At 41.9% G+C, this 115,343-nt stretch carries 98 protein-coding genes, 2 tRNA genes, 3 rRNA genes and 4 pseudogenes (2 of these 107 cut by a window edge); 76 read left to right on the top strand and 31 right to left on the bottom strand.

Translation table 11 applies throughout. From position 1 onward, the window contains the following. Both LZP46_RS11870 and LZP46_RS11865 read right to left on the bottom strand, forming a co-directional pair. Window positions 1-560: pseudogene (locus tag LZP46_RS11870) on the bottom strand (AMP-binding protein); its annotated part reaches 598 nt to the left of the window's first position; the annotation flags it as partial. A gap of 465 nt (window positions 561-1,025) precedes the next feature. Next, window positions 1,026-2,054 (bottom strand): AraC family transcriptional regulator, encoded by a 1,029-nt coding sequence (locus tag LZP46_RS11865; RefSeq protein ID WP_004975134.1) that lies wholly within the window; start codon window positions 2,052-2,054, stop codon window positions 1,026-1,028. A gap of 121 nt (window positions 2,055-2,175) precedes the next feature. On the opposite strand from LZP46_RS11865, the pseudogene LZP46_RS16325 reads away from it, so the two are divergent. From LZP46_RS16325 to LZP46_RS11820, 8 genes and pseudogenes are all read left to right on the top strand, one after another. Continuing rightward, window positions 2,176-3,894, top strand: a pseudogene (locus LZP46_RS16325) (neutral/alkaline non-lysosomal ceramidase N-terminal domain-containing protein). A 191-nt stretch (window positions 3,895-4,085) separates the two neighbouring features. Next, window positions 4,086-5,417 carry a D-arabinono-1,4-lactone oxidase gene (locus LZP46_RS11850; RefSeq protein ID WP_236093945.1) on the top strand — a complete coding sequence of 444 codons (1,332 nt, stop codon included), beginning with the start codon at window positions 4,086-4,088 and terminating at the stop codon, window positions 5,415-5,417. 31 nt (window positions 5,418-5,448) lie between these two features. Further along, a pseudogene (locus LZP46_RS11845) lies at window positions 5,449-6,597 on the top strand (alanine racemase); the annotation flags it as partial. A gap of 189 nt (window positions 6,598-6,786) precedes the next feature. Continuing rightward, window positions 6,787-8,709 carry a threonine--tRNA ligase gene (gene thrS, locus LZP46_RS11840; RefSeq protein WP_236093944.1) on the top strand — a complete coding sequence of 641 codons (1,923 nt, stop codon included), beginning with the start codon at window positions 6,787-6,789 and terminating at the stop codon, window positions 8,707-8,709. A gap of 5 nt (window positions 8,710-8,714) precedes the next feature. Beyond that, a complete protein-coding gene (gene infC, locus LZP46_RS11835; RefSeq protein ID WP_074964463.1) occupies window positions 8,715-9,263 on the top strand; it encodes a translation initiation factor IF-3 in 549 nt (182 codons plus the stop codon). Window positions 9,264-9,473: 210 nt separating this feature from the next. Then, entirely contained in the window at window positions 9,474-10,091 is a 618-nt protein-coding gene (locus tag LZP46_RS11830; RefSeq protein WP_236093943.1) for a glutathione S-transferase N-terminal domain-containing protein, read from the top strand. Window positions 10,092-10,163: 72 nt separating this feature from the next. Beyond that, window positions 10,164-10,448 carry a hypothetical protein gene (locus tag LZP46_RS11825; protein WP_236093942.1) on the top strand — a complete coding sequence of 95 codons (285 nt, stop codon included), beginning with the start codon at window positions 10,164-10,166 and terminating at the stop codon, window positions 10,446-10,448. Window positions 10,449-10,456: 8 nt separating this feature from the next. Then, window positions 10,457-10,885 carry a YqaA family protein gene (locus LZP46_RS11820; RefSeq protein ID WP_236093941.1) on the top strand — a complete coding sequence of 143 codons (429 nt, stop codon included), beginning with the start codon at window positions 10,457-10,459 and terminating at the stop codon, window positions 10,883-10,885. 28 nt (window positions 10,886-10,913) lie between these two features. Here the strand turns inward: LZP46_RS11820 and LZP46_RS11815 are convergent, their stop codons facing one another. After that, complete coding sequence (locus tag LZP46_RS11815) at window positions 10,914-11,672, bottom strand: energy transducer TonB (RefSeq protein WP_442863547.1); 759 nt, start codon at window positions 11,670-11,672, stop codon at window positions 10,914-10,916. 338 nt (window positions 11,673-12,010) lie between these two features. Between LZP46_RS11815 and rpmI the strand changes: the two genes are divergently transcribed. Both rpmI and rplT read left to right on the top strand, forming a co-directional pair. After that, window positions 12,011-12,205 (top strand): 50S ribosomal protein L35, encoded by a 195-nt coding sequence (gene rpmI / locus LZP46_RS11810; protein ID WP_004975152.1) that lies wholly within the window; start codon window positions 12,011-12,013, stop codon window positions 12,203-12,205. 11 nt (window positions 12,206-12,216) lie between these two features. Further along, entirely contained in the window at window positions 12,217-12,576 is a 360-nt protein-coding gene (gene rplT, locus LZP46_RS11805; protein WP_004975153.1) for a 50S ribosomal protein L20, read from the top strand. A 297-nt stretch (window positions 12,577-12,873) separates the two neighbouring features. On the opposite strand, the gene LZP46_RS11800 is transcribed toward rplT, so the two are convergent. After that, window positions 12,874-13,902 (bottom strand): hypothetical protein, encoded by a 1,029-nt coding sequence (locus LZP46_RS11800; protein ID WP_236093939.1) that lies wholly within the window; start codon window positions 13,900-13,902, stop codon window positions 12,874-12,876. A 159-nt stretch (window positions 13,903-14,061) separates the two neighbouring features. Here LZP46_RS11800 and pheS point away from each other — a divergent pair, with 159 nt between their 5' ends. The 3 genes from pheS (at window position 14,062) to LZP46_RS11785 (ending at window position 17,892) form a co-directional block, all read left to right on the top strand. Then, window positions 14,062-15,042, top strand: coding sequence for a phenylalanine--tRNA ligase subunit alpha (gene pheS, locus LZP46_RS11795; RefSeq protein WP_070154849.1), 981 nt, complete (start codon window positions 14,062-14,064; stop codon window positions 15,040-15,042). Between the two features lie 175 nt (window positions 15,043-15,217). Next, window positions 15,218-17,599, top strand: a complete 2,382-nt coding sequence (gene pheT, locus LZP46_RS11790; RefSeq protein ID WP_236093938.1) for a phenylalanine--tRNA ligase subunit beta — start codon at window positions 15,218-15,220, stop codon at window positions 17,597-17,599. Beyond that, window positions 17,596-17,892, top strand: a complete 297-nt coding sequence (locus tag LZP46_RS11785) for an integration host factor subunit alpha (protein ID WP_004649746.1) — start codon at window positions 17,596-17,598, stop codon at window positions 17,890-17,892. Before pheT ends, LZP46_RS11785 begins: the two co-directional genes overlap by 4 nt. A 369-nt stretch (window positions 17,893-18,261) precedes the next feature. Here LZP46_RS11785 and LZP46_RS11780 read toward each other — a convergent pair whose 3' ends face one another. The 3 genes from LZP46_RS11780 to trxA all read right to left on the bottom strand — a co-directional run bounded on the left by LZP46_RS11780 (window position 18,262) and on the right by trxA (window position 20,900). Continuing rightward, complete coding sequence (locus tag LZP46_RS11780; protein ID WP_019838193.1) at window positions 18,262-18,561, bottom strand: hypothetical protein; 300 nt, start codon at window positions 18,559-18,561, stop codon at window positions 18,262-18,264. A 421-nt stretch (window positions 18,562-18,982) separates the two neighbouring features. Further along, window positions 18,983-20,251 (bottom strand): transcription termination factor Rho, encoded by a 1,269-nt coding sequence (gene rho, locus LZP46_RS11775; protein WP_004975162.1) that lies wholly within the window; start codon window positions 20,249-20,251, stop codon window positions 18,983-18,985. A 322-nt stretch (window positions 20,252-20,573) separates the two neighbouring features. Further along, window positions 20,574-20,900 carry a thioredoxin gene (gene trxA, locus LZP46_RS11770; protein ID WP_236093937.1) on the bottom strand — a complete coding sequence of 109 codons (327 nt, stop codon included), beginning with the start codon at window positions 20,898-20,900 and terminating at the stop codon, window positions 20,574-20,576. 262 nt (window positions 20,901-21,162) lie between these two features. On the opposite strand from trxA, the gene ppx reads away from it, so the two are divergent. The 5 genes from ppx to LZP46_RS11745 are packed head-to-tail and all read left to right on the top strand — an operon-like array spanning window position 21,163 to window position 26,290. Then, a complete protein-coding gene (gene ppx / locus LZP46_RS11765) occupies window positions 21,163-22,683 on the top strand; it encodes an exopolyphosphatase (protein WP_236093936.1) in 1,521 nt (506 codons plus the stop codon). 32 nt (window positions 22,684-22,715) lie between these two features. Further along, the gene (locus LZP46_RS11760) at window positions 22,716-23,537 is read left to right on the top strand and encodes an acetyl-CoA carboxylase carboxyltransferase subunit alpha (protein WP_019838189.1); all 822 of its coding nucleotides are present in this window, start codon (window positions 22,716-22,718) and stop codon (window positions 23,535-23,537) included. Further along, window positions 23,474-24,820 (top strand): tRNA lysidine(34) synthetase TilS, encoded by a 1,347-nt coding sequence (tilS, locus tag LZP46_RS11755; RefSeq protein WP_236093935.1) that lies wholly within the window; start codon window positions 23,474-23,476, stop codon window positions 24,818-24,820. Before LZP46_RS11760 ends, tilS begins: the two co-directional genes overlap by 64 nt. A gap of 30 nt (window positions 24,821-24,850) precedes the next feature. Then, window positions 24,851-25,678 (top strand): pyrroline-5-carboxylate reductase, encoded by an 828-nt coding sequence (gene proC, locus LZP46_RS11750; protein WP_236093934.1) that lies wholly within the window; start codon window positions 24,851-24,853, stop codon window positions 25,676-25,678. 42 nt (window positions 25,679-25,720) lie between these two features. Further along, window positions 25,721-26,290 (top strand): YggT family protein, encoded by a 570-nt coding sequence (locus tag LZP46_RS11745; protein WP_004975174.1) that lies wholly within the window; start codon window positions 25,721-25,723, stop codon window positions 26,288-26,290. Window positions 26,291-26,452: 162 nt separating this feature from the next. On the opposite strand, the gene polA is transcribed toward LZP46_RS11745, so the two are convergent. Further along, the gene (gene polA / locus LZP46_RS11740) at window positions 26,453-29,212 is read right to left on the bottom strand and encodes a DNA polymerase I (RefSeq protein WP_236093933.1); all 2,760 of its coding nucleotides are present in this window, start codon (window positions 29,210-29,212) and stop codon (window positions 26,453-26,455) included. Between the two features lie 182 nt (window positions 29,213-29,394). Here polA and LZP46_RS11735 point away from each other — a divergent pair, with 182 nt between their 5' ends. Beyond that, window positions 29,395-32,406, top strand: a complete 3,012-nt coding sequence (locus tag LZP46_RS11735; RefSeq protein ID WP_236093932.1) for a DUF2339 domain-containing protein — start codon at window positions 29,395-29,397, stop codon at window positions 32,404-32,406. Between the two features lie 48 nt (window positions 32,407-32,454). Here the strand turns inward: LZP46_RS11735 and LZP46_RS11730 are convergent, their stop codons facing one another. Together LZP46_RS11730 and LZP46_RS11725 are read right to left on the bottom strand one after the other, a co-directional pair. Further along, window positions 32,455-33,378, bottom strand: coding sequence for a mechanosensitive ion channel family protein (locus LZP46_RS11730; RefSeq protein ID WP_236093931.1), 924 nt, complete (start codon window positions 33,376-33,378; stop codon window positions 32,455-32,457). 9 nt (window positions 33,379-33,387) lie between these two features. Further along, window positions 33,388-34,209 (bottom strand): hypothetical protein, encoded by an 822-nt coding sequence (locus tag LZP46_RS11725; protein WP_234114535.1) that lies wholly within the window; start codon window positions 34,207-34,209, stop codon window positions 33,388-33,390. A gap of 102 nt (window positions 34,210-34,311) precedes the next feature. Here LZP46_RS11725 and gspE point away from each other — a divergent pair, with 102 nt between their 5' ends. Continuing rightward, window positions 34,312-35,799 carry a type II secretion system ATPase GspE gene (gspE, locus tag LZP46_RS11720; RefSeq protein WP_236093930.1) on the top strand — a complete coding sequence of 496 codons (1,488 nt, stop codon included), beginning with the start codon at window positions 34,312-34,314 and terminating at the stop codon, window positions 35,797-35,799. Window positions 35,800-35,879: 80 nt separating this feature from the next. On the opposite strand, the gene LZP46_RS11715 is transcribed toward gspE, so the two are convergent. From LZP46_RS11715 to LZP46_RS11700, 4 genes are all read right to left on the bottom strand, one after another. Beyond that, window positions 35,880-36,704 (bottom strand): carbon-nitrogen hydrolase family protein, encoded by an 825-nt coding sequence (locus LZP46_RS11715; protein ID WP_234114537.1) that lies wholly within the window; start codon window positions 36,702-36,704, stop codon window positions 35,880-35,882. Between the two features lie 21 nt (window positions 36,705-36,725). After that, window positions 36,726-37,253 (bottom strand): STAS domain-containing protein, encoded by a 528-nt coding sequence (gene gigB, locus LZP46_RS11710; RefSeq protein WP_236093929.1) that lies wholly within the window; start codon window positions 37,251-37,253, stop codon window positions 36,726-36,728. 113 nt (window positions 37,254-37,366) lie between these two features. Then, window positions 37,367-38,335, bottom strand: coding sequence for an RsbU family protein phosphatase GigA (gene gigA, locus LZP46_RS11705; protein WP_234114539.1), 969 nt, complete (start codon window positions 38,333-38,335; stop codon window positions 37,367-37,369). Between the two features lie 101 nt (window positions 38,336-38,436). Then, complete coding sequence (locus LZP46_RS11700; protein WP_236093928.1) at window positions 38,437-39,360, bottom strand: MlaA family lipoprotein; 924 nt, start codon at window positions 39,358-39,360, stop codon at window positions 38,437-38,439. Between the two features lie 545 nt (window positions 39,361-39,905). Here LZP46_RS11700 and LZP46_RS11695 point away from each other — a divergent pair. The 12 genes from LZP46_RS11695 (at window position 39,906) to hisC (ending at window position 52,541) form a co-directional block, all read left to right on the top strand. Beyond that, window positions 39,906-41,443 (top strand): 16S ribosomal RNA (locus tag LZP46_RS11695). 59 nt (window positions 41,444-41,502) lie between these two features. Beyond that, window positions 41,503-41,579 (top strand) — tRNA-Ile (locus LZP46_RS11690). A 55-nt stretch (window positions 41,580-41,634) separates the two neighbouring features. Beyond that, window positions 41,635-41,710, top strand: a tRNA-Ala gene (locus LZP46_RS11685). 393 nt (window positions 41,711-42,103) lie between these two features. Next, a 23S ribosomal RNA gene (locus LZP46_RS11680) occupies window positions 42,104-44,997 on the top strand. A gap of 191 nt (window positions 44,998-45,188) precedes the next feature. Beyond that, window positions 45,189-45,303 (top strand): 5S ribosomal RNA (gene rrf, locus LZP46_RS11675). The 16S, 23S and 5S rRNA genes sit together here with 2 tRNA genes alongside, the layout of an rRNA operon. A 207-nt stretch (window positions 45,304-45,510) precedes the next feature. Beyond that, window positions 45,511-46,965, top strand: coding sequence for an RNA polymerase factor sigma-54 (locus LZP46_RS11670; protein ID WP_236093927.1), 1,455 nt, complete (start codon window positions 45,511-45,513; stop codon window positions 46,963-46,965). A gap of 170 nt (window positions 46,966-47,135) precedes the next feature. Further along, window positions 47,136-47,468 (top strand): ribosome hibernation-promoting factor, HPF/YfiA family, encoded by a 333-nt coding sequence (gene hpf, locus LZP46_RS11665; protein ID WP_096902101.1) that lies wholly within the window; start codon window positions 47,136-47,138, stop codon window positions 47,466-47,468. Between the two features lie 138 nt (window positions 47,469-47,606). Beyond that, entirely contained in the window at window positions 47,607-47,858 is a 252-nt protein-coding gene (gene ibaG, locus LZP46_RS11660) for a BolA family iron metabolism protein IbaG (RefSeq protein WP_236093926.1), read from the top strand. Window positions 47,859-47,865: 7 nt separating this feature from the next. Further along, window positions 47,866-49,122, top strand: a complete 1,257-nt coding sequence (gene murA / locus LZP46_RS11655; protein WP_236093925.1) for a UDP-N-acetylglucosamine 1-carboxyvinyltransferase — start codon at window positions 47,866-47,868, stop codon at window positions 49,120-49,122. Then, window positions 49,122-49,817, top strand: a complete 696-nt coding sequence (gene hisG / locus LZP46_RS11650; RefSeq protein WP_070155719.1) for an ATP phosphoribosyltransferase — start codon at window positions 49,122-49,124, stop codon at window positions 49,815-49,817. The genes murA and hisG overlap by 1 nt, the downstream gene beginning before the upstream one ends. 195 nt (window positions 49,818-50,012) lie before the next feature. After that, on the top strand, window positions 50,013-51,317 hold the full coding sequence (gene hisD, locus LZP46_RS11645; RefSeq protein ID WP_236093924.1) for a histidinol dehydrogenase: 1,305 nt from the start codon (window positions 50,013-50,015) through the stop codon (window positions 51,315-51,317). 135 nt (window positions 51,318-51,452) lie between these two features. Continuing rightward, window positions 51,453-52,541 carry a histidinol-phosphate transaminase gene (hisC, locus tag LZP46_RS11640; protein ID WP_236093923.1) on the top strand — a complete coding sequence of 363 codons (1,089 nt, stop codon included), beginning with the start codon at window positions 51,453-51,455 and terminating at the stop codon, window positions 52,539-52,541. 61 nt (window positions 52,542-52,602) lie between these two features. On the opposite strand, the gene pabB is transcribed toward hisC, so the two are convergent. Continuing rightward, window positions 52,603-53,943, bottom strand: a complete 1,341-nt coding sequence (gene pabB / locus LZP46_RS11635) for an aminodeoxychorismate synthase component I (protein WP_236093922.1) — start codon at window positions 53,941-53,943, stop codon at window positions 52,603-52,605. Window positions 53,944-54,198: 255 nt separating this feature from the next. Between pabB and filA the strand changes: the two genes are divergently transcribed. From filA to filF, 6 genes are all read left to right on the top strand, one after another. Further along, window positions 54,199-55,311: a putative pilus system protein FilA gene (gene filA, locus LZP46_RS11630; protein WP_236093921.1), complete on the top strand. Its 1,113-nt coding sequence runs from the start codon at window positions 54,199-54,201 to the stop codon at window positions 55,309-55,311. Between the two features lie 192 nt (window positions 55,312-55,503). Continuing rightward, entirely contained in the window at window positions 55,504-56,337 is an 834-nt protein-coding gene (filB, locus tag LZP46_RS11625; RefSeq protein ID WP_236093920.1) for a putative pilus system C39 family peptidase FilB, read from the top strand. A 46-nt stretch (window positions 56,338-56,383) separates the two neighbouring features. Continuing rightward, window positions 56,384-57,523 carry a putative pilus system protein FilC gene (filC, locus tag LZP46_RS11620; RefSeq protein ID WP_236093919.1) on the top strand — a complete coding sequence of 380 codons (1,140 nt, stop codon included), beginning with the start codon at window positions 56,384-56,386 and terminating at the stop codon, window positions 57,521-57,523. Window positions 57,524-57,535: 12 nt separating this feature from the next. Next, the gene (gene filD, locus LZP46_RS11615) at window positions 57,536-59,200 is read left to right on the top strand and encodes a putative pilus system OmpP1/FadL family transporter FilD (protein ID WP_236093918.1); all 1,665 of its coding nucleotides are present in this window, start codon (window positions 57,536-57,538) and stop codon (window positions 59,198-59,200) included. Between the two features lie 62 nt (window positions 59,201-59,262). Further along, on the top strand, window positions 59,263-60,546 hold the full coding sequence (gene filE, locus LZP46_RS11610) for a putative pilus assembly protein FilE (RefSeq protein WP_236093917.1): 1,284 nt from the start codon (window positions 59,263-59,265) through the stop codon (window positions 60,544-60,546). A 20-nt stretch (window positions 60,547-60,566) separates the two neighbouring features. Then, complete coding sequence (gene filF, locus LZP46_RS11605) at window positions 60,567-62,477, top strand: putative pilus system protein FilF (RefSeq protein WP_236093916.1); 1,911 nt, start codon at window positions 60,567-60,569, stop codon at window positions 62,475-62,477. A gap of 101 nt (window positions 62,478-62,578) precedes the next feature. Here filF and LZP46_RS11600 read toward each other — a convergent pair whose 3' ends face one another. Next, window positions 62,579-63,127, bottom strand: coding sequence for an NUDIX hydrolase (locus tag LZP46_RS11600; protein ID WP_236093915.1), 549 nt, complete (start codon window positions 63,125-63,127; stop codon window positions 62,579-62,581). 123 nt (window positions 63,128-63,250) lie between these two features. Here LZP46_RS11600 and LZP46_RS11595 point away from each other — a divergent pair, with 123 nt between their 5' ends. The 9 genes and pseudogenes from LZP46_RS11595 (at window position 63,251) to LZP46_RS11555 (ending at window position 71,618) form a co-directional block, all read left to right on the top strand. Beyond that, window positions 63,251-63,847, top strand: coding sequence for a CoA pyrophosphatase (locus LZP46_RS11595; RefSeq protein WP_004975226.1), 597 nt, complete (start codon window positions 63,251-63,253; stop codon window positions 63,845-63,847). A gap of 31 nt (window positions 63,848-63,878) precedes the next feature. Next, window positions 63,879-64,409: a gamma carbonic anhydrase family protein gene (locus LZP46_RS11590; protein ID WP_236093914.1), complete on the top strand. Its 531-nt coding sequence runs from the start codon at window positions 63,879-63,881 to the stop codon at window positions 64,407-64,409. Window positions 64,410-64,569: 160 nt separating this feature from the next. Then, the gene (tsaB, locus tag LZP46_RS11585; protein ID WP_236093913.1) at window positions 64,570-65,235 is read left to right on the top strand and encodes a tRNA (adenosine(37)-N6)-threonylcarbamoyltransferase complex dimerization subunit type 1 TsaB; all 666 of its coding nucleotides are present in this window, start codon (window positions 64,570-64,572) and stop codon (window positions 65,233-65,235) included. 12 nt (window positions 65,236-65,247) lie between these two features. Further along, on the top strand, window positions 65,248-66,072 hold the full coding sequence (locus tag LZP46_RS11580) for an undecaprenyl-diphosphate phosphatase (protein WP_236093912.1): 825 nt from the start codon (window positions 65,248-65,250) through the stop codon (window positions 66,070-66,072). Continuing rightward, window positions 66,066-66,887, top strand: a pseudogene (locus LZP46_RS11575) (class I SAM-dependent methyltransferase). The gene LZP46_RS11580 and the pseudogene LZP46_RS11575 overlap by 7 nt, the downstream one beginning before the upstream one ends. Before the next feature lie 146 nt (window positions 66,888-67,033). Next, window positions 67,034-68,443: a C13 family peptidase gene (locus tag LZP46_RS11570; RefSeq protein ID WP_230245280.1), complete on the top strand. Its 1,410-nt coding sequence runs from the start codon at window positions 67,034-67,036 to the stop codon at window positions 68,441-68,443. An 18-nt stretch (window positions 68,444-68,461) separates the two neighbouring features. Further along, the gene (gene fghA / locus LZP46_RS11565) at window positions 68,462-69,301 is read left to right on the top strand and encodes an S-formylglutathione hydrolase (RefSeq protein WP_236093911.1); all 840 of its coding nucleotides are present in this window, start codon (window positions 68,462-68,464) and stop codon (window positions 69,299-69,301) included. 167 nt (window positions 69,302-69,468) lie between these two features. Next, window positions 69,469-70,572 carry a YjgN family protein gene (locus LZP46_RS11560; RefSeq protein ID WP_236093910.1) on the top strand — a complete coding sequence of 368 codons (1,104 nt, stop codon included), beginning with the start codon at window positions 69,469-69,471 and terminating at the stop codon, window positions 70,570-70,572. Between the two features lie 14 nt (window positions 70,573-70,586). Then, window positions 70,587-71,618 carry a M48 family metallopeptidase gene (locus LZP46_RS11555; RefSeq protein ID WP_236093909.1) on the top strand — a complete coding sequence of 344 codons (1,032 nt, stop codon included), beginning with the start codon at window positions 70,587-70,589 and terminating at the stop codon, window positions 71,616-71,618. 10 nt (window positions 71,619-71,628) lie between these two features. Here the strand turns inward: LZP46_RS11555 and LZP46_RS11550 are convergent, their stop codons facing one another. Continuing rightward, window positions 71,629-71,910: a DUF2218 domain-containing protein gene (locus LZP46_RS11550; protein ID WP_236095218.1), complete on the bottom strand. Its 282-nt coding sequence runs from the start codon at window positions 71,908-71,910 to the stop codon at window positions 71,629-71,631. 228 nt (window positions 71,911-72,138) lie between these two features. On the opposite strand from LZP46_RS11550, the gene rpe reads away from it, so the two are divergent. The 8 genes from rpe (at window position 72,139) to LZP46_RS11510 (ending at window position 79,682) form a co-directional block, all read left to right on the top strand. Further along, the gene (gene rpe / locus LZP46_RS11545) at window positions 72,139-72,825 is read left to right on the top strand and encodes a ribulose-phosphate 3-epimerase (protein WP_236093908.1); all 687 of its coding nucleotides are present in this window, start codon (window positions 72,139-72,141) and stop codon (window positions 72,823-72,825) included. A gap of 369 nt (window positions 72,826-73,194) precedes the next feature. Further along, window positions 73,195-73,773: a hypothetical protein gene (locus LZP46_RS11540; protein ID WP_236093907.1), complete on the top strand. Its 579-nt coding sequence runs from the start codon at window positions 73,195-73,197 to the stop codon at window positions 73,771-73,773. Window positions 73,774-73,818: 45 nt separating this feature from the next. After that, window positions 73,819-75,864 carry a multicopper oxidase domain-containing protein gene (locus LZP46_RS11535; RefSeq protein ID WP_236093906.1) on the top strand — a complete coding sequence of 682 codons (2,046 nt, stop codon included), beginning with the start codon at window positions 73,819-73,821 and terminating at the stop codon, window positions 75,862-75,864. Further along, a complete protein-coding gene (locus LZP46_RS11530; RefSeq protein ID WP_236093905.1) occupies window positions 75,851-76,759 on the top strand; it encodes a copper resistance protein B in 909 nt (302 codons plus the stop codon). Before LZP46_RS11535 ends, LZP46_RS11530 begins: the two co-directional genes overlap by 14 nt. A 119-nt stretch (window positions 76,760-76,878) precedes the next feature. Next, on the top strand, window positions 76,879-77,940 hold the full coding sequence (locus LZP46_RS11525; protein ID WP_236093904.1) for a cation transporter: 1,062 nt from the start codon (window positions 76,879-76,881) through the stop codon (window positions 77,938-77,940). 146 nt (window positions 77,941-78,086) lie between these two features. Beyond that, a complete protein-coding gene (locus LZP46_RS11520) occupies window positions 78,087-78,404 on the top strand; it encodes a DMT family transporter (protein WP_236093903.1) in 318 nt (105 codons plus the stop codon). 96 nt (window positions 78,405-78,500) lie between these two features. Then, complete coding sequence (locus tag LZP46_RS11515) at window positions 78,501-78,992, top strand: methylated-DNA--[protein]-cysteine S-methyltransferase (RefSeq protein ID WP_236093902.1); 492 nt, start codon at window positions 78,501-78,503, stop codon at window positions 78,990-78,992. Between the two features lie 51 nt (window positions 78,993-79,043). After that, entirely contained in the window at window positions 79,044-79,682 is a 639-nt protein-coding gene (locus LZP46_RS11510; RefSeq protein WP_236093901.1) for a nuclease-related domain-containing protein, read from the top strand. Between the two features lie 63 nt (window positions 79,683-79,745). On the opposite strand, the gene LZP46_RS11505 is transcribed toward LZP46_RS11510, so the two are convergent. Next, window positions 79,746-80,513: a hydroxymethylpyrimidine/phosphomethylpyrimidine kinase gene (locus LZP46_RS11505; RefSeq protein WP_236093900.1), complete on the bottom strand. Its 768-nt coding sequence runs from the start codon at window positions 80,511-80,513 to the stop codon at window positions 79,746-79,748. A gap of 88 nt (window positions 80,514-80,601) precedes the next feature. Between LZP46_RS11505 and LZP46_RS11500 the strand changes: the two genes are divergently transcribed. Next, the gene (locus LZP46_RS11500) at window positions 80,602-81,258 is read left to right on the top strand and encodes an HAD-IA family hydrolase (protein WP_236093899.1); all 657 of its coding nucleotides are present in this window, start codon (window positions 80,602-80,604) and stop codon (window positions 81,256-81,258) included. Window positions 81,259-81,367: 109 nt separating this feature from the next. Continuing rightward, the gene (locus tag LZP46_RS11495; RefSeq protein WP_236093898.1) at window positions 81,368-81,715 is read left to right on the top strand and encodes a hypothetical protein; all 348 of its coding nucleotides are present in this window, start codon (window positions 81,368-81,370) and stop codon (window positions 81,713-81,715) included. A 117-nt stretch (window positions 81,716-81,832) separates the two neighbouring features. Here LZP46_RS11495 and hemJ read toward each other — a convergent pair whose 3' ends face one another. Both hemJ and LZP46_RS11485 read right to left on the bottom strand, forming a co-directional pair. Beyond that, window positions 81,833-82,285: a protoporphyrinogen oxidase HemJ gene (gene hemJ / locus LZP46_RS11490; RefSeq protein ID WP_004975266.1), complete on the bottom strand. Its 453-nt coding sequence runs from the start codon at window positions 82,283-82,285 to the stop codon at window positions 81,833-81,835. 18 nt (window positions 82,286-82,303) lie between these two features. After that, window positions 82,304-83,533: a beta-ketoacyl synthase N-terminal-like domain-containing protein gene (locus LZP46_RS11485; protein WP_019837217.1), complete on the bottom strand. Its 1,230-nt coding sequence runs from the start codon at window positions 83,531-83,533 to the stop codon at window positions 82,304-82,306. A gap of 284 nt (window positions 83,534-83,817) precedes the next feature. On the opposite strand from LZP46_RS11485, the gene LZP46_RS11480 reads away from it, so the two are divergent. From LZP46_RS11480 to rimI, 7 genes are all read left to right on the top strand, one after another. Further along, the gene (locus tag LZP46_RS11480; RefSeq protein WP_236093897.1) at window positions 83,818-85,326 is read left to right on the top strand and encodes an EcsC family protein; all 1,509 of its coding nucleotides are present in this window, start codon (window positions 83,818-83,820) and stop codon (window positions 85,324-85,326) included. A 138-nt stretch (window positions 85,327-85,464) separates the two neighbouring features. Continuing rightward, window positions 85,465-85,839: a 30S ribosomal protein S12 gene (gene rpsL / locus LZP46_RS11475; RefSeq protein ID WP_019837219.1), complete on the top strand. Its 375-nt coding sequence runs from the start codon at window positions 85,465-85,467 to the stop codon at window positions 85,837-85,839. 179 nt (window positions 85,840-86,018) lie between these two features. Then, the gene (rpsG, locus tag LZP46_RS11470) at window positions 86,019-86,489 is read left to right on the top strand and encodes a 30S ribosomal protein S7 (RefSeq protein ID WP_004975277.1); all 471 of its coding nucleotides are present in this window, start codon (window positions 86,019-86,021) and stop codon (window positions 86,487-86,489) included. 131 nt (window positions 86,490-86,620) lie between these two features. Beyond that, window positions 86,621-88,756: an elongation factor G gene (fusA, locus tag LZP46_RS11465; protein WP_019837220.1), complete on the top strand. Its 2,136-nt coding sequence runs from the start codon at window positions 86,621-86,623 to the stop codon at window positions 88,754-88,756. Window positions 88,757-88,851: 95 nt separating this feature from the next. Beyond that, window positions 88,852-90,042, top strand: a complete 1,191-nt coding sequence (gene tuf, locus LZP46_RS11460; protein WP_236095217.1) for an elongation factor Tu — start codon at window positions 88,852-88,854, stop codon at window positions 90,040-90,042. A 500-nt stretch (window positions 90,043-90,542) separates the two neighbouring features. After that, window positions 90,543-91,424 carry a metal-dependent hydrolase gene (locus tag LZP46_RS11455; RefSeq protein ID WP_236093896.1) on the top strand — a complete coding sequence of 294 codons (882 nt, stop codon included), beginning with the start codon at window positions 90,543-90,545 and terminating at the stop codon, window positions 91,422-91,424. Window positions 91,425-91,529: 105 nt separating this feature from the next. Further along, a complete protein-coding gene (rimI, locus tag LZP46_RS11450) occupies window positions 91,530-91,988 on the top strand; it encodes a ribosomal protein S18-alanine N-acetyltransferase (protein ID WP_236093895.1) in 459 nt (152 codons plus the stop codon). 40 nt (window positions 91,989-92,028) lie between these two features. Here the strand turns inward: rimI and LZP46_RS11445 are convergent, their stop codons facing one another. The 3 genes from LZP46_RS11445 to trxB all read right to left on the bottom strand — a co-directional run bounded on the left by LZP46_RS11445 (window position 92,029) and on the right by trxB (window position 94,661). Further along, window positions 92,029-92,844 (bottom strand): arginyltransferase, encoded by an 816-nt coding sequence (locus LZP46_RS11445; protein ID WP_236093894.1) that lies wholly within the window; start codon window positions 92,842-92,844, stop codon window positions 92,029-92,031. Window positions 92,845-92,868: 24 nt separating this feature from the next. Next, a complete protein-coding gene (gene aat / locus LZP46_RS11440) occupies window positions 92,869-93,600 on the bottom strand; it encodes a leucyl/phenylalanyl-tRNA--protein transferase (RefSeq protein ID WP_236093893.1) in 732 nt (243 codons plus the stop codon). A 107-nt stretch (window positions 93,601-93,707) separates the two neighbouring features. Next, a complete protein-coding gene (trxB, locus tag LZP46_RS11435; protein WP_004975288.1) occupies window positions 93,708-94,661 on the bottom strand; it encodes a thioredoxin-disulfide reductase in 954 nt (317 codons plus the stop codon). Window positions 94,662-95,002: 341 nt separating this feature from the next. Between trxB and LZP46_RS11430 the strand changes: the two genes are divergently transcribed. Beyond that, window positions 95,003-98,191 (top strand): DNA translocase FtsK, encoded by a 3,189-nt coding sequence (locus tag LZP46_RS11430; RefSeq protein WP_236095216.1) that lies wholly within the window; start codon window positions 95,003-95,005, stop codon window positions 98,189-98,191. Between the two features lie 130 nt (window positions 98,192-98,321). Here the strand turns inward: LZP46_RS11430 and LZP46_RS11425 are convergent, their stop codons facing one another. From LZP46_RS11425 to LZP46_RS11400, 6 genes are all read right to left on the bottom strand, one after another. Continuing rightward, the gene (locus LZP46_RS11425) at window positions 98,322-98,609 is read right to left on the bottom strand and encodes a PA4642 family protein (RefSeq protein WP_004975291.1); all 288 of its coding nucleotides are present in this window, start codon (window positions 98,607-98,609) and stop codon (window positions 98,322-98,324) included. 185 nt (window positions 98,610-98,794) lie between these two features. Further along, window positions 98,795-99,067 (bottom strand): cell division topological specificity factor MinE, encoded by a 273-nt coding sequence (gene minE, locus LZP46_RS11420; RefSeq protein ID WP_096902698.1) that lies wholly within the window; start codon window positions 99,065-99,067, stop codon window positions 98,795-98,797. Window positions 99,068-99,069: 2 nt separating this feature from the next. Next, window positions 99,070-99,882, bottom strand: coding sequence for a septum site-determining protein MinD (gene minD, locus LZP46_RS11415; protein WP_096902697.1), 813 nt, complete (start codon window positions 99,880-99,882; stop codon window positions 99,070-99,072). 68 nt (window positions 99,883-99,950) lie between these two features. Beyond that, a complete protein-coding gene (gene minC / locus LZP46_RS11410) occupies window positions 99,951-100,676 on the bottom strand; it encodes a septum site-determining protein MinC (protein WP_004975296.1) in 726 nt (241 codons plus the stop codon). A gap of 143 nt (window positions 100,677-100,819) precedes the next feature. Then, window positions 100,820-101,878 carry a preprotein translocase subunit SecA gene (locus tag LZP46_RS11405; RefSeq protein WP_236093892.1) on the bottom strand — a complete coding sequence of 353 codons (1,059 nt, stop codon included), beginning with the start codon at window positions 101,876-101,878 and terminating at the stop codon, window positions 100,820-100,822. 15 nt (window positions 101,879-101,893) lie between these two features. Beyond that, window positions 101,894-102,820: an acyltransferase gene (locus LZP46_RS11400; RefSeq protein ID WP_236093891.1), complete on the bottom strand. Its 927-nt coding sequence runs from the start codon at window positions 102,818-102,820 to the stop codon at window positions 101,894-101,896. A gap of 256 nt (window positions 102,821-103,076) precedes the next feature. Here LZP46_RS11400 and LZP46_RS11395 point away from each other — a divergent pair, with 256 nt between their 5' ends. The 10 genes from LZP46_RS11395 to LZP46_RS11350 all read left to right on the top strand — a co-directional run bounded on the left by LZP46_RS11395 (window position 103,077) and on the right by LZP46_RS11350 (window position 113,491). Next, window positions 103,077-103,730 carry an OmpA family protein gene (locus tag LZP46_RS11395; protein WP_236093890.1) on the top strand — a complete coding sequence of 218 codons (654 nt, stop codon included), beginning with the start codon at window positions 103,077-103,079 and terminating at the stop codon, window positions 103,728-103,730. Between the two features lie 178 nt (window positions 103,731-103,908). Next, a complete protein-coding gene (locus LZP46_RS11390) occupies window positions 103,909-105,948 on the top strand; it encodes a UvrD-helicase domain-containing protein (RefSeq protein ID WP_019838281.1) in 2,040 nt (679 codons plus the stop codon). Between the two features lie 91 nt (window positions 105,949-106,039). Then, on the top strand, window positions 106,040-106,492 hold the full coding sequence (dut, locus tag LZP46_RS11385; protein WP_004975307.1) for a dUTP diphosphatase: 453 nt from the start codon (window positions 106,040-106,042) through the stop codon (window positions 106,490-106,492). 220 nt (window positions 106,493-106,712) lie between these two features. Then, a complete protein-coding gene (locus tag LZP46_RS11380; protein WP_236093889.1) occupies window positions 106,713-108,155 on the top strand; it encodes a phosphomannomutase/phosphoglucomutase in 1,443 nt (480 codons plus the stop codon). Between the two features lie 10 nt (window positions 108,156-108,165). Beyond that, the gene (gene argB, locus LZP46_RS11375; protein ID WP_236093888.1) at window positions 108,166-109,071 is read left to right on the top strand and encodes an acetylglutamate kinase; all 906 of its coding nucleotides are present in this window, start codon (window positions 108,166-108,168) and stop codon (window positions 109,069-109,071) included. A gap of 209 nt (window positions 109,072-109,280) precedes the next feature. Beyond that, window positions 109,281-110,081 (top strand): GNAT family N-acetyltransferase, encoded by an 801-nt coding sequence (locus LZP46_RS11370; protein WP_236095215.1) that lies wholly within the window; start codon window positions 109,281-109,283, stop codon window positions 110,079-110,081. A 148-nt stretch (window positions 110,082-110,229) separates the two neighbouring features. Then, window positions 110,230-111,078 carry a class II glutamine amidotransferase gene (locus tag LZP46_RS11365; protein WP_236093887.1) on the top strand — a complete coding sequence of 283 codons (849 nt, stop codon included), beginning with the start codon at window positions 110,230-110,232 and terminating at the stop codon, window positions 111,076-111,078. Window positions 111,079-111,443: 365 nt separating this feature from the next. Next, on the top strand, window positions 111,444-111,899 hold the full coding sequence (locus LZP46_RS11360) for a bacteriohemerythrin (RefSeq protein ID WP_236093886.1): 456 nt from the start codon (window positions 111,444-111,446) through the stop codon (window positions 111,897-111,899). Between the two features lie 189 nt (window positions 111,900-112,088). Then, window positions 112,089-113,174, top strand: a complete 1,086-nt coding sequence (locus tag LZP46_RS11355) for a hypothetical protein (RefSeq protein WP_236093885.1) — start codon at window positions 112,089-112,091, stop codon at window positions 113,172-113,174. Then, a complete protein-coding gene (locus LZP46_RS11350; RefSeq protein ID WP_236093884.1) occupies window positions 113,171-113,491 on the top strand; it encodes an RnfH family protein in 321 nt (106 codons plus the stop codon). The genes LZP46_RS11355 and LZP46_RS11350 overlap by 4 nt, the downstream gene beginning before the upstream one ends. Before the next feature lie 56 nt (window positions 113,492-113,547). Here LZP46_RS11350 and LZP46_RS11345 read toward each other — a convergent pair whose 3' ends face one another. Beyond that, window positions 113,548-113,946 (bottom strand): outer membrane protein assembly factor BamE, encoded by a 399-nt coding sequence (locus LZP46_RS11345; protein ID WP_178318246.1) that lies wholly within the window; start codon window positions 113,944-113,946, stop codon window positions 113,548-113,550. A 118-nt stretch (window positions 113,947-114,064) separates the two neighbouring features. Here LZP46_RS11345 and fur point away from each other — a divergent pair, with 118 nt between their 5' ends. Then, complete coding sequence (gene fur, locus LZP46_RS11340; RefSeq protein ID WP_004975325.1) at window positions 114,065-114,502, top strand: ferric iron uptake transcriptional regulator; 438 nt, start codon at window positions 114,065-114,067, stop codon at window positions 114,500-114,502. Window positions 114,503-114,574: 72 nt separating this feature from the next. Here fur and LZP46_RS11335 read toward each other — a convergent pair whose 3' ends face one another. After that, window positions 114,575-115,343 carry the 3' portion of a PilT/PilU family type 4a pilus ATPase gene (locus tag LZP46_RS11335; protein ID WP_236093883.1) on the bottom strand. Its footprint extends 350 nt past the window's final position, so 769 of the gene's 1,119 nt are visible here — the last part of the coding sequence; its start codon lies beyond the right edge, outside the window — the gene reads right to left on this strand; its stop codon occupies window positions 114,575-114,577.

Below are 115,343 nucleotides of genomic sequence, written 5' to 3'. Positions count from 1 at the left end.
ATTGCATCCCATTCATCTTGAGGTAAATGCCATTCAAAATTCGGGTCACCTGCAGACAGCCAAGTTTCGTATTCAATCTGTCCGATGCTAAGGGCGTTGGCAGCATGTTCATATTCTGTATCGCTGACATCAATCACATAAACTTCATGATTAACCATCTCTAACGCTTCTTGTGCTAAAGCTGCAAATTCAGGGTCCACCAAAAGCACTTTGGATTCTGCGTGATTAAGCATAAATGCCAGTGTTTTAGCATCCAGACGAGTGTTTAGTGTATTCAGCACTGCACCTGCCATTGGTACGGCAAAGTGTGCTTCTAGCATGGCGGGAACATTAGGGAGCAGCACCGAAACAGTATCATTTTTGCTGATGCCTAAATTTTGAAGTTGATGCGCAAATTGGCAGCAGCGCAAATAAGTTTCGCGCCAGGTAATTTGACGGGAACCGTGAATAATTGCGTTTTGGTGAGGGTAAATATAAGCTGCCCGTTCTAAGTAACGTAACGGGGACAAGGCGACAAAGTTCGCAGGGGTACGCGGTAGTTCATCGTATGCGCTGACCATTATTATTCTCCATATGTGTCGTTATTTTATCCATCAGAGGGTCTGCTGACATTTCATGCATGACTTGCGCTGTAGGCTAAAACTGAGCAGATCAGGCATGAAACGCGGGGAATAGTGGGTCTATTGCCAAGTTTCATAACGCAATCTGGGAAAGTTTTAGCCACAGCCTTTCAGGACGAGCATATTTTTTGCTGCTATTGCGTTATGAGTCAGTCATTTAGAATGCTAAATTTCCAGCCTCATGCCTTATATCAGCTAAAAAATATGCGTTGTCGCAAACATGGATGAATTGTCAACAGACCCTAAAAGATAGGGACTTTATGGCAGCTTTGCAGTTATGCTTTAGTCGAAAATCTGTTGTTTTTATTTTGAATCACTTGTAAGTACGTTTAAAAATTAGTTTAAGTAAAATTTAGCAGCTATTTTTTATTCAATAAAAATAGTAGCTTATTGGAAAATATTAACTTATTCTGTCATTTGGCTTTTATAGAGTGATGGGCTGAGACCTGTCCAACGCTTAAATGCACGTCGAAATTCGCGTAATTCACTAAAGCCAAGTTGTTGGCTAATTTCAGTCATGCTCAAAGGCTGTTGTAGCAGTTGTTTGGCTTTATTTTCCAAAACGTGTTGGCGCAGGTTTTGGAAGTTGCAGCCTTCGGCAAGTAATTGTCTGCGTAAATGTCTTTCGCTCATTTGAAAATGTTGTGCCGCTTGGTGCATATCAAAGTGCTGAGGTAAATGCTGTTCGATTAGATAACTCAACACGTGTGCATATTGCTGTTGATTAATCGCCTGCATATCCTGATACGCTTGTTGGCAGACACGCAGGGCGGTGCTGTAATTGGCGGCACTAGAGGTTTTAATTTGGCGTCCTAAAATCTCTGGTCGGAACACCAAAGCATTCATGTATGATGAAAAGTGCAGAGGACATTGATAATGCACCTGATAAGCCTCTAAATAGTCGGGTTGGGCAAAACTAAAATGCACTTCGACCAAATCTTGATGATTGCCAAGCATGACGTCTAAGCAGCTAACAATACTGGAGAGGACTTCATCGCAAAAAAAGCGCAGTAAGTTCCCCGTGGGATAACGCTCTTTCATCACCAGTGTAGGAGAGGTCGAGGAAAAATCGTACTCCAAATCCATCACACTGCCTGAAATGGGATGGTACTGCAGTCCTGTCTGTAAGGCTTCTACAACATTTTGACTGGATACCATGGCAAAACCGAGCATGCCCATGGAAATCAGCCCCTTGTCACGTCCAATTTCTAAGCCTAAATGTGCACATTGAGTGTCTTGCAGGGCGCGTGTCACCACTTTGCAAATATCTTGAAATGAAACAAAACCATTGCCTTGGACGATTTGATCAAGATCTTGAGAAATTCCCTGAAACCATGGTTGATAGGGGATCTGTTGTTCTTTGGCGTAATGAATCAGACCTGACAATAAGGCAGGCGGCACGTGCTGCAGCAAGTAGTTTGAAGTTGCTGACATAAGTCCGATTATCCCCCCATGCCATTGTTGCTTTGCCCCTTATTTGCCGTGATGCAATTTTGTTTAATGGCATTGATCAGCGTCATGACTGATTGTATAGATGAAAAGGAATACGATTGCAATGTATTTGGTGGGTTGGGATAAACAGGAAATTCATATTCAGCCAAAAGGGCTTGCCATGTTTGGTTATGGCAACTGGAAACATCGTGCCTATGAACAACGAACAGCTTTATTTGCCCGCAGTATTTGTATTCAAACCTTAGACAATGACTTATTAATTTTTTGCTGTCTGGATATGGGGTGTGTGACCTATGCCATGCGTCATTTAGCGATACAGCGTTTACAGCGTAAACTGGGGGAGCGTTTTCAGCCGCAGCGTTTGGTATTGATGGCAACGCATACTCATTCTGCACCTGGCGGTTGTGCACATGAAGCGTTGTACAATATGCCCACACCTGGTTTTGTGCCTGAACATTTAAATGCAGTGGTCGATGCGATTGTGAGCGGTGTGCTCAAAGCTTTGGCGACCCAGAAAAAACCGATATTTATATGAGCAATGGTCGTTTTGCAGAAGAAACGCCAGTGGCATGGAATCGCTCTTTAACAGCGTATAACCGTAATCCTGATGTATCTCGTAGAACGCTGGAACAGGCACATTTGGCCTTAGATCGTGATATGCAATTGCTTGGTTTTTATCGCGAAGGTAATTTACAGGCAGTTTTTTCTTTATTTGGGGTGCATGCTACCTGTTTAAGCAGTCGTTTAAGCGCTCATGATGGTGATAACAAAGGTTATGCCGCACTTTGTACCGAGCGTGCACTGCAACAACGTGGGGTCAAAAATCCTGTAGCAATTTTTGCCCAAGCCGCAGCGGGTGATGTTTCTCCACATTATCATGGCCCTGAGCAGTCACAGGTACGTGCTGCAATGCGCGATGAAAAAAGAATACGAATATACACAGCAAAATGGTCGCTATCAAAGTGAATTGGCACTGAAAGCTTTGGCACATAGAGGTACGCCGTTAATGGGAGCTTTAGATGCTGTGTGCCATTATGTCGATTTAAGCAATATTGAAATTCCAGTTGAATTTGCGATGGGGCAAACAGATGCAAAAACCAGTGCAGCCTGTCATGGTGCAGCATTTTTTGCAGGAACACCTGTAGATGGTGCAGGTGTGGCACAACCGATTTTTAAAGGTATGCAATGGTTAGCGTAGCGAGTGAAAAAGAAAAAGTTGAGTAATCCTCAAGCCGCAGATTATACCTATTATCAACAGCTATATGCCTCACAAGGCCCCAAAGATATTGTGCTGGAATGTGGTTCTAAAACCATTTTTGGCAAGCCACTGAATCATTATCCTAAATTTTTAGACAAACTGATTGCAGAAATGAACAAGCAGGCCAGTGTAGGCGCAATTGATCATAGCTTGTTGGTACCGAATGTAGTGCCATTACAATTAATTAAAATTGGCGACTTAACCTTGCTGTGCTGTCCTGGGGAAATTACTACTGTTGCAGCTAAGCGGCTCAAAGTAACCGTACAACAAGAATTGGAATCGACTCAAAAAGTATGGTTGGCTTCATATTGCAATGATTATATGGGCTATGTGACCACCTTCGAGGAATATCAACAACAAGCCTATGAAGGTGGTCACACTTTATATGGACAGTGGACTTTGGCAGCGTTGCAAACTAAATTTCAATATTTCGCAGAGCAATTGAATTTGCCTATTCCACAACGCGATACAGCATCGTTATTACCGCCCGCTGTACCTTTGGATGAATTAGAAAAAAGAACATATCGTGACAGTTTGAAAGCTAATGCGCTAAATGAATTGTAGTTTTTTTATACATTGTTCCATGTGAAACATATTCTAAATCATGTACTAGTCAGGAGGTTAATCTAAATCAATATGGATAGAGAGGTCATTTATCTCATCCATGTGTCTCTATTTTTTTAATGCGGTACTTTAAAAAGTAACGCAAAACAAACTGCAATAAAAATAAATGCCACGCAGAAAAAGGAAGGATTATGAAACAGCGTTGGAGTAACTGGTCTGGAAAGCAAACAGCCTATCCAGACTTTTTACAGCCGAAAAATGTAGATGAACTGAAAAAAATTGTGCGAAAGCACGACAAAATTAGAATGGTCGGAGCAGGGCATTCCTTTAGCCCCTTAGCCACAACCGATGATGTGATGGTGAATTTAGATCATATTCAGGGGGTGCATCAATTTAATGCACAAAAGCAGCAATGCACCTTACATGCAGGGACTCGGCTGTACAAACTGGGTGAATGTCTAGCACCGATTCATCAGGCGCTGCAAAATCAGGGCGATATTGATCATCAGAGTTTGGCAGGTGTGGTTGCAACAGGAACACATGGCACAGGTGTGGATTTACCTTGTCTATCGGCTTTGGTGACTGATTTTGAACTGCTCACAGCAGAGGGTGAGGTGTTGCAATGTTCACCTGAACACAATGCTGAAATTTTTCAGGCAGGTCGGGTCGCGCTGGGCAGTTTTGGGGTGATGACCAAAATCACTTTACAAAACCGTTCGCGCTATAAACTCAAAGAGCAGCTACGTTTATGTGCCTTGAGTGATATTTATCAATATATAGACCGTTGGAAGCATCAACATCGCCATATTGAGTTTTGGGCATTTTTACACAGTGATCAGGTGATTTTAAAAACCTTAGATGAGAGCCGAGGATTGACGGATCCTCGTCCGCAACATTGGTTATCAGAAGACCGTTTATTAAATTTTTGTTCGGAAATAATCCGTGTTTTTCCACAGTTAAATCCGTATTTACAATCTTTGTTGGGCGTGTTTATCAAACCGAGTACTCATGTCGATTGGTCGAGTCAAATTTTCCCAACGCCACGCAATACCAAATTTAACGAAATGGAATACCAATTGCCTGCCGAGCAAGGTTTGGCGTGTTTAGAAGAATTATTGGCGGTTTTGAAACAACAGCGTGTCGCCATGTTTTTCCCAATCGAGTTTCGCTATGTCAAAGGCGATGATATTTGGCTGAGTCCTTTTTATGGACGGGATTCGGTGTCTATTTCAATCCACCAATTTTATAAACAAGATTGCCAACATATTTTTAAATGGGTTGAACCGATTTTACAAAAATATCAGGGACGTCCACATTGGGGCAAATTGCACAGTATGCAAGCGGATCAATTACGTGAGTTATATCCAAAATGGGATGATTTTATTCAACTTCTTGAACAGCTTAATCTACAGCAAAAATGGGTTAATCCATATTTAAGACAAATTTTCACGACTCCAAGTTTGCGTGCAGCGCGATATTCAATAAACAACTCAAGCAATCGCAAAATAAGAGCATTCAATTAGGGAGCGTGACATGCACAGAGATTATTTTTAGAAACTCAACCAAAGTTTTCAGCATCAGGATACAGGAACACCACAACTGATTGTGGATATAGCACGTTTTCAGCATAACTTGGATTATGTTGCAGCGCATTTGCCTGCACGGTTGCAACCACGACTGGTGGTGTAATCGCTAGCGTGTTTGGAAATATTGCAACATGCAAGCCAAAATCTGAATACGCAACGTTTTATGTTGTTTCATCTGCCACATTTGTATGAAGTGATGCAGCACTTTCCACAAGCAGATGTACTGTTTGGCAAGCCAATGCCAATACGTGCGGTAGATGCTTTTTATCAGCAGGTGATGGCGTCTGCTGAGAATATCCAATTGCATTTACAATGGTTGGTTGATCAACCTGCACGTTTACAACAGTATTTACATTTGGCACAACAACGCCAGCTTTGTTTGAATATTAATCTTGAAATTGATATCGGTTTGCATCGTGGTGGGGCGCAAGATCATGCTGGATTTATGCAAATGCTGGAATTGATTCAGCAGCATCCACAACATTTAAAACTGTCAGGTTTGATGGGGTACGATGCGCATGTGGTGAAATTACCAAATGTATTTCATGCACAAGCCAAAGCCTATCAACACTCACAGCAGCAATATAGAAATTATAAACAACTGATTCAGCATCATTTTCCAAAGTTGTGGCAGGATGACTTGTGTTTTAACGGTGGTGGTAGCCTGACATTTATGCAGCATTGTCAGCACAGTGAATGTAATGATCTGGCTTTTGGTTCGATGTTGCTTAAACCCAGTGATTTTGATTTAAAAATCTTGTCAGATTTGCAATCGGCTTTGTGGATTGCAACACCTGTTTTAAAGGTATTGGCTGCGGTACAAGTGCCAGGCTTAGATCGTTTGCAGTCCTATTTGCCACAATCCAATCAAGCCGTTTTTGTTTATGGTGGCTATTGGATGGGAGATTATGTTTATCCTGAGAGCAGTCATCCACACGCCTTATACGGACGCAGTAGCAATCAAGAGTTGGTTCAAGTACCCAAACAGTATCGCATTCAAATAGAGGATTATGTATTTTTACGCCCGCAACAGAGTGAGGCGGTGTTACCACACTTTGAAGCGGTGTATGCCTATCAACATGGACAATACACGCCTTGGGCAACATTTAGGGAATAAAAACAGCTGAAATACCGATTCTTTGGCTTTTTTAGGACACAATGGTTTAAACCTGTACGCAAGCCGTGTAAAATTTAAGGCGCTTTTTTATTTATACACCGTTTTTATCTTTTGAGGGTTTCCCTTAATCATAATCTCGCGGTGATATGCTCCATGGTACGGGGCATCACTCCTTAAGGATTTTTATCTATGCCTATTATCACTTTGCCAAATGGCGATCAAAAACAGTTTGATCAAGCCGTATCTGTGATGGAAGTTGCTCAAAGCATCGGTCCAGGTCTTGCCAAAAATACAGTTGCTGGACGTGTGAATGATCGTTTAGTCGATGCTTGCGATTTAATTACCGAAGATGCAACCCTACAAATTATTACGCCTAAAGATGAAGAAGGTGTAGAAATTATCCGTCACTCATGTGCGCACTTGGTGGGGCATGCGGTAAAACAGCTTTTTCCTGAAGCAAAAATGGTGATTGGTCCTGTTATTGAAGAAGGTTTCTACTATGACATCTGGATGCCACGCCCATTTACATTAGATGACATGGCCGCAATCGAAGAGCGTATGAAAAAGCTCATCGACCAAGATTATGATGTTGTAAAAAAAATGACCCCGCGTGATGAAGTGATTGCAGAATTCACAGCACGTGGCGAAGAATATAAATTACGTTTGATTGCAGACATGCCAAACGAAACCCAGATGGGCTTGTACTATCACCAAGACTATTTGGATATGTGCCGTGGTCCACACGTTCCGAACACTAAATTCTTAAAGTCGTTCAAACTCACCAAAATTTCTGGCGCTTACTGGCGCGGTGATGCCAAAAACGAACAGTTACAACGTATCTATGGTACGGCTTGGGCAGACAAAAAGCAGCTCGCAGCGTATATCAAACGTATTGAAGAAGCAGAAAAACGTGACCACCGTAAAATTGGTAAAGCTTTGGACTTGTTCCACATGCAGGAAGAAGCGCCAGGCATGGTGTTCTGGCATCCAAATGGCTGGACGATTTACCAAGTACTTGAACAATACATGCGTAAAGTACAACAAGACAATGGTTACCTAGAAATTCGTACCCCGCAAGTGGTCGATTTTACGTTATGGGAAAAATCAGGACATGCTGCCAACTACGCAGACAATATGTTCACGACCCATTCTGAAAACCGTAACTATGCAGTAAAACCAATGAACTGCCCATGTCACGTACAAGTCTTTAACCAAGGGCTTAAGTCGTATCGTGATTTGCCAATTCGTCTGGCAGAATTTGGTTCATGTCACCGTAACGAGCCATCTGGTTCATTGCACGGCATTATGCGCGTACGTGGCTTTACTCAAGATGATGCGCATATTTTCTGTACCAAAGAACAAATTGGGCCAGAAGTTGCAGACTTCATCAAACTGACTTTAGATGTGTATAAAGATTTCGGTTTTGAAGAGGTGCAAATGAAGCTGTCTACACGTCCTGAAAAACGTGTGGGAGATGATGCACTTTGGGATATGGCAGAAAAATCTTTGGCAGATGCTTTGGATGCTGCAGGTCTGGAATGGGAGTTGCAACCAGGTGAAGGCGCGTTCTACGGTCCGAAAATTGAATTCTCACTGAAAGACTGCTTAGGTCGTGTGTGGCAATGTGGTACAATCCAGTGTGACTTTAACTTGCCTGAACGTTTAGAGGCATCTTATGTCACTGAAGACAATGATCGTGATCAGCCTGTAATGTTGCACCGTGCAATTCTTGGCAGCTTTGAACGATTTATTGGTATACTTATTGAGCACTATGCAGGCTTTATGCCACCATGGTTAGCGCCAGTGCAAGCTTGTGTGATGAATATTACTGACTCACAAGCTGCTGCAAGTGAACAGGTCGTCGCAAAACTTAAAGAAAACGGTATTCGTGCTATTTCTGACTTGAGAAATGAGAAAATCGGCTTTAAGATTCGTGAGCGTACATTAGAGCGTATTCCATACTTATTGGTACTTGGGGACCGTGAAGTGGAAGAAGGAACGGTAAACGTCCGTACTCGCTCAGGAACAAATTTGGGTACTATGTCAATTGATGCTTTCATTGACCTAGTGAAAACAGCCGTCGCAGAACGCGGCCGGTATATTGTGGAGTAACAGCGATTAAACAGCCTGACCGTAATCAACAGGGCGGAAAATCTAACCGTCCTGCTTTGAATGATGAAATTCGTGCAAAAGAAGTCCGTCTTGTAGACGAAAATGGTGAGCAAAAAGGTATTGTAAGCTTGGCTGATGCATTGCGCGCAGCAGAAAGCGTCGACCTTGATTTGGTGGAAATTGTGGCAAATGCCGAACCACCAGTATGTAAAATCATGGACTTTAACAAGCATTTGTTTGATCTAAAGCAAAAGCAGAAAGAAGCGAAGAAAAAACAGCATCAAGTACAGGTGAAAGAAATCAAGCTGCGCCCTGCGACTGATGTTGGCGATTACAACGTAAAATTACGTGCAATTATCAAATTCCTTGAAGAAGGAAACAAGGTAAAAATCACTTTACGCTTCCGTGGTCGTGAAATGGCTCACCAACAGTTAGGTTTGGCTCAATTACAAAAAGTTGAAGCTGACGTAGTTGAATATGGTGTAGTTGAACAAGCACCAAAAATGGAAGGTCGTCAAATGGGAATGCTGCTTGGTCCTAAAAAGAAAAAGTGATCCCATCTTGAACAAAAGAAGCACTGCACCTTGGCGGTGCTTTTTTTTGCGTGATGAAAGTGAGCATCTATGTTTCATGTTTATGAGATATGCCATTCGATAAAAAACTCTACGCAGCGACACGCAACAAACGCTTAAAAACATGCTATAACTAAAACCGCAGTAGAAGAATGCTGGTCAAAAAGCAAAAAAAGTAATGAAGGATAAAACATGATTGATCTTTATTATTGGGGTACGCCCAACGGTCATAAAATTAGTATTGCACTTGAAGAAATGGGCTTGGAATATCAAACTTTCCCCATCAATATTTCAGAAGATGATCAATTTCAGCCAGATTTTTTAAAAATTTCGCCCAATAATAAAATTCCTGCAATTGTCGATCAGAACGGCCCACGTGGTGAGCCAATCTCTGTGTTTGAGTCGGGTGCAATTTTGCAATATCTTGGGCGAAAAACACGCATGTTCTACCCTAACGATGAGCAAGAACGTGTGGAAGTAGAGCAGTGGCTCATGTGGCAAATGGGTGGTTTTGGTCCAATGTTAGGACAGAATCATCATTTTAGCCGTTATGCACCAGAGAAAATTCCTTATGCGATTGAACGCTATATCAATGAATCCAAGCGTTTGTATGGCGTGTTAAATAAGCAGTTGATGGGGCAAAAGTACGTGGCGGGCGAATATTCAATTGCTGATATGGCTATTTTGCCGTGGGCGTTACGTCATGACTGGCAAAATATTTCGCTGGAAGATTATCCGTATGTACAAGACTATATTACACGGCTGACTGCGCGCCCTGCAGTGCAGAAAGCACTCGCGATTCAAGTTTAAATCTACTTTTATGCTAAGATGCCAGCCACCTGATACCTCACTTTTTCAGGTGGTTTTTTTATTGGATGGGTTATGCAAGAATTTTTTTTAAACTTTACCAAGATTGTTGAACAAAATGCCAAAGTGTATTGGAGCATTATTTTAGGCATTGTGTCTTGCTTGATCTTATTTGTGGTTGAAGCATTTCATGTGCAGAATATGATCGCGGCTTTAAATAGCACAGATCAGCAGGTTTTACGTGCTGCCATTGAGCCTATTACCCAGCGTTATACATGGGCACGTGCGGCACTTATTTTACTCAGTATTGTTTGGGCGAACTGGGAATATCGTAAAACCAAACGGGCTTTAGGGCTTTAAAATCGTCTATGCTTTGGACGCTATTTGGTTTATTTTTATCTGCATTTGGTGCGGCCACTTTATTGCCTTTACAGTCCGAAGCCGTGTTGTTGGGGCTGTTATATGAAGGCAGTTATGCCCCCATTTGGCTGATTAGCATTGCCAGTCTAGGTAATATTTTAGGTTCTTGTGTGAACTGGTATTTGGGACTCAAGCTCGAACATTATAAAGATAAAAAGTGGTTTCCTGTTTCGGCTACACAATTAGAAAAAGCGCAGCACACCTACGCCAAATATGGGTTTTGGTCTTTATTACTCAGTTGGGTGCCGATTATTGGTGATCCAATTACGTTGATTGCAGGTTTAATGAAAGAACATTTTGCCCGTTTTGTGTTGATGGTGAGTCTTGCCAAAATCGGGCGTTTTCTGTTTATTTATTTTGTTTATACGTGGGTTTAAGCAAGCAACCCCTATTATCTATAGACACTTAAGACTGTTCTTGAGCATCACACGTGTTTAAATCAAAATAAATTTCATCTTTTAATTTTGATTTTTTATACAGCCAAAATTGACGCGGTACATCTACTTGAGCAGCTTTCACTGCAGCTAAAACTTGTTGATCAAGCGCGTATTGTCCCGAACCTTGTGTCAATTTCACACGTTTCACTTCGCCATGCTTATTCACTTTGAATTGAAACTTTAACTTGCGTGAGTGGTTTTTTAAATCTTCAGCACTTAAGTTTAATTGTGGTTGACTACGATACTTAAATTGAACTTTTTGCTGTTGTTGCTGTGCTAACCATTGTTTAGATTGAAAATCAAACTGGCAATTTTCGTGTTGGTTATCCTGAAATCTTAAATTAAAGCTTTGAAAACCGATAGTCGGAACGGCAGTATCCTCTACATAGGTCGGTTCAATTTCAGCAGTGCGAACCGCTTGTAATAAGGCATCATCTAATTTTTTCAGCCCTGTACTTTCTTGAATAGTGGCTTGACTAATTTTGCCCGTTTCATCTGCATAAATGCGCACAATTGCAGCTCGGTTTTGTTGATTTAAATCTTCATTTTTATATTTAGGTTGTGGGAACTTGCGCCATGCTAAACGTGTAGTGAGATGAGCAGGCAAGGCAGCACTTTTTTGTACCTCGAGTTTGGCTTTTGGTGTTAATTTCTGCTGCGGTGGTTTTGCATAGAGATGTGTCGCGCTGAGTCCAAGCAATAGAGTTATATATAAAGATGTTTTCATCATGTTACGGTCTTTTTATCTCACATAGGCCGAGGCGAAGTATTGATGGAATTGAGGATAATCGCAAGGGTAATCCGTAACTTATTGCAAGTTTTTAGGATGTTGATCTGCACAATTTTTGACAGAGCTTTAGCTTTGTTTTGAATTGAAGTGGGTGTTCGCAATTCCAGTATTTTTCCTGAGTTGAATTACGGCAAACGAGTGAGGTAATGATCATTTTTTATTTAGCTAATATGCTTTTGTTTTAAGCAAAGATGCTTTAGAATACTCGCTCCCTTACCTGCAGGTCGTTTTTGCAATGGTGCAGACGTGCCGAACAGGTGTTTAAAGAGGTTGTTATGGCTAAGTTAAAAACTCGCCGTGGTGCAGCTAAACGTTTCAAAGCGACTGCTAACGGTTTCAAGCGTAAACAAGCGTTCAAACGCCACATTTTGACCAAAAAATCTGCTAAACGTATCCGTCAATTGCGCGGCTGTGTAATGGTTCACGTGAGTGACGTTGCTGCTGTTCGTGCTATGTGCCCATACATCTAAGGAGATTATAAATGGCTCGTGTAAAACGTGGTGTACAGGCTCATCGCCGTCATAAAAAAATTCTTGCTCGTGCTAAAGGTTACTATGGCGCTCGTTCACGCGTATATCGCGTAGCGTTCCAAGCGGTAATCAAAGCAGGTCAATACGCTTACCGTGACCGTCGTCAAAAGAAACGTCAATTCCGTGCTTTATGGATTGCGCGTATCAATGCGGGCGCTCGTCAAAATGGTTTATCGTACAGCCGTATGATCGCTGGCTTGAAAAAAGCTCAAGTGATTATCGACCGTCGCGTACTTGCTGACATCGCTATGCATGACGCAGTTGCATTTGCTGCTTTAGCTACAAAAGCTAAAGATGCATTAGCTGCATAAGTCTTATGACTTAAAAGAAAGACCGCATTTGCGGTCTTTTTTTATGCCTGAAATTTAGGGTCTCTGCCAAGTTTCATAACTCAATCTGAGAAATTTTTAGCCACAGCCTGAGCAAAAACAAGCACTGCTTTGTTTGCAGCGGAAGGCGCAGCGAAGGACAAGCATATTTTTTGCTGCTATTGCGTTATGTGCCGGTCATTTAGAATGACTAAATTTCCTGTCCCATGCCCATGCCTTATATCAGCTAAAAAATATGCGTTGTCGCAAACATAGACGAATTGTCAACAGACCCTAAGCTTATAAACCAAAATAATAAGCAGCCGCACAAATAACCACAGTCATTAAAATCAGTTTAATTACGGCAGATGTGCCCACCTTATGCGTAGCTGTAGGTGTTGGTATGTGTGGTGAAGCGATGTTTTGTAATTGACTAGGCGTTGATTCAAAAGGATTAGGCGTTTGTACTGGAGTGAGCTGCGCGGTCTGATAATGGTTTGCCACCTTTGTGATAAATTTGGCGTGTAAATCCTCAACTTTCTGAGAAAAATGACGTAAATTGAGTTGCTCACTCGGTTCGAGTTCTGTGCCATCGGCATGATAAGGATGCTGGATTTTACTCTGAATGTGTTGATCCAGTGCATCTAATTGATACAGCATTTGATGTGCATACGCAGCAGGGTAGTCTGCTGGAATTAACGCCAAAGTTGGGTGCATGCTTTCAGTTGAGTTTCGAGTCAGATCTACACCGAAATAAGGTCTAGTGCTTTGCTCTGGTTCGATAAACTCGGCAGCACAAGGATTTAAAAATAATTCAGAGCGAATAAAGCGATCAATTTCATCCCAGTTTGGAGAGGCAAAATCTGCATCGAGCTGTTTGGCGAGTTTGTGGCTTAGTTGATAACGCCACATCACTTCCTGACGTAGCTCGCTCTGTTGCGAAACGGGCGCCATATAATCTTGTTCTGCAGTATACCATTCTGCAAGTTCTTTTCCGAAAATCCATGCAGATTTGTGCTGTGACTCGTGGCTTACAATAAAGTGTGCAAAAGGTAATAACTCTACATTGGGATTGGGGTTTTTCTCATCATTTAAAATACTTGCCTGATGTAGGCTTAAACGTCGCACACCTTGTTGTTTAAGATGCTCTAACCAAATTTGAAAGTGTTGTGCCAATAAATGTTGTGACAATAAATCACGAAACTGAATTTGATGCTGGTTAAACACTTGATGCTTCAGCCAATGATTGAAACTTAAATCTTGAGCCAAATATTCATTGCCATAAGTCACAAGGGCAAGTTGCTGTTTCCAAATCTGATCGAGCGCCATAATATTGAGATCTCGTGGTGATTGGCTTTATCTTATACTTTTTGTATTTCAAGGTGCTAATCTAATTTTCATTACATCGAAGCTTCATCATAGCAACTAAAAACTGTTAGAATACGGGGTTTTTAAATTATTTCTAAATTGTTGCTTTTGAGAGTTACTATGTCACTGGAAGCCCTGACCAATGAAGCGCTCGCTGCAATTGCAGCAGCAGAGGACCTTGCTACACTCGACCAGGTGCGAGTGCAATTTACGGGGAAAAAAAGCCAGCTTGCGGAACAATCCAAAGCATTGGGTAAAATGGACCCTGAACAGCGTAAAGAGTTTGGTGCACAAATTCACACTGTGCGTGAAGCAATCAATGCGGCATTAACTGCGCGTCAATCTGAATTACAACAAGCGGCTTTGGCACAAAAACTGGCCAATGAAACCGTTGATATTACTTTGCCAGGTCGTGGTCAAAGCATTGGCAGTATTCACCCAGTTACGCAGGTACAGGAACGTATTTGCCAATTCTTTACCAAAGCAGGTTTTACCGTTGCAACGGGGCCAGAAGTTGAAGATGACTATCACAACTTTGAAGCGTTGAATATTCCAGGACATCACCCTGCGCGTGCCATGCACGATACTTTCTATTTTGATGTGAATCATTTATTGCGTACACATACGTCTGGCGTACAGATTCGCACCATGGAAAATCAGCAGCCGCCTATTCGTATTGTTTGTCCAGGTCGTGTGTATCGCTGCGACTCAGACCAAACACACTCGCCGATGTTCCATCAAATTGAAGGCTTATACGTCGCAGAAAATACCAGTTTTGCAGAACTCAAAGGTTTGTTGATTAACCTATTAAATGAATTCTTTGAAAAAGACTTAAAAGTACGTTTCCGCCCATCTTATTTCCCATTCACAGAGCCAAGTGCCGAAGTGGATATTATGGATGAACGTGGTCGCTGGTTGGAAGTTTTGGGCTGCGGCATGGTGCATCCAAACGTGTTACGCGCTTCAGGCATCGACCCAGAAAAATATAAAGGTTTTGCCTTTGGTTTAGGGGTAGAGCGTTTTGCGATGTTGCGTTATGGTATCAATGACTTGCGGATGTTCTACCAAAATGATGTGCGTTTCTTGCGCCAGTTTGCTTAAAACTTTTTTAAACAACCTTTCCTACAATTAGGAGAGGGAAAAGAGATTATTATTAGATTTTAAAAATCCCTCTAAATCCCCCTTTGTAAAAGGGGGACTTACGCGAAATAAATAGCAGTGTGGGAATTCCCCTTTTTGTTAAAGAGGGGTTAGGGGAGATTCAGGAAATGAATGTATGAAAATTAGCGAAAATTGGTTACGCACTTGGGTCAACCTAGCCATTGATAGCGAAACTTTATCGAATCAACTCACGATGCTGGGGCTAGAAGTCGATGATATGTCACCAGCAGCAAAGCCATTTACAGGCGTTGTGGTAGGTGAAGTCTTAACGGTTGAACAGCATCCAGATGCAGATCGTTTACGTGTCACTACGGTAAACATTGGTTCAGGTGAGCCATTACAGATTGTGTGCGGCGCGCCCAACGTACGTGTGGGTATGAAAGCACCTGTGGCAACCATTGGTGCGGTATTGCCAGGCGACTTTAAAATCAAAAAAGGCAAATTGCGTGGTGTGGAATCGCAAGGGATGCTGTGCGGTGCGTCAGAAATTGACCTCGAGGATAAACTTGATGGTTTATTGGAACTGCCTGCAGATGCACCTGTAGGCGTGAATGTACGTGAGTATCTTGATTTAGATGACCATGTAATTGATATCAGCATTACGCCAAACCGTGGTGACTGCTTCAGTATTCGTGGTGTGGCTCGTGAAATTGGGGTGATTAACCAATTGCCAGTTAATTCACCTGATATTCAGGCAGTAGCATCAACCATTCACGATGAAAAAACCGTACAAAGTCTGACTGAAGGCTGTCCACGTTATTTAGGTCGTGTGATTAAAAATGTAAATACCAAAGCAGCTACACCTGAGTGGATGGAGCGCGCGTTGGCACGTTCAGGAATCCGTCAGCATAGTATTTTGGTAGATATTACTAACTATGTCTTGATTGAATTGGGTCAGCCTATGCATGCGTTTGATGGTGCTAAAATTCAGGGTGGCATTCAAGTTCGTCAAGCGACTGCAGCAGAAAAATTGGTGTTGTTAAACGAGCAAGAAGTAGAGCTACAAGAAGATGTCATGGTGATTGCTGATGATGCAAAAGTATTGGCGATGGCAGGCATCATGGGCGGCTTATCTTCTGCGGTAAGTGAAGAAACCACAGAAATTTTCCTTGAATCCGCTTTCTTTGCACCGTTACATATCGCTGGCCGTGCACGTCGTTATGGCTTACATACCGATGCCTCACAGCGTTATGAGCGTGGTGTCGATTTTGAATTGCCATTATTGGCCATGAACCGTGCATCCCAGCTGATTGCAGAATTAGCGGGTGGCGAATTTGGTCCAATTACAGTGGCAGAACAAGCAGCACACTTACCAACACGTGCAGCAATTGCGTTAAATCAAGCGCAAGTCGATCAGCTCTTGGGCTATCACGTCGATGCTACATTTATCACCGATGCTTTAACCCGTTTAGGTTGCGAAGTGACTGTTCAAGCTGAAGGTCAGTGGAGCGTTGTGCCCCCATCGCATCGTTTTGATATGGCAATTTACCAAGACTTAATTGAAGAAATTGCCCGTATTCATGGTTATGACAACATTCAAATCAGTTTGCCTGTGATTGATGTGCAATTGGCAAAATACCAAGATCAATTTGAAGTTGCTCAATTGCGTCAAACTGCAGTAACTTTGGGCTATCAAGAAGCAATTAGCTTTAGTTTTGCCGATGCAAAATTGGAAAAACAGTTAAACCCTGCGGTGAACCCGTTGGCATTAGCAAATCCCATTTCGAGCGATTTGGCAGTGATGCGCTCAACGTTGTTATCCAGCTTGATTCCATGTGTGCAGTACAACGTGAATCGTCAACAAAATCGTGTGCGTTTCTTTGAGTTGGGATTGCGTTTTGATTATCAACATGCAGTTAGCATTGATGATTTAAAACAAATTCCAACTTTGGCATTGATTGCTGTGGGTGCTAAACACGCAGAATCTTGGCATGCCAAATCTCAGCCTATGGATTTCTTTGATTTTAAAGGTGATATTGAAGAAATTTTAGCTGCGGGTCGTGTACAGGTTGAGTATGTTCGTTCAGAGCGCACTTGGTTGCATCCTGGGCAATCTGCTGAAATTTTAGTAGATGGTCAGTCTATTGGTTACTTGGGTCGTTTGCATCCATCTTTAGAAAATGAGCTAGATCTAGGCACGACATGGGTGGCAGAACTCGATCAAACAGCAGTTTTGCAAACTTATGTATCTAATTTTACAGAATTATCACGTTTTCCATCGGTTAGACGTGATATTGCGCTTTTAATTAGTGATAAGATAAATGTAAGTGAAATTCAGCAACTTATTGAAAAAACGGGTGGAGCGCTGTTAGACTCAACTTGGTTATTCGATGTGTATACTGGACAAGGGGTTGAACAAGGCAAACGTTCTTTGGCTTTTGCTCTGTTATGGCAACACCCAACACGTACACTTGAAGATGCTGAAATTAAATCTGGTATGGATAACATTCTGCAAGTGTTGGAAAACACTTACCAAGCGACATTGAGGGCTTCATGACAGCATTAACAAAAGCAGAAATGGCTGATCATTTAAGTGAGCTCACGAGTTTAAACCGCCGTGAAGCGAAACAAATGGTTGAGTTATTTTTTGATGAGATCAGCCAAGCACTGATCTCTGGCGAACAAGTTAAACTTTCAGGGTTTGGGAACTTCGAGTTACGTGATAAACGTCAACGACCTGGTCGCAACCCAAAAACGGGCGAAGAAATTCCAATTTCAGCACGCCGTGTCGTCACATTCCGCGCAGGGCAGAAATTCCGCCAGCGTGTAGGAAATGAGCAGATCGATTGATCTGCTTTTTTTTATGCTTTTTATAAGAGATTTTAGAAAGACGCTGTGATTTAGCAAGACATAGTGATTGATCTTGCAATTGAGAGACTTGAATCAAACTATGGATATGAATGAAAACACTGTAGAGCTGAACAAGACGCTACCTAAGAATTGAGCGTGGAGATGAGAAACCAAAAGGTTATATCGAAATAAATGCCGAATGGGGTTAAGTGTTTTGGTTAAATGCTTTTATATGCTGAATCATCTACTTAAAAAAGATGGATTGAGCGATTTGGAGATATTGTGCTGAGTAAAATAAATTTTAGACAAAATATTCAGAAATAAAAAAGAGAGCCAATGGCTCTCTTTTGTACTGCTTAATCGTATCGATTATTGAGCAGCAGCTTCAGAAGCAGCAGCAGCAGCGTCTACAGCAGCGTCAGCAGCATCAGTTGCAGCATCAGCAGCAGTGTCAGCAGCATCAGCAGCAGCGTCTACAGCAACTTCAGCGTCAGAAGCAACTTCAACAGCAGCAGCGTCAGCAGCAGCTTCAGCTTCAGATGCAGCTACAACAGCTTCAGATGCAGCAGCGTTAGCGTCAGCAGCAGCTTCTTCAGTTTTTTTAGCACAACCAACGAAAGCTAAAGTAGTAGCAACTGCAGCAGCAATAGCGATTTTTTTGAATAACATGGCATCACTCTCTAAAATATGAGATTAAAAAAAACCGAAGTTAGTCTGTTGTATGCTTTTATTATTCCTAAATTTTGTTAGGCACTAACAACGCAGGCGCAGTCTAACTGGTCTGCGAATATGCTATCACTGCGCTTTTTGAATTGCTACTAGGTTGATTGAAAAAAAGGCAAAAAAACGCGAAAAATACGTGCTTTTTTAACAGAAAATAACAATTAATTTGGCATTTTAGATTGGAGAGTTGCGCGTTAACTGGCTAAAAACTAAAAGTTTTTTACTAAATATTTTTTTATAATCATTTACTTAAAAATAAGTTTACATATACTACGTGCAATTGTGTCTTTATGTAAATTTTGTCAACCAAACAAAAAAGCCATCGTTATAAGATGACTTTTTTAAGGGTTCTAATATTTACAGATAATTAATTGGCAGCTTTACGTTTCATTTGATCAAAGAAATCGTCATTGGTTTTGGTTTCTTTCATGCGATCAAGCAAGAATTCCATTGCTGCCAATTCATCTTGAGTGTGTAACAATTTACGTAAAATCCAAACCTTACGTAGATTATCTTCACTCATTAAACGCTCTTCACGACGCGTGCCTGATTTCTTGATGTTCATGGCAGGGAAAACACGTTTTTCTGCAATACGACGGTCTAAGGTAATCTCTTGGTTGCCTGTACCTTTAAACTCTTCGTAAATCACTTCATCCATTTTACTGCCTGTTTCAATCAGTGCAGTTGAAATAATGGTTAGAGAACCACCTTCTTCAATATTACGTGCAGCACCAAAGAAGCGTTTTGGACGTTCTAGAGCATGTGCATCCACACCACCCGTTAAAACTTTGCCTGAAGAAGGTACAACAGTATTATAGGCACGAGCCAAACGGGTAATCGAATCCAGTAAAATCACGACATCTTTTTTGTGCTCAACCAAACGTTTGGCTTTTTCAATCACCATTTCAGCCACTTGAACGTGACGTGCAGGTGATTCATCAAAGGTTGATGCAATCACTTCACCACGAACCGTACGCTCCATTTCCGTCACTTCTTCAGGGCGTTCATCAATCAGAAGGACGATTAAGAACACCTCAGGATTGTTGCGCACAATCGACTGGGCGATGTTTTGCAGCAACATGGTTTTACCCGCTTTAGGCGGAGCGACAATAATTGAACGCTGACCTTTACCAATTGGGGCAACCAAATCTACTACACGAGCAGTTAAGTCTTCAGTTGTTCCATTACCCAACTCCATTACCAATTGTTCTGTTGGGAAAAGTGGAGTCAAGTTTTCAAATAAAATTTTATTACGTGAATTTTCAGGGGTGTCGTAGTTAATTTGGTTTACTTTAAGTAAAGCAAAATAACGTTCACCTTCTTTAGGTGGGCGAATCGTACCTGTAATGGTGTCACCCGTGCGCAGGTTAAAGCGACGAATTTGCGAAGGGCTGACATAAATATCATCTGGGCCAGCAAGGTATGAACCTGCAGCTGAGCGTAAGAAACCAAAACCATCAGAGAGAATTTCTAGAACGCCATCACCAAAAATCTCTTCACCATTCATGGCATGGCGCTTTAAGATGGCAAAAATAATGTCTTGCTTGCGGTTACGCGCCATTCCTTCAAGGCCCATAAACTCGGCAATCTTGATGAGTTCGCCAATCGGTTTTTTCTTGAGTTCGGTTAAATTCATAGAGGTTCTGATAGAATTAAAATTCTGGGGTACAGGTTAGAGAGGGAGCAACATTTAGCCGCATTCATACAATAAAATGAAAGCAATTGTATTTGCACAATAACGATTCAGAGCACTGATTCATTGTTTGATTGAAAAATGTGAAAAACAATTTCTGTTGCCGAGCGGCATTTTTGTGTTGTGTCTTTTCAGAAAGAGGATGAAAGATCCTATGCTTCCTGAGCATGCAATATAAGAGAGAAACGGGAGTTTGTCAATTTGTAGGCAAAAAAAATACGCCAACAGAGAGCGTATTTTTATATTCATGATCTGTAAAACAGACTTAGATATTTTCGTCAATAAATGCAGTTAATTTAGATTTAGGCGCTGCACCAACTTGCTGTGCAACCACTTCGCCATTTTTGAACATAAGTAAAGCTGGAATATTGCGGATGTTATAGTTCACTGCAGTTTGTTCGCAAGAAGTCACATCCACTTTCACAATTTTAACTTTGCCTTGATATTCGTTTGCAAGTACTTCAAGTACAGGTGCAATTGCTTTACATGGCGCACACCAGCCAGCCCAAAAGTCAACCAATACAGGAGTATCCGATTGAAGAACATCTGCTTCGAAGTTTGCATCAGTAGTGTTTACGATGTTGCCAGACATGGATTACGCTCCAAATAATTTTTAAAAATAGCTTTACCAATTAGTATTACATAGCCATCTTGAACAAAGTAGGGGAATCTTTTAATTTTCCATTCAAAATACAAATTTGTCTAATTGATCGTGACGATCACGACAATTCTGTAACACAATTGTCATATATGCAGAATTTTTAAATAGTCATTAAATTGTGCTGATAAATGGCTTTTAAATTAGGTTTATGTGAATTACTCTAGGCACAATTCTGTCTAGGTTTGTTTGAAGAATGTCTGATTTTTTAATTGATGAAGAGTTACTCGCAGCCATCGATATGGGGTCGAATAGTTTCCACTTGGCGATTGCACGGGTGGATCATGGTGAAGTAAAAAAAGTGGCATCAATGTCAGAAAAAGTACAGTTGGCTGCAGGTTTAGATGAAAATAAAAATTTGACCGAAGCAGCTCAACAACGAGGTTTGGCTTGTTTGGCGCGTTTTGTGGGGCGTTTAACTGCAGTACAGTCAAACCGTTTGCGTATTGTGGCAACCAACGCATTGCGTCAGGCCAAAAATGGACATGAATTTATTCAAAAAGCCGCAGAAATTTTGCCTAAACCTATTGAAATTATTGCAGGGCGTGAAGAAGCACGTTTAATTTATTTAGGTGTATCGCACACGATGGCGAATAGTGGGCGTCGTTTGGTTATTGATATTGGCGGTGGTTCGACAGAACTGATTATTGGCGAAGAGTTTGAGCCAATTCATACTGAATCTTTACAAATGGGTTGTGTGGCCTATACCCAAGCCTATTTTGCCGATGGTGAAATTAGCAAGAGTAGTTTTGAAAAAGCAGTAGTCGCAGCGCGTAAAGAGCTGTATTCGATTGCTAACACTTATAAAGAAGCAGGCTGGGATACGGTTGTAGGTTCTAGCGGTACCATTAAAGCCTGTCGTCAAATTACGGTAAATATGGGCTGGAGCAATGAGCAGGAAAATCTGACTCGTGAAGGTTTAGAAAAACTCAAAGACCGTTTGCTCAAGTTTAAACACGTATCAGAAATGGAATTTGATGGTCTAAAAGAAGACCGCCGAGCAGTTTTGCCAGCAGGTTTGGCGATTTTATATGCCGTATTTGATGTATTAGATATCGATAAACTGGTGTATTCCGATGGTGCCTTGCGTGAAGGCGTAATGTATGACTTGTTAGGACGTTTCCAGCATGAAGACATTCGTGATCGCAGTGTACAGGCCTTAATGGGGCGTTATAACTCAGACCCGAAACAGGCTGGACGCGTGGTCAAAACTGCGCAACATTTGTTTGATAGTGTGGCAGAACCATTAAAATTAAATAATGAAGATAGTGACTTATTGCGTCGTGCTGCGTATCTGCATGAAATTGGTTTAGCCATCAGTCACAGCAGCTATCATCGTCATGGTGCATATTTATTGCAACATTCGGACATTCCTGGTTTCTCACAAATTGACCAAAACTATCTCTCGCATTTGGTTTCCAACCATCGCAGAAAGTTACGCCAAGACGCGAAAACAGAAGCACTGAAAGCGGGTGGCAATAAAATTGTTTACTTAAGTTTGTTGCTTCGCCTTGCAGTTTTGGTCAACGCAAGTCGTAGCGATGCGATGCTTCCTGCCATTGAATTAAGCATCCGCAATGCGCAACAATGGCAGCTCAGCGTGTCGGGTGATGCCAAACAGTGGCCATTGCTTGTCGCTGAATTGCACGATGAACAAGTGCAATTCAAGAATTGGGACATTGAATTGAATATTCAGTCGGAACAATTTGTCGATTAAGATTTGGTTAATTTAGGGATAACAGTCGACTTATGAAAAAAGCTGCTCAATCTAAAGCATGGAAAACCGTGCAAATTGCACGTCATCCTGAACGTCCGCAATTTCTAGACTATGTGGGTGAAATTTTCACTGAATTTGATGCCTTGCATGGTGATCGTTTATTTGGTGATGATGGTGCAATGATCGGTGGATTGGCACGCTTTGATGGTCAGCCTGTCATGGTGATAGGTCAACATCGTGGTCGCAGTACCCGCGAAAAATTACAACACAACTTCGGGATGTGTAATCCAGAAGGCTACCGTAAGGCGCAGCGTCTTATGGATATGGCAGAGCGGTTTAATCTGCCAGTTTTCACTTTTGTTGATACCATGGGTGCTTACCCGGGTGTAGGTGCAGAAGAACGAGGTCAGGCAGAAGCGATTGCGACTAGCTTGGCACAACTGTCGAACTTAAAAGTACCTGTAATTGCCACAGTATTAGGCGAAGGTGGTTCAGGTGGTGCGTTGGGTATTGGGGTGGCTGACCGTGTGGTGATGTTGTCACACAGTATTTACTCTGTTATTTCACCAGAAGGTTGTGCGTCTATTCTCTGGAAAACTGCAGAAAAAGCCGAACAAGCCAGTGAAGCATTAGCATTGACCGCAGAAAAACTGCAAAAGATTGGTATTGTAGAATACGTGGTTGATGAAGGTGAGGGTGCACATTTAAACCCTGAACACGTCATGCACAGTCTGAAAAATGTGTTAAAAGAAGCTTTGAATGAATTGCAAGCGATGGATGCAACACAACGATGCGAAGAACGTTACCAACGTTTAATGAAGTTTGGCAGCGACAATTTAGGTCTAGCGTCTTAAGTCAATTACAGGCTTTTCCTGCACAGACAAAATTTTTAATTGGATGTAGTGGCGGCATGGATTCCATGTTGCTACTGCATCTTTTGGCATTTTTGTGCCCTGAAAAAATACGCGCGATTTACATTGATCACCAATTGCAAAGTCCAAGCGCAGCGTGGGGCGCGTTGGTGCAAGCCACCTGTCAGAATTTAAATGTACCGTGTGTACTGCAAAAAGTCAGTGTGTCTGAGGGCAATCTAGAAAATCAGGCACGTCAGGCGCGTTATCAGGCCTATATGCAGCACTTGGATAGCAATGAAGTTTTAGTGTTGGCACACCATCAACAAGATCAGGCAGAAACCGTATTGCTGCGCTTGTTTTCAGGCGCAGGTGTGCAAGGACTTGCTGCCATGCAAGCTGTCGATGTACGTGATGATTTCAGCATTTGGCGTCCGTTATTGGATATTTCGCGTGAGCAGATCTGCCAATGGAGTGCGGAATTAAAGCTCGATTATGTACAAGACCCAAGCAATCAGGATGTACATTATGACCGAGCTTGGGCAAGAGAAATATTGTGGCCTGTCTTGCAACAACGTTTTCCTAAAATGCAGCAAGCTGTGGTGCGGACTGCAAACTTGATGCAAGATGCCGAACACATTTTGGCAGAAGTTTTAGCGCAGGATTTAGCGGCTTGCGGCACAGACTCGCAGTTGAATTTAATTCAGCTACAACAATTGTCTTTGCCACGGCAACGTCAGCTTTTATCGGCATGGATGAAAGGACAGGCACAATATCGCCCAAGTTTTGATATGGTCGAACGCTTGCAACGTGAGGTGATTCAAGCCAAAGCCGATGCACAAGCGGCATTACATTGTCAGGATTATTATTATCTGCGTTATCAGCAACAATTATTTCGTTTGCCGAAAGCGGAGTATTTAGCTGCAGAACATTTTGAGGCAGAAGAACAAGTGTTATGTTTGCAGGCAGAGCAGACTTTTCAAGTGTGGTCTGGCTGTTATCAACTGCAACAAGCCAAAGTCGGTTTATCTGCAACTTTGCTGAATCGTCCGTTAACTTTACGGCCACGTTTGGGTGGTGAAAAAATTCATTTGTATGGTCGGGTGGGCACATGGCCACTGAAAAAAGCCATTCAGGAAGCACAAATTTTTCCGTGGACGCGTCATACAATTCAAATATTAAGCCTAGATAATGTTATGCTAGGCGTTTTTAGCCCCAAAGGCTTTTGGCTTGCACAGTCGGACTATTGTGTCGCAGATGGATGGCAACCGAATTTAGTCTCTTAACGACAAAGAACTCAACGAAGAGCGTGAATCATGAGTGCAGTATTGAATTGTAATATTAGTTTCATTGGCGGTGGCAACATGGCGCAAGCCTTGATTGGTGGTTTGATTGCCAGAGGTTTGCAGCCAACCCGTATTACAGTTTCAGACCCTGTAGAACAAGTGCGTGAATTATTAAAAGAAAAAGATGTGCATGTCACTGAGGATAATTTGGCCGCAATCGCACAGGCAGATATTGTCGTATTTGCAGTCAAGCCTCAGGTTTTGGCACAAGTGTTGCGTCCATTGTACGGTCAGTTTGATGATAAACTGGTGATTTCGATTGTTGCAGGCGCAGAAATTGCCACGATTTCTGAGTTATTGGGTACAGAACGTGTGGTGCGTGTAATGCCAAATACACCTGCTTTGGTGCAAACAGGTGCGCATGGTTTGTATGCAACCGAACAGGTCAATAGCACAGACCGTGAATTAGCAAGTCAGGTTTTGGCGGCAACAGGTTTAACCATTTGGGTAAACTCTGAAGCACAAATTGATGCCGTAACTGCTGTATCGGGTTCAGGGCCAGCATATTTCTTCTATTTGATGGAAAGTATGATTCGTGCAGGCAAGAACTTAGGTTTAGATGAAAAAGTGGCGACAGCACTGACGTTACAAACTGCTTTGGGTGCAGCACAAATGGCAATTACCAGTTCGAATACACCTGCAGAATTACGCAAAAATGTAACTTCACCAAATGGCACGACCCAAGCGGCAATTGAAGTGTTTGATCATGCGCAAATTTCACAAAATATTCAGGCGGCATTGGCTGCTGCTAAAACGCGTAGTCAAGAATTAGCGCAAGAGTTGAGTGATAGTATTTAATTATTGAAAAACAATGAATTTAAATTTTAGGAAAGTTTAAGTATGGGTGCAAATTCTGCGCTAATTTTTGGCATTATCATTAACGTAGCGATTTTGCTCGTATTCTTCCGTTTCTTAATGCAATTGGCAGCGGTGAGTCCTTATAACCCTGTGGTGCTTTCAACCATTAAAGCCACCAAAATTGTAGATGTATTTGGACGTATTTTTCCAACGGTTGGCAAAGGTCGAGTTAACTCTGCAGCCTTGGCTTTGTTGGTGGTGTTGTATCTACTCAAAATTTTTGGTGTTATGTATCTCAATGGTGCGATGCCGAATAGTCCAATTCACTTACTGATTCTGACTTTTGTGACCATGATTCAGGATTTAATCCGTTTCTGTCGTTATTTGATTTTTGCCACCATTATTTTGAGTTGGGTGGTGATGTTTACTCAATCTCGTGGCCCGTATATTGAGGTGATTCAAGAGTTGGCAGAGCCGTTATTAGCACCATTTCGTCGTTTATTGCCGAACATGGGCATGATTGATTTGTCGCCAATTATTGCATTTTTGGCTTTATATATCGCTGAAATTATTATGAATCAGGTAGCGATTGTACTGCTGACTGGCTTATAAGTCGCATTATCCTAAAACATTAAAAAGGACTCGATTTGAGTCCTTTTTTTGTAGTTTAAGTTTGGGCTGACGACCTTAATGAGTCTTCAGAAATACAAATAACCTGCATCCTGACCTCCTTCTAGGCGAAGGAAGGTGCTGAAAAAAGAGAGCGCAACGACTTTAGTGCGCTTCATCCCAGTTATTGCCTTTTCCGACTTCCACCACCAATGGTACAGAAATTTCCACCACAGATTGCATGACTTCTGCCAACTTCGGCGCGAGTTCATCTGCCACATCTGCATCGACTTCAAATACCAATTCATCGTGTACTTGCAGCAACATTTTGGCTTGCGCTTGCGGTAACATTTTGTCGACTTCAATCATCGCCATTTTAATAATATCAGCTGCAGAGCCTTGTAATGGCGCGTTAATTGCCGCACGTTCTGCCGCTTTACGTACCATCATATTACGTGCAGCAATATCTGGCGTATAGAGGCGACGACCTAAAATAGTTTCTACAAAACCTTGTTCTAGCGCGACTTGGCGGGTACGTTGCATATATTCATAAATGCCCGGATAACGCTGGAAGTATTGCTTGATGTAGTTTTGTGATTCTTCACGGGTAAACCCAAGCTGACGAATTAAGCCAAATTCCGACATGCCGTAGAGCAGACCGAAGTTTACAGCTTTGGCCTGACGACGCTGATCTGAGGTTACGTCTTCTAAGGCAATACCCAAGACTTCTGCCGCAGTACGGCGGTGCACGTCTTGTCCATGGTTAAAGGCATCGAGTAGGGCATCATCTTGTGAAAAATGTGCCATTAAACGCAATTCGATTTGCGAGTAGTCGGCTGCCAACAACACGCGACCTTCAGGTGCGACAAAGGCTTTACGAATTTGACGACCAATTTCGGTACGAATTGGAATGTTTTGTAAGTTTGGATCAGTAGAAGATAAACGCCCTGTTGCAGTCAAAGCTTGGTGATAACTGGTATGCACTCGATGCGTATCGTTGTTGGCTTGTTTCAGTAAGCCATCGGTATAGGTGCTTTTGAGTTTAGATAAACCACGGTAGTCTAAAATTAAACTACTGATCGGATGCTCAATTTTTTCCAAAACACTTTCACTGGTACTGTATTGACCTGTTGCGGTTTTCTTGCCGCCTTTGAGTCCGAGTTTATCAAACAGGATTTCGCCCACTTGTTTCGGTGAGCTGACATTAAAGTTTTCACCTGCCAATTCTACAATTTGGTTTTCCAAATCTTGCATGGTTTGGGAAAAATCGACACCCAATTGATCTAAAAATTTCAGATCAAGCTGAATGCCATTTTCTTCCATACTGGTCAGCACACGCGCCACAGGCATTTCAATGTTGTGCAAAATATTGACCAATTCAGGATGCTTTTGTAGCTTCGCAGACAGCACTTCATATAAACGATACGTAACATGCGCATCTTCTGCAGCGTAATGTGCTGCCGTTTCAATTTCAATTTGATTGAAAGTTTTTTGCTTGACGCCTTTGCCTGCAATTTGCTCATAAGATGTGGTCAGGTGGCTTAAATATAAGCGTGCCACATCATCCATGCCGTGACGGGTTGCCACTGAGTTAAGCACATAAGATGCCAACATGGTATCGAAATACCAACCTTGTAAATGAATACCGTGATTTTCAAGCACATGCGCATCATATTTTAAATGATGCCCAATTTTATCCACCGCATTATTTTCTAAAATAGGTTTGATTTGTGCCAAAACCTGATCACGGTTGAGCTGCTGTGGTGCGCCTGCATAATCATGCGCCAAAGGTACGTAATAGGCATCTTTGGCATCGAACGCGATAGAAAAACCAACAATTTCTGCAATTCGATAATCCAGACTGGTGGTTTCTGTATCAAAGGCAAAACGCTGTGCCGTATTCAGACGTTGCAGTAAGGCATCCCAGTGCTGTGCATCTAAAATGGTGTGATAGCTTGCAGAACCCAGTTGATCATCTACGCTACTTTGAGTGGCCTGATCTTCTGTCGCAATTTCACTGGTTGTCGGTGGTGTCACTGTTTTTGCAGCTTGTTTATAATTACGGTTATTTGGATTATTTGGATGATCGAGCGATTGTAATTGATTACGGAATTCTAGCTCGGTATATAAATTGCGTAAGGCTTCAACATCTGGTTCTTGTAGTTTTAGATCGGCATAACCAAAGTTCAGATCAAGGTCACAAACAATGCTGGCGAGTTGATGATCTAGCGCGATGCCATCGGCATTGTCTTTAATATTTTGTCCGACTTTGCCTTTAATATGATCGACATTTTCTAAAATCGCACCAATCGAGCCATATTCGGTCAGTAGTTTTGCAGCAGTTTTGGCGCCAATGCCGGGCACGCCCATAATACCATCAGAAGCATCACCCATGAGGGTCAGATAATCAATAATTTGATGCGGCCATACGCCAAACTTGTCAAATACAGCCTGAATGTCCATTGGCTTTTCTTTGAAGCTGTCTTCAAGGGTAACTTTTTCAGTCACCAACTGCGCCATGTCTTTATCGCCCGTAGAAATCAGTACTTGCTGTCCTTCGGCTTCGGCACGTTTGGCTAAAGTTCCAATAATATCATCGGCTTCTGCGCCTGGTAGCATGTAAAGTGGAATACCCAAAGCACGAATTAAAGCATGTAAGTATGGAATTTGCTGAGAAAGTTCCTCAGGCATACTTGGGCGGTCACCTTTATAAATTGGCGATAGTTCGTGACGGAAAGTCGGCTCAGGCGTATCAAAAATTACCGCCATGTGAGTAGGCTGAGTACGACGCATCAACTTTTGAATCGCAGAGATCGCGCCACGAATAGCATTGGTATGTAAACCAGTTGACGTGGTTAATGGTGGTAGTGCGTGAAAGGCACGAAATAGAAAATATGAGCCATCGACCAAGACAAATGGTGGCATGGATTGATTCCTTCTGCAAATAAGCATTTTATTGTACGTGATTTTTGCAGTTGTCGCAGAAACTGATTTTTAAGGCAAGTGTTGCAGACGCACAGTTACCGAATTGCTGATGAATCCTGATTCAGAATCGTGCTGTCTGTTGTATGATCGGAGCCATGACAATATCAATAAAATGAAGAGCAATGCAGACAGGGCAGAATGAAATTCGAATCATTTGGTTCATGCTATTAATCATAATTGCAATTGGCGCATGGTGGCTCGGTGTGCCGATGCTGAGTTATATCTGTGCAGTTGCTGCGGTGATCAGCGTGATGTTTTTTGTGGGACGAGTGCAGAACTCACTTGAACAGGTTGCAGAGGCACAGTCACAACTACAACGCCAAAGCTCTAAAACTTCTTTATATATCGCCGCTTTGATTGCTTTTTTAGGAATATTGCTGGATTGGTATTTACTGGCATCGATTGCTTTAAGTGCATGGATTTTTATGTTGCTGCGATGGTTGCAGCGTTTGGAACAAGGACTGTATCAATTACAGCAATTACAAAGTGCCGCTAAGCTTCAGGCGCATGCTCAAAAGAGCTATCCTCAAAAGACCAATGCTCAAGAGAAAAAGGTTCAAACGCAATTCGCAGAGCATATTTTAGCCAATACATCTGAAGTTGATGCAAGTCTTTCATCAGTTAAGGCAAATGTGGATGATGGTGTTATATCAACCACTTCTCAACCTGAAATCATCGCTATTCAATCTGATTCCACATTGTCGAGTGCGCCGAACTCGGTTCAGGAACAAGCAGCTCATGTTTCTTATCCATATCAAGACCAAGAGTATCTACATCAAGAATATTCAGCTCCAGATTTAGCCAAATCCTCAAGGTCTGTTGCACCTTTTGCAACACAGGCGCGCACATCAAGTAATAGCTTATTGCAACAAGTTCAATCCTGGCTGTTACATGGCAATCCTGTGTTAAAAGCGGCAATTGTAGTGTTACTCATAGGCGTGGTGTTGCTGTTACGTTTTGCTACTGAGCATTGGCAATTTAGTTTGGCAGTGAAACTTTTGTTCGTTGCTGGTGTGAGTGCTGCAGTGACAATATTCGGTTATTTGTTACGCAACAAAAATCGCAGCTTTGCTTTGGGTGTGCAAGGTTTGGGGTTGGCAGGGCTGTGTCTGACTTTATTTTTTGCTTATTACAATTTGGTCATTCCAAATTTAGCTATTGCCAGTCTATGTTTTATTGTGGTGATGTTGCTCACGCTCTGGCTGAGTTTAAAACAACAATCAGTCGAACTTGCCCTCATGGCGATGCTAATTGCTTATTTTGCACCGTTTACTTTACCTGTACGTAATGCCACAGCCATTGAATTTATTGCCTATTATTTGCTGATTAATATTTCGGTTGCCATTTTAAGTAGTTTACGTCCGTGGAAATATTTAAATCAAATTGCGTTTTTAATGACGGTTGTGGTGGGTGGCAGCTATGCCTTTTATCATGGTTATATCTTTGAACGGCAGGTGTTAACACTTTTAGTTTTGGCGCATGCGGCTATTTTTATTTGGTTGGGTTTTCGTTTTAGTCAGCTTTTGGCAAAGGATGATGTTGTCACGTTTCAGCTGAAACCTATTTTAGACCTTGCCTTGATTTTTGGTGCACCCATTGTCGGTTATGCTTGTTTATATCTAATGTATTTTGAAGAAACAGCAGAGCAGGCAGCCTTTAGTTTGTTGTTTGCTATGGTTTTTGCAGGTTTGTATTGGCTAACCAAACAGCATCGGCAGACAAAATTTATTGCGCAAAGCTATTTCAGTTTGATGCTAATTTTTAGTGTGATGATTCCACCTATTTTACTCCCTGAACAATGGAGTGTAATCGGTTGGGCATTACAAGGCGTGGTTGTGTTTATTTTTGCCTTTATTCAACATTCTAAAATTAACCGTTATTTGGCACTGGGTTTGTTTGCTGTAGCAGGCTTGTCAGGGCTGTATTATTTAGTCGAGTTGCCTTATTTCGAGCGCAGTATTTATTGGGTACTGAGCCTAAGTTATGCCACGGTTGTGGTGTTTTCCAACAGCCGTGCAGCTTTCAGACAACAACTGAGCACCGCAACTACCAGTGTACTGTGTTTGATGATGTTGTCTGCAACCAGTTTATGGCTATGGTTAGGTTTAGACTACCTAGATGGAGAACTTGCAACCGTACAAACGCTTTTGGCGGTGGTGGTGATCTATTTACTTATCAACGAAGTATTGCTTGCTCGTCAAGCGACATGGTCATGGCTATTGCCCAAATGGTTAGGTTTAACACCTGTGTCGCTCACTGCAGCAGGATTATTATTCAGCCGTAGCTATGATGGAGCGGTGCATTGGGTTTCGGGCACTGAACGTCTGCTATTTGCCTTGTTTGCAGGCGTGCTCAGTGTGTTGTGGTTGCGTCCATTATGGACTGTCCGTAGCGACAAAGAATGGGTGAGTTTAGGGTTGTTACCCATTTTGGCGATGGCAAGTTTAACGCTGTTACCACAGCATCCATATAGTAGTGTGGTGATTTTACCATTGCTCTTTGCTGCGTGGTGTTGGTGGCAACAACCAGATTTAGATTGGCGCAAGTTTTGGTATGCGCGTAGCAATTTAATCTTCATGTTGATGTGGATGCTATGTTCACAACTTTTGACTGAACAAGCATTCTACGGCTATGTACTGCCTATTTTGAATCCATTTGATTTGGTCAGTATAGCCATGTTGGTGGCTATTTTGTGGATGCTGAATCTGCAACGCAAAACCCATTTAGATCAAGGCTTGGCTGCGGTAATTATGGTCTTGAGTTTACTGTGGCTGAGTAGTTATGTGCTATTACGCGCCTTGCATCTGTATTTAGGAACGCCAATCAACGAGATTGCTGTTTGGCAAGACGCCACTGTGCAGCTCAGTTTGACCTTGCTTTGGGTGAGTTTGGCTTGTATCGCCATGTGGATTGCCAGTCTGAAACAATTACGTGCCTTGTGGATTTTAGGCAGCAGTATTTTGGTGATTGTGACCTTAAAATTGGTGCTTTTAGATTTATCTAATATTGGGACTTTAATGCGCGTGCTGTCATTCTTTGCTGCAGGTTTAGGTATGCTACTGATTGCATATATCGCCCCAATTCCTGAGCCAGATCTCGCAAAAAACAACACTTCGCCGTCTTCCAAAGCTTGAGCAGATCCTCAAGTTTAGTTAGAGGCAAAGTGTCGAAGACTGAAACGATTACTTTAAGTCAGGTTCTCGTTTCAGTGCTTGGGCATTGGCATATTGATCAAGTTCTTCATTATTTAAAGGGCGCGATAAAGGATGATCAACAAAACCCATTTTGGGTACAGGAATTTCGATTTGGTTGTCTAGGAAACCATTACGGATACGTTCCTGCATTTCATCACGTACCTTTAAAAAGTTTTCTTGCTGACACCACACCGCAAACAACAATTCAATTGAAGATTCACGGAAAGCTGTAACTGTCACCGCGGGTTTAGGGTCAGACAGCACGAGCGGATATTGATTGGCGACACTGAGCAACACTTCACGCACTTTAATAATATCTTCGTGAAAATTAATCGCGAGGGTAATGGGCACACGTCGGATTGGAAACTTGGACAAGTTATGCACGGGTGCACGAATCAATTGTTCATTGGGTAAACGCACATAAATATTGTCTTGGGTCAGCAATTTAACTGAAAGTAAGTCAATTGAGATCACTTCACCTTCAATGGTGTGTCCGCGAATCAGGGTGATTTGAATGGTATCGCCCACTTCAAAAGAACCTTCACCAATCAGGAACATACCACTAATTAAATTGGATGCCGAGGTTTGTGAGGCAAAACCCAAAGCCACGGTTAAAATACCCGCTGCACCTAAAAACACGCTGAGTTTAAAGCCTGCTTCTTTCAGGCTCGCCATCACAAACAGCAGGAAAATAAAGTAAAAAATCCCGCGTCGCCAAACTAAGCGTTGATGCGCATTAAAACGTGCGCCAATAGTGCGTACAAAAGTATTGGAAACAAAACGTGCAATTAAGAAACCAATCAAAGACAATACAATTGCGACCAAAATTTCGGTCAGACGATCTGTATTAACACTGGTAAATATTCCTTTGAGGCTGTTGGTGATTTCTTTGGAAATATTGGAATCTGCCATAACATCCTCTTAGAAAAATGAATCAAACATATTAAATAAAGCACCTGCCGTTTCACGTGGCGGTTGCAAATAGGTCACCTCACCTGCATGTGGCGGGGTACGATTTTCAATCCGAATCCGTGGTGGACGGTCTAAACCTTCATGCATGACTTTAATTTGTGAAGTCCATAAACGACCTGTGCTTTCACTGAAAAATAAAGGCAGCGCAGGCACAGGCACATTCATTCGGTCAAAACGCAATTGTTGATTGCTGGTGTTGTGAAATTCAATAGGCGTGACGGCACGAAATGCACGTGGTTTGAGTTGATGTAATTCGGTACGGCCATCGACTGCTGTGGCATAACAAACTTCACCTGTACGATGATTTGGGCCAAACCAAGTATCTTTCGGACGAATAATTGGTAAATCAAAAATGGGTTCACGTTGTCCATTTACAAAGGCAGACATCCACAACGGTGTGCTGATATACAATGTGCCACGTTGCCCCGCAGGAATATAAATTGGATCGACAGGTTTAATCACCACAGAACGGTCTGCCAAACGTGGCATGAGCTGTAATTTACTTTGTGTAGATTTGAACATATAGCGTTCAATTTTTATAGGTTGTGGAAAGGCAAACTCAGGATCATCAATTTTATGCCATTGCTGTTCATAATCGTATTGAATTTGCGGACGATAGTATTCCAAACGCCATTCTTGCATGCCACGTGTCAAACGTACTAAGAGTGAGCCAAATTGCCATGCTTTAGGATGATTGAGCTCAAACTCATAGTCACCCCACCATTTTAATTTAGCTGAATCAGTTTCTGAAATCTCATGATTTTGTGACAATGGCCTATCCCTTTCTTGATAAATCAGCGAAAACAGACTTCACGCTGTCATACGCTTAGAGTACACTCAAATTAAATTTTTTCATCATTATTATAATCGCTGATGCAAGTACTGAAACAATTACAAATACCGTATAGCTTTGCCAAACGCCATGGGGTGTTAATTCGTTATGAGGGCGATCATGCCTTTATTGTACGTCGTGAAAACACGCCGATGCTTGCTATTCAGGAAGCACGTCGTTTTTTGGGGCATCCTGCAAAGCATCAACTTTGTAGCGATCAGGAGTTTCACCAATTATTAAGCAGCAGTTTTGCTGGTGATACGGGTGAGTCGCAGCAAGTCGCTGCAGGACTGGAAGATCATCCTGACTTGCTCAGTTTAGCAGATTCTGTTCCAGAAGCAGAAGATCTGATGGATCAGGAAGATGATGCACCTATTGTACGCTTAATCAATGCCTTACTATCTGAAGCGATTCGGGTCGGTGCATCCGATATTCATATCGAATCTTTTGAGAAAAAATTGTCAGTCCGTTTACGGGTCGATGGTCAGCTACGTGAAATCGTGCAACCGCGCCGTGAACTTGCGCCTTTATTGGTGTCACGTATTAAAGTCATGGCAAAACTGGATATTGCCGAAAAACGTATCCCTCAAGATGGTCGTATTTCGCTCAGACTAGCAGGTCGTGAGGTCGATGTACGTGTGTCAACGCTGCCATCTTCGCATGGTGAGCGGGTGGTAATGCGTTTGCTAGATAAGCAAGCAGGTCGTTTAAACATGACGCACTTGGGGCTGATGCAAAATGATTATGAGCGCTTAAAGCAACTGGTACATCGACCACACGGGATTATTTTGGTTACAGGGCCGACAGGTTCGGGTAAAACTACGACCTTATATGCAGCTTTGTCAGACCTGAATGACGGTTCTAAAAATATTTTGACTGCAGAAGACCCGATTGAATATCAACTTGAAGGGATTGGGCAAACACAGGTCAATACCAAAGTGGATATGACCTTCGCTCGTGCTTTAAAAGCCATGCTGCGCCAAGACCCAGATGTGGTGATGGTGGGGGAGATTCGTGACTTAGAAACCGCCGAAATTGCAGTGCAGGCTTCCTTAACTGGTCACTTGGTACTGTCTACCCTACATACCAATACGGCCATTGGTGCAGTCACCCGTTTAAAAGATATGGGTATTGAGCCATTCTTGCTGTCAAGTTCTTTAATTGGGGTGATCGCACAGCGTTTGGTACGTACCTTGTGTTCACACTGTGCCACATGGCATGACGCAGATGACTTTGAACAAGAACTGTTTAAAAGTGTGACCGATGCAACTGATTTAAAACTTCCGCAACCGAAAGGCTGTGAACATTGCTCACATACAGGTTTTACTGGGCGGACTGCAATTTATGAAATTGTCCCTGTGGATGAAGCAATGCGCCGTTTGATTCATGGCAATGCCGCGGAATATGAACTGGAAGATTATGCACGACAGCAATCAGGTTCGATTCGTGAAGATGGATTGCGTAAGGTATTGGCAGGTAAAACCACTTTGGAAGAAGTGCTGCGCGTGACCAATGAAGCGGCTGAATAGCTAAAAAGTAAGGTTAAGATAAGAAATACAAAGAGTTGATCACTATATTGTTGATCAACCCTTTTTATTGAAATTCAATTTTAAAATTGCAGCAAACGACGATGCTGCATTAAGGGCATCGACTCTCGAATTTTGCTTTGTTCGTCTAAATCAAAAGGCACTGTAATCAGTTGCGTACCTTCGTCTTGCACCATTGACAATAGCTGCCCGCGTGAATTGGTAGCGCCTGAATGTCCCCAAGTCTGACGCTTTTCACCATGCCAGCCTTGTTGGGCTGCACCTAAAACCTGACATTGACTGTCCATGCCACGTGCCTGCAAGAGCAATTGCCAGTGCATTTGACCTGTGGTGTAAGTAAAAGCCGATGGCGCAGTTAAAATATTTGCGCCTTGCGCACGTAAAGTTAAGGCCAATTCAGGAAAGCGCAAGTCATAACACACCATTAAGCCAATATTGCCAAATGGTGTTTTCGCAACAACGACTTCAGAACCAGGTTCAAAAAACTTAGATTCCTGATAACCGCCAACAGAGTCACCAACTTGCACATCAAACAAATGAATTTTGTCATAACGTGCTTCAGTTTTTTCTGGGCTAATACATAAACTGACCGTACGCACACGACCATCTGCAATTGTTGAACCATCAGGGCGATACGGGCAGGGCAACGTACCCGCCACAATCCAGATTTGATATTGATGCGCAAGCTGTTCCATACGCTGTTGAATATTTTCAAACTGTGCCGCGGTTTCGCGTTGTTTGCCTGCTGCAAAGCAAACAAAGTTTTCTGGAAAAACGATCAGTTCAGCGCCATCAGCTTTACTTTGTTGAATCAATGTTTCAATGATTTTGAAGTTTTCTTCAATATCATTTTGCGAGTTCATTTGAGCAACAGAAAGTAAAGTCATCAAAGCATTCCTGAGTGAAGATCAAGCGTTCTGCTCATTTTGCTGAGCACATTGATCAAGATTATCTTGTTCTTTTTGTAGCTGTTTCACCAAAGGTTCGAACATATTTTGGTTATTTTCATTCAGCTTCATGAGGGTTTGATGGGCATCTAATACTGTAGTGAGCATATTGCTATGCGTGACGTGTTCTTCTACCAGCTCACGCGTGCAGACTGTCGGATCGCCACAGTAATTTAAAATCACAAACACCTGTCCTAAGCCCATGCTATTTGCGAGCGTAGTAATGTCTGGATTAGTAGATAGCATAACTGCCTGAATGTTATGAATTTGTTTTAGTTTTAAGCCTAGCTTAGCCAATATACCTAAAACTGTACTGTCAATAAATGTAGTTTGGGTTAAATCTACAATTGCACCCACCACATTGGATTGCTGTTCAATTTTACTGAGTAGTTTGTCTAGACTAATACAAGATTGGGCACGCACTTCGCCAAAAAGCTTAAAGATATGCGTTCCATTCAAACTTGCATATTCAACATGACCTGTTGACATATAAATGCCATTTGCAGAGAAGGATTAGATAATTATCCCATAGCGACTATATAGACTCAAGTAGCTTACAGTCGTATATCTAGGGTTAAGAAGTTAACTGGCTGATTTGTTTGTTATTTTGTTCGACACAAACTCAAGATTGCAATGTCATCGGCTACATGATCGGGTGCTTGGAATGATTGATTTTGCAAGTGAAAGACCAATTGTTCAAACTGTTCATTCAAACCACCGCTATAAGGTTCTAACGCACCATCAGAGCAGATAATAAACCGTGCCTGTTTATTTAATACGCACTCAAATTCCTCAACTTCTAAATCTTCAGTCAGTCCTAAAGGAAAACTACTGGTATTTAAAATCCTAGGTGCTTGATTGGGTTCAATAATAATGGCAGGTGGATAATGCCCCGCACTCGACCAGCGCAGCTCATGGGTTTCAATATTTAAAATCCCACTAATCATGGTGATATGCTTTTCAATATTTTCTTGAACCAGCATACCGTTCAGCTTTTTAATCAGTTCGCGCGGTGTTTTGGAGCGACCATGAAATGCAGCCATCCAAGACGTCAGCAAACTACTGGTTACACCATGCCCAGACACATCGGCCAAATAGAACATGATTTCTTTGTCACTGATTTTCCAGTAATCAAACCAATCGCCCGACAAATAAGCAGAAGGTTTAAATAACGTATCTACTCGGTAGTTGCACAGTTCGATAGGGTTCGGTAGTAATTTTTTTTGTAGTTCCGCCGCAGAAGGTAAGTCGCGGCTGTCTTGATTACGTTTATATTGTGCGTCAATTTTGCGTAAGGCTTGTGGTGGATTTTCTGGTAAACGACTCCACAACCAACCTGCTAAAGCACCTTGTTCCCATGCTTGAACCAACGCCGTGCCTTCATCTTCAAAGGCCAATACAATCGTGGGTAAATTCCATTGATGAGTTAAATAATCTTGCACATCAGCAATTGCAATAATGGTTGAGTCATACAAGCTGATGTCATCTATGTGAATCATTTGCACACTAGGAAGTGTGTCGAGCACCTGTTCTAGATATGGAATATCACGTGTGGGTTGAATGAAATACATAGAGTTTTGTGTTGACCCTGAACCTAAACAAAGCATTACTATAGCAATGCCTGAATACTCAAGGAAAGTAAAAACTTACCTTGAGTAAAATGTTTTACAAATTATTCTGTGCTGTCTTCAGGCAGGTTTATTTCTTCTTGATCATCAAAAAGTTCTTCGGTTTCATCATCTACAAACGAAATATTGTCGGCATCGAGTCCTTTCTTTTCCGCAATTTCAAAGTTTTTACGTTGCAAGTAAATATCCCGAATCGCAGCATATTTGTCACCCTGTAACACTTGCTCTACATCTAAGAGTTGCGAGCGAGTATCTACGCCGCGCATAACTTGCTCCGACCAATATAAACGGTCATTGTCATCTAAAATGTATTTTTGCGGACGCGCTTGACCATCTACAAGTGTGCCAAAACCATCACGGAAAGTACTTGGACCGTAAATTGGTAACATAACATAAGGCCCTGAAGGGACACCGTAGTATCCCAAGGTTGTACCAAAATTTTCTTCTTCTGTGTCTAAACCTAAACGACGTGCAGGATCAGCCATTCCTAAAGTAGTAATCGTATTTAAGCTAAAACGACCCAAAGTTTTTGCGGCACGTAAAGGGCGACCTTGAATCAATTGGTTAACCGCATTCCAAGGTTCACCCAAGTTTTTCCGGAACTGACGATATGAGCCACGCACTTCACCAGGAACTTTCTTGGTATATTGCACCGCAAGTGGACGGGCGACATTACGATCTAGCATGTCGTTGAATGCATAAATCTGACGGTTCAAAGGTTGTAGTGGATCTTTGACTTCATCGGGTTGTGTAGCATTTGCATTCACTTTTAAATCTTTGGCTTTGACACTTTTTAATTCTTTAAGCGTATCCAAACGACTACTTTTAGTTTCAGAAAATGAATCAGCCACAATAACTTCAGCGGTTTCTTCTTGAGCAACTTCTTCAGTAGAAGGCATTGTCGCATGTGTTGAGGTGATGAATCCTAAAGAAACAAGGCACACCCAAAGATATTTTTGTTGATACATAAAGAATCCTAGCGCTTAAATCTGAGTAAGCAAAAGCTGTTATATCGCCGATGGGTATATATTAACATTTAATTTAAACAATGTATTAAAGCAAATTAGCTCAAAATGTGTGTAGAAAAGGTAAGAATGAACAAAAAATAAACACCCGATATATTTCTTTTGAAAAAAGTGTTGCATGGCGAAATAATTGACCTATAATGCACATCCATCGGCGGTGATGCAGATTAAAACTTCTGATAAAACAATGACTTGATTGAAAATGGTTAGGTTGGGTTTTAGAAAGAAAGTTTAAAATAATTTAAATTACCAGTTGACACTTTAGAAATAAAGCGTAATATAGCCGACCTAGCTTGATGCTGACGAAGCGTTGAGAAGATCATTAAGAGATTATGAAGAACAACTTGTGTGGATTTTTACTGATTGATTGATCGAACATATTTCATTGATTGATTGGTTTAAATTACTCGAAGTTTATTTGAGCGAAATTTAAGTCAGAAATTGATGAGCCAGATTTGGAAGTTTAAATTAAAACTTCAAAATGATTTTAACTGAAGAGTTTGATCATGGCTCAGATTGAACGCTGGCGGCAGGCTTAACACATGCAAGTCGAGCGGGCGAGGTTGCTTCGGTAACTTAGCTAGCGGCGGACGGGTGAGTAATGCTTAGGAATCTGCCTATTAGTGGGGGACAACATTCCGAAAGGGATGCTAATACCGCATACGTCCTACGGGAGAAAGCAGGGGATCTTTATGACCTTGCGCTAATAGATGAGCCTAAGTCGGATTAGCTAGTTGGTGGGGTAAAGGCCTACCAAGGCGACGATCTGTAGCGGGTCTGAGAGGATGATCCGCCACACTGGGACTGAGACACGGCCCAGACTCCTACGGGAGGCAGCAGTGGGGAATATTGGACAATGGGGGGGACCCTGATCCAGCCATGCCGCGTGTGTGAAGAAGGCCTTTTGGTTGTAAAGCACTTTAAGTGGGGAGGAGGCTTACCTGGTTAATACCTGGGCTAAGTGGACGTTACCCACAGAATAAGCACCGGCTAACTCTGTGCCAGCAGCCGCGGTAATACAGAGGGTGCGAGCGTTAATCGGATTTACTGGGCGTAAAGCGCGCGTAGGTGGCTAATTAAGTCAAATGTGAAATCCCCGAGCTTAACTTGGGAATTGCATTCGATACTGGTTGGCTAGAGTATGGGAGAGGATGGTAGAATTCCAGGTGTAGCGGTGAAATGCGTAGAGATCTGGAGGAATACCGATGGCGAAGGCAGCCATCTGGCCTAATACTGACACTGAGGTGCGAAAGCATGGGGAGCAAACAGGATTAGATACCCTGGTAGTCCATGCCGTAAACGATGTCTACTAGCCGTTGGGGGATTTGATCCTTTAGTGGCGCAGCTAACGCGATAAGTAGACCGCCTGGGGAGTACGGTCGCAAGACTAAAACTCAAATGAATTGACGGGGGCCCGCACAAGCGGTGGAGCATGTGGTTTAATTCGATGCAACGCGAAGAACCTTACCTGGCCTTGACATAGTAGAGACTTTCCAGAGATGGATTGGTGCCTTCGGGAATCTACATACAGGTGCTGCATGGCTGTCGTCAGCTCGTGTCGTGAGATGTTGGGTTAAGTCCCGCAACGAGCGCAACCCTTTTCCTTACTTGCCAGCATTTCGGATGGGAACTTTAAGGATACTGCCAGTGACAAACTGGAGGAAGGCGGGGACGACGTCAAGTCATCATGGCCCTTACGGCCAGGGCTACACACGTGCTACAATGGTCGGTACAAAGGGTTGCTACCTCGCGAGAGGATGCTAATCTCAAAAAGCCGATCGTAGTCCGGATCGCAGTCTGCAACTCGACTGCGTGAAGTCGGAATCGCTAGTAATCGCGGATCAGAATGCCGCGGTGAATACGTTCCCGGGCCTTGTACACACCGCCCGTCACACCATGGGAGTTTGTTGCACCAGAAGTAGGTAGTCTAACCGTAAGGAGGACGCTTACCACGGTGTGGCCGATGACTGGGGTGAAGTCGTAACAAGGTAGCCGTAGGGGAACCTGCGGCTGGATCACCTCCTTAACGAAAGATTGACGATTGGTAAGAATCCACAACAAGTTGTTCTTCATTGATGTATCTGAGGGTCTGTAGCTCAGTTGGTTAGAGCACACGCTTGATAAGCGTGGGGTCACAAGTTCAAGTCTTGTCAGACCCACCACTACTGACGAAGCAATTATGCAGAAGAAGATACATCGAATCACAGATGATAAGCTGGGGACTTAGCTTAGTTGGTAGAGCGCCTGCTTTGCACGCAGGAGGTCAGGAGTTCGACTCTCCTAGTCTCCACCACGTATTTATTGAATACGGGAATAAGCTAAAGATTACAGAATTTAGTAAGTATAAGCTTATTAAGTTCTGTGATTTAAATATCACAGTATTTAGTGCGATCTGACGAAGACGCATTAATTCATTAACAGATTGGCAAAAATTGAGTCTGAAATAAATTGTTCAACTCATTTAATTCAAGATTGACAGTAATGCTTCGGTGTTACGGTTTAATTACGAATTGAAGTGAGAACTAGCAAATTAACTGAATCAAGCGTTTTGGTATATGAATTTAGATTGAAGCTGTACAGTGCTTAAGTGCACAAGACTTTGAACTGTAGATTAAATAAATCATTGATTATTTATTTAATTGTCTTAATCCTACTTGTAGGGATTAACGACTGTTTGGGGTTGTATAGTCAAGTAATTAAGTGCATGTGGTGGATGCCTTGGCAGTCAGAGGCGAAGAAAGACGTGATAGCCTGCGAAAAGCTCCGGGGAGGCGGCAAATATCCTTTGATCCGGAGATTTCTGAATGGGGAAACCCACCTACCTTAAGGTAGGTATCGTATGATGAATACATAGTCATACGAAGCGAACGCGGGGAAGTGAAACATCTCAGTACCCGTAGGAAAAGAAATCAATTGAGATTCCCTCAGTAGCGGCGAGCGAAAGGGGAAAAGCCCATTAAGTTATGTGTGTTTTAGTGGAATGCTCTGGGAAGTGCAACCATAGTGGGTGATAGTCCTGTACACGAAAGGGCACACATAATGATGACGAGTAGGGCGAGGCACGTGAAACCTTGTCTGAATATGGGGGGACCATCCTCCAAGGCTAAATACTCCTGACTGACCGATAGTGAACCAGTACCGTGAGGGAAAGGCGAAAAGAACCCCTGTGAGGGGAGTGAAATAGATCCTGAAACCGCATGCATACAAGCAGTGGGAGCCAACTTGTTTGGTGACTGCGTACCTTTTGTATAATGGGTCAGCGACTTATATTCAGTAGCAAGGTTAACCGAATAGGGGAGCCGTAGAGAAATCGAGTCTTAATAGGGCGTATAGTTGCTGGGTATAGACCCGAAACCGGGTGATCTATCCATGAGCAGGTTGAAGGTTGGGTAACACTAACTGGAGGACCGAACCCACTGTCGTTGAAAAGCCAGGGGATGACTTGTGGATAGGGGTGAAAGGCTAATCAAACTCGGTGATAGCTGGTTCTCCCCGAAAGCTATTTAGGTAGCGCCTCGGACGAATACCATTGGGGGTAGAGCACTGTTTCGGCTAGGGGGTCATCCCGACTTACCAAACCGATGCAAACTCCGAATACCAATGAGTACTATCCGGGAGACAGACTGCGGGTGCTAACGTCCGTAGTCAAGAGGAAAACAATCCAGACCGCCAGCTAAGGCCCCAAAATCATAGTTAAGTGGGAAACGATGTGGGAAGGCATAGACAGCTAGGAGGTTGGCTTAGAAGCAGCCACCCTTTAAAGAAAGCGTAATAGCTCACTAGTCGAGTCGGCCTGCGCGGAAGATGTAACGGGGCTAAAACTATGTGCCGAAGCTGCGGATGCATAATTTATTATGCGTGGTAGGGGAGCGTTCTGTAAGCCGAAGAAGGTGGATTGAGAAGTCTGCTGGAGGTATCAGAAGTGCGAATGCTGACGTGAGTAACGACAAAACGGGTGAAAAACCCGTTCGCTGAAAGACCAAGGGTTCCAGTCCAACGTTAATCGGGGCTGGGTGAGTCGACCCCTAAGGCGAGGCCGAGAGGCGTAGTCGATGGGAAATTGGTTAATATTCCAATACTTCAGTGTAATGCGATGAGAGGACGGAGAAGGTTAAGTCAGCCTGGCGTTGGTTGTCCAGGTGAAAGGAAGTAGGCATGCATCTTAGGCAAATCCGGGGTGCTCTATGCTGAGATCTGATAGCAAGCTGTACTTGTACAGTGAAGTGGCTGATACCCTGCTTCCAGGAAAAGTCTCTAAGCTTCAGTTACACTGGAATCGTACCCGAAACCGACACAGGTGGTCAGGTCGAGTAGACCAAAGCGCTTGAGAGAACTCTGCTGAAGGAACTAGGCAAAATGGTACCGTAACTTCGGGAGAAGGTACGCTGTTGATGGTGATAGGACTTGCTCCTTGAGCTGTCGACAGCCTCAGAAACCAGGCCGCTGCAACTGTTTATTAAAAACATAGCACTCTGCAAACACGAAAGTGGACGTATAGGGTGTGATGCCTGCCCGGTGCTGGAAGGTTAATTGATGGGGTTAGCGTAAGCGAAGCTCTTGATCGAAGCCCCAGTAAACGGCGGCCGTAACTATAACGGTCCTAAGGTAGCGAAATTCCTTGTCGGGTAAGTTCCGACCTGCACGAATGGCATAATGATGGCGGCGCTGTCTCCAGCAGAGGCTCAGTGAAATCGAATTCGCCGTGAAGATGCGGTGTACCCGCGGCTAGACGGAAAGACCCCGTGAACCTTTACTGCAGCTTGACATTGAACTTTGACCTTACTTGTGTAGGATAGGTGGGAGGCTTTGAAACTTGGACGCTAGTCCGAGTGGAGCCGTCCTTGAAATACCACCCTGGTAATGTTGAGGTTCTAACTCTGTCCCGTTATCCGGGACGAGGACCATGTCTGGTGGGTAGTTTGACTGGGGCGGTCTCCTCCTAAAGAGTAACGGAGGAGTACGAAGGTGCGCTCAGCGTGGTCGGAAATCACGCGTAGAGTATAAAGGCAAAAGCGCGCTTAACTGCGAGACCCACAAGTCGAGCAGGTACGAAAGTAGGTCTTAGTGATCCGGTGGTTCTGTATGGAAGGGCCATCGCTCAACGGATAAAAGGTACTCTGGGGATAACAGGCTGATACCGCCCAAGAGTTCATATCGACGGCGGTGTTTGGCACCTCGATGTCGGCTCATCTCATCCTGGGGCTGAAGCAGGTCCCAAGGGTATGGCTGTTCGCCATTTAAAGAGGTACGCGAGCTGGGTTTAGAACGTCGTGAGACAGTTCGGTCCCTATCTACCGTGGGCGCTGGAAATTTGAGAGGATCTGCTCCTAGTACGAGAGGACCAGAGTGGACGAACCTCTGGTGTACCGGTTGTGACGCCAGTCGCATCGCCGGGTAGCTATGTTCGGAAGGGATAACCGCTGAAAGCATCTAAGCGGGAAGCCTACCTCAAGATAAGATTTCCCCGAGGCTTTATGCCTCCTAAAGAGCCGTTGAAGACTACGACGTTGATAGGTTGGATGTGGAAGCATAGCGATATGTGAAGCTGACCAATACTAATTGCTCGTGAGGCTTGACTATACAACACCCAAACAGTTGGGGTTGTATGCTCAATCGATTCAAATCCAATCAGTCAATTCAGACTGATCTTGATTTAGTTAACGCTAAACAATAAAATTCAGACCCAATACAGCCCAATCTGTTACAGATTCGGAAAACGCAGTGCATCACCATCGTGAATAAGACCAATGCAAGTCTCCGTAAACAGTTGTGCTGGCGACCATAGCAAGAGTGAACCACCTGATCCCTTCCCGAACTCAGAAGTGAAACCTCTTCGCGCTGATGGTAGTGTGGGGTTACCCATGTGAGAGTAAGTCATCGCCAGCTCATTATTCAAAACACCCTCAACTAGCGTTGAGGGTGTTTTTTATGAGGGAAAGAAAAGTAGAAAGAAATCTGAACAGAACTTCTGATTAAAATCTTTATGTCTTTTAATGAATCTATGTTATACCTAATAAAACGGCATAGAAATTGCTTATCAAAAACTTATATATTAAGTTGTTGAAAAACATAAATTTAAAAGAGTGGGTGAAAATGAAGTTATCGGTTGGATTAAAAGTTGCAAACTCCTTGTCACTGACACCGCAGTTACAACAAGCCATTCGTTTGCTTCAACTTTCAAGCTTGGAACTTGAGCAAGAAGTTCAAATTCAATTGGATAGTAATCCTTTATTAGAAAAAGTAGAAGAGCAAAGCAGTATTGAAAGCTTATCCACCTTAGAAGAACAAGAACGTGATCAAAAGGATTTAACCAAAGAACTAAATGCAGATCATTTGCCAAATGATTTGCCTGTCGATACAGACTGGGATGATGTGTACACCCATCTACCAACGAGTTTGGGAGCAGCGGAATATGAAGAGCGCGAGGATAATCGTCAGGGGCATTTAGGTTTAAAAGAGCACATGATGCAACAAATCAATCTGTTGCATTTTTCTCAAGTCGAGCAGCTCATTGCCTATTGTATTGTTGATGCTTTGGATGACAATGGTTTCTTGGATTGTGAAATATCTGAAATCACTGCATCTGTACAGCATTTATTGATCTCCATGGAATACGAAGATGAAGTTGAAGACGATGAAGTTTTGGTGGTTTTGAAACATATTCAGCGTTTAGAGCCGATTGGGATTGGTTCACGGAATTTGGCTGAGTGTTTATCTATTCAACTTGAAAGTTTGGCTATAGATGTGCCTTATCGGCAGGAAGCACTGCAACTCTTGCAGCATTATGAGTTATTAATTTCGAATGATTTAGCCAAGTTAATTAAGCAAACGGGGTTAAGCGCAGATCAGCTACAGCATGCAGTGGCTTTATTAAAAACCTTGAAAGCGCATCCTGGTACTGCATTTGAAGATCAGGATTCAGACTACCAAATTCCAGATGTAGTGGTCAGTAAAAAACAGGATCATTGGCATGTGCAACTCAATCCAGATGTTGTGCCTAAGCTTAGAATTAATTCCTTTTATGCCAATATGATTAAACGCGCAGATCAAAGTGAAGATAATCAATATTTGCGTAATCAAATGCTAGATGCGAAAAACTTTATAAAAAGTGTTGATGAACGTCATAAAACCTTATTAAAGGTAGCGACTTGTATTGTGCAACATCAACGTGAATTTTTAGAAATTGGCGCAGAAGGCATGAAGCCTTTAATTTTACGTGACGTAGCTGATGAAGTTGAATTACATGAATCGACCGTTTCACGGGTAACGACCAATAAATATATGCTCACTCCACGTGGATTGTTTGAATTGAAATATTTCTTTTCAAGTCATGTTGGAACAAGTTCTGGTGGAGAAGCATCTTCAACTGCGATTCGCGCGAAGATTAAAAAGTTAATTGCAGATGAAAATCCACGTAAACCTTTGTCAGACAACACAATTGCAAACCTTCTTAAGGAAGAAGGTATTGATGTGGCGCGCAGAACGGTGGCGAAATATCGTGAGTCATTAAATATTGCATCATCTTCTGAACGAAAAGTCTTGATCTAATTTTTAAAATCGGTCTATTCTAAGGATTCATTATGACTAAATAATGAATCTTTTTTCTTTGAAGGAATAGTTAGACATGATTTAAAGTGACCTCTACAGTGATCTGTTATTTGGCAATCAATCATGTGAACTATGCCTTCCTAATCCTAATGAAGGTGAGGGATAGAATTATGCAAATAACAATTCGTGGACATCACTTAGCTATCACCCCTGCAATTGAAGAAAATATTCGACTTAAGTTTGCACAAATGACCAAACATCTGGATCAGGTCAATAGTATGCAGGTGAAATTAAGTAAAGATCATCAAATCGATAAACATTCTAAAAAAGGCAGTGCCAATCATATTGCTGAAGCGATTATTCGCTTGCCCGGCACCGAGCTGTTTGCGCAAGCTTGTGCGGATGATATGTATACTTCTATTAAGATGATGACTGAAAAATTAAAACGCCAATTAGAGAAGCATCGGAAGATGCAACTGGACTACCAGCCTTTAGCGATTTAGCCTTAAGGTGGTTTTAAAAGAGGTTTTTGATAAACCTCTTTTTTTATTGCGATAATGTATACGATTAATGAATAATTTTTTCTATTTATAGTAAAATGACAGGTTTTTACACCGTTGGTCCTATAAGAGGTCTTTGTGATGAATAGTGAACAGCTCACTGAAATTTTAAAAGCTGCTTTTCCAGAGGCTGAAGTTGCTGTAAGTGGGCAAGGCGGCAAGTTTGATCTTCGTATTGTAGATAATCAGTTTGAAGGTAAGCGTCCTGTTGCTCGTCAACAAGTAGTGTATGCACCATTGAATAGCTATATTGCCAGCGGTGAAGTTCATGCGGTCACAATTCGTGCAATGACACAAGAAGAATGGCGTAAAGCAAGCTTATTTGGAGCTTAATAATTTAATGGATAAATTTTTAATTCAGGGCGGTAATAAGCTCGAAGGTGAAGTGCGCATTTCTGGTGCAAAAAATGCAGCCTTGCCACTTCTTGCTGCAATGATTCTTGCAGAAACACCAATAACATTGAAAAATGTTCCAAATTTAAAAGATGTAAATACCTTGGTGAAGTTGATCGCGGGTCTAGGCATTAAAATGTCTTATGAGGGCGATACTGTCATTGCGGATACCTCAACATTGGACAACCAATTTGCACCTTATGAATTAGTCAAAACCATGCGTGCTTCTATTTTGGTGCTTGGCCCATTAGTCGCGCGCTATGGTAGTGCAAAAGTATCTTTACCTGGTGGATGTGCCATCGGCTCACGCCCTGTTGATCAACATCTTAAAGCACTAGAAGCTTTGGGTGCTGAGATTGAAGTTGAAAGTGGCTATGTGCACGCTAAAGTCAACGGTCGCCTTAAAGGTGGCGAAGTGGTTTTTGATATGGTCACTGTTGGCGGTACAGAAAATATTCTCATGGCGGCAGTATTGGCAGAAGGTGTTACCACTATTCGTAATGCTGCACGTGAACCTGAAATTACTGATCTTGCGCAAATGCTCATTAAAATGGGTGCTAAAATTGAAGGTTTAGACACCGATACTTTAGTGGTCACAGGTGTTGAACACTTGCATGGTTGTGAGTATTCAGTCGTTGCTGACCGTATCGAAACGGGTTCTTATTTGGCTGCAGCTGCAATTACGGGCGGTAAAATCAGAACCACACATACCGATCCTGCCTTGCTAGAATCTGTGTTGGATAAGTTTGAAGAAATGGGTGCTGAAGTCACACGTGGCGATGATTGGATTGAACTAGATATGATGGGCAAGCGCCCTAAAGCCGTGAGCTTCAGAACCTTACCACATCCTGAATTTCCAACAGATATGCAAGCACAGTTAATGGCAGTGAATGCGATTGGACGCGGTTTTGCCACGATTTCGGAAACTATTTTTGAAAACCGTTTTATGCATGTCCCTGAGTTGTCACGTATGGGTGCCAATATTCAGGTAGAGGGCAATGATGCGGTTGTGACGGGAGTAGAAAAACTTTCTGCTGCGCCTGTTATGGCAACTGATTTACGTGCCTCATTCTCGTTGGTGTTAGCAGCATTGGCGGCAGAAGGCGAAACATTGATTGACCGTATTTATCATATTGATCGCGGTTATGAAAATGTAGAACAAAAGTTACAAGGTTTAGGCGCCCAAATTAAGCGAGTAAATTGATGAATGACATGAGAAACGATGATCCAAATTTTGACGTCATGGGCAATTTTGATCATGGTTTAACTTTGGCATTAAGTAAGGGGCGAATTTTAAAAGAAACTTTGCCTTTATTGGAAACTGCGGGAATTAATTTACTGGAAGATCCAGATAAATCACGTAAGTTAATTTTCCCAACCACACATAAACAAGTGCGTATTTTAATTTTACGTGCCTCTGATGTGCCAACTTATGTTGAAAATGGTGCGGCAGATATTGGGGTAGCGGGTAAAGATGTGTTGATGGAGCATGGTGCTCAAAATGTATATGAGCCGCTGGATCTGAAAATTGCCAATTGTAAATTGATGACTGCGGGCAAGGTTGGTATGCAGCGTCCAAAAGGTCGTTTAAAAATTGCCACTAAATACGTAAATTTGACCCGTCAATACTATGCCAGCTTAGGCGAGCAGGTTGATGTCATTAAACTCTATGGCTCAATGGAATTAGCACCATTGGTCGGTTTGGGTGATTACATTGTCGATGTGGTGGATACAGGTAATACTTTACGTGCCAACGGTTTAGAGCCATTAGAAGAGATCTGTAAAGTATCTTCACGTTTGATTGTGAATAAAGCCAGTTTTAAACGTAAGCAAGATTTGCTTAATCCAATTTTGGCACAACTTGAAAAAGCGGTGGCAGAACGCGAGTTGGCAAAATAATCTGCTTAAATCTGTATCCGTCATCCTGCCTTCTCAAAAAACCGTCATTCAATGGCGGTTTTTTTATGTTCGTGCATGATTCTGTTCTTGAATGATTTTAAACGTGAATTTCCATCAAAACATACTGCTTTAGCCATGTATAGACTCCCACAAAGCCCTAGAAACAAGGTAAACTAAACTTTTCTATCAAACCTTGTGGGTAAATTGATGCGACGTTTATCGACTCAAGATCAAAGCTTTAAACAAGCCTTTGCAGACTTGTTGGCTTTTGAAACTGTCAGTGATCCTGAACTTTTAAAAACTGTAGATCAAATTATTGCTGATGTACGTCAGCATGGTGATGCTCAGGTTCTTAAACTCACTCAACAGTTCGATCGACATCCAGCGCATCAATTTTCAGAACTTGAGTTAAGTCAGGAACAACTGAAAGCCGCATTTGATGCTTTAGATAATGAAGTCCGTGAAGCTTTGGAGTTGGCTGCTGCACGGATTAGTGAATTTCACCAAGCACAAAAACAGGATGGTTGGACTTATGTTGATGCTTTGGGCAATACACTCGGGCAAAAAGTCACACCATTAGACCGTGTTGGTATTTATGTACCAGGTGGTTTGGCGTCTTATCCATCTTCAGTGCTTATGAATGCCGTACCTGCGCATGTGGCTGGTGTGCCTGAAATTATTATGGTTGTGCCTGCACCGAATGGTGAACTCAACCCATTGGTTTTGGCCGCTGCATATTTGGCAGGAGTGACTCGTGTATTTACCATTGGCGGCGCGCAAGCAATTGCTGCATTGGCTTATGGTACAGAAACTATCCCATCGGTAGATAAAATTACGGGGCCGGGTAATCGCTTTGTGGCAGCTGCAAAACGTGCTGTGTTTGGTCAGGTTGGTATTGATATGATTGCAGGGCCATCCGAAATTTTGGTTTATGCTGAAGGTGAGAATAATCCTGAATGGTTGGCCATGGACTTACTTTCTCAAGCCGAGCATGACACGGTTGCACAATCTATTTTTATTACACCAGATGCGCAATTGCTGAATCAGGTTGAGCAAGCGATTGAACAGCACTTGGCGAATTTGCCTAAAGCTGAAATTGCCCGTACTTCTATTGCAAATCGTGGTGCATTGGTTTTGGTGAAAGATCGTCAAGAGGCGATTGAATTGATCAACCAAGTTGCGCCCGAACACTTAGAATTGTGTATGGATGATCCACAAGTGATGGCAGAAGAAATTCGTCATGCGGGTGCTATCTTTATGGGGCGCTATACACCAGAAGCTATTGGTGATTATTGTGCAGGGCCAAACCACGTATTACCAACGTCGGGTACAGCACGTTTTTCATCACCATTGGGTGTTTACGATTTCCAAAAACGCTCAAGTCTGATTATGTGTTCAGCTGAGGGCGTGAAAAGTTTGGCGAAAACCGCTGATATTTTAGCGAAGCAGGAAAATCTGGATGCGCATGCACGATCAGCACGTTATCGTTATCAATCATAAATAGCATTACAACCTCTCCCTGGCCCTCTCCTAATAAAGAGAGGGGAATTTAAACCACACAAATTTTGTGTCTTTAGTAATGAAAATTCCTCTCGCTCAGGGAGAGGTTAGGAGAGGGTTTAAAGAGAATACAAAATGAATATCACAGCAGAACAAATGCGTTTTTGGAGCCCTGAAGTACGTGAGCTAGAGCCTTATGTACCGGGTGAGCAGCCAAAAATTCAAAATTTATTAAAATTGAATACCAATGAAAACCCGTATCCACCTTCGCCTAAAGTGGTGGAAGCGGTGCAAAAGGTTTTAGAAAACTCGGCAGATGCACTGCGTTTATATCCAGATCCAGATGCGTCTGAGCTTAAGCAAGCCATTGCGAAACAGCAAAATGTAGCTGTTGAAAATGTCTTTGTTGGCAATGGTTCAGATGAAGTCCTTGCACATATTTTTAAGGCTTTTTTTGTTCAGGAACAGCCGTTACTGTATCCAGATATCACCTATAGTTTTTACCCTGTATATAGTCAATTTTTTGGGGTAAAAACTAAAATTTTGCCTTTAAATGATGATTTTGAAATTGTAGTTGATGACTATAAGCAAGCCAATGGTGGCATTATCATCACCAATCCGAATGCACCGACCAGTATTGCTTTAGGTTTAAGCGCGATTGAAGAAATTTTACAGGCCAATCCAAATTCAGTGGTGGTGATTGATGAGGCCTATGTCGATTTTGGTGCAGAGTCTGCAGTGAAATTGGTGGAAAAGTACGAGAATCTAGTGGTGTGTCAAACCACCTCTAAATCACGTTCATTGGCAGGTTTACGTGTTGGTTTTGCGATTGCACAACCACATTTAATTGCCGCATTGGAAGCCGTAAAAAATAGTTTTAACTCTTATCCAATGGATCGTTTTGCCATTGCAGCTGCGGTGGCATCTTTTCAAGATCAGGCGTATTTTGAAGCCCAATGCCAAAAAGTTATTGCTAGCCGTGAGAAATTGGTGACGGATTTAACGAGCTTGGGCTTTAAGATATTGCCATCACACGCCAACTTTATTTTTGCATCACATCCTCAACAGGATGCGGGTGAATTAGCCGCAGCATTACGTGAACGCGGTATTATTGTGCGTTATTTTAATAAACCACGCATCAATCAATATTTGCGCATTACTATTGGTACAGATGATCAAAATCAACGCTTAGTAGATACTTTAAAATACGATATTTTGGCCTAATAATCAAAATATCGTAGCAGCGAGTGAAGTTTCGAATTCACTCGCTTTTTTATTTTTACTGCTATTGCGCAGGTTTGTACCAGCGGTTCAATAAGTCCAACATCGCTGAAACCTTGTCAAAACATTCTTGATATTCTGCTTCACAAACAGATGCAATCGTGACGCCACCACCAGCCCATAATGAAACATCTTGCTGATATTTCTGAATAGAACGGATCAGGATATTCCAAGAACCCGTTCCATCGGCATCAAAATAACCCATAGAGCCGCAATAGGCGCCACGTGCTGCACCTTCGAGTTCATCTATAATTTGCATGGCACGAATTTTCGGTGCGCCTGTAATTGACCCACCTGGCAAGGCAGACATCAACACATCAAAAGGATTCATCTCGGCTTTTAGTGTTGCGGTCACTTCACTGACCATGTGATGCACTTGGTTAAAAGACTCAATATTGAATAACTTTGGCGTTTTGACGCTGCCAGTTTCGGCATAAACACTTAAATCATTACGTAATAAATCTACAATCATCACATTTTCAGCCTGATCTTTTTCAGACTCACTTAATTGTTGTTTCGATTGTCGGTCTAATTCAGGATCGCCATAACGTGGCATCGTGCCCTTAATGGGTTTTGTGGTAATTTTTCGATTTTCCTCAAAATCGATAAAGAGTTCGGGCGAACAACTTAAAATTTCAAAATCACCAATACGTAAATAACCTGCATAAGGTGCATTGGTCAGTTGCCAAAACTGAGCTGCAGTCTCTAAAAGTTGACCTTGAGCCTCAGCGCTAAACTCTTGCGTAAGATTAATTTGATAACAATCTCCTGCCACTATATAGTCTTGAACATGTTGAAAGGCGCGTTGGTAATCTGTGAAATTCCAGCGTGCTTGACACTTTTGGCTTAATTGGAACTGTTCAATTATGGTTGATTGAGTATATAAATTTAAAATAAAATCAAAGATTTGAGTAGCAGCATCGTCTGAACTATAAAAATACCAGCCATCAGTTTCTTGCTGTAAATAGCTTTTAAATTGACCTAAAAAAATACTTGGCTGGGGACGGGGTTGCATATTGATGTGTTGCTGTGCTGCAGCATCATACGAAACAAACCCCATTACACTGCAAAATGGGGCGGTGTCAGCATCTTCTAAAGCACCGAGATGAGCTGTTAAATCTAATTGAGTTGGACTTAATTCATATTGATCCAATGCCGTTTTTTGAAAGTAAAAATGTTGATGGTTTTGTTCCACACAATAGCGTTCAGCCAAAAAAGCAATACGTGCCTTTCCATTATTTTGCAAATAAATACAATGTGAAAGTGCTGCCAAAGCTTGTAAAATTCTTGCAGCCTCATATTCAGGTTCACAGAATAATTTTTTAAAATGAGTAGGATAGGACATAAAGCGTAAACAGCTGAGAGATTTTAAAAGGCTATTTTACATGATTGCAGCAGATAAAAAGCAAATAACCGTTTGTCGGTAAGATGTGGATTGCGACCAACAGCAGTTGAACAAAAAATAACTCAGATATACCTTTGTATGTGCAAACCGGCTACTCAAGGAATGTGTGTCAGTGTTGTCCTCATCAAATAAAAACACAATCACTGGCACTGAGTGGTAAAACCAAAAAAATAATACTCTCGGGAGAGTAACAAGATGAAAAAATTTACTAAACTTGCTTTGGTATCATCAATCGCGTTAACGACAAATGCAATGGCAATGCAGGCAATGGATGATACTGCATTAAGCGCAACTACTGGTCAAGATGGTTTAAGCATCGGGATTGGTATTTCTAAAATCGAAATCGAAAAACTTTTAATCCATGATAATGATGGTTTGGTTAGTGATGGTGCCAAAGCAGCAGTTGCTCCTGTCTTAGATGCGAATGGTGATGTTGTAACTCCTGGTACACCAGCTGTTATCGGTTCTCTAGGTGGCACAAACAAAGCTGCTGCAATTGTTATTAAAGGCAATGGTATTTCTGGGGATGCAAATGAAAAGCATGGTATTGTGATTGGTGCGAACTATGATAATAATGGTGCTTACTTATTAACTTCTCGTAATTTAGCAGATTTAGTCATTGATACAGATGCTGGTGATACTGCTGCTGGTGGAGCATTTATTAATGTTGCAGCTCAAGTATCTGGCTTAGATATCAAGATTGGTGAAATTGGTGTCTCTGCATCAAATGCTGAAAATACAAGTACGACCTCTATCCGCCGTGGTAATGATGATACTAACTATAATGCAATTTTATCTGGCTTAACGTTAAAAACAGGTAAAATGGATGCCAATATTCAATTGGGTGCAGCGCCACAAGGTGCCATGATTAAATTGAATACCACAATGGTGGGTGGTTTAGAAATTAAAAACTTAGGTATTTTGGACAACTCAACTAAAGGCAAAGCAGTTGGTTCTGTAAATGTTGGTGGCAATCCAACAGCTGTGACAACGAAGGAAGCGGGTGAAATCTTTATTGAAAGCATTAAAATTGCAGATGCAGATAGTAAAGATTTGACCCTAAATCAAGATATACAAGTATTTAATGATGCTTATGTTGGCGGTAGTACTACTCTTGGTAAGGCGGCACATATTCGCATTGTAAGCAATGACACTGGTGCCAAAGACCAATATATTAAAGGTATCCATTTAGGTAGTCGTACTGCTGCTTCTATTGGTGATATGGAAGTTCAAGGTCTTCAAACTTACTACAGTACTTCTCAGGGTAGCTACACGAAGGGTGCTGTTATCACCATTTCGGGTCACTAATTTAAACACTGAAAAAGCGCGTGAATTCACGCGCTTTTTTTTACAAATAAACTGATGAGTTCGCAAAAAAATATAGAAAGCCCTTTTCTTTTTCTATAAAACGAGTATCTTTCTAAATACAAGGAAGTAGAGTGAAAACTCTAAAATAAAAATATTAGGCAGGTATTGCCGAGAACTAAAAAGTAAAAATATATGTTAGAGATCGCTTTGGGCTCGGCATTGATCTATTACGCTGCCACACAAGCCTTTGATTTAAAAGAACAGCATCCTGAAACTGTGCGTTACACAGAAACTTTGGATTCTAGAAATAATTCATTTACCCGTATGCATAGAGAACCTGTGCAAATTAAACCTGCTTTAGAAGATCAATTCCGTGGCATTGTGCGTCAAGCCTATGACTACAGTTGTGGTTCTGCAGCTTTAACAACCTTACTGAATGGTTATGTTGGAACACAATTAAACGAGCAACAAACCATGAGTGGCTTGCTGCGTTATGGAGAATACGAACGAATTATTGAACGTCGTAGTTTTTCACTATTGGATATGAAGCGCTTTGTCGCAGCTTTAGGCTTTGAAAGTGGCGGATATCGCGGGGAATTTTCGGATTTAGTGAAACAAGGACAGCCTGCGATTGTGCCGATTTCCTATGCAGGTTTTAAACATTTTGTGGTGTATAAGGCATATAAAAATGGACGTGTCTATGTGGCAGACCCTGCATTAGGCAATATCAGTTTTGATGAAGAACGCTTTAAAGAAGTTTGGGAAAATAACACTTTATTTCTAATTAATGTCGCACCGCAACATCGTCAAAGTATGTTGGCATTACAAGAAACAGATTTACGTCATGTGGAAGATGCAACAGTGAATCGTTATGCCTTTGTTGACATTCAATATCCACAATTTGCGATGGAAAAAATAGCCGATAAAGCATCAACGATACGTCTGGAACGTAATGTAAATAAAGATTCTGAAAATTACGGACAGTACGAGCATCGTTTTTTAAGACTCTACTACAAAAACAAATAATCAGTTGTTCACGAAATACAAAAATAAAAAATGGAAGGGGTAAATCATGGATCGTAAATGGATGAATAAAACCTTATTGGCTCTCAGTATTCAAATGGTATTTGGGGTGGCTTATGCCGCAGAGGAGCCGCAATTAGGGGAATATGAAACCACAGCTGAACAGGCAGAAGTCTCAGATACAGCAGCATCTACTGCAGAGACAAGTGCTGAAACGAATAGTGCAGTTGTTGCTGCAACGGCTACAAATGGCGCACAAGCAGCATCATCTGCTTTGCAACAGCAAGAGGGCGATGCAACCAAAGAGGCGAATTTAGAAGAAGTATTTACCTCGAATGAACGCCAATATTCCCTTATGAAACAAGGTGAAATTTCATCTTATTATGATATTGATTATACCTATCATCGTGATACGCAGCTCGATCTTGAAATGGCTCAAGGTCAGTTGTATCAGCTTCGTGTGCAAGAAAATGCGTCCCATGCATTAACCAATACTTTCACTGCACAATATGGTTTGCGTGACAATTTAACTTTATCTGCTTCTGTACCATTAGTTGCAAAGTCAGATTTATTAAAGGATGCTACTGCAGCAGGTTTGGGGGATATTTCTTTAGGCGCACGTTGGGAGCCATTCCCATTAAAAGCGGGGCGTTTACCTTTAATTTTATTCGCGAATTTATCGACCAAAACGGGGGATAGTCCTTATGAGATTAATCCTGTTAAAGATTTATCAACAGGTAAGGGTTATTACTCTGCAGGCATTGGTGCAAGTACGCGTAAGTATATTGACCCTGTTGTATTGTTTGCTTCTGCTTCAGCCAACTATGGTTTTAAAGAAAGCGGTCTAAATCAAATTCGCGGTAGCCGTATAATTGAAGAATTTGAGCCAGGTATTAGTGGTGGTTTTGCTTTTGGTTTTGCTTATTCGTTTAACTATGATGTGTCGATGACCATGTCTTATCAGCAAAGCTTCAATACAGGTTCGGAGTTTACTTATCGTTCAGGTGAAAGCTATTCACCTGCAGACCAAACCAGTTCGACTTTAGCTATTTCATTAGGTGTGCGCGTTTCACCTGAAACCATTGTGAATGGTACGGTAGGAATCGGTCTGACCGAAGACGCGCCAGACGTATCACTTGGTTTATCATTCCCATTGGATATTCTCGGTTTCGGTAAAAAAATTCGCTAAGAGGCTAGTCGCATGAAAATGATACGACTTCGCCCGTTAGTGACTGCAATTATACTGTCGGGCTGTTCAGGGGCTGCTTTTGCGCAGCTCGGACAAAACTTATCTGTCGATATTCGTTCTTTGACTATGGGGAATGCTGTAACCGCAGACCCTCCAGGCATTAGTGCGATTCACTTTAACCCTGCCGCACTGACCAAAATTGAAGGTTTGCAAACAGATGTGCAAGGGGTATTGGCACATTTTGATGTACAGCGTGAGCTTTCTGTTCCAGCAGGTTATGACGTATTTGGTTATTCTGATGACCCTGTGGTGTGTAATGATGGACCAGAAATTTTGGCCGATTTTTGTACCGATTTTAAAGGTACTGTACAAGCCGATGTAGAATATCCAACGCTGTATGTCCCGATTCTGAAAAAATTTGTCGATTTGGGTAAGGGCATGCCGCTGGCCGCGCCAACCAACGGTATTGCTTATAATCCACCTGGTTCCAAAGTGACCTTTGCTACCGCATTATATGCACCGCTGATTGCGGGCTTTGGTGCCGAAAATGGTAACCCTGGTAACTTTATGGGACAACAGGTTGCCTTAGAGCGTATCACCTATCTTTCTCCATCTATCGCCTACCAAGTCAATGATGAATTGTCAGTCGGTGCATCAATTGGCATGTCTTACCAAGCCATTGCCATGAATACCGATTTGCGCTTCCCGAATGAGTTGATTGGGATGTTGCGTATGGTGGATGAAGTGGTCTGTACGCCATTTAAAGAAAACGCCAATATCATCACCGATATTTTGTTGCTCGGGATTTGTAATGCCGAAGAAGGCATGAATCCATTTTCCCGTTTTGGGCAAATGCAACTGGCGGTTGAGCAAAGCTTAAGCCCGAGTTATAACTTAGGCATTTTGTGGGAACCGACAGAAGATTTTAGCTTTGGTATGGTGTATCAGAGTGCAGCCAAAATGCGCTTGAAGGGCAAATATCATATTGATAATTCTAAAGCACCCCGTGAGTTAATTAATGGTTTGATGTCTTCACCAACAGGGCAGATTTTAGCAGCAATTTTAGGTTTCCCAAGTTATATTCCTGCCAGTGAGTCTGGTTTGGTTTCGATGGATTTTGAGTATCCTGCGCATTTTCAAGCGGGGATAAAGTATAAAGTCATGCCTGATTTGCAAGTCAATTTTGATGTGGGCTGGACTGACTATAAAGCCTGGGATAAATTCAAATTTGAGTTTGATCGCCAAATCTCAGCATTAAAAATTGCAAAATTGCTTTCAGAGCACGTATCTGATGACAGTTTGGCCTTGCCTTTAGAGTTTAAGTCTCCGTGGAGCTGGGGTATTGGAATCGAATATTCAGCCACAGATCGTTTAAAGTTGCGAGCGGGTTATGAACCACGAGGTAGTGCGATTCCTGACAATAAACGTAACACCATGGTACCAATTAATAATGCACGTTTATTTGGTTTAGGTGTGGGATATCGTTTTGATGCAGATACAGACCTCGATTTATCCATCGGCTTTTTACAAAGCAAGGATAAAATTCCAGCCAATACCAGTAGCTTAGCCAATAAGGAAGGTGTAAATAACTTACTGTTAAACCCTTATGCGGGTTTGAATGTGAAAACGGATACAAAAATTACAATTCTTGGATTGAGTTATAGAACACGATGGTAAGTTCAGTACGGAAAATAAAACGGACTTTATTTTCAAAGTCGATACTCACACTGATTTTCAGTATGGGATCGGTGTGTTACGCGAATCAGTTTTACACTATTATTGGACCAGATGGTCGTCCAATTGTGGTGCAGCGTAATGCTGCAGAAAAAAAGCAAACGATACAGGCGTTGGAAACTGCACAACAGCAAAAGCAAGTCCAACAAAAGCAACTACAAGAAAACCAACAACAAGACCAGCTTAAGCAAGACAAGGCGCATCAAGCACAGCAGATACCTGCTCAAACATCTGTGCAGGTATCTAAAAATATTTCTGTTCAGGCGAGCAAGCAACTGAATTTGTCTAAGCCGAATATCTCAGAACAATCCGCTATGTCACAAAATCAGGCTAGTCAAAGCAAAGAGAACTCATCATTGCGTGCATCACACACTGAGCCAAATGTAGCGCAACAAAAAATGTCTAGTGCGGAATCCGTTCATCAAACAGGATTGGCAAAAGAAGCAGCGATTAACGAAGTTGCGGTCAAACCATCTGTGCTAGAAAGTTTACAACAGCTTCCTCAGCCATTTACGATTGATCCATCCACAGTGACTGTCTCTAAAAAAACACCAGATCAAGCATCGCATGCATCTGCCCAACAAACGGGTTTTATGGAGATGGCGGGTGAACAATATGTTAAAAGTGAGTATTTGGAAGATCAGGAATTTAATTTAGAAGGGAAAAAACGCTTTTACAGTATGCCAGAAGGCATGATTGACACAAAAAATGGCGGTGGTACTCGCATGCAAGTGCTCGAACGTGAACGTGGTGTGAGCCGTTCCGTTCTCAATAAATTATTTAAAAAGCAGTTGGTTGCTGAGCCTCAAGCTATTGTTTTGGCTGCAGACTATTATCGTGTTAATCAAGCTGAAGCGATAGAGGGCTTGGGGCAGCAATGTTTTGCTGAAAGAAAAAAAAATAAGGCTAAAACTTTAAAAGCACAACAAGATTTAAATTTGTGGCCTAGAGCCCCCTTAACTGAAAAATTTGATTATGAGTTGGTGAAGTTAGAAGGCAACATCCAAAACATTCAAATTAAATCTTATGCCATGAAGCAAAATCAACCTACCTTTTATTGGCCTTTTGTGGTTTTTCTGGATCAAAAAGGCTGTGTGATTGAAGGTGCTGGTGGTTTTAGAAATCAGGATACTGCAGGCAATGTCTTACGACATGAGGTGATTGAAGGTATGCTGCAACTTCCAGAAAATAGCCACTATGTATTATTAACGCCATTGGCTTCTGCAGTGGATATGGAACATCGCGCGCTCAGTAACCAAGGGCAATTAAAACTCATTGCGATACGCTAACAACAATAAGAGAATTCAGGATGAAAACAAGACATATTTTACCTTTTGCAACGACAGCTTTGATGGCGGCATTGAGTGGCTGTGGTGGAGAAAGTGCCAATATTAATCCAGAGCCGAATGCTGTGGCGTATATCAACGGAAGTTGTGCCAGTACAGCAAAAAATTGCGTGGAATTTGCATTGGATTATCCTGTGGATGGTTTGAATTTTACCTGTAGCAGTGATACCAGTAAAACCTACATCACCATGATTGAGCCAAAAAGTAATGCGGCAACAGGTAAATGTAGTGAAGGAGATAAAGTCCACTTCTTTATTCAGGAAAAGACCAATCAATATATTGATTTAGGAACAGTATCATTGTCAGATATTGGAATGGTCAGTACTGCAGGTGCGGGTTATCCACGTTTAAGTGTGCTTGATATGGCACGTGGATTAACAGGACGCCAAGCAACGAGTTTGAGTAGTAGCGACGAAACAATACAGGTTGCGACTGCAATTGTACGCTTGCTACAAGCACTTTCTGTTGAGGGTGGAGGAACGATTGCAGGTGATATTCAGCCTTTAACAATTACGCCCCTTAAAAAAGAACAATTGGCAAATATTGCTGAGTCCGTTGAGGTTGGTGACTATCGTTCCGGGGCTTATGCCAGTATTTTACGCCCATGGGTAGATGTGTCACTGGTGTCTCAAGATGATGCTTATCAAGCATTAAACACCTTGGTTTACATGAATAACTCGGCATCTTATCAAGCTAACTATCCAATTTTAGCCAAAGAAGATTCACAATTGCCACAAGGTTTATATGGCTGTAATTTGGCAGACTGTAAATCTACGGTCGCAGATTTGAAACACCTCATTGGGCAGTATCAGCTGATCACAGACCGTTCTGGATATACCTTTGGATATGGTATGCAATGGAAAGGTGCAGTGTCTGCAAACACCACCAATCCAATTTTAACTGTGAGCGGTGAATTGATTCGTAAAGTTCGTCCTGATCGTATGGTGGCAGCACCACAAACTACATGGGTCAACCCATTGAATAAACGTATTCAGGGGCCATTCCATTTTAGTGTGAATGACAATGCGGCTGATGATTTTAAAATTACCCAAGGTAAGGTGTTCAATGATTATTTGATTGCGGGTACGGAAGGTTTTTATAAATTATTGACCAAATCTACAACAGCAAATCCTGCAGATTATGGTCAATGGCAACAAACTATAGGCACCGATCAGTTCAAAGGATCTTTTGATGCCTACAAATTCTTTTCTGTGAACTTTTTGGATAATCGTGTTTTTAAAACCCAGAAAAATGTACCTTTAGGCAGTCGCTATATTTTCCCAATTTATGCAACCTTGACCTTTAATTTTGATGGTGGAACGACTACAGATACCATCAAATTAGGTATTGTTTTAGATGAGGATGGCAATATTCGTACAGATATAGCACCTAATGCCACAGCAACCGATATGTCTGGTCAATGTGCTGCAATTAGTCAGTCTGCTGCTGAATATGTTGATACAAATGGTGTGCAGCAATACCGTATTGGTGTGTTAGGTGCAACCGATATTGACAATAAAGCAGTCACTTTGCGTATGATTTTAGCCAATCCAAAATTTAATAAACTTGATGGCGCAGTCATTGGTTTGAATACCAAAATTGAAGCGGTTGAAGGTGGGAATGGTCAAGTGGTGGGGGGTGCACGCGCTAATATAGGCAATTTAGTTGCTGCCAACTCTACCCGTATTACTTTGTCTGATTTTAATGGCTCAGCAGTGAAGTGGAGCAATATTTATCATGCGCAACTCGCAACTTACGTGGCTCAGAACCCAACTTTAGCAACCGATGCAGATAAAGCTTTGGTGAAAGCTCAAGGTGGAGCTGTAAGTCTAGATGTTGCTGAGTGTTATAACCCAAATAAAGTGCGTATTTAACATTCATTTTAGGTGACATAGTGATGAAAATAGCCCACTTTAGAGTGGGCTATTTATTATTAGGATTTCAGGTTGATTCAAATGAACATCATGTGGGGTTTTTAACCCGTGTGATCGGTACGTGAACCTAAGGTTTCTAAATGAATCGTAAAATGATTTTTTTTTCGGTCTGCAAAGTAGTGCTGTAAAGTACGTTCTACACTTGGGAACGCCAATTCAGACCACGGAATTTCATCTTCACTAAACAAACGTGATTCGATGGTTTCTTCACCCGCACCAAATTGACCATTCAACAATTGAGCTTTGAACAGCACATAAATTTGCCCAATCCGAGGAATGTTATACATGCAATAAAGTTGTTCGATTTCAATTTCAGCTTCGGCTTCTTCGCGGGTTTCACGGGCAGAACCTTGCTCCATGGTTTCAAACATTTCCATATAGCCTGCAGGTAAAGTCCACAAACCATAGCGCGGTTCAATTGCACGACGACACAATAATACTTTATTTTCCCAAACGACCAGTGCCCCACAAATGACTTTTGGATTGACGTAGTGAATATTGCCACATGCGCTACACACTTGACGTAATTGCTGATCGCCAAGCGGAATTTTCGTTATTGTTTTTTGCCCACAATTTCCACAAAAGTTCATAGTGATCGTCATTGTTAAAGGGAACTCTCAGAATAACTTAAAATTTCAACTTTGGCATCCTCTCTATCTATTGCCTATCTATTTCAGCTATGATGAAAACTTAGACAAGGAGAATAATAAGGCATGATTGATCATTCGCTCACGCATCTATTACAGCAACGTTTGCGCTTTTCTAAAACGTTCATGGAAGCGCATGCAGCGGTATTGATTGCCATTACCGACGAGTCTGATCCTAAGGTATTGCTAACCCGCCGTTCTACCCTACTCAATAATCATGCGGGTGAGGTGTCTTTTCCGGGCGGCAAACGCGATCCGCAAGATACCAGTAATATTGTGGTGGCATTGCGCGAAGCTCAGGAAGAAACTGCATTAAATCCATTTGAAGTGCAGTTGATTGGCGATTTGCCCATGCAAAAAGCCCGTAATGGAATGTTAGTCAAACCTGTGGTGGGGCTGATTCCCCCAAAAGTAGAACTAATTCCACAACCTTCAGAAATTGATCGCATCTTTTTTGCCTCTTTACAGCATTTGATGGAAGCGCCACCAACGCCCTATGAAGTGAGCTTTGCACAACAAAAATTATATTTTCCTAGTATGCAGGTTGAAGATGAAGTGGTTTGGGGTTTAACAGCGCGGATGTTAGTGTCTTTATTTGAATATGGTTTGGATTATCGTAAAGAATGGCCGTTTTTGTTAAATTCACCAACATTTAAGAAATAGAAAAATTTTGATGTGAGGATAGGAAGGAACCATGTTGTATAAATTTAAAGGATATGCGCCTAAAGCAATGCAGCAACCGTGGGATGGTTGGGTAGCGGATAATGCCACAGTCATTGGTCAGGTTGAGTTGGGGCAGAAAGTCAGCATTTGGTTTGGGGCTGTGGTGCGCGCCGATAACAGCAAAATCAAATTGGGTAATTTTAGCAATGTTCAGGAAAATGCTGTGTTGCACACCGATGCAGGGATTGAAATGCAGATTGGTGATTATGTGACTATTGGACATCAGGCGATGTTACATGGTTGTACCGTGGGAGATAACAGTCTGATAGGTATTAATGCAGTGGTGCTGAATCATGCGGTGATTGGTAAAAACTGTATTATTGGTGCGAATGCTTTAATTCCTGAAGGGAAAGTGATTCCTGATAATTCTGTGGTGATGGGCTCTCCTGGGAAAGTGGTCAAGACATTGGATGAGTCAGCAGAAGCACGTTTAAAAATGAGTGCGCTGCACTATGCTGAACATTTTCAGCATTTTGTAAACCTAGAGCCTGCAACACTTTAAAATTGAATTTGCATTGTTCAGTCAAACGCATATTTTCGCTGTAATTACATAGAATTTTATACGCAGGAATTGCAATCTAAGGGATGTAAATCCTCGCTTGAATTTCAGGAGTGGAGTATCATAACGCCAATTTTTGATATTTAATTCTTGAAGGTTGTGCATGAAATTGCTGGCATTGGAAACTGCCAATGAGCAGTGTTCCGTTTCGATTGTAGATGAAACACAGGAACTCTTTTTTCAATTAGATGCGCGAGCAAAAGCACAAACGCAAACCATCTTACCGATGATTGAGCAAGGCTTTGCTGAAACTCAAATCAGTACGGCCGAGCTAACTGCAATTGCCTTTAGTCGTGGCCCGGGTTCTTTTAGTGGCGTGCGAATTAATGCGGCAGTGACGCAAGCTTTGGCGTGGTCACATGATGTGCCTGTAATTCCTGTATCGACTTTGCAGGCATTGGCGCAAGCGGCTTATCGTCTTGAAGGATTAACTGCAGTTACTGCTGTGTTGGATGCACGCATGAATGAAGTGTATATCGCCAGTTATGAGCTAGATGCACAAGGGATTATGCAGGCGGTTGATCAGGAACAATTATTGAATTATAGCGATGCTGCACAGGTGGTACGCTTTCAATTGGTCGGTTCTGGTGCAGGTCTGATTGATCAAGAACAAATACAATACAAAGGCTTAAGTGCAACCGCACAAGATATTGCTACTATTGCACGCGTCTGTGCACAGCAACAGCAATGGGTCAGCGCAGAACAAGCATTGCCTGTTTATTTACGTGACAATGCTTGGAAAAAAATTCCAGAACAAGGCAAGGCATAATTAGGGTTATTTATGGATCTTTTACTGCTGCTCAAAGCAGCAATTATGGGTATTGTAGAAGGGATTACCGAATTTCTACCCATTTCTAGCACAGGACATTTGATTCTAGCTGCAGAGCTAATGGACTTTTGGACCAAAGAAAAAAGCGATGTATTTGTAATTGCCATTCAAATGGGGGCAATTGCAGCGGTCATATATGAGTATTGGGCACGTCTATGGGGCGCAGCCACAGGTATGTTTACAGGCGAAGAAAAAGGTCGACGCTTGGGCTTTGGTCTGATCATAGCATCTATTCCAATTATTCTGATTGGATTGACCTTTGGACAGACTGTAAAAGAATTACTCTTTAATGATGTTGCTGTAGCGATTGGTTTGATTATTGGCGGCTTTATCATTATGTGGATTGAAAAACATCCACCACAAGTACGTGCCCATGAGGTTGAAGAACTAACTTATCGAGATGCGATTTGGATTGGTCTAATTCAGGTATTGTCGCTGATTCCGGGGACTTCGCGTTCAGGTGCAACTATTATTGGCGCAATGTTCTTGGGTGTATCGCGCAAAGCGGCAACTGAGTTTTCCTTTTTTTTGGGGATTCCAGTCATTATCGGTGCAGGCTTACTCGACTTGTACCAAAGCTATGATGTATTCCAAACCACCGAAGATTGGACCGTACTCAGCTTAGGGATTATTGTTTCATTTGTTTCCGCACTTTTGCTGATCCGTGCATTGGTGGCTTATGTTGCGAAACGTGATTTTATGATTTTTGCTTGGTATCGTATTGCTTCAGGTTTAATCATTTTATTGTTCGCATTCACAGGCTGGAAACTATGGTAAGCGAACTTCGCTTATACACTGAAGCCGAGTGTCTCACTCAAGCACAGCATTATTCTGCTGTGCTTTTATCTAGAGGCGTGCAAACGCGTATTGAAACAGTAGAAAAACTCAATGCGCGTTTTTTGCGTTTGAACCCTGAATTGGCATTGTGTGTCGATGCTGAAGGGCTGTGGTTATGTGCCCATGGCATGAAAATGCAACCCGATTGGAAAGCTGAAATTGGGCGGTTGAAACGTGCCTCTTTAAAATCGGAAATGATTGCTCGCGCCTGTAATTTGTCGGAAAAACCAAGTTTGATTGATGCTACGGCAGGGCTAGGACATGACAGTTTACTCATGGCACATTTGGGTGCTTAGGTCACGTTGTTGGAACGTCATCCGATTCTTTTTACTTTGTTGGAAGATGCGAAACGTCAAGCCGCAGATGATCCTTTTTTAGCAAATGTTGTTGCCCGTATCCAGTTGGTTTTTACAGATTCAGCAGATTATTTACGCAACTGTGCGACGCAGGAAAAAATCGTTGATGTGGTGTATTTAGATCCGATGTTTCCGCAGCGAGATCAACATCAACAGGCACAAAAAAAGCAGGCTCAAGTCAAAAAACAAATGCAGTTATTACATTTGTTGTTACCTGAAGATGGTGAAATGGATTTGGGTGATCATTTATTAGGCTTAGCACAGCAAATTGCCAAACGTGTTGTGGTGAAGCGTCCACGTTTGGCCGTATTTTTGGCGGGACAGGAAACTACACATCAATGGCAGGGCGATGCTTGCCGATTTGATGCTTATTTCCAAGCAAATTTGAACAACGGGTAGATTTCTACCACTAAAGCAGTGGCAAGGCGTTCAATGCTTCTATAATGCGCAAAGATTTGTTATATAGTTAAAATTGACAATTGATAATTACAACGACAAGCATAAACTTGGAGTGTGGAAACGCGAGCTGCGATTAACAGAATCCTATGATTGACTTCAAACCCTCCATTAATTTTTGGCACGATTTTAAAAGCAACCAAGCCGCGGGCGTTTGGTTATTTTTGGGTTCGCGACGCTCTTTACAAATTATTCGACCTTCTATCTTACAACTGATTTTTTGGGGGATTTTAGGCGGTCTTGCCAATACCTTATTCAGTTGGTTGGTGGCGGGAGAAGTGGGTGAATTTAACCCACAGGGTTTGGTCAGTTACGCCTTGTGGCCCTTTATTGCCTTAATTGTCGGAATTATTCTTTCTCAGCGTGTCAATAACCCGCGATTATTATTAGTTCCTGCTTTGTTGTGGTTGGTATTAGATACTCACGTTGCTTTATTACAAAGCTTGATTCAATACATGGGCATGATGGATGTCTTGCCGTATGTGTTGTATGACTATTTGCCTACCATTTTTATGGTGCTGTTTGTTTGGCAAAGCTTGGCCGTGGTGTGGGTGTTTTCACGTGAGCTACATTGGCCGTGGTGGGAACGTGCACTGATTGTTTTGGCGACCTTATTCACTTTGGTGGTTTGGCAAATGTCAGTGAAAAGTCAGCCTATTTGGAAAGTTGAAGAAGTTCCACCAAGTTTAAGCGAAGAAGCTTTTTATGCACAAAGCCGTGTACTGAATAAAGCTTTAGACAGTATTCAATATGGGGAATTTGCCCAATCGCATTGGTACTTCTTAGGGGTTGCAGGGGCGAGCTATCAAGACGTTTTTATGTCTGAAATTGAGCGCATTCGTGAACAGTTTGATACTCGTTTTGGCACTTTTGGGCGTTCGATGGTGCTCATTAATAACCCAATGACCCGCAATGTAATTCCAATTGCTTCGCAAACCAGTATTGAATTGGCGCTGCGCCGTATTGGGCAACGCATGAACCGTGAAAGTGATGTGCTGTTTTTATATATGACCTCACACGGTTTAAAAGATCATTTTGAAATTGAAAATGCGCCACTCGACTTAAATCAGGTCGATCCGAAATGGCTGCGTGATACTTTGGATAAATCAGGTATTCGTTGGCGTGTGATCGTTATTTCAGCCTGTTATTCAGGTAGCTTTGTATCAGCCTTGCAAGATGATAATACCTTGGTGATTACTGCATCGGCAGCAGATCGTGAGTCGTTTGGCTGTTCAAACGAAGCTGACTATACCTATTTTGGCCGTGCCTTTTTTGATCAGGCTATGCGTGAACAAAACTCTTTTGCCAATGCCTTTAATGAAGCCAAAGTGACTGTGGCCAAGTGGGAGCAAGCGCAAGGTTTTGAGCCTTCAGAGCCGCAATGGGCAATTGGTAAAAATATGGAATTGATGTTGCCACAATTAGAGCAGCGTTTGTTTCCACAAAAAAGTGTTGCAACATCTGCAGAAATTCAATTGAGTGCGCAGCCTGTTCAATAAGCCAAAGAGGAGAGGGTGATGGAGTTAATTCAGAGCAACCGCTGTTTTGAGGGTGAGCAACGGATTTATCGTTTTCATTCAAATGCTTTACAGACTGAAACTCAGTTTGGCATTTTTTTACCAGAACAAGCTTTGGCTGGGCAGGCGTGTCCTGCGGTATTTTTTTTAGCGGGTTTAACTTGTAACGAAGAAACCTTTGCGATTAAAGCACATGCGCAGCACATGGCAGCACAATTGGGACTAATCTTGATGAGTCCAGATACTTCACCACGTGGTGAGGGTGTTGCTAAAGGCGACCATTGGGATATTGGACAGGGTGCAGGTTTCTATATCAATGCGACACAAGCACCGTGGGCGACACATTATCAAATGGAAACGTTTGTCGCCGATGAGCTTTATCAATTGGTACTGCAACAGTTCCCAATTCAGGCACAGCACGTTGGCATCATGGGGCACAGTATGGGTGGTCATGGTGCATTGACCCTCGCGTTTAAATATCCTGGAAAATTTAAGTCCGTGTCTGCTTTCGCTCCGATTTGTGCACCAAGCCAATGCCCGTGGGGTGAAAAAGCATTTTCGAATTATTTAGGTACAGATCAGCAAGTATGGTTACAGCACGATGCGACTGCTTTGGTGCGGGCCAAAGGTGCATTGTTCAGTGAAATTTTGATTGATCAGGGATTGCAAGACCAATTTTATAGTCAGCTCAATCCTGCATTATTTCAGCAAGCTTGCGATGCAGTTGGGCAAAAACTGAGTTTGCGTGAACATGCAGGTTATGATCATGGCTATTATTTCATTCAAAGCTTTATAGATCAGCATTTACAATTCCATGCGGTGCAATTGCAAACAGACTAAGCCAAGTACTCAATTTTACACATTGATTTTTAAACTTTTCTAGGCAAGTTGTTCACTTTTTATTAGAATGGTGGACACTTGTTTTTTACCATTTGGAAAGATTACTCATTTGGGTTTGAGCGTCTGGGTAAAATAACGACCACACAATAAAATAACTAAGGCATCACATGCACAATTCAGAGTGGGATTCACCACAACAAGTAACGCCATCTTCCCCGTTTTTTCCAGCGGAGCCTACAACACCGCCCGCACGGAATCCATTACTTGGACGGATTCATCATTTTCAATTTCATGGTAGCGCTTCAGAGTATTTTGGCATTTGGATTGTCAATATTTTGTTGATGATTGTAACCCTCGGGTTATATGCACCATGGGCAAAAGTACGTCGTTTGCGCTACTTTTATGGCAATACCGAATTAATCAAACGTCGTTTTGATTTCACGGGTATCCCACATAAAATTTTATTAGGACGTTTAATTGCCATCGGAATTTATGTGGTGATCTCGGTGATTTCCAATTATTCAGTCAAAGCCATGGTTATTGGCGTGGTGGTTTTATATTTGGCTGTGCCGTGGTTGATTCGAGCGACCATCCGTTTCAAGGCGCGAAATAGTAAATTTGGCAATGCGCGTTTTTATTTTTCAGGCAGTAACAAAGAAGCCTATTGGGTATTTTTAAAATGTATCGTGATTAATCTGTTTACATTGGGCTTATTTTTTCCTGTGTTGGTGTGGATGTATAAGCGTTATTGCCTGGACCATTTATATGCAGGACAGCTTAAATTTAAGCTGAAAGCAGATTGGCCAGCATATATGCGCGCGATGTATATACCTGTTCTCTTGTTTTTTGGCATTTTGCTTGCAGTCGGGATAATGTTGGCTTTGGCAGGACAGTTGAGTCGTAATCCTGCGCAGTTGGTTTGGTTATTTCTAGCGGTTTATCTGTTGGGGTTGTTTTTAATTTGGCCACTAATGTCGGCGCGAATTTTTATCACTACATGGAACAATACCAGTATCAGTCGTAGTGAATTTCAGACCGATTGTGGGCAGTGGCACTATACTTGGATTGTGGTGACCAATTGGATTGTGAAAGTCCTGAGTTTGGGTTTAATGACCCCATGGGCAGCTATTCGTTTATATCGTTATCAGGTTGAGTCTTTAAGTCTACATTTAAAAAATGATCCAGATTTGATGATCAATCAACTGCAAGCTGAACATAGCGCACTAGCAGAAGAAATCAGTGATATTTTTGATATTGATGTATCGCTGTAAGGTAGGAGATGAAGATGGCGGCACAGATCGTGGATGTGGTGTTTTATGATGGTGTGGTGTCTAAACCATGGGCAGCCAAAATCTCTCCTATAGATGCTCAGTCGGTACTCATCCGCTATGGTGAAAATTTACAGCAACAACGACGTTATCATTATCAAGACATGATGTTGGTGGGGGCACTAGGTAAAATTCAACCTGTCATTGAACTCAAAGATGATGCGCGTATTGAATTTTCCCAAGCCTTGCCGGAGTGGTTTCAACTGCGAAATAAACAGGTGCAGCATTCCATCTGGAAATTGGAACGCACGCCAAGTCTGATAGTATTTAGTCTGGTTTTTGTGTCGTTGATGGTATTTGTCACAGTGCAGTGGGGCATCCCAAGTGCATCCAAATACGTTGCTTTTCAGTTGCCTGCGAACACCTTAAATCAAATTGGTGATGAAGCAGAGCGTTATATTTTAGATATGACAGCGCCAAGTCAGCTCCCCGTAGCGCGTCAGCAGAAAATTTTGGCAGATTATCAACAGCTCATTGCAGGAGATACACCTGCCAAAGTGCTGTTTAGACAAGGTGATCGCTTAGGAGCGAATGCTTTGGCAATTCCGAATAACACTATTATTTTGACCGATGAATTGGTGAAATTGGCGCAGAATGATCAGGAAATCATTGGCGTTTTGGCACATGAACAAGGGCATTTGGCAGAAAGACACAGCTTGCAACAAGCTTTATCCAGCTTAGGGTTTAGTATTATTTTGCTCGCGATTACAGGAGATGGTACAGATTTAGTTTCGACCTTGCCTGTGGCGCTCGTGGGGGCAAATTATTCACGTAATTTTGAATCTGAAGCCGATCATTATGCTTTAAATACGATGCACGCTCAGGGCATTCCAACCATTCATCTCGCTCATTTTCTGGAGCGTTTGGCAGAAGATGCAGGTGAAGACACCGCCAACAGCCCTTTGGATTTTTTGCAAAGCCATCCTGCAACTCAAAAACGTATTCAAGCGGTTAAAGATTTTGAACAGACGCAGCGTTTAGCGCCTTAACATGAAACAGTTAGTGCCGTTGCCAAACCGCGCTCAATTCTGTTTGCCCCATACGGCTTAAATGGTCAAGCACGACTTGTTCGAGGTAACTTAAATCTGTTTCAGCCTTTTTTACCTGAATTTCAACCACAAGCTCATGTGTTTGAGGCGTAAGCAGAATTGTGGCGCTTGGCATCATAATTTGGTATTGGGTTGCGCTTTCTGCAACGTCAAATTTATGTTTCCAGTGGTTGAGTAGACGCTTGGCGATACGGCTTGCTTGCGTTGTTTGAATATGGGCAGAACTGTTCATCATCTGTTGAAACCAGCATTTTGTTCAAATAAGTAAAGACCTTTACTATAACAAAGCCAGACTGAAAGAACAGTGGAATGCTGCAACAGAGCGTTGCGGAGATAGAACTATCAAATTGGATGATCCAACTGAATCATCGAACTGAATGATCCAATCGTAACAGAATCCACCACGCCAACCAGTCTTTGCTATAATGCGCCTCAATCCAATTTTCAGCTAGGTTCTCCCATGTCCAAGCCTTATTTAATTGCGCCGTCTATTTTATCTGCAGATTTTGCTCGTCTAGGCGAAGAAGTGGAAAATGTACTTCAGGCAGGTGCCGATGTGGTGCATTTTGATGTGATGGATAATCACTATGTACCGAATTTAACTTTCGGTGCAGGTGTGTGTAAGGCATTGAAAAACTATGGTATTACGGCACCAATTGATGTGCATTTAATGGTGAAACCTGTAGACCGAATGATTGGTGATTTTCTTGAAGCGGGTGCAGATATTATCACTTTCCATCCTGAAGCTTCTGAGCATATTGACCGTTCATTGCAACTGATTAAATCGGGCGGTGCAAAAGCGGGTTTGGTATTTAACCCTGCTACACCGCTACATTATTTAGATTATGTACTTGATAAAGTCGATCAGATTTTACTCATGAGTGTGAACCCGGGTTTTGGTGGGCAAAAATTCATTCCGATGACTTTAGAGAAATTACGTCAGGCACGTCAAATTATTGATGCGTCAGGTCGTGATATTCGTTTAGAAGTTGATGGCGGTGTAGGACCTACCAATATTCGTGAAATTGCAGAAGCGGGTGCAGATATGTTTGTTGCAGGTTCAGCAATTTTTGGCAAGCCAAACTATAAAACGGTGATTGATGAAATGCGTGCTGAATTGGCAAAAGTTGGCGCAGTCAAAGTATAAATTTCTACAATCACAAGTGCTTATGCTGTGGATAACTTTGTAGATAACCGTATGGATATCTATGTTGATAACACTATGGATAAACAGATTAATTTATAAACATTGGTACATCAGTTGTTTATGAATTATACAAAATAAGTATAAAAAGGATTCAATAGAATCCTTTTTGTTTATTTTAAATACACTGAATTTATTGAGTATTTACTCAGTTAATTATAAAAATAAGTTGCTTAATATATAACTTGATTGTTTTAGTTGGCTTTCAAATCGCACTGATTCATTCTGTTTTTTAATGCAGAAGATATTGTGTATAAGTGGAGCTTGAATTATATTGAGTGAATTGTAGGTTGTGGATTGCACTTGGCAAAAATGTTCAATTCTTGCGCAAGTTCAGGTCTACATCTTTCATACTCAGGAATTCATTTAGTGCTGACTCAACCCTACAAACAAATGTGGTTTGTTGTCCTGATGGCATTTGTCATGGGGTGGAGTGGTATTGTCAGTGCTGCGGTCAAACCTGCACATGATTGGATGATGTCAAATCATGCAGTAGGGTCTGAAAATCGGCATTCTGCAACTACAGCGCATGCAGTGACATCTTTACCAAATTGTCATACGACAGCTTTACAAACGCATCCTGAAACCAAGCAGCATTTATCTGGGCATGATGCCAATGCCAACCAGCACCTCAGTCAGCACACATCTGCAACTGATACGGATTTAAATGCGGCAGATTGTTATGGCTCGGCTGATTTTTCTGCTGCAAAGATGAATTGTCAAGACTGTGTGCAGTTGCATTGTCAAAGCTTAAACAGTGTGTTGCATGTGCAAGTTCCTGAATTGATTCAACCTGTAGCACTCTCATCTGTCAATATTCTATTGCCTGCTTATCACGCTCAACATTTACTTGGGCATTGGCAGCAAATTTTACGTCCACCCAAAGCTTAATCCTGAATTCAAAACACTTTTACGTTTTATTTTAAGGATTAAGTCATGTCTAAATTTTATCAGCCTGCGCTGTTTTTAACAGTCTGTGCATTGTGTTCGAGTTCTGCATTTGCTGCGGTCAAGGAATATCACCTGACCATTGCAGAACAAACAGTCAATATCACGGGAAAACCTGTGCAACGCATTACGGTCAATGGGCAGTTTCCCGCGCCTGCACTCGAATTTGAAGAGGGTGATGAGGCGGTGATTCACGTTAATAATCAATTAAAAAATCAGGATTCATCTATTCACTGGCATGGTTTATTGTTGCCTGGTTTGATGGATGGCGTACCTGGCTTTAATGGTTTTCAAGGGATTAAGCCGCAAGGGCATTTTGTTTATCAATTTAAAGTACGTCAAAGTGGTACTTATTGGTATCACGCACATTCCAAAGGTCAGGAACAAGATGGTCTATATGGCTCATTGGTGATTCATCCTAAAGCCAAGCCAGCCGTAAACACACATGAATACGCAGATCGTGATTATGTGGTGATGCTGTCAGATTTTCATGAAAAATCTAGCAATCAAATTCAGAAAGATTTAAAAATTTCAGCCGAGTTTTATCAAAATCAGCGCGAAACCTTAGGTGATGTTTGGCGTCAAATACAGCGTGATGGACTAAAAGCCACATGGTCAGACCGTAAAATGTGGAATCAAATGCGTATGCTGAAAACCGACCTTTCCGATGTCACAGGCTATACTTTTTTAATGAATGGCAAGACACCTGAACAGAACTGGACAGGTGCATTCAAGCCAAATGAAAAAGTGCGTTTGCGCTTTATCAATGCCTCTGCCATGTCATTTTATGATGTTCGGATTCCAAACTTAAAAATGACAGTGGTCAGTGCCGATGGTCAGCCAGTCAAACCTGTGACTGTGGATGAATTTCGTATCGGCACTGCAGAAACCTACGATGTGATTGTTGAACCTCAAGCAGCGCATTATCAAATTGAAGCGGAATCAATAGACCGCTCAGGTTTTGCTGTGGGTAGCTTGCAGAGTGAACTTCATTCTGCAACATCAAATCTACAGCTCCCTGCAGCGCGCCCGCGTGCTTTACTCACCATGCAAGATATGGGGCATGCTACAGAGCATTCAGGCGATGATCATTCCAAGATGAACCATGCAACGATGTCTGAAATGGATCACTCCAAAATGAACCATGCAGCGATGTCTGAAATGGATCACTCAAAAATGAATCATGCAGCGATGTCTGAAATGGATCATTCCAAAATGAACCATGCAGCGATGTCGGATATGGATCATTCCAAGATGAACCATGCAGCGATGTCGGATATGGATCATTCCAAGATGAATCATGCAGCGATGTCGGAAATGGATCATTCCAAGATGAACCATGTAGCGATGTCAGAAATGGATCATTCCAAGATGAATCATGCGGTAATGTCGGAAATGGATCATTCCAAGATGAACCATGCAACAATGTCTGAAAATACGCATACACAATATGGCATGCCTTCAACAGAACACAAAAATGCGGTGGTATATGGATGGGCAAATGCTTCTACACCCGCGGGGCATAAAGCCTTGCACTATGAAGATTTGAAATCGCTGCAGCCACAAGCAGATACACGTGAACCAAGCAGTGAATTAGTCGTGCGTTTAGGCGGTACGATGGAGCGTTATATCTGGACAATCAACGGTAAGAAATTTAGTGATGCCACACCACTCAAGGTGAAATATGGTGAGCGTATTCGGATTAAATTTATCAATGACAGCATGATGGCACATCCAATGCATTTACATGGCATGTTTATGCAGTTGGAAAATGGTCAAACGGCAGCAGAAATGCCGAATAAACACACCTTAATTGTGCCGCCAGGTCAAACTGTAACTGCACTGCTTACTGCAGATGAATTAGGTGAATGGGCAATACATTGTCATTTGCTCTATCACATGAGCGCGGGAATGATGAATAAATTGATTGTAGCGCAGGTGAGTGAAAATGAACCGCTTTCAACCACAGTAATTCAAGCCACTCAAACCCCTTCAGCGACAGCGCAAAAAGGAGCAGCACATGCACAACATTAATCTTTTTGCGAAAACAGTTTTAAGTATTTCTGTCTGCTGCATCAGTACAGTTGGGCTAGCAGCGACAGAGGTGCATATTGCACATGCCAGTTCAGCAGAGATTGCAACAATTGCAGCTCAGGCTGATACTCAATCGCATCAATCGCATCAATCGCATCAATCGCATCAATCGCATCAATCGCATCAATCCGATTCGTCCGTGCAAGAGTCGCAGTCACACGATCATCGTAAAGAACATGGTGCGCAGGTGTACGCGGTGAGCACTTTAGATACGCAATGGCAAGTGAATGATCATGCCGAGGGAGTGCTCAAATCTAAATTACAAACTCGTATCGGAACTGATGAAAACAAGTTGTTTGTGAAAATTCATAGCGATAAGCAAGAGTCACAAGCGACTGAATATGATGCCAAGTTGTTATACAGTCGTATGATTTCAGATTTCTGGGATGTGCAAGCAGGTGGGCGTTATCGACATGAAGTGAATCAGCAAGCGCATCAAACAGACCGAGAAGATAAGTTTGATGCTGTGCTTGGCTTACATGGTTTAGCTCCATATTTTTTTGAAACCGATGCTTATTTTTATTTGGGTGAGGATCAATATGCGGCTTTGAGTTTGGAAGCCACACGGGATCTGTTATTGACTCAAAAATTGATTGCACAGCCTTATTTAGATGTAGATGTCATTCTGCAGGATGATGCCAAATATGCGAAAAAAACAGGACTCAACCGTGCAGCTGTGGGTGTGGAAATGCGTTATGAAATCAGCAAGAACATCATGCCGTATATCAGTGCAGGTTATGAATATACGAATGGTAATCAACAAACTGTTTGGCAGTCTGCAACCGATTCCGAACAGAGCGGCTTATATGCGATAGGGTTGCGTTTCAGGTTTTAATGATTAGGGGGATTTATCAATGATTAAGTCAATGGATCGTTGCTGCTTCTAAATAGAGATTGTCCCTAAATACATAGGCTTGGTTTATACTGAGCCTATTGTATTTTTGGGTGTGGCGTATGTCTTCATCAACTCAAGATCCTCAATCGAATCAAGATAAAAACTTAGAAAACCAAAATCTAAACAATGCTGGCTGTGGTTGTGACACGCAAAAAAATGTAAACCAGCCTTGTGCAACTGCCCCTATACAGTCCGAGTCATGTGGCGATACAGGCTGTGGTTCGTCTTGTGATACAGAAAAAAGCTGTGCTGATCAAAATAGCTGTACATCTGCAACGACAGCCAAGACAGATAAAGTAACAATTTTGGATTCTGAACTTTTGAGTCCGTGGGTGAGTGCGTACCATATTCCTAAAATGGATTGCGGTGCTGAAGAACAAATGGTGCGGATTGCTTTGGCAGACCATAATGATATTGCTGCCTTATCTTTTGATTTGCCTGCACGACTTTTAAAGGTTTATCACAGCAATCAATCTGCCACTGAAATCACCCATAAATTAGAAGCATTGGGTTTGGGTGCTGTGTTACAACAGACTGAAGCCAATACACAAACCGAATTGCCTGTATCTAACAGCGCTGCGCAACAAAAAGTGCTGTATGCCTTGCTTAGCATTAATGCCGCTATGTTTTTGGTGGAATTAATCGCGGGTTTAATTGCATCTTCGACAGGTTTAATTGCTGATTCTTTAGATATGTTTGCCGATGCCGCCGTGTATGGTTTGGCTTTATTTGTCGTGGGGCAATCTGCCAAGAAACAGCTCAAAGCTGCGCATTTGTCTGGTTGGTTACAACTGGGTTTGGCTGCACTGGTTATATTTGATGTTCTGCGCCGTTTCTTTTTGGGCAGTGAGCCTGAATCCATATTGATGATGGGTATTGGTGCTGTGGCATTGCTGGCGAACGTTACCTGTTTATGGCTGATTTCAGGGCATAAAGATGGTGGAACCCACATGCAAGCCAGTTATATTTTTTCCGCCAATGATGTGATTGTGAATTTAGGTGTGATTATCGCGGGCGGTTTGGTGATGCTGACAGGGTCGAATTATCCAGACCTGATTATTGGCTTAGTTGTGGCCATGTTTGTATTGAATGGTGCGCGCAAAATTTTAAGTTTAAAATAGACGGATCATCGCTGCGCGGTGGCTTAAATTGCAACAGGAGGAACGACCTCCCTTGTTTGGGTTTTTAGAAATAGTCAAAGTGACTGAACACTCGACAAGAAAAATCTTCAGGACGGCCTGATTTCATGCTATTGAAGGAGGGCGTTATGGCCTGGATGATGTTGATATTGGCGGGTATTTTTGAAGTGGTTTGGGCATACTCCATGAAGTTGTCTGACGGCTTTAGTAAATTAACGCCCAGTATCGTGACCCTATTTTTTATGATTTTAAGTTTTGCCTTGCTTGCCTATGCCATGCGTACTTTACCATTGGGCACAGCTTATACGATTTGGACGGGTATTGGTGCAGTCGGTTCATTTTTAGTGGGTGTTTTTGTGTTAGGCGAACCTGCCAGTGCTATGCGTATGTTGGCAGCTGTTCTGATTATTTCAGGTTTAGTGCTGATGAAAATTTCATCCAGCTAACTTGGAATGCAGTCTTTTGGTGTGTGCGCAATCACAGATCGGTTTGGGTTAAAAACAGGATGAGCTGATACCCAACCTGCTTGAGGAGAAAAAATAATGCAATTGGCATTTACTGAAATGGACACTCCTGTAGGTGTGCTTAAATTGGTGGCTCACGATCACGCATTGGTCGCGGTAATGTGGGATAACGAAGATCACAAACGGGTACGTTTAGCCAATTTAGTTCGACAAGATGATCATCCTATTTTGCTCAAAACTCAGCAGCAACTCCAAGAGTATTTTGCAGGTCAGCGTCAGCAATTTGATGTGCCTCTTGATTTTGAAGGCACTGAATTTCAGAAGAAAGTCTGGCAGGCGTTATTAAGCATTCCTTTTGGAGAAACTCGTAGTTATAAGCAAATTGCAGAACAAGTCGGTAGTGTGAATGCGATGCGCGCCGTAGGTGCGGCAAATGGTAAAAACCCAATTTCGATTATTGCGCCGTGTCATCGGGTGGTGGGTGCAAGCGGAAAACTGGTGGGCTTTGCAGGCGGTTTGGATAATAAAGCGATTTTGTTAAAGTTAGAATCATCAACTTCAAAAGTATAAATGACTGTGATTCAACAACAATTTTGATCTAAATAAAATAGAGCAGAGGAAATGTTAAAAACATTATTGTTACAGTTTTGGTGGCTTATTCTGCTTGTTGCAGGTGTAGGACTGATCAAAATTTTCAAACCTTTTCTAAAGGGAAAGGCGGGGGAACTCGCAGTAAGTACGCATGTGAAGTTGTATTTAGATGAACATTATATTTTGTTGAATGATGTAACCCTGCCTGATGAGTCCGCAGGAACAACCCAAATAGATCATATTTTATTGAGTCCTTTTGGAGTTTTTGTGATTGAAACAAAAAACTATAAAGGCTGGATTTTTGGTGGAGAACGCCAAAAAGTATGGACACAAAAAATTTATAAAAAGACCTATAAGTTTCAGAATCCTGTCTATCAGAACTATAAGCATATAAAAGTTTTGGAATCAGTATTGAGCGATATTGTCGAGCCTGAATATCTGCATTCTGTGATTGTATTTATGCCAGACTGTGAGTTTAAGACCTCCTTGCCTAACAATGTTTTTAAAGGCAGTGCATGGGTTGAGTATGTCAAAGGTTTTCGGCATGAAGTTATTTCACCGATGAAACTGAAACGTATTCAACTGAGAATTGAAAAAGAATTACTTGATAAGTCTTGGAAAACCAATCGTCAGCATGTTGAAAATTTTAAACAAAGGCAAGAACGTTAAAAAGTTGCAATAAAAAACCCTGATACAAGGTGAACAGGGTATGAAAGAGTTGAACGTTAAATACTAAAACCTTTTCGGAATTTTCTGTCCATTCGGTACAGGCGTTTCCGCATTTTTAAGCACACCAAACAGCCAAGTTTCAGCATGTTGTACCGCTTGTTTCAGTTGATCGCCTAATGCCAAGCGCCCTGCAATAAAACTTGCCAATGAACAACCTGAACCGTGATATTCACCTTCAAGACGTGGACAGCGAGTTTCAGAAATCATTTCATTGTTGATATACAGTGTATTACGAATATGATCAGGGGTATCTTCATGCCCACCTTTGACCAAAACAGCCTGTGCCCCCATTGCAAATAATTTAGCTGTTGCGCGTTCTAAATCATCTTCACCCGTTAAGGCACGTAATTCCACAGTATTTGGCGTGATTAAAGTCGCCAGTGGAATCAACTCGACAAATGCCTGAACCAAAGTCGCTTGATCACCTAAAGAACCACCACTATTGGCAACCAAAACAGGGTCAAGCACATATAAATAATCAGGATGTGCACGTAAAAAATCTGCCAGCGCTGCAATATTGTCAGTGGTGCCCAACATGCCCGACTTTACAACTTTAATGGGCAAATCATTCACCACCGCATTGGCTTGCGCCAATAACAATTCTTTAGACGTTGCTTCAAAGCCAAATACTTGCTGAGAGTTTTGAATGGTCAGTGCTGTGCAGGCAATCGCTGCATGTGCACCGCTATTGCCAACGGCTTCAATATCAGCCTGTAAACCAGCGCCACCCGAAGGGTCTAAACCAGAAAAACATAGTACTGTTGGTCGCACACACATATCCTTAATTGCTTCTATTTACGTTAGTATAGGCAACTTTGGAGTAACACTCGATAGTCATTTAGGCACATAGGCTGACATTGTGATAAAGAACCTTTTAATTGATTTAGATGGCACGCTGACCGACCCGAAAGAGGGCATTACCGCTTCTGCGCGTTATGGTTTGGCTAAGGTTGGACATCCTATTGCAGATACGGAAAATATTGATTGGATTATCGGGCCGCCCTTAAAAGCCTCTTTGGCAAAATTACTTCATGTAGATGTGCATGACGTATTGGCAGAGCAAGCCTTAGCAGGCTATCGAGAGCGTTTTGCTGCAACAGGCTTATTTGAAAATCATGTCTTTGAAGATGTTGCCGCAACATTGGCAGCTTTAAAGCAACAAGGCTATAAACTGTTTTTAGCAACAGCCAAGCCTGAAATTTATGCACGCCAAATTTTAGATCACTTCGATTTATTGCAATATTTTGAATATCCCTACGGTAGCGAACTGAATGGGGAACGTACCCATAAAGCGGATTTAATTGCCTATATTTTGCAGCAAGAACAATTGCAACCTGAACAATGTTTAATGATTGGAGATCGTGAACACGATATTTTCGGTGCGCGAGCCAATGGAGTCGATTGTGTTGCAGTTGAGTACGGCTATGGCTCGGCTCAGGAGCTAGACTTCGCTGCCCCAAAACATAGAATTCAGTGTTTTGCGCAAATCTTGCCGTTGCTTGAACAATTATCTTGATGAGTGAGATGCTTACATCTGTTTGCATTTCTAGCGCAGTATTATTGCAAAGATCGTGCTTCAATATTTAATTTGAATATTTAATTTTAATATTGAAAGAGGGTATGTGATGAAGATATTTAGTCAATCTATTGCAGTAGTAGCGGTTTCAATACTGATGACTGCATGTGCCAATCATACTGCTACATCCACAACACCTACTGCGCAGGTCGAAATGTACACATCATTGCAACATCGACAGTGTGAGCCAGATTCGGGTTTAACCCTTACAGAAATTGTTCAGCGTTTACAGCAGGCACAGATTCAAGTGAAGCAGGCCAGTATAGGTTCAGATGGGCGGATGTATGCACAGGTCTGTGGCGGAGCAGATGGAAAAATTGCCATTGTCACGATTCCTCAATCACAGCAAAAACAAGCAGCAGCATTGGGCTTTCAGCCTTACTCACAAATACGCTGAATCAAAGCATAAGTGCTGTTTTTAGTTGTCATCCATAAAAAAACCTCAGTTCTTTGAACTGAGGTTTTTTTACAACCGAATCAGATTGAGATGTCAGGATGCTTGGCGTTTCAAATTTTAAAATTGTGGTTTTACCACGACTAAAATTACAATCGCCAATAACAGCACAGTCGGCATTTCATTGAAGAATCGCCAAAACTTGTGTGATTTATAATGTGCATTGCCAATCAGTTTTTGGCGGTAATAGCCACAAACTAAATGGTAAATCACCAATAAACCAACCAATGCCACTTTCAGGTAAAACCATAACGCATCGTGGTAATTGCGGGTCGCATCGCCCCAATCTACCAAAAAGTGTGCCGTAATGAGGGTCGCAATCATCGACGGCCACATAATTCCTCGGTACAACTTGCGCTCCATGATTTCAAAACGCTGATGGCTCAGTGTATCTTCACTCATGGCATGGTAAACATATAAACGTGGTAAGTAGAACAATGCAGCGAACCAGCAAACCACGGCAATAATATGTAATGCTTTTACCCATAAAAAAGCATCAGAAGGTGCATCCATCGACTATCCTATAGGAGATTATTCATCCCACTTCTTGAAAATAAGGCAGGCATTTACACCGCCAAAACCGAAACTATTACTCATCACAGTATTCAATTTTGTGTCGCGTTTTTCAAGTACGATATCAAATGCTTTCGCGCCTTCATCCAGTTCAGTGACGTTGATGTTTGGTGCAATGAAGTCATTTTGCATCATCAAGACAGAATAAATTGCTTCTTGAACGCCTGCAGCACCCAAGCTGTGACCTGTCATCGACTTCGTTGAGCTGAGAGCAGGTACTTTACCTTCACCAAACGCACGTTCCATCGCTTTTAATTCAGTCACGTCACCTGCTGGGGTAGAAGTACCATGTGTGTTGACATAGTCAATTGCGTCTACACCGTGTTGTTTCGCTTCGTCTAAAGCCATCAAGATACAACGTGTTGCACCTTCGCCGCTAGGAGCAACCATGTCTGCACCGTCAGAATTTGCAGCATATGCAACTACTTCAGCTAAAATGTTTGCACCACGTGCTTGAGCGTGTTCAAGTGATTCAAGAACCACGAAACCGCCACCACCAGCAATAACGAAACCATCACGGTCTGCAGAATACGGACGAGATGCTGTTTCTGGTGTGTCGTTGTATTTAGAACACAATGCACCCATCGCATCAAACAATAAGCTTTGTGACCAGTGATCTTCTTCACCGCCACCTGCTAGCATTAAATCTTGTTTACCCAATTGAATAAGGTTGTAGGCATAACCAATTGCATCGGCAGAAGTTGCGCATGCACTGGTAATTGAGTGCGCAATACCTTGTAATTTGAACGCAACGCCCAAGTTTGCCGTAATCGTGTTCGACATATTACGTGGTACAAAGAATGGGCCGATTTTACGCGCGCCTTTTTCTTCAAGTAGCTCAATCATTTCTGCAACAGATGCTGTAGAGTTACCGCCTGAACCACCCGCGATACCGTAACGTGGGTTGCCTGCTAAATCTTCTTGCTTTAAGCCCGCATGTTCAATGGCATCTACTGCAGCATTGTAAGCGTACATCGCACACACGCCCATAAAACGTTTTAATTTTCGGTCAATATGGTCAAAGTTTTGTTCTGCTGCTGCACTTACGTGGCTTTTGAAATTAAGTTCAGCATAAGTTGGGTTGGAACGTGTCCCAGAAATACCGTTTTGTAAAGAATGAGTCACAGCTTCTAAAGTATTACCAATGCACGAGTTAATGCCCATGCCGGTGATTACAACACGTTTCATCTACAGATCCCTTTTATGGTGATAATGTTGAGCCGAACACCGTAATTGCCAAGCAATCGCTGATACGGTATGACTCATGTCTTACAATTGCGTTCATAATAACAGAAAGAATTTTGAATTCTTATGGCAAATATGATGCCACTTTGCAGAGAAGATCAAACCGCAGTGAAGCAGCAAATAAGATGCAGGAAGCCAACCAAAAGATACACAATTATATTGAGATAAACTTAGACTACACCTAGTATTTACCCATAAATCATAGAAATTAAAAATGAGGAGTAAGAATGTCAGATTCCAACAATAAACAATCAAGCGGATTCTTCTCGAATGCGATTGGAGTGGCTAAAAAGCTCAGCAGAACAGGCATCCATGTTTTGCAGCAAGTTGCACCAAGTGCTGTAGCGAAGGATGAGCACAGTGCAAAATCAGGACAAATTATTGAAGGTCAGGCACGTAGCTTTAGTGCTTTTCAAGCACATCAATATGACAATCCTCAACACATGCTCAGACAGCATGTGCCACAAGTTTCACGTCAGCTTTTAGGTCGTCACTATAACCGCGTCAATCAGGTGGCGAGTTTTGTGTCGCCCGATTTTTCTGACAAAATTTCAGATTATTTATTTGATCAGTTGAATAGTTTTACTTCCAATATTAGTTCTGTTGATGATGTGCTTGATCAGGCAGGCGTACGCGATTTAGAAGAATTGACTCAAGATGTAGATCGTTCTAAGCGAATTGGTCAAGCACTCGCAGAACAAAATAAATGGATTGCATCACTGCAAGGTGCATTGACAGGTGCAACAGGAGTGATTGGTTCAACCATTGATGTGCCTGCATCTATTGTGATGTCTTTGCGTACCATTTATCAGGTGGGGCGTGCCTACGGTTTTGAACTGAATAAAGATACCGAGCAAGAAATTGTTCAGTTTATTTTTAAACAAATTGATTTGGGCGTTATTGCAGAAAAGCAAGCAGTGCTGATGGGGCTGAAAACCTTATCCAATATGCTACAAACTCATGATGTGCATCAATTACAAAATATGCTCGGTTCAAGCAATGATTATGAGGTATTAAAGAAATATTTCTTGAATGAGCAAGGTCAAGTCAAATGGCCATGGCTGAATCATGTACCTAAGTTTTCCATGTTGAATAAACTCACGCCTGTGGCAACCGCATCGGTGAGTGCCGTATACAGCTGGAAATTGGTGGAAGATGTACATCACAAAGCGCAGCAAGTGTTCTCAAATGCTCGCAGCTATTTAATTCAGCATAAAGACAGCAATTTATCGGCTATTCATGCGTATGAAAAATCATTGGAATTGCTGGCACAGGCTGCGCCCAAACTCTTGGAGCAATTGAAGGGTAATGAAGCCAAACATACGGAGCAAGATGCATTGGTAGAGGGTCAAGAGAGCGCAGAATCTGCGCCGTCAGATGCTTTGCTGCAAACCGTATCAGACCATGAAAGTATCAGAACGGTAAAAGTGCAGAAAAAATCGGACAAAGTGGAAACAACTGCAGCACAACTCGATGAAAATATTCAGCAAGGTTTAGAAGAATTGGCAGATCAAATGCTAGAGCCACATGCTGAAGTTGCACCGCAAAAACCTGCTGTAACTGCAGAAGAAATTGATGAATATATGCAGGAAGATGCTTTAGAGCCTGTGGAAGATTCAACTCAAGTGACTGAAACTGTTTCGGAAAATCCAGTAACATCAAGCACAGAAAATGCAAAGCAGGTTACAAAAAAACCGAGAACTCGTACAAGTACTCGCAAGCCAAAAGCTGAATAAAAACAAGTGATAAGTAGAAATATGGTTGGTATTTTAACTGCCTATGAAATATTGACCATTTTTCTATCTTCGCTTACAATTGCATGCCCTCAAAAAGTAGTATGTTTTGGGGCTTTTTATTAACGGGAGAATTGCCACATGGCAACAACAAATCAGTTGATCCGTAAGGGTCGTACGACTTTGGTTGAAAAATCAAAAGTTCCTGCGTTGAAGGCTTGTCCACAACGTCGTGGTGTTTGTACACGTGTTTACACAACTACACCTAAAAAACCTAACTCAGCAATGCGTAAAGTTTGCCGTGTTCGCTTAACTTCAGGTTTTGAAGTTTCTAGCTACATCGGTGGTGAAGGTCACAACCTACAAGAGCACAGTGTTGTTCTTATCCGTGGTGGTCGTGTTAAAGACTTACCAGGTGTACGTTACCATACCGTTCGTGGTTCTTTAGACTGTGCTGGCGTGAAAGATCGTAACCAGGCACGTTCTAAATACGGTGCTAAACGTCCTAAGAAATAATCTTTTGAAGATTAACCGCTTAGTTCGTAGAACTGCAATCCTTTATCGTCTCGCTTGTCTGATTTCTGCATTTAATTTTGTGAAATTCAAGCGACGTGTAGTAAGGCCAGCGAAATGCACACGACACTTTGTGCTACGGCTGGATCACCCTGAAGTGTCATATTTATAGGTAGTTTAAAATGCCAAGACGTCGCGTAGTCGCTGCTCGTGAAATCCTTCCGGATCCTAAATTCAGCAGCCAAACAATCGCTAAATTCATGAACCACGTAATGCAAGATGGTAAAAAATCTATTGCTGAAAGTATCGTTTACGGTGCTTTAGACCGCGTTCAAGAAAAATCTAAAGTTGACCCAGTTGAATTTTTTGAAGCTACGCTTGAAAAAGTTCGTCCAATGGTCGAAGTAAAAGCACGCCGTGTTGGTGGTGCTACTTATCAAGTTCCTATGGAAGTACGCCCATCCCGTCGTACTGCTTTAGCGATGCGTTGGTTGGTAGATGCTGCTGCTAAGCGTTCTGAAAAAACTATGGCGTTACGTCTTGCTGGCGAGTTGCTTGATGCATCTGAAGGTAAAGGCGCGGCGATCAAAAAACGTGAAGATGTGCACCGTATGGCTGAAGCCAACAAAGCCTTCTCTCACTACCGTTTCTAAGCGGATAAAACAGGCCCTAATCAGGAGGGTGATGAATCAGTTGTCACTGAATTGTCATCAAATCGCTTTAAGTTGCTAAGCAGCTTAAAGCGTCCTGTTTTAAACAACAAAATTTAGGAATGCTAGAAATCATGGCACGTCAAACCCCAATTTCTCGTTACCGTAACATTGGTATCTCTGCGCACATCGATGCGGGTAAAACAACTACTTCAGAACGTATTTTGTTCTATACAGGTGAAAGTCACAAACTTGGTGAAACTCATGAAGGTTCAGCAACAACTGACTGGATGGAACAAGAGCAAGAACGTGGTATTACTATTACCTCAGCAGCTGTAACATGCTTCTGGAAAGGTATGGGTAACCAGTTTGACCAACACCGTATTAACGTAATTGACACCCCAGGACACGTTGACTTCACCATCGAAGTTGAGCGTTCTATGCGTGTTCTTGACGGTGCGTGTATGGTTTACTGTGCTGTAGGTGGTGTACAACCTCAGTCTGAAACTGTATGGCGTCAAGCAAACAAATATAAAGTACCTCGTTTAGCGTTCGTAAACAAAATGGACCGTACGGGTGCAAACTTCTTCCGCGTAGTTGAACAAATGAAAACTCGCTTGGGTGCAAACCCAGTGCCTATCGTTGTTCCAATAGGTGCAGAAGATACATTCACAGGTGTTGTTGACTTAATCGAAATGAAGTCAATCATTTGGGATGAAGCTTCACAAGGTATGAAGTTTGAATACGGCGAGATTCCAGCTGATCTTCAAGCAACTGCTGAAGAATGGCGTACTAACATGGTTGAAGCTGCTGCAGAAGCATCAGAAGAACTCATGGACAAGTACCTAGAAAATGGCGAACTTTCTAAAGAAGAAATCATTGCTGGTTTACGTCAACGTACATTAGCGGGTGAAATTCAACCTGCAATGTGTGGTTCTGCATTCAAAAACAAAGGTGTTCAACGTATGTTGGACGCAGTCATTGAATTCTTACCTGCACCAACTGACGTTGAAGCGATCAAAGGTATCTTAGACGACAAAGACGAAACTGAAGGTTCTCGTGAAGCGTCTGACGAAGCTCCTTTTGCAGCGTTAGCGTTCAAAATCATGAACGACAAATTCGTTGGTAACTTAACGTTCGTACGTGTTTATTCTGGTGTTCTTAAAGCGGGTAGCCCGGTTTACAACCCAGTGAAAATGAAGCGTGAGCGTATTGGTCGTATCGTACAGATGCACGCAAATGACCGTCACGACATCGAAGAAATTCGTGCAGGTGACATCGCAGCGTGTGTAGGTCTTAAAGATACAACCACTGGTGATACATTATGTGACGAAAACCACGTAATTACACTAGAGCGTATGGAATTCCCAGAGCCAGTAATTGCATTAGCTGTTGAACCTAAAACTAAAGCTGACCAAGAAAAAATGTCAGTTGCTTTAGGTCGCTTGGCGAAAGAAGACCCATCATTCCGCGTTCGTACAGATGAAGAATCTGGTCAAACGATCATTGCGGGTATGGGTGAACTTCACCTTGACATCATCGTTGACCGTATGAAGCGTGAATTCAACGTTGAAGCAAACATTGGTAAACCAATGGTTGCATACCGCGAAACGATCAAAAAGACGATTGAACAAGAAGGTAAATTCGTTCGTCAAACTGGTGGTAAAGGTAAATTCGGTCACGTATTCGTACGTTTAGAGCCGCTTGATCCTGAAGCTGGTAAAGACTACGAATTCGCTGAAGAAGTTGTAGGTGGTGTAGTACCTAAAGAATTCTTCGGTGCAGTAGACAAAGGTATCCAAGAACGTATGAAGAATGGTGTCTTGGCTGGTTACCCAGTTGTAGGCATTAAAGCGACATTATTCGACGGTTCTTACCACGATGTCGACTCTGACGAATTATCGTTCAAAATGGCGGGTTCTTACGCGTTCCGTGACGGTTTCATGAAAGCAGATCCTGTTCTTCTTGAGCCAATCATGAAAGTTGAAGTAGAAACTCCAGAAGACTACATGGGCGATATCATGGGTGACTTAAACCGTCGTCGTGGTATGGTTCAAGGTATGGACGACTTACCTGGTGGTACTAAAGCAATTCGTGCAGAAGTTCCACTTGCAGAGATGTTTGGTTACGCAACACACATGCGTTCTATGTCTCAAGGTCGTGCGACTTACTCTATGGAATTTGCTAAATATGCTGAAACTCCACGTAACGTGGCTGAGGGCATCATTGCTAAATTCCAGTCTGGTGGTAAAAAAGGTGACGACGAGTAATCTTTCGATTACTATAAGCGCAAACTAATTTATAGTTAAAAAACCTAATGCTCATGGAGTGATCCTCCATGAGTTGTTTTAAAAAGGAAGATCTCATGGCTAAGGCTAAGTTTGAACGTAATAAGCCACACGTTAACGTGGGCACAATCGGTCACGTTGACCATGGTAAAACAACTTTAACAGCTGCGATTGCAACTGTATGTGCACGTAAATTCGGTGGTGAAGCGAAAGACTACGCGGCAATCGACTCTGCACCAGAAGAAAAAGCACGTGGTATTACAATTAATACTTCACACGTAGAATACGACTCTCCAACTCGTCACTACGCGCACGTAGACTGCCCGGGCCACGCCGATTATGTTAAAAACATGATTACTGGTGCTGCTCAGATGGACGGCGCGATCCTTGTATGTGCTGCGACTGACGGTCCAATGCCACAAACTCGTGAACACATCCTTCTTTCTCGTCAGGTAGGTGTACCTTACATCATCGTATTCTTAAACAAATGCGATATCGTAGACGACGAAGAGTTAATCGAACTAGTTGAAATGGAAGTTCGTGAACTTCTTTCTACTTACGACTTCCCAGGTGATGACACTCCTGTAATCCGTGGTTCAGCACTTGCTGCACTTAACGGTGAAGCTGGTCAATACGGTGAAGATGCTGTAGTTGCTCTTGTTGAAGCGCTTGACACTTACATCCCAGAGCCAGTACGTGCAATCGACCAAGCATTCTTAATGCCAATCGAAGACGTATTCTCTATTTCTGGTCGTGGTACAGTAGTAACTGGTCGTGTAGAAACTGGTATTGTGAAAGTAGGCGAAGAAGTTGAAATCGTAGGTATTAAAGACACAGTTAAAACAACTGTAACTGGCGTAGAAATGTTCCGTAAACTTCTAGACGAAGGTCGTGCGGGCGAGAACTGTGGTGTTCTTTTACGTGGTACTAAGCGTGAAGACGTACAACGTGGTCAAGTACTTGCTAAGCCAGGTACAATCAAGCCACACACTAAATTCGATGCGGAAGTATACGTACTTTCTAAAGAAGAAGGTGGTCGTCACACTCCATTCCTTAACGGTTACCGTCCACAATTCTATTTCCGTACAACTGACGTAACTGGTGCAATACAGTTGAAAGAAGGCGTTGAAATGGTAATGCCAGGTGACAACGTTGAAATGTCTGTAGAATTAATCCACCCAATCGCAATGGACGCTGGTTTACGCTTCGCGATCCGTGAAGGTGGTCGTACTGTAGGTGCGGGTGTTGTTGCTAAAGTAACAGCATAATCGCTTTATAGTGTGAAAGAGCGCTCCGTTTGGGGCGCTTTTTTATGGCTGTATTTTGTGTGCTAGTTTCCAGATGGATGAAAGCTTGTCCTACTGTATTGATGGATGAAATAGCTGTTCTTTAAACCTTGAATCAATCTAAAACCATTTTATGAACATTCTTTTGCTGCGGTTTAGTTGCCTTTTTTCTCTTACATCATAAAAATAATTTTGCTGTCTAATTATTCTTGCTCTTACGTCATAAAAAATTATCGTCTATTTTTTTACTCTTGCGTCGTAAAAATAATTTCATTGTCTATTTTTTACTCTTGCGTCACAAAAAATAATTTCACTTATCTTTATTTTTTGTTGCTCATGTCCTGAACTGACAATTCACTGTCCTTAAGTGCAGTTAAATAACGCACAGAAAACCTTAATATGAAGTCGTACCGATAAATAAAAAATATAGCGGGTTACAGGAAATGAATGACTTCATTGTTGTAACCTCAGGAGTAAGTAACATGAATGCTAAAGTGAGTATAAGAGAACGTGCTGGTGCGAGTTTTCCTGTCCGTCGTATGAATTTCAACTTTGATGCTGTACCTGAATATTGGATGAGTGGTAATGCAGGTCTAACTCATTTTATGACTGCTTTATCTGCATTATTTCCCGCAGGTGAGAAGTTTTTTATAGATAGTGTACGTGCGGTGCGTTATCATCCTATGCTGAAAGACAATGCAGATTTACAGAAAGAAATCAGTGCATTTATTGGACAAGAAGCCATGCACACGCATGAGCATGTTAGTTTTAATGCCGCTGCACAGAAATTTGGACATGATGTAGATACTTTAGATCGTTATACAGATACTGTGATTCAAACTACACGAAAATTTATAGCAAAGTTAGCTAAACCGATTGGTATTACACAGGAAATGGTAGATTTAACTTCAACTACTGCGCTTGAACATTTCACAGCAACGATTGCTTCACAATTATTGACCAATTCATATATTCAAGAATTGATGACTGATGACACCATGAAAACCATGTGGTTGTGGCATGCAATTGAAGAAAATGAACATAAAGCTGTGGCTTATGATGTGTTTGAAGGTGTGTTTGGTAAGGGTTTGAAAGCCTATGCACTACGGACAAGTTCTTTGGTTATCTCGATGCTGACTTTGTTTTTAGTTCAAAACTATTTTCTATTGCGTTTATTAAAACAAGACAAGCAATTGAATTTGGAAAATTTACGCATGATTTATCATTTTGCTTATAGTCCATCTAAAGGGATTATTACCGGCATGGGCAATGAAATGTTGTTCTATTTCAAGCCGAATTTTCATCCTAAAGATTTTGACACCACAGCTTTATTAAATACTTGGAAAGCTAAATTAGGCTTTTAAACTTTTCCCTTTGGTCAGGCAACGCAAGTTGCCTTTTTTTTTGCTCGATTTTTTTGTAGTGAAATCTATAATGCCTACATCTTAGAACAACACAAGATCATTCTTATGATTCGTTTAATGCAAGCCCATGATGTCGCTGATGTGGTTGCGATTGAAAATTTGGTACAAAGTCATCCGTGGAGTACCAAACAATTTGCCGAAGCTGTGGACAGTTATCACAGTACTGTGATTGAACACGCAGGGAAAGTGGTGGGTTTTTGTATTTTGCAACCTGTGTTGGATGAAGCGAATTTGTTGTTGATGGCGGTACATCCAAGTCAGCAAGGCAAAGGTTTAGGTTATCAACTGCTGGAACATTCTATTACAGGATTGAAGAACCAACCTGTGCAAATTTTTTTAGAAGTGCGTGAAAGTAATTTAGCCGCGATAGCCCTGTATGAAAAGTCAGGTTTTCATCAAATTGATTTACGTAAAAATTATTATCCTAAAACGGATGGGACACGCGAGCATGCCATTATTATGGTGAAATCTTGTAGTGATGATTTTGCCAGTTTGTTTAAGTGAATCTGATCGATGCAAAAATCAGTATTGCATCATTATATTTTTATTTGATGATGGAGTTATTCCAGCCTAAGGGCAGCGTGGTCATTAAGGAGTTTCCCAGTTGCTGCACCTCATTGGTATTTAGGCTGCGGTTAATGCGTCGCCATTGACCATCGAGTAGTAGCTCAAGCGGCACATATTGCGATTTGTAGTTCATTTTGTTGGAATGAGGCACCCAATAGCCTAAGTAAACATATTGCAGTCCCAAATGCTGTGCCTGTTCAATTTGTTTTAATACTGCAAATGTTCCGAGTGAGCGACGACTTTCGTCTGGATCAAAAAAGGTATAGACCGCAGAAATACCATCATCTAAATAATCACAGGTCGATACTGCAATTAAGCGATCAGCTTGCCAAACTTCTAAAAAGAAGCTGCTGGTACAACTGTGGATTAAAAATTTTTCAAATTGGTCACGGCTGGCAGGGAACATATCGCCATCGGCATGTCGTTCATTGATATAGCGTTCATACAGCGCATAATGCAAATCACCTGCATCTTGTGGCTTGGTGATTTTGATTTGTAAATCGTGATTGCGTTTCCAAGCTTTTTTTTGGGTGCTGTTCATTTTAAATTCAGCGACAGGAATACGCGAAGAAAGGCATTGGCGGCACAAATGGCATTCAGGACGATAGACAAAATCGCCACTGCGACGAAAACCGACCCGAGAGAGTTCAGACAAAGTCAGCACATCAATTTTATGTGCAGGGTCTAAAAAAACCATCCGCGCAGATTTTTCGGGTAAATAGCTGCAATCATGCGGCGGAGTAATGTAATACTGCAAATCATTTAGCAGGGATTTTGGGTGATATGAATTCATTTTCAAGATCCCTCTCTGTTATTGTCATTCAAATAGGCGCGCATACTGCGCTATTGTTTTACTTGAAAATACACTGTCCTGATATTTTTTCCAATTGATTGCAGGCTGTTTTACAACATCTTGTAACGATTTAAGATAGTCTTGGCGAGAAAGTGTACATGCGCCCAGACTAATTAAATGATCATTGACCAATTGACAGTCAATCCAAGGCAATTGTTGTTCTTGTCCGAGCAGCATCAAACTATAAAATGCCATTTTAGATACATCAGTGCGATGGCTAAACATGGACTCACCAAAACAGCCCTTGCCAATGCTGACCCCATATAAACCACCGACCAAAAGATCTTGCTCCCAAACTTCGACACTATAGCCATAACCTGCTGCAAAAAACTGACTGTAACCTTGAATGATCTCTTCAGAAATCCAAGTTTCATTGGCGTAGCTACGGGGCAAGGCACAATTGCGAATTACCTGTTCAAAGGCATGATTGACAGTAATGCGATAATCCATTTTTTTCATGTTGCGGATTAAAGACTTACTCGGCTGATAATGTTGCGGAATAATCACGCAACGTGGCTCAGGACTCCACCAACAAATAGGATCACCTTCTGAAAACCATGGAAATAAGCCATGTGTATAGGCTTCATATAAGGTTGAAGGGGAAAGGTCTGCACCTACACAAATCAAGCCTTCACCCTCAGGATCAACTTCAATGGGATCGGGGAAAATGAATTGTGAAGCCGGGAGTGTATGCATTTCAATTGCCGTAAGAAGTTTTGCGATGAACTTGATTTCATCATACCTAAAAATGCCGTGATAAAAAAACCGCTCAAGGAGAGCGGTCTTTAAACTTGGTCACTAAATTATTCACCAAGTGCATCTAAATATTTTTCTGCATCCAAAGCTGCCATACAACCTGAACCTGCAGAAGTAATCGCTTGGCGATAAATTGAATCGGCCACATCACCTGCAGCAAATACGCCAGCCACAGAAGTTTGAGTCGCATTGCCTGAAGTGCCGCTTTGTACTTGGATATAACCATCACGCAAGTTCAATTGACCTTCGAACATGCCTGTATTCGGTTTGTGACCAATCGCAATGAATAAGCCAGACACATCAACAATTTGAGTAGAACCATCGGTAGTTGATTTTAAACGTACTGAAGTTACGCCTGTGTTGTCGCCCAAGACTTCATCAACTTGGTTGTTCCAAAGAATGCTGATTTTGCCTTCTTTCTCTTTGGCAAATAAATGATCTTGCAAGATTTTTTCAGAGCGAAGTGAATCACGACGATGCACCAATGTCACGTGTGATGCAATGTTAGACAGGTATAATGCTTCTTCAACAGCCGTGTTACCACCGCCAACGACCATCACTTTTTGGTTTTTATAGAAGAAACCATCACAGGTGGCACAGGCACTTACGCCTTGACCCATAAATGCTGCTTCAGATTCTAAACCTAAATATTGTGCAGTCGCACCTGTGCAAATGATTAAAGCATCACAGGTAAATTCTTCCATATCACCTTTCAGTACAAATGGGCGCACATTCAGGTTTACTTCATTGATATGGTCATACACGATTTCTGTGCCAAAGCGTTCCGCATGAGCTTGCATACGTTCCATTAACGCTGGGCCTGTTAAACCTTCAGGATCGCCTGGCCAGTTATCAACTTCTGTGGTCGTGGTGAGCTGACCGCCCAATTGTAAGCCTGCAATTAAGGTTGGTTTTAAGTTGGCACGTGCGGCATAGACTGCGGCACTATAACCTGCAGGGCCTGAACCTAAAATAATTAAACGTGAGTGACGAGCGCTCATGCACAGCATCCTTTTTTTATTTAGAAATTTATGGAATTATACGTGAAACAGGATGAGTTTGCTGTGTGATTAAAGTTGATATTACTGATCATGTAAATCGATTTGAGCTATATAGAAAAAGTTAACAACACACTTCAATAATCTTGCATCTTTTTCTAGGCAACACATGCATAATAGAAGGTCTGTTATAATTTATAGCTTGCTGTGTGATGAAGCTTGCATCGTGAAATGCAACCTTAAATGACATAGCTAAATGAAATACAGACGCTCCGAATCAGGTGGCTTTTTAAGACCATCGAACAAACAAAAACATTGATGAAGAATTGGCGACAGGACAATATATGACTGCGGTGTCGGGTGCTTATGCACATCGCTTAATAGCGACATTATTTTTGGTCTCTTTTGGAATATATCTGTTCCTTGCAACGGTGACCTATACTCCATTTGACCCAGGTTGGATGCACATTTCCAGTGACACCCAACAGGTTTCAAATGCGAGTGGAATCGCAGGTGCGTGGATTGCCGATTTACTGTTTGGCTTTTTAGGTTGGGCGAGTCTGCTTCTTCCTGCTTATTTTCTTATTGAAGCCTTACAAGTCTGGTGGCCACGTAGTTTTTTAAACCGTCCATTTCGTTATGCTGCACAATTCTTCATTGTATTGGCGACTGCAAGTTTATTGTATTTATTTTGGCAAGTGCCTGCCGATACGTTAGACAATGCCTCAGGCGGCATCATTGGTTTTGAACTTGGGGAAAGTTTATCGCAAATTTTAACCATTTATGGAGCAACACTTTTTTTAGTCGTCTTTTGGATTTTCTTATTTACCCTCACATTTGGGGTGAAGTGGAACAGAACGTGGGCAACTTTAAAAGCTACACCTGCTTATCTGCAAGATTTGTTCTATCGCAATGTACCTGAAGCAGAATCTGACTTTGACCGTTCTACACCACAGGTGAAAAAGACCGTTGTCGCTGCTGCACCTGTGGTTGCTGTTGAAGTGGCATCAACTGATTTAGAAGCAGCAAGTGAACCCGTGGTTGCACAGGCGAAAGAAGTTGAAACAACTGCGCCACATCCTGCGGCAGAGCGTATGTTTAATCACATGCAGCAACGTGAAGAAGAAGAGCAACAGGCGCAGCAACAGCTATTGGTGCAAGATGAAATTGATGATGTTGAGTTAGAAAAAACCATCGAAAAGGCGCATCGCTTAGATCAAGACAGCCAGCGTATTGTTGCGACAGGCGAAGTGTGGCGTGCTTTACAAGAAAATACCGACAGTCAGCATAACCAAGACATTCATGCATTATTACGTGCTTCTGAAGAACCAGAGCCACATCTACAATCGAATCCTTTTGATGAAGTGCGTCCTGCATCTACGGCATCTCAAGCCACTGCAAAATCTTCGTTAGATTGGGATGATGATCAAATTTTTGATGAATTGCTCGCAGCAGTTCCGCAAGGCAAAGCTGCAAGTGATTTACACAGCCCATTCCAAAACAGCGGGGCAATGGATACTTTAGATGAGTCTGTGACCCAGCAAGAAACAGTGCATCCGCACTCGAATCCTACGGCTCACAATTTTAACGATGATCTCAGCAGATTTGAGTCAGATTTTAACCCGCCATCGTCAAGTGCTTCGAATACGCAAAATCATGCTGTACGCCAAGAACGTCATTTGCAGCATGATTTAGACAGTTTAGATGACTTGTTGGTGGATGATCTTTTGGGTGATGAGTTACAGCAAGATGCATTTCAAGATCAAGCGCCTGTAGCGCGTAGTACCAGTAGCTATGCACAAAGTTCTGCTTTTGTTCAGGCACCTATTCAGACGGCAGCCACTGCCGCAGTGATGGCAAACGCAGCGACTGCTACACAGGCTGAACAAGCAGAAAAAGTGGCGTTATCCAAAGAAGCATTTATCGAAGCTTGGCAGGAAACCGCAGGCAAACCACTAGACGAAGATGACTTTGATTTTGATGCGCCGCTGACCGATGCACATGGTCGTCCGATGTCACGCGCCATGCAGGTTGCAGAAAAACGTCGTGATTTATCGCCATTACCGGGTTTGGATTTGCTTGATAAAGTCGATCCAAACAAAAAAGTCAACTTCACCGCAGAACAATTATCGCGCTTGTCGGAATTGCTGGAAATTAAATTACAGGAATTTAATGTCAAAGCCAAAGTGGTTGAAGCACAGCCTGGTCCTGTCGTGACCCGTTTTGAGCTGGATTTGGCACCTGGGGTCAAAGCTTCAAAAGTAACCAATATTTCTCGTGACTTGGCGCGTTCAATGTCGATGGCATCGGTACGTGTGGTCGAAGTGATTCCAGGCAAACCGTATATTGGCATTGAAGTACCGAATAGTTCACGTGAAATGGTACGTTTGATTGAGTTATTACAAACGCCTGCTTTTGAAGATCCAAACGGCATTTTATCTATGGCGATGGGGAAAGATATTTCAGGCAATCCTGTGATTACTGAATTGGGCAAAGCACCGCACATGCTCGTAGCAGGGACGACGGGTTCAGGTAAATCGGTGGCAGTGAACTCGATGATTTTGTCGATGTTGCTGAAATACAAGCCTGATCAATTGCGCTTAATTTTGATTGACCCGAAACAACTGGAACTTGCTAACTATAACGATATTCCACACTTATTGACGCCTGTGGTGACAGACATGAAAGATGCAGTCAGTGCTTTAAATTGGTGTGTCAATGAAATGGAACGTCGCTATAAGCTGATGTCTTTCCTAAAAATTCGTAAATTAAGTGACTATAACCGTAAGGTTGAAGAATCTATTGCCAATGGTGAAGATTTAATTGATCCAACTTGGAAGCCTGGCGATTCTGCAACGCAGGAACGTGCACCGCGCTTAACGCCATTGCCATCTATTGTCATTGTGGCAGATGAGTTTGCCGACATGATTATGCAAGTAGGAAAGAAAGCGGAAGAAATGATTACCCGTTTAGCACAAAAATCACGTGCAGCAGGAATTCACTTACTCTTAGCAACTCAGCGTCCATCGGTAGATGTGATCACTGGTCTAATTAAAGCCAACATTCCAACTCGTGTGGCTTTACGTGTAAACTCAAAAATTGACTCACGTACTATTTTGGATGCAGGCGGAGCAGAAGATCTACTTGGTCATGGTGACATGCTATTTTTAGGGCCTGGTAAAATTGAGCCAGAACGTGTACATGGTGCATTTATTTCGGATGATGAAGTCAACCGTATTTGTGATGCATGGCGTGAGCGTGGTGATCCAGACTATGTTGATGAAATCTTGACGCCATTTGATGAAGAACCATCTTCACGTGGTTTTGAAGATGGTGAAGGCAGTCCAGACCGTGATGTGTTGTATGATCAGTGTGTAGCATTTGTTTTGGAAACACGTAAAGTGTCGACCTCATCTTTACAGCGCAAATTTAGCTTGGGCTATAACCGTGCGGCACGTATTGTCGATCAGATGCAAGAGCAAGGCATTGTGAGCGAGCAAGGAGCAAATGGGAAACGTGAAATTTTAGTGTAAAGCTTTCACTTTCTGTTTGATTTTGAATCAAGTAGTGCTATAAAAAAATCCCGCAATTCAATTGCGGGATTTTTTCTTTTTACACTCAATCTTTTTGGCTGAATTTAGCCAGAGATTGTGTTTAAACAGTTTAAGCAAACTTGGCTAAAACTGCTAAAAAACCATCTTTTTGACGTGGAAATTCAGCAATCACATCGTGAATACGCTGACCTTCAGGATTAGTGGCATTGACATCGCGACCATCGGCAACAAATTGTGTCAATAGACGTTCATAGTCACTTGGACGCATGTGTTTAAATGCGTGATAGAGTACGTGAAAATCTGCATTCACACCTGCAGGTGGAAGTTGATTCAAATAGGCAAATACACGTTCATCCGACCATGCTTCGTTAAAGGTCGCAGGTTGAGATAATGCCATGGCAATCTCCAGGTATTGTTCTATAAATAAAAAAGGCAAAATATGAGTTCGCAAGCGGAAAAGTGTTTTTGTACACTTTATCTCGAAGCACAGCTTCTCGTCTTGCGACTGGGCAAAGCAGTGCTTTGCTATTCCAGTCTCATATTTTGCCCTGATTCAATTTGCTTGACTAATCAGTATTCAGATTATCGCTCTTCAGGCAAATTGATATTCATTTCCAACATTTCAATATTAGCTTCTGAACGCACAGACATTTGAATATGTTGTTCATCGACACCACGCACGTAGCGATTTACCACTTGCATGATTTCTTTTTTCATCTGATCAATTTTGTCTTGGCTTAAGCGTTTACCTAGACCTTGTTCAGAAGCAACAATCACTTTTAAGCGATCTTTTGCTGTTTGTGCGCTAGATGGCTTGTCTTCACCGCTAAATAATTTGCTCCAAAATCCTGCCATGTCTACGCTCCAAATAATCGTGCTAACCAACCTTTCGGTTTTGTTTCAATATGACGAAACGGACGTTCTTCACCCAAGAAACGTGCAACTAAGTCATCATACGCCTGACCTGCAGCAGCATCGCTATACAGAATGACAGGTTTACCTTCGTTAGATGCTTGAAGTACGCTCTTACATTCAGGAATCACGCCTAAAGTTGGTACACGTAAAATATCTTTAGAAATGTCGTCAATGGTCAGCATTTCTTGTTTATCGGCACGTTCTGGGTTGTAACGTGTAATACACAAGTGCTTACGCACACGACCTTCATTTTGTTCTACTTTTTTGGTTTTGCTGTCAAGCATACCAATAATACGGTCAGAGTCACGTACTGAAGAAATTTCAGGGTTAGTCACAATAATCGCTTCATCGGCATGGTACATTGCAAGAATGGCACCGCGCTCAATCCCTGCAGGTGAGTCGCAAATAATGTAATCAAACTCTTGTGCCAACTCATCCATAATACGTGCCACACCTTCATCGGTGAGGGCATCTTTATCACGGGTTTGTGAAGCTGGAAGAATATAAAGGTTTTCGATATCTTTATCGCGAATTAATGCTTGTTGTAAACGCGCTTCATTATTTAATACATTCACAAAATCATAAACAACGCGACGTTCACAACCCATAATTAAGTCAAGGTTACGTAAACCCACGTCAAAATCGATAACAACAGTTTTGTGACCACGTAGGGCTAAACCTGTTGCAAAAGATGCACTTGTAGTGGTTTTACCTACGCCACCTTTGCCTGATGTTACGACAACAATTTTCGCCACCGAATCCACTCCTGTTATGGTTTAAATTCCCCTATATTTTTTGGGGATTTTTGGTGATTATTTATACATTAAAATTGTAGAGCTTCAAATACAAGCTCTTGGTTATCATTTAAGTAAATATGCACAGGTTTTTTGGTCACATGCTGTGGAATGTCGTCCGCAACGCAATATGTGCCTGCAATAGATACCAATTCTGCTTCTAGGGAATGACAGAAAATTCGTGCTGCAATATTCCCGCCCGCGCCGGCAATGACTCTACCACGTACACTACCATAAATATGTATATTTCCTGAAGCAATCACTTCGGAACCGCTGTTAATGCCTGCGGTTAAAATGATGTCGCCCTGATGCTGTACCAAGCATTGACCTGTACGCAAAATTTCATCATGGTACGACGTAATATGTGCTACAGCAGGTGTAGTTTCAGCGACTTGATTTTCAGTCTGTTGCTGTTCTGCGGCAGGCTCAGGTTTAACTTCCACCACTTGTTCTTTGGTCGCTTTCACTTCCTGCAATGGACGGTCTTGCGGGATGACAGGGAACTGAATAGCACGTGCCTGATCTGCCATAATGCCTTCAGTCACAGCAATTGGCTGTGCTTCTAGGCTAATTAGCAATTGAATTAGCGCAATCAATTCTTGTTCGACTGAACTTTCAATGACCACCAAAACCCCTGGTGGAAATGATTTTTGCAACATTGGGCTTAGTTGCTGGCGGATCGCATCATGATCATTGGTGTCTAAGCTAATGCGAATCGCATTGACCAATCTGCCTTTTATCCGTATGTCAGCCATAATAATTCCTTAACACTTCTAACTTTGCTGGTTGTTGAAGTCATCTTATAAATAGAGCAAATCCTAGAACAAATTGGGTGAATTCTCTAGTTCAGTTACTAAAAATATTTCACATTGTTTTAGCTAAAATTATCGAAAGACCTTTATGAAATATCGTGTTGTTGTCCTTCATTTAAAATTTGTTGCCATTGTTTAACTTTTACTTGTTTGCGAATTGCTTCTAAACTTTCAAATATCGCTGATTCTACTAATTTATCAATATGCTGATTATGTTCAATCTCAATCTGACTAATTTTTTCAGCAATCATTTGATAAGTTGGATTTTGTACTTGTTGATGCTGCTGTGCAAAAGGTTCAATTAAACCTTGGGTGATATTTTCACCCAATCGCTGTCCGATACTTTGAATTTGCTGTTCAATACGTCCACCCACCAATGGAATCAGGCGCAGTAATTGTGTCAGTTCAGGCGTATCTTCAATGGCTTGATTCACCACCAGTCCGACATTTTTCGCAATCATGTGACGCTGCATGTGTAATTCTTTGCCTAAAGATTCCTGCAAAATATCGGCTAGAGCAATCGCGAGTAATTGACGATGATGCTCGACCAAATCATCAATAAATTGTTTGTGAGTAGTACTGGTGGTCAATTCACGTTGCACTCCATTGAGTACCGTGAGCACCACACGGCTACTGAGTTCTTCCATGAGCAAGTTGTAGTAAAAGTTGCCGCGTTTATACCAACTGTCTGGAATGACTTTATAGCCGTGGCTATGCAGGTTGTAACCAATCGCGATGGCACGTAATAAACGTAAAAAACGCAATTGCGGAATAATCGCAAGAATTTCATACCAGTGAATAAACGGGAAAAACCACCAACGCTGATGATGTTTGAAAATAATTGCAATACCCCAACGTACGCCTAACTCTACAATTAAAAATGTGGTAAACCAGCCTTCGGTAATCACCACCCAAGGGCGCAATTCTGTTCGATAAAACTGTAAAATTTCAGGTAGACGAATAAAATCGAACAACCATTCGCCAAAATCACTCATTAAAATGGCATTGGCACTTAAACAGAACAAGTTAAAGATGATTAAACCCATCAAAAACAAGTCATAAGCCAAGGCAATTTTCCATCCCCATGAATCTTTACGCAGGGGATGAAAAGAGGATTTGATGACAGGTTCTTCAGACTTTTTCATGGCGTACCTGAATGGTTATGCAGTCGGAGCTGCAAGTTTTTGTTGCATGCTTTCAATCAATTGATCTTTTTCCAGCCACAGTTCATGCACCCATTGCTGAAAACGCTCACGATATTCAGCATCATCTTCGTAATTGCCGCCCAACACCCAATCTGGAATATTAATTTTGCGTAAATTCACCGCAATGCGCGGCACCTCACCTAACCAAAACTCGCTATAGCCCGGCACGCCATCTGGGTACACAATGGTCATATCTACCAAGGCATTAATTTGATCACCCAAAATATTCAATGCCAAAGCTAAACCACCAGCTTTTGGCTTTAATAAATGTTGATAAGGCGATTGTTGTTGATCATGTTTTTCTTGGGTAAAGCGTGTGCCTTCTAAATAATTCAGCAGGGTAAAGGGCTGACTTAATAACTGTTGGCAGGCTTTACGCGCTTCTTCCATATCGCGGTCTTTCAGCTCAGGTTTTTTGGCAATTTGTGCTTTGCTGTGACGCTTCATCATTGGGAAGCCTAAAATTTTAAAGGCTTGTCCTACAAAGGGAATAAAGATCAGTTCCCACTTGGTAAAAAAGCGGGTCAATGGCATACGGGTTAAGCCAAAATACTGATTTACTGTGGTATCGACCCAACTTTGATGGTTACAGGTCATGAGATAACGACCTTGCATGCTCAGTTGCAAATCTTCATCAATGCTGATATCCCATTGGGTGTTGGGTAATACATGATCAATCAGCCAGTTGTTTACACTGAGCCAACTGTTGGTAATTTGAATATTGGTTTCATCGACCTTACGTGACTGCTTTAACAGTTTGGTTAAGCCCAAAGCCAACACAGGAGGGCCGTGAAAAAATGTACTGCCAGTGATGACTGTACCCACGGTGAGACCTTTTGTGATTTTTTTTAATAAAGGGTGTTTCTTTGCTTGCGATGACATATAAATCAATCCTGAAGATAAATCGTCCAATGCGTCACGTATTTGTAGATTACTCCACTATAAATGTTGTTTTTAAAATAAAAAAGTGTAGAAGTGAAAGTGTGTAGAAATTGTGATGAAGTTATACCCAGATTTGTACATGATCATGTATATTTGTAAGTAAAAGTTTTTTTATTAACAAAAAATCAATGGTCTAAGTATATTTTTTCATTCAATATTCAGCCTGTACAACAAAACACAAGTAAGGAGGCATGCCATGCGTGCATTAGTAATATCGACAGCAGTTGTAGGGGCAATGGTATTAACAGGTTGTCAATCGACTGGTAACAACCTTGGTGGTATGGAATATGACAAAACAGCGTTAGGCACAGTAATTGGCGCTGCTGCAGGTTATGGCGTCTCTAAAAGTAACGCAAACACAAGTGCACAAAACAACCGTGCTGCAGCGATTGGCGCAGTTGTCGGTGGTGCAACTGGTGTTTATCTTGACAATAAAGAGAAGAAACTTCGCCAACAAATGGCAGGTACAGGCGTAGAAGTTAAACGTAATGCTGATGGTTCTGTTGGCTTGATCATGCCAGGTAACATCACGTTTGATACGAACAAATCAAACATCAAACCAAACTTCTACTCAACTTTAAATAAAGTTGCGCAAACCTTAACTGAAGATAACAAGAGCGGTATACTTGTAACAGGTTATACAGACAGTACAGGTAATGATTCAATCAATATTCCTCTGTCTCAAGCGCGTGCGCAATCTGTAGCAAGTTACTTGGCATCTCAAGGTGTTTCTACAACACGTATTAATGTACAAGGTCAGGGTTCAGCAAACCCAATCGCATCGAACGCAACTGCTGAAGGCCGTGAGCAAAACCGTCGTGTAGAAATCAGCATTTATGCGATCCAATAATCTGGCATTGTATAAACTGTAAAGAACCGCCTTCGGGCGGTTTTTTCATGTCAAAAATTTAGTGTTGTCTAATTGCATACTCAGCAAATAGACAATGACGTTGAAAGCAGCATTTTAGATTAGTCATCTTAGGCTGAGATGACTATAATCAAGCTCGAACCGAAATAGAGGAAATACTATGTCACTGGCAAGTCAGTTAAACGACAAGCAACTTGAAGCGATGAAATACACTCAAGGACCCTTGTTAGTGCTTGCAGGGGCGGGTTCAGGTAAAACTTCGGTGATTACCCGAAAAATTGCCTATTTGGTTAAGCATTGCGGGATTCCTGCGCATCGTATTACAGCGATGACTTTTACCAATAAAGCAGCACGAGAAATGAAAGAGCGTGTGACCAAATTGTTGTCACGTGAAGAAGCTAAAGGATTATCGGTTTCGACTTTCCACACATTTGGTCTGAACTTATTACGTTTTGAATTAAAACACACGCCGTTAAAAGCCAACTTCTCTATTTTAGATGCCGATGACTGCAAACGTATTTTGATGGATTTAATGCACCGCGATAATTTGTCGGGTGCAGAAAGCAAAGAATTGATTGCCAAAGCCATGAAGATGATTTCAGACTGGAAAAATGATCTGATTGCACCAGAGCAGGCGCATACCACCTGCGAAACGCCAGAAGACATCCAATTTGCACATTTATATCAACTTTATGAACGTAATTTACGTGCCTATAACGCGGTAGATTTTGATGATTTAATTGTAATGCCGACACGGCTTTTGCAAGAAAATGCCGAAGTGCGTGACAAGTGGCAAAACCGTGTTCGTTATTTATTGGTCGATGAGTATCAGGATACCAATACCGCACAATATATCTTGGTGAAATTACTTGTAGGTGTGATGGGGCAGTTTACTGCGGTAGGTGATGACGACCAATCGATTTACGCGTGGCGCGGTGCGAAGCCTGAAAATATGGCCTTACTGAAAGACGATTTTCCAAATTTAAAAGTGATTAAACTTGAGCAAAACTATCGCTCGACTAGTCGTATTTTAAAAGCAGCCAACACTGTTATTGGTAATAATCCACATATTTTTGATAAAAAACTCTGGTCAGATAAAGGTCATGGTGAAGTGATTCGGGTGATCACTTGCCGAAACGATGATGATGAATCAGAACGCGTGGTGAAAGACTTACTCACCCATAAGTTAATGAACGGTAAAAGCTGGAAAGATTATGCGATTTTGTATCGTGGTAACTTTCAGGCGCGCATTTTGGAAACCCAATTACGCCAAATGCAAATTCCGTACAAGCTTTCAGGTGGTCAGTCATTCTTCGCGCGTGCTGAAATCAAAGACATCATGAGTTATTTGCGTTTGATTATTAACCCTGAAGATGACAGCGCATTCTTACGCATTATTAATACGCCTAAACGTGCGATTGGCCCTGTGACTTTGGAAAAATTAGGGCTGTTTGCACAAGAAAACCATTTGTCATTATTGGCTGCCGCAGGTGATCAGCGTCTGACGATGGCAATTCCGAAAAAAGCCACGACACAGTTGGCAGAGTTTGCAGATTTTATTGGTAATTTTACCCGTAATTTATTGGAAGATGATGAGCCTGTGCCAATCATCCGTCAAATGATGCTCGAAGCAGGTTATATCGACTACATTAAAGAGCAAGCAGCCACCCCTGCGCAGGAAAAAACCAAGCTAGATAATATTGAAGTTCTGTATAGCAGCATCCAAAGTTTGATTAACCGTGCTGAAGATGTCGATGAAAAGAATATTGAAAGTGTGATTCGTAAAATGGTGCTGCTCGATATGCTCGAACAGCAACAGGAAGAAGAAGACACTGATAAAGTCAATTTATTGACCCTGCATGCGTCCAAAGGCTTGGAATTTCCGTACGTGTATTTGATTGGTTTGGAAGAAGAGCTTTTACCGCATAAAAACTCGATTGTGGCAGATACTGTCGAGGAAGAACGCCGTTTGATGTACGTGGGGATTACTCGTGCACGTCAGGGCTTAACCATTACTTTGGCAGAACAGCGCAAAGCAGGTGGGCAAATGAAACAGATGACCCCAAGTCGTTTTTTGGATGAATTACCACAAGATGAATTGGAATGGCTCGGACGTAAGAAAAAGTTAGCCGGTGATGTCGATCCTAAATTACAGGCACAGCATTATTTGGAAAATTTACGTGCCCTGATTAAGCGCTGAAAAACATTCAGGGGGTGTTGATGCAAGTACAGCATCAAAGGGCACATCGAAAATCGAAATTACATTGAAAATTTAAAACAGGATAAACCTCATGAAAGTTCAAGTTAAAGTCTTAGATTCACGTTTAGGTACAGAATGGCCAATGCCAACTTATGCAACTGCAGGTTCGGCAGGTTTGGACTTACGTGCTTGTGTAGACAGCAGCACCGTGATTGAGCCAGGTCAAACTGTATTGGTCAAAACAGGTTTAGCGATTTATATTCAAGATACAGGTTTTGCAGGCATGATTTTGCCGCGTTCAGGCTTGGGTCACAAACATGGCATCGTGTTAGGTAACTTGGTGGGTTTGATTGATTCAGATTATCAGGGTGAGTTGATGGTTTCGGTGTGGAACCGTAGCCAAACAGCATTTAGTCTAGAACCTGGTGAGCGTTTAGCGCAATACGTTTTGGTTCCTGTGGTACAGGCCAAGTTTGAACAAGTAGATGAATTTGTTGCCACCGAACGTGGTGCAGGTGGTTTTGGGCATACGGGCAAAAACTAAGTTTACTTAGGTTTCAGCCTATATCGTTTGGTAAGGTTTTACCTGAAACTTTACCAGCAATTCTTGAAAAGTAACGAAAGATGAACTAATAATGACAAGTAAATCACTAGCTCTGATGAGACCATTGCACATCTATTAAAAAATCTAATTAGAATTTTCAAAATATCTCGAGCCAAGATTTATTTATTTTATGTTGGTTCATCTTTGTAGTTGTAAGCCTATGAACAATCCACAAACACTTTTTCCACAGCATATTTTTCGCGCTTACGACATACGTGGCAAAGAAACTGTGCTGACTGTGAAATTGATAAACGCGATTGCACAAGGATTGGTGCAACAATATCAACAACAAAAGCAAACTCAAATTAGTATTGGTTATGATGCGCGTTTAAATAGTCCTACTTATGCTGAAATTGTGCGCCAAGTCTTTCTTGCCCATCAATTTCAAGTAAAGATGGTGGGTTGTTGTTCTAGCCCCATGCTGTATTTTATGGCACGACTTACGGCAGGCAATGGCATTATGCTTACGGCTAGTCACAATCCAAAATCAGACAACGGCATTAAATGGATAGTACAGGGCAAACCGCCAAGCCCTGAAATGATTCAACAAGTGGCACACGATGCAGCACCACATTATTTAAATACCGATGCAACAACATTCCTTGAATTACAACAAGCTGACAATATCTCTCATGAATTTATTGAAGATGCGTGTCAGCAATATCAAAATGCGATGTTGCAAGACCTGCATCTGGCACGCACTTATAAAGTTGTGTTGGATGGGATGTATGGCTCGGCTGGGCATTGTGCTGCTCTGGTGTTGCAAAAGATGGGTTGTGAGGTAATTTCTTTACGCTGCGAAGCCAATGGTCATTTTCCAGAGCATGCACCCGATCCATCTCAAGAAAAACACTTACAGCATTTAAAAACTGCGGTGCGTAAACATCAGGCAGACATTGGCATTGCTTTAGATGGCGATGGTGACCGTGTCGTCTTGTTGGATGAACGTGCAAATGTGCTTTCTGCCGATCGCTTGTTGTCCTTATTTGCAGAAATGTGCTTAAAAACCCATCCTCAGCATCAAGTGGTGTTTGATGTAAAATGCTCCACCATGGTACGCAATACCGTACGTGATTTGGGTGGCGAACCAGTGATGATTCGTACAGGTAGCACCTTCTTACGTCGTTATTTGGCTCAGTCACAAAACAAAGCAGTGTTTGGTGGCGAATACGCGGGACATTATGTATTTAATGATGGACGTGGTTTTGGCTATGACGATGGTATTTACGCCGCCTTGCGCGTGCTGGAATATTTAAGCCATAGTTCTTACAGCAGTCTTTCAGCACTGATGCAGAAATACCCTGAGCGTTGCTGCACCGAAGACACTTATATCAGCACACGTAATATTGAACCGAGTATGGTTTTAAATGATGTTGAAAGTTATAGCCATCGCAGTGGGGCAGAATTAAGTAAAATAGATGGTGTAAGACTTGATTTTGAAGATGGATTTGGCATTATTCGAGCATCTAATACAGGCGAATATTTTACAGTGCGTTTTGATGCCGATAATCCATCACGACTGAATGATATTCGCGATACATTTGTTTCCATGTTAAGTGAGCGATATCCTGAAATCGCCCAAGACATTTTAGATGCTCAATAAGGAGAGGCGAATGCCACATCAACAGACTGGTATCGACAAAGCGCAAATTTTGACCGAAGCTTTGCCGTATATTCAACGTTTTGCGGGCAAGACCCTTGTTGTGAAATATGGTGGCAATGCCATGACCGATCCTGAGCTAGAAAGTTCTTTTGCTCGCGATATTGTGTTGTTAAAAACCGTGGGCTTAAACCCAATTGTGGTTCATGGTGGTGGCCCACAAGTGGATTCTATGCTCAAGCAATTGGGACGTGAGTCTGACCGTATTGATGGTATGCGTGTCACCGATCCTGCGACCATGGAAGTTGTAGAGATGGTTTTGGGCGGGAGCGTCAATAAATCTATCGTCAATTTAATTAACCAACATGGCGGTCGTGCCATTGGTTTGACGGGTAAAGATGGTAACTTGATTCGCGCGCAGAAATTATTGATGCAAAAAACCACTGAAACAGGCGAAGTACAACAGATTGACCTTGGCTTGGTGGGTGAAGTGGTGGGTGTCAAAACCGATGTGTTGGAAATGTTTACCAGCAGTGACTTTATTCCAGTGATTGCACCTTTGGGTGTCGATGATGCAGGCAATACTTATAACATCAATGCCGATTTGGTCGCAGGTAAAGTTGCTGAAGCATTGGGGGCTGAAAAGTTAATTTTGCTGACCAATATTTCGGGTGTATTAGACGAAAATAAAAAACTGTTAACCGGTTTGACCACTCAGGAAGTGGATCGTTTAATTGATACAGGTGTGATTTACGGTGGCATGATTCCCAAAGTGGGTTGTGCTTTGGATGCAGTCAAGGGTGGTGTGATCAGCGCACATATTGTCGATGGTCGTGTGCCACATGCTACTTTATTGGAAATCTTTACAGATCATGGTGTAGGAACATTAATTACCAACCGTGTCCAAACGCGTAAATGAAACTTTAGAAGATGATCCTTAAAAGAGCTTCTCAATTGAAGCTTTTTTTTTGTATAAGACTTTGAGCACAAAACTAAAATTTTTTTGATTCAGCATCCTTGAAATAGCTTTGTCGCGATCTTGAAATCTTAAATTTTAGTCAGTGACACCGCAGTCATCATAGTGTCATGTCGCTGTCCTAGTGTAGGAGAAAACATGAGGTATCTATGATGCTACAAAAATTAAATCAGTATCGTCAGCAGTTTAGCTTTCCTATGGTTAAAGTGGGTAAAGCTCAGAAAAAAAACAGCAAAGCTACGCAATATGCGTTTGAATGGGTTGAAAATTTAAAGCAACTACAAGAAGTACAGCGTTTTCGTGCAAAACAATTTTCAAAGCAATTTGGCATTGAATTTGAATCAGGTTTAGATCAGGACTTGTACGATTTTGGCTGTGAACACGCCGTACTTCGAGATAAATCTACGGGCGAAATTGTTGCCTATACCCGTTTAAAACTTTGGCAAGGGCATGACCTTGCGAATAGTTATAGCGCTCAAGAGTTTAAAATTATAGATGAGTTAGGCCATCTCTCGAATATTGTCGAAATGGGGCGTACTTGTGTGCATCCACGTTATCGTTCAGGCAAAACACTCTCTATTTTATGGCTAAATCTAGTACCGAAAGTGTTATGGGAAATGCGTGCCAAACACCTGATTGGCTGTGTCAGTATTCGTTTAGAAGGCAATGAAGCGCGGGCTTATCATACTCATCAAGTGATTCAGCAATTGGCAGAAAATCAGCGCTGCGATATTCAGTCACAGCAGCCGTTTGAGCCAAGTTGCCCGAGTCACAGTTTTAGCCAAGATGAACGAATTCCTAAATTGTTTGATGTTTACCTGAAAATGAATGCCAAGTTGTCTGAACAAGCATTTTACGATCGTGATTTTAACTGTTTGGACTATTTTGTTTTGTTAGATGTGAAACAGATGGCAAAGCATTTTATTCGCCAAAAGAAAGTAAAAGCATCATAACCTCGTGATGAAATAGAGATTTCTACAGCACTGCATATTTATAGAATGGTGATGTAGAAATCTAATTATATTTTTCAGATTTGAATTATCTACATGGCTGATGCACAATAATCAGATAATTTCATTATTTGTATAAAGATAAGGCCTTATGTGTCAGTTGCTTGGAATGAATTGTGCCACACCTACCGATATTACCTTTTCATTTCGGGGATTTTCGCAGCGCGCAGGAATCACCTCAGACCATTCTGATGGCTTCGGAATTGCTTTTTTTGAAGATAAAGCTTGTCGTTTATTTGTTGATAACCAATCTGCAGTAGAATCACCCATTGCAGAATTGATCCGCAACTATCCCATCAAATCGCGTAATGTGATTGCCCATATTCGTAAAGCGACACAAGGCAAAATTAATTTAGAAAATTCGCATCCGTTTAGTCGTGAGTTGTGGGGACGCGAGTGGATTTTTGCCCATAATGGCGATTTACATGACTTTTATCCACGCTTATCAGGCCGATTTACTCCTGTGGGCAATACCGACAGTGAACGAGCATTTTGTTATTTGTTAGATCAATTGGTAAATCGTTTTGGTTATGATGAACCTAGCCTGACACAAGTTTTTGATCTATTAGTCGAAATTTCTCCTACAATTGCAGAACATGGCACTTTTAATTTTTGTTTGTCTAATGGTCAGGCATTATTTAGTTATGCAGTGACCAAATTACATTGGTTAGTACGCGCTTATCCATTTCAACCTGCACAATTAATTGATTTAGATGTTGAGGTCGATTTTAGCCAAGTCACCACAGCAGAGGATTGTGTGGCGGTGATTACCACCGAACCTTTGACTCAAAATGAAACATGGACTGCATTTCAACCAGGTGAAATGATTTTATTTCAACATGGACGCCCAATTAAAACCCAAATGACACATATTGCGCGATTGGAACGTGAGCGTTTAAATCCTGAACTAAGGCGGATGACCAAAGCTGATCAATATTAATCAGTCCGAGTCGTATATGTGAAAAATATTCATTTTATTTAGGTGTATTTTCATAAAATCAAGAATAAAAATGTGTGAATTGATTAATTAATCATCGATTCTTTTGGTCGGGTATTGCTATTGTTTTTAATAGACTTCTTGCGTTAGTCAATTTTAAGCAGCCAAAAGCTATATTTTATGAGTTTTAGGCGATTCAAAAATTAGACAAAAGTATACTTTCGCATGAGGTCTAATGTAAATCAATTGGTTATGTTTGTTTTTTGTGGTTTTGATGAATCCCTACCAATTCACTTCATTTTTATTTAAGGGAAATACTGCTACTATTCCACAGTGTGATTATTCATTTATTTCTGTAAGGTGGTCGTATGAAGATGAAATGGGTTCCAGAATACAACACTGGTATCGATGTGATTGACGATCAGCATAGACGTATCCTCGATTACATTAATGAAATTGTTGAAATTAGCGATGGTACTGATCGAGCACGTATAAAGCAGATTTTAGATAATATTATTGACTATACCCAGTCGCATTTTACCTTTGAAGAATCTTTACAAGAAGAAGCTGGTTATAAATACCGCGTGCCACATAAACGAGTGCATGATTTATTTATTAAAAAAATTGAGTCTTATCGTGATCGTTTCGAAATGGGGCAATCCATTGAAGGTGAATTGCATGAAGTCTTATCACAATGGTTAATTAATCATATTCAACACGATGACGCCGATTATGTAGGGGCTGTAAAAGAGAATATGATGGGCATTATTAAAGAAAACGAGAAGAAAAAAGGTAAAGGCTGGTTCGCACGTTTCTTCTCATAAGTCTGAAGCCAAAAAAATGAAAGAATAACAATTATAAATTTGCGCAGCAAACTAGAGGAGTTGCTGACACTATCATCAATAGATGGAGTGTTAGCAGCCTCTCAGACAGTTTGCTTTTTTCTTTTTGAGGTTTTGCTTTTCCTTGATGACAAAGGCAAAATAGACCTAGATTTTTATTAGGACAGCGTCATGCAGGACAATGCTATGTCACGATGGTTATCGCCGCTGATGGCATTTGGTTTATCATTCATTATTATTGCTACACTCGCACCAATGACAGGTATTCAAGTTGAGCGTCAGCTCGACTTTTGGTTATTGTGGTTAGCAACCATGCTGATTTTGGCATTACCGATCACTTATTTGGAAATTGCCTTAGCCAAACGCTCAAAAACGACAGCATTACAAGCACTTTCAAGTTTAACTCGTGATGCCGATGCCTCTCAAAAATGGCGTTTGGTGGGCTGGCTTGCAGTGGTGTTCATTCCATTTTTAGCAGGCGGTTTGTTGTCTAATGCTGCGCAAATTTTAAATCAATATGCCGCTGCGGACTTGCCTAGTCATGTCTTGTTTTTGATTGTGGCTGTTTTAGCACTGACATTGTCATTAGTGCCGCGTCAAATTTTATTGCTATGTACCGCTGTTGCTGTTGTGGTGGCTTTGGTTTTATCGATGGTGATGGGTTCAGAACTTCCTGCATGGCAAGTCACTTCAATTGAGTTTAGCGAATGGGGTAGTGCAACTGTTTTGGCTTTGGTGGCCAGTGGTTTAGGTATGGGCTTGTACTGGCAAACCAGTTTGCCGCAAGCACAGCAACAATCTGCAGCAACCGCAACGGTATTGCCAATTTGGATTGCTCAGCTATTGGCAGTCTTTGCTTTTGCATTCTTTGCCGTGCAGGCACAAATTCCAGCGTTGGCTTTGGTGGTGGCAACTGTTGCAGCAGCAGCGGTTTTATTGCAATTGGCACGTGAACAATTAGCACAACGTCAAATGGCGGTTGCGATTCAGTGGATTGTATTGACTGCAGCAACTTTGGTTTGGGCAATTCCTGCCATTCGTCCAGTATTTAATTTTGCCTTGTTGCTCTGGGGCCTAGTCATTTGTTTGATTTACGCTATTTTTGCAGGCTGGATTATGAAAATCAGCCATCTGCGTAAAGCCATGAACTTTAGCAGTGAAGCCTTTTATAACATTTGGCGTATTGCGGTACGTGTGGTGTTGCCTGTATCTATCGTAGTGGCAATGGTGGCGTTAATTGGACAGTGGTTCGCATGAGTCAAATGGCACAGGTTTGGGTGGCCTATGCCACACCCGAACAACAATGGCATATGACAGTTGCATTTCAGCAGGGCATGACTGTTTTGGATGCAATTCAGCAAAGTGGAATTGCAACAGCAACGACATTGCCTGAACCGTTGATGGTGGGTGTTTTTGGCGTACGGGTTGAGCCGCAGCATGTATTACAAGCAGGTGATCGGGTTGAGATTTATCGTGCTTTGACCATTAATCCGAAAGATATTCGTCGTAAACGTGCCGCAAAGAACCCAGTAGGGCGTTATGCCAAAAGCAATCGCTTGAGACAATTGCAATGATTTAAAAAACCCCTCAGATGAATTTCAGTGAGGGGTTTCTTTTTATTCTAAAGCGGCTATAGTGGTGGCGCGTTGAGAATCGCTTCTTTCGATCCTGGTAGACCTGGTTGAGATTCTGGAATCGTTTCCAAGCCTTCAACTTTTTCTACAATACCATTTGGATTGAAAAAGATTTTCAAATGCTGACCATGCGCGGCAGGGATCTTGGCTTTTTTAGCATAAGTTCCTGGGATATAGTTGTAAATGTAGTCCCAACGTAATGGATTCATCGGATCGGCGATGGTTGGACTGCCCAGCAAAAAGCGGACTTGTTGATGACTCATACCGACTTGGACTTTAGACGCTTGAGCTTGGGTTAATGGTGTACCCTGTGGAATATCGACTTTATAAACGCCCAAGGTCGAACAGCCTGCGAGCAGTGAAGTGACCAATAACGTCAACATGATTTTTTGCATTTTGCTACACTATCCCAAATTAATTATGATGCATTTGATCTTGATCCAGTGTTAGATCATACTGCATCTTAACTTTGTTGCATATTCCAACTTTAATTTTGTTGAGAGACCTTTTTTCATGCCTATTTCAAATCAAGAATTACGCAAAGCTGGACTTAAAGTTACCCTTCCACGAATTAAAATCTTAGAATTATTAGAAAATTCAAAACAACATCATTTAAGTGCAGAAGATATCTACAAAACTTTACTCGATCAGGGTGAAGATGTGGGTTTAGCAACTGTGTATCGTGTGTTAACACAGTTTGAAGCTGCAGGCATTATTGAGCGTCATAATTTTGAGAACAATCATTCTGTGTTTGAAATTATGCAGGAAGATCACCACGACCACTTGGTTTGCTTGAACTGTAGCAAAGTGGTTGAATTTATTAACGATACCATTGAAAAAGAACAGCATGATGTAGCTGAAAAATTTGGTTTTGAGCTCACAGGGCACTCGCTGAATTTATATGGTTATTGTGATGCGCCAGAATGTCGTGAAGCCTTACGCAAGAAATAATTTGCTGTAAGCATAAAAAATAAGCTTGCGTATGGAAGCCTATTTTGTTTGTGTTTAAGCGTTGTTGTGATGTTATTGCCCATCGAAGGTAATATTCGAAGTTGCATGTAACAAGCGCTCGCCACCTTCTTCTGCAAGTTTGATTTGTAGACGCAAATCGTTTGGCGAGTCGGCGTGTTTAAGTGCATCTTTGTAGCTAATTTGTTTGGCTTTATAAAGATCGTATAACGCTTGGTCAAAGGTTTGCATACCCAACTCACGTGAACGCTTCATCAGGTCTTTAATTTCGTGCACATCACCTTTACGGATTAAATCTGCAATCAGTGGTGAGTTAATTAAAATTTCAATCGCAGCACGACGTGAGTTGCCATCAATGGTTGGAATTAACTGCTGTGCCACAATTGCTTTCAGGTTTAGCGATAAATCCATGAACAACTGGTTATGACGGTCTGCTTCAAAGAAGTGAATAATACGGTCAATTGCTTGGTTAGCGTTGTTGGCGTGTAGGGTGGCAAATACCAAGTGACCTGTTTCGGCAAAGGCAATGGCATAATCCATGGTTTCGCGGGAACGAATCTCACCAATTAGAATCACATCAGGCGCTTGACGCAAGGTGTTTTTTAACGCAATTTCAAAGGAATCGGTATCAATCCCGACTTCACGTTGGGTAATAATACAGCCCGCATGTTCATGCACAAATTCAATCGGGTCTTCAATGGTGATGATATGACCTTTAGAGTTTTGGTTGCGGTAACCAATAATAGACGCCAAAGAAGTCGATTTACCAGTACCCGTTGCGCCTACAAAAATGATGATGCCACGTTTGGTCATCGCCAAATCT

The sequence above is a fragment of the Acinetobacter sp. SCLZS86 genome, from assembly GCF_021560715.1.
In the GTDB taxonomy this organism is placed as follows: Bacteria; Pseudomonadota; Gammaproteobacteria; order Pseudomonadales; family Moraxellaceae; genus Acinetobacter; species Acinetobacter towneri_A.
Note: the sequence above shows the minus strand (reverse complement) of the source record. Positions and strands in the feature narration are given on the sequence as shown.

What these genes read in the sequence shown, in the direction of transcription:
- ppx (WP_236093936.1), top strand. Translation starts at nt 21,163, where the DNA reads ATGTCTGATTTTTTAATTGATGAAGAGTTACTCGCAGCCATCGATATG.
- LZP46_RS11560 (WP_236093910.1), top strand. Translation starts at nt 69,469, where the DNA reads ATGCACAATTCAGAGTGGGATTCACCACAACAAGTAACGCCATCTTCC.
- minE (WP_096902698.1), bottom strand. Translation starts at nt 99,067, where the DNA reads ATGGCAGGATTTTGGAGCAAATTATTTAGCGGTGAAGACAAGCCATCT.
- argB (WP_236093888.1), top strand. Translation starts at nt 108,166, where the DNA reads ATGCCACATCAACAGACTGGTATCGACAAAGCGCAAATTTTGACCGAA.
- filF (WP_236093916.1), top strand. Translation starts at nt 60,567, where the DNA reads ATGAAAACAAGACATATTTTACCTTTTGCAACGACAGCTTTGATGGCG.
- LZP46_RS11445 (WP_236093894.1), bottom strand. Translation starts at nt 92,844, where the DNA reads ATGAATTCATATCACCCAAAATCCCTGCTAAATGATTTGCAGTATTAC.
- LZP46_RS11485 (WP_019837217.1), bottom strand. Translation starts at nt 83,533, where the DNA reads ATGAAACGTGTTGTAATCACCGGCATGGGCATTAACTCGTGCATTGGT.
- LZP46_RS11815 (WP_442863547.1), bottom strand. Translation starts at nt 11,672, where the DNA reads ATGAAAACATCTTTATATATAACTCTATTGCTTGGACTCAGCGCGACA.
- LZP46_RS11830 (WP_236093943.1), top strand. Translation starts at nt 9,474, where the DNA reads ATGATTGATCTTTATTATTGGGGTACGCCCAACGGTCATAAAATTAGT.
- filE (WP_236093917.1), top strand. Translation starts at nt 59,263, where the DNA reads ATGGGATCGGTGTGTTACGCGAATCAGTTTTACACTATTATTGGACCA.
- LZP46_RS11400 (WP_236093891.1), bottom strand. Translation starts at nt 102,820, where the DNA reads ATGTCATCGCAAGCAAAGAAACACCCTTTATTAAAAAAAATCACAAAA.
- LZP46_RS11510 (WP_236093901.1), top strand. Translation starts at nt 79,044, where the DNA reads ATGTTAAAAACATTATTGTTACAGTTTTGGTGGCTTATTCTGCTTGTT.
- rplT (WP_004975153.1), top strand. Translation starts at nt 12,217, where the DNA reads ATGGCTCGTGTAAAACGTGGTGTACAGGCTCATCGCCGTCATAAAAAA.
- LZP46_RS11760 (WP_019838189.1), top strand. Translation starts at nt 22,716, where the DNA reads ATGAAAAAAGCTGCTCAATCTAAAGCATGGAAAACCGTGCAAATTGCA.
- LZP46_RS11380 (WP_236093889.1), top strand. Translation starts at nt 106,713, where the DNA reads ATGAACAATCCACAAACACTTTTTCCACAGCATATTTTTCGCGCTTAC.
- LZP46_RS11540 (WP_236093907.1), top strand. Translation starts at nt 73,195, where the DNA reads ATGTTCAATTCTTGCGCAAGTTCAGGTCTACATCTTTCATACTCAGGA.
- rimI (WP_236093895.1), top strand. Translation starts at nt 91,530, where the DNA reads ATGATTCGTTTAATGCAAGCCCATGATGTCGCTGATGTGGTTGCGATT.
- LZP46_RS11530 (WP_236093905.1), top strand. Translation starts at nt 75,851, where the DNA reads ATGCACAACATTAATCTTTTTGCGAAAACAGTTTTAAGTATTTCTGTC.
- rho (WP_004975162.1), bottom strand. Translation starts at nt 20,251, where the DNA reads ATGAATTTAACCGAACTCAAGAAAAAACCGATTGGCGAACTCATCAAG.
- LZP46_RS11670 (WP_236093927.1), top strand. Translation starts at nt 45,511, where the DNA reads ATGAAGTTATCGGTTGGATTAAAAGTTGCAAACTCCTTGTCACTGACA.
- LZP46_RS11850 (WP_236093945.1), top strand. Translation starts at nt 4,086, where the DNA reads ATGAAACAGCGTTGGAGTAACTGGTCTGGAAAGCAAACAGCCTATCCA.
- trxB (WP_004975288.1), bottom strand. Translation starts at nt 94,661, where the DNA reads ATGAGCGCTCGTCACTCACGTTTAATTATTTTAGGTTCAGGCCCTGCA.
- LZP46_RS11350 (WP_236093884.1), top strand. Translation starts at nt 113,171, where the DNA reads ATGAGTCAAATGGCACAGGTTTGGGTGGCCTATGCCACACCCGAACAA.
- polA (WP_236093933.1), bottom strand. Translation starts at nt 29,212, where the DNA reads ATGCCACCATTTGTCTTGGTCGATGGCTCATATTTTCTATTTCGTGCC.
- fusA (WP_019837220.1), top strand. Translation starts at nt 86,621, where the DNA reads ATGGCACGTCAAACCCCAATTTCTCGTTACCGTAACATTGGTATCTCT.
- proC (WP_236093934.1), top strand. Translation starts at nt 24,851, where the DNA reads ATGAGTGCAGTATTGAATTGTAATATTAGTTTCATTGGCGGTGGCAAC.
- tilS (WP_236093935.1), top strand. Translation starts at nt 23,474, where the DNA reads ATGCGAAGAACGTTACCAACGTTTAATGAAGTTTGGCAGCGACAATTT.
- LZP46_RS11345 (WP_178318246.1), bottom strand. Translation starts at nt 113,946, where the DNA reads ATGCAAAAAATCATGTTGACGTTATTGGTCACTTCACTGCTCGCAGGC.
- LZP46_RS11580 (WP_236093912.1), top strand. Translation starts at nt 65,248, where the DNA reads ATGGATCTTTTACTGCTGCTCAAAGCAGCAATTATGGGTATTGTAGAA.
- pheS (WP_070154849.1), top strand. Translation starts at nt 14,062, where the DNA reads ATGTCACTGGAAGCCCTGACCAATGAAGCGCTCGCTGCAATTGCAGCA.
- ibaG (WP_236093926.1), top strand. Translation starts at nt 47,607, where the DNA reads ATGAATAGTGAACAGCTCACTGAAATTTTAAAAGCTGCTTTTCCAGAG.
- LZP46_RS11455 (WP_236093896.1), top strand. Translation starts at nt 90,543, where the DNA reads ATGAATGCTAAAGTGAGTATAAGAGAACGTGCTGGTGCGAGTTTTCCT.
- pheT (WP_236093938.1), top strand. Translation starts at nt 15,218, where the DNA reads ATGAAAATTAGCGAAAATTGGTTACGCACTTGGGTCAACCTAGCCATT.
- LZP46_RS11365 (WP_236093887.1), top strand. Translation starts at nt 110,230, where the DNA reads ATGTGTCAGTTGCTTGGAATGAATTGTGCCACACCTACCGATATTACC.
- LZP46_RS11780 (WP_019838193.1), bottom strand. Translation starts at nt 18,561, where the DNA reads ATGTTATTCAAAAAAATCGCTATTGCTGCTGCAGTTGCTACTACTTTA.
- filA (WP_236093921.1), top strand. Translation starts at nt 54,199, where the DNA reads ATGAAAAAATTTACTAAACTTGCTTTGGTATCATCAATCGCGTTAACG.
- rpsL (WP_019837219.1), top strand. Translation starts at nt 85,465, where the DNA reads ATGGCAACAACAAATCAGTTGATCCGTAAGGGTCGTACGACTTTGGTT.
- LZP46_RS11370 (WP_236095215.1), top strand. Translation starts at nt 109,281, where the DNA reads ATGCTACAAAAATTAAATCAGTATCGTCAGCAGTTTAGCTTTCCTATG.
- LZP46_RS11600 (WP_236093915.1), bottom strand. Translation starts at nt 63,127, where the DNA reads ATGAACTTTTGTGGAAATTGTGGGCAAAAAACAATAACGAAAATTCCG.
- tuf (WP_236095217.1), top strand. Translation starts at nt 88,852, where the DNA reads ATGGCTAAGGCTAAGTTTGAACGTAATAAGCCACACGTTAACGTGGGC.
- LZP46_RS11865 (WP_004975134.1), bottom strand. Translation starts at nt 2,054, where the DNA reads ATGTCAGCAACTTCAAACTACTTGCTGCAGCACGTGCCGCCTGCCTTA.
- LZP46_RS11360 (WP_236093886.1), top strand. Translation starts at nt 111,444, where the DNA reads ATGAAGATGAAATGGGTTCCAGAATACAACACTGGTATCGATGTGATT.
- LZP46_RS11715 (WP_234114537.1), bottom strand. Translation starts at nt 36,704, where the DNA reads ATGACTTTACTTTCTGTTGCTCAAATGAACTCGCAAAATGATATTGAA.
- filC (WP_236093919.1), top strand. Translation starts at nt 56,384, where the DNA reads ATGGATCGTAAATGGATGAATAAAACCTTATTGGCTCTCAGTATTCAA.
- LZP46_RS11425 (WP_004975291.1), bottom strand. Translation starts at nt 98,609, where the DNA reads ATGGCATTATCTCAACCTGCGACCTTTAACGAAGCATGGTCGGATGAA.
- LZP46_RS11820 (WP_236093941.1), top strand. Translation starts at nt 10,457, where the DNA reads ATGCTTTGGACGCTATTTGGTTTATTTTTATCTGCATTTGGTGCGGCC.
- LZP46_RS11590 (WP_236093914.1), top strand. Translation starts at nt 63,879, where the DNA reads ATGTTGTATAAATTTAAAGGATATGCGCCTAAAGCAATGCAGCAACCG.
- LZP46_RS11480 (WP_236093897.1), top strand. Translation starts at nt 83,818, where the DNA reads ATGTCAGATTCCAACAATAAACAATCAAGCGGATTCTTCTCGAATGCG.
- LZP46_RS11555 (WP_236093909.1), top strand. Translation starts at nt 70,587, where the DNA reads ATGGCGGCACAGATCGTGGATGTGGTGTTTTATGATGGTGTGGTGTCT.
- thrS (WP_236093944.1), top strand. Translation starts at nt 6,787, where the DNA reads ATGCCTATTATCACTTTGCCAAATGGCGATCAAAAACAGTTTGATCAA.
- tsaB (WP_236093913.1), top strand. Translation starts at nt 64,570, where the DNA reads ATGAAATTGCTGGCATTGGAAACTGCCAATGAGCAGTGTTCCGTTTCG.
- filB (WP_236093920.1), top strand. Translation starts at nt 55,504, where the DNA reads ATGTTAGAGATCGCTTTGGGCTCGGCATTGATCTATTACGCTGCCACA.
- LZP46_RS11550 (WP_236095218.1), bottom strand. Translation starts at nt 71,910, where the DNA reads ATGAACAGTTCTGCCCATATTCAAACAACGCAAGCAAGCCGTATCGCC.
- gigA (WP_234114539.1), bottom strand. Translation starts at nt 38,335, where the DNA reads ATGTATTTCATTCAACCCACACGTGATATTCCATATCTAGAACAGGTG.
- LZP46_RS11390 (WP_019838281.1), top strand. Translation starts at nt 103,909, where the DNA reads ATGTCACTGGCAAGTCAGTTAAACGACAAGCAACTTGAAGCGATGAAA.
- hisC (WP_236093923.1), top strand. Translation starts at nt 51,453, where the DNA reads ATGAATATCACAGCAGAACAAATGCGTTTTTGGAGCCCTGAAGTACGT.
- LZP46_RS11595 (WP_004975226.1), top strand. Translation starts at nt 63,251, where the DNA reads ATGATTGATCATTCGCTCACGCATCTATTACAGCAACGTTTGCGCTTT.
- gspE (WP_236093930.1), top strand. Translation starts at nt 34,312, where the DNA reads ATGCAAGTACTGAAACAATTACAAATACCGTATAGCTTTGCCAAACGC.
- fur (WP_004975325.1), top strand. Translation starts at nt 114,065, where the DNA reads ATGCCTATTTCAAATCAAGAATTACGCAAAGCTGGACTTAAAGTTACC.
- dut (WP_004975307.1), top strand. Translation starts at nt 106,040, where the DNA reads ATGAAAGTTCAAGTTAAAGTCTTAGATTCACGTTTAGGTACAGAATGG.
- rpmI (WP_004975152.1), top strand. Translation starts at nt 12,011, where the DNA reads ATGGCTAAGTTAAAAACTCGCCGTGGTGCAGCTAAACGTTTCAAAGCG.
- LZP46_RS11825 (WP_236093942.1), top strand. Translation starts at nt 10,164, where the DNA reads ATGCAAGAATTTTTTTTAAACTTTACCAAGATTGTTGAACAAAATGCC.
- LZP46_RS11735 (WP_236093932.1), top strand. Translation starts at nt 29,395, where the DNA reads ATGCAGACAGGGCAGAATGAAATTCGAATCATTTGGTTCATGCTATTA.
- LZP46_RS11730 (WP_236093931.1), bottom strand. Translation starts at nt 33,378, where the DNA reads ATGGCAGATTCCAATATTTCCAAAGAAATCACCAACAGCCTCAAAGGA.
- LZP46_RS11430 (WP_236095216.1), top strand. Translation starts at nt 95,003, where the DNA reads ATGACTGCGGTGTCGGGTGCTTATGCACATCGCTTAATAGCGACATTA.
- fghA (WP_236093911.1), top strand. Translation starts at nt 68,462, where the DNA reads ATGGAGTTAATTCAGAGCAACCGCTGTTTTGAGGGTGAGCAACGGATT.
- rpe (WP_236093908.1), top strand. Translation starts at nt 72,139, where the DNA reads ATGTCCAAGCCTTATTTAATTGCGCCGTCTATTTTATCTGCAGATTTT.
- hisG (WP_070155719.1), top strand. Translation starts at nt 49,122, where the DNA reads ATGAATGACATGAGAAACGATGATCCAAATTTTGACGTCATGGGCAAT.
- LZP46_RS11355 (WP_236093885.1), top strand. Translation starts at nt 112,089, where the DNA reads ATGCAGGACAATGCTATGTCACGATGGTTATCGCCGCTGATGGCATTT.
- LZP46_RS11700 (WP_236093928.1), bottom strand. Translation starts at nt 39,360, where the DNA reads ATGTATCAACAAAAATATCTTTGGGTGTGCCTTGTTTCTTTAGGATTC.
- LZP46_RS11570 (WP_230245280.1), top strand. Translation starts at nt 67,034, where the DNA reads ATGATTGACTTCAAACCCTCCATTAATTTTTGGCACGATTTTAAAAGC.
- hpf (WP_096902101.1), top strand. Translation starts at nt 47,136, where the DNA reads ATGCAAATAACAATTCGTGGACATCACTTAGCTATCACCCCTGCAATT.
- gigB (WP_236093929.1), bottom strand. Translation starts at nt 37,253, where the DNA reads ATGTCAACAGGTCATGTTGAATATGCAAGTTTGAATGGAACGCATATC.
- LZP46_RS11745 (WP_004975174.1), top strand. Translation starts at nt 25,721, where the DNA reads ATGGGTGCAAATTCTGCGCTAATTTTTGGCATTATCATTAACGTAGCG.
- LZP46_RS11535 (WP_236093906.1), top strand. Translation starts at nt 73,819, where the DNA reads ATGTCTAAATTTTATCAGCCTGCGCTGTTTTTAACAGTCTGTGCATTG.
- minC (WP_004975296.1), bottom strand. Translation starts at nt 100,676, where the DNA reads ATGGCTGACATACGGATAAAAGGCAGATTGGTCAATGCGATTCGCATT.
- LZP46_RS11520 (WP_236093903.1), top strand. Translation starts at nt 78,087, where the DNA reads ATGGCCTGGATGATGTTGATATTGGCGGGTATTTTTGAAGTGGTTTGG.
- LZP46_RS11800 (WP_236093939.1), bottom strand. Translation starts at nt 13,902, where the DNA reads ATGGCGCTCGATCAGATTTGGAAACAGCAACTTGCCCTTGTGACTTAT.
- hemJ (WP_004975266.1), bottom strand. Translation starts at nt 82,285, where the DNA reads ATGGATGCACCTTCTGATGCTTTTTTATGGGTAAAAGCATTACATATT.
- LZP46_RS11495 (WP_236093898.1), top strand. Translation starts at nt 81,368, where the DNA reads ATGAAGATATTTAGTCAATCTATTGCAGTAGTAGCGGTTTCAATACTG.
- LZP46_RS11395 (WP_236093890.1), top strand. Translation starts at nt 103,077, where the DNA reads ATGCGTGCATTAGTAATATCGACAGCAGTTGTAGGGGCAATGGTATTA.
- trxA (WP_236093937.1), bottom strand. Translation starts at nt 20,900, where the DNA reads ATGTCTGGCAACATCGTAAACACTACTGATGCAAACTTCGAAGCAGAT.
- rpsG (WP_004975277.1), top strand. Translation starts at nt 86,019, where the DNA reads ATGCCAAGACGTCGCGTAGTCGCTGCTCGTGAAATCCTTCCGGATCCT.
- LZP46_RS11785 (WP_004649746.1), top strand. Translation starts at nt 17,596, where the DNA reads ATGACAGCATTAACAAAAGCAGAAATGGCTGATCATTTAAGTGAGCTC.
- murA (WP_236093925.1), top strand. Translation starts at nt 47,866, where the DNA reads ATGGATAAATTTTTAATTCAGGGCGGTAATAAGCTCGAAGGTGAAGTG.
- LZP46_RS11515 (WP_236093902.1), top strand. Translation starts at nt 78,501, where the DNA reads ATGCAATTGGCATTTACTGAAATGGACACTCCTGTAGGTGTGCTTAAA.
- pabB (WP_236093922.1), bottom strand. Translation starts at nt 53,943, where the DNA reads ATGTCCTATCCTACTCATTTTAAAAAATTATTCTGTGAACCTGAATAT.
- filD (WP_236093918.1), top strand. Translation starts at nt 57,536, where the DNA reads ATGAAAATGATACGACTTCGCCCGTTAGTGACTGCAATTATACTGTCG.
- aat (WP_236093893.1), bottom strand. Translation starts at nt 93,600, where the DNA reads ATGCATACACTCCCGGCTTCACAATTCATTTTCCCCGATCCCATTGAA.
- LZP46_RS11525 (WP_236093904.1), top strand. Translation starts at nt 76,879, where the DNA reads ATGTCTTCATCAACTCAAGATCCTCAATCGAATCAAGATAAAAACTTA.
- LZP46_RS11405 (WP_236093892.1), bottom strand. Translation starts at nt 101,878, where the DNA reads ATGAAAAAGTCTGAAGAACCTGTCATCAAATCCTCTTTTCATCCCCTG.